Annotated in this window: 99 protein-coding genes (2 of these 99 cut by a window edge); 62 read left to right on the forward strand and 37 right to left on the reverse strand. The window is 45.2% G+C overall.

Features of this window, described 5'->3' with window-relative positions:
- From U1F02_RS13470 to U1F02_RS13550, 17 genes are all read left to right on the forward strand, one after another.
- Positions 1 to 1,440 carry the 3' portion of a peptidoglycan D,D-transpeptidase FtsI family protein gene (locus U1F02_RS13470; RefSeq protein ID WP_409990925.1) on the forward strand. 441 nt of this gene lie to the left of the window's left edge, so the window shows 1,440 of its 1,881 coding nt (coding positions 442-1,881); its start codon lies off the left edge, out of view; it ends in the stop codon at positions 1,438 to 1,440.
- On the forward strand, positions 1,437 to 3,044 hold the full coding sequence (locus tag U1F02_RS13475) for a UDP-N-acetylmuramoyl-L-alanyl-D-glutamate--2,6-diaminopimelate ligase (protein ID WP_409990926.1): 1,608 nt from the start codon (positions 1,437 to 1,439) through the stop codon (positions 3,042 to 3,044). Before U1F02_RS13470 ends, U1F02_RS13475 begins: the two co-directional genes overlap by 4 nt.
- The gene (murF, locus tag U1F02_RS13480) at positions 3,041 to 4,420 is read left to right on the forward strand and encodes a UDP-N-acetylmuramoyl-tripeptide--D-alanyl-D-alanine ligase (RefSeq protein WP_409990927.1); all 1,380 of its coding nucleotides are present in this window, start codon (positions 3,041 to 3,043) and stop codon (positions 4,418 to 4,420) included. Before U1F02_RS13475 ends, murF begins: the two co-directional genes overlap by 4 nt.
- Complete coding sequence (mraY, locus tag U1F02_RS13485; RefSeq protein WP_409990928.1) at positions 4,420 to 5,502, forward strand: phospho-N-acetylmuramoyl-pentapeptide-transferase; 1,083 nt, start codon at positions 4,420 to 4,422, stop codon at positions 5,500 to 5,502. The genes murF and mraY overlap by 1 nt, the downstream gene beginning before the upstream one ends.
- Before the next feature lie 28 nt (positions 5,503 to 5,530).
- Positions 5,531 to 6,886 (forward strand): UDP-N-acetylmuramoyl-L-alanine--D-glutamate ligase, encoded by a 1,356-nt coding sequence (gene murD, locus U1F02_RS13490; protein WP_409990929.1) that lies wholly within the window; start codon positions 5,531 to 5,533, stop codon positions 6,884 to 6,886.
- Positions 6,883 to 8,109, forward strand: a complete 1,227-nt coding sequence (gene ftsW, locus U1F02_RS13495) for a putative lipid II flippase FtsW (RefSeq protein WP_409990930.1) — start codon at positions 6,883 to 6,885, stop codon at positions 8,107 to 8,109. The genes murD and ftsW overlap by 4 nt, the downstream gene beginning before the upstream one ends.
- The gene (murG, locus tag U1F02_RS13500) at positions 8,109 to 9,206 is read left to right on the forward strand and encodes an undecaprenyldiphospho-muramoylpentapeptide beta-N-acetylglucosaminyltransferase (RefSeq protein ID WP_409991047.1); all 1,098 of its coding nucleotides are present in this window, start codon (positions 8,109 to 8,111) and stop codon (positions 9,204 to 9,206) included. The genes ftsW and murG overlap by 1 nt, the downstream gene beginning before the upstream one ends.
- A gap of 13 nt (positions 9,207 to 9,219) precedes the next feature.
- Entirely contained in the window at positions 9,220 to 10,635 is a 1,416-nt protein-coding gene (gene murC / locus U1F02_RS13505) for a UDP-N-acetylmuramate--L-alanine ligase (RefSeq protein ID WP_409991048.1), read from the forward strand.
- 13 nt (positions 10,636 to 10,648) lie between these two features.
- A complete protein-coding gene (locus tag U1F02_RS13510; RefSeq protein ID WP_409990931.1) occupies positions 10,649 to 11,590 on the forward strand; it encodes a D-alanine--D-alanine ligase in 942 nt (313 codons plus the stop codon).
- Positions 11,591 to 11,609: 19 nt separating this feature from the next.
- Positions 11,610 to 12,800: a cell division protein FtsQ/DivIB gene (locus U1F02_RS13515; protein WP_409990932.1), complete on the forward strand. Its 1,191-nt coding sequence runs from the start codon at positions 11,610 to 11,612 to the stop codon at positions 12,798 to 12,800.
- A gap of 87 nt (positions 12,801 to 12,887) precedes the next feature.
- Positions 12,888 to 14,129, forward strand: a complete 1,242-nt coding sequence (ftsA, locus tag U1F02_RS13520) for a cell division protein FtsA (RefSeq protein ID WP_409990933.1) — start codon at positions 12,888 to 12,890, stop codon at positions 14,127 to 14,129.
- A 61-nt stretch (positions 14,130 to 14,190) separates the two neighbouring features.
- Positions 14,191 to 15,375, forward strand: a complete 1,185-nt coding sequence (ftsZ, locus tag U1F02_RS13525) for a cell division protein FtsZ (RefSeq protein ID WP_409990934.1) — start codon at positions 14,191 to 14,193, stop codon at positions 15,373 to 15,375.
- Positions 15,376 to 15,572: 197 nt separating this feature from the next.
- On the forward strand, positions 15,573 to 16,484 hold the full coding sequence (gene lpxC / locus U1F02_RS13530; RefSeq protein WP_409990935.1) for a UDP-3-O-acyl-N-acetylglucosamine deacetylase: 912 nt from the start codon (positions 15,573 to 15,575) through the stop codon (positions 16,482 to 16,484).
- A 257-nt stretch (positions 16,485 to 16,741) separates the two neighbouring features.
- Positions 16,742 to 17,656 (forward strand): peptidoglycan DD-metalloendopeptidase family protein, encoded by a 915-nt coding sequence (locus U1F02_RS13535; protein WP_409990936.1) that lies wholly within the window; start codon positions 16,742 to 16,744, stop codon positions 17,654 to 17,656.
- A 96-nt stretch (positions 17,657 to 17,752) separates the two neighbouring features.
- The gene (gene secA, locus U1F02_RS13540) at positions 17,753 to 20,482 is read left to right on the forward strand and encodes a preprotein translocase subunit SecA (RefSeq protein ID WP_409990937.1); all 2,730 of its coding nucleotides are present in this window, start codon (positions 17,753 to 17,755) and stop codon (positions 20,480 to 20,482) included.
- Positions 20,483 to 20,586: 104 nt separating this feature from the next.
- Complete coding sequence (gene argJ, locus U1F02_RS13545) at positions 20,587 to 21,807, forward strand: bifunctional glutamate N-acetyltransferase/amino-acid acetyltransferase ArgJ (RefSeq protein WP_409990938.1); 1,221 nt, start codon at positions 20,587 to 20,589, stop codon at positions 21,805 to 21,807.
- A gap of 11 nt (positions 21,808 to 21,818) precedes the next feature.
- Positions 21,819 to 22,760: a Nudix family hydrolase gene (locus tag U1F02_RS13550; protein ID WP_409990939.1), complete on the forward strand. Its 942-nt coding sequence runs from the start codon at positions 21,819 to 21,821 to the stop codon at positions 22,758 to 22,760.
- Positions 22,761 to 22,771: 11 nt separating this feature from the next.
- On the opposite strand, the gene yacG is transcribed toward U1F02_RS13550, so the two are convergent.
- Genes yacG through U1F02_RS13580 form a run of 6 tightly spaced genes read right to left on the reverse strand, consistent with a single transcriptional unit; the run spans position 22,772 to position 27,712 of the window.
- Positions 22,772 to 22,975, reverse strand: a complete 204-nt coding sequence (gene yacG / locus U1F02_RS13555) for a DNA gyrase inhibitor YacG (protein ID WP_409990940.1) — start codon at positions 22,973 to 22,975, stop codon at positions 22,772 to 22,774.
- An 8-nt stretch (positions 22,976 to 22,983) separates the two neighbouring features.
- Positions 22,984 to 23,583, reverse strand: a complete 600-nt coding sequence (gene coaE / locus U1F02_RS13560) for a dephospho-CoA kinase (protein WP_409990941.1) — start codon at positions 23,581 to 23,583, stop codon at positions 22,984 to 22,986.
- Between the two features lie 15 nt (positions 23,584 to 23,598).
- Entirely contained in the window at positions 23,599 to 24,504 is a 906-nt protein-coding gene (locus U1F02_RS13565; protein WP_409991049.1) for a prepilin peptidase, read from the reverse strand.
- Positions 24,501 to 25,748, reverse strand: coding sequence for a type II secretion system F family protein (locus tag U1F02_RS13570; protein WP_409990942.1), 1,248 nt, complete (start codon positions 25,746 to 25,748; stop codon positions 24,501 to 24,503). Before U1F02_RS13570 ends, U1F02_RS13565 begins: the two co-directional genes overlap by 4 nt.
- Positions 25,749 to 25,751: 3 nt before the next feature.
- Positions 25,752 to 27,473 (reverse strand): type IV-A pilus assembly ATPase PilB, encoded by a 1,722-nt coding sequence (gene pilB / locus U1F02_RS13575; RefSeq protein ID WP_409990943.1) that lies wholly within the window; start codon positions 27,471 to 27,473, stop codon positions 25,752 to 25,754.
- Positions 27,474 to 27,496: 23 nt separating this feature from the next.
- A complete protein-coding gene (locus U1F02_RS13580) occupies positions 27,497 to 27,712 on the reverse strand; it encodes a hypothetical protein (RefSeq protein WP_409990944.1) in 216 nt (71 codons plus the stop codon).
- Between the two features lie 203 nt (positions 27,713 to 27,915).
- On the opposite strand from U1F02_RS13580, the gene U1F02_RS13585 reads away from it, so the two are divergent.
- From U1F02_RS13585 to U1F02_RS13600, 4 genes are all read left to right on the forward strand, one after another.
- On the forward strand, positions 27,916 to 28,338 hold the full coding sequence (locus U1F02_RS13585) for a pilin (RefSeq protein ID WP_409991050.1): 423 nt from the start codon (positions 27,916 to 27,918) through the stop codon (positions 28,336 to 28,338).
- A 61-nt stretch (positions 28,339 to 28,399) separates the two neighbouring features.
- Complete coding sequence (locus tag U1F02_RS13590) at positions 28,400 to 30,343, forward strand: tetratricopeptide repeat protein (RefSeq protein WP_409990945.1); 1,944 nt, start codon at positions 28,400 to 28,402, stop codon at positions 30,341 to 30,343.
- A gap of 12 nt (positions 30,344 to 30,355) precedes the next feature.
- Positions 30,356 to 31,231 (forward strand): glycosyltransferase family 2 protein, encoded by an 876-nt coding sequence (locus U1F02_RS13595; protein ID WP_409990946.1) that lies wholly within the window; start codon positions 30,356 to 30,358, stop codon positions 31,229 to 31,231.
- A gap of 50 nt (positions 31,232 to 31,281) precedes the next feature.
- Positions 31,282 to 32,496, forward strand: coding sequence for a glycosyltransferase (locus U1F02_RS13600; protein WP_409990947.1), 1,215 nt, complete (start codon positions 31,282 to 31,284; stop codon positions 32,494 to 32,496).
- A 56-nt stretch (positions 32,497 to 32,552) separates the two neighbouring features.
- Here U1F02_RS13600 and U1F02_RS13605 read toward each other — a convergent pair whose 3' ends face one another.
- The 13 genes from U1F02_RS13605 to nadC all read right to left on the reverse strand — a co-directional run bounded on the left by U1F02_RS13605 (position 32,553) and on the right by nadC (position 47,122).
- Positions 32,553 to 33,632, reverse strand: coding sequence for a glycosyltransferase family 4 protein (locus U1F02_RS13605; protein ID WP_409990948.1), 1,080 nt, complete (start codon positions 33,630 to 33,632; stop codon positions 32,553 to 32,555).
- Positions 33,633 to 33,666: 34 nt separating this feature from the next.
- Complete coding sequence (gene glf / locus U1F02_RS13610) at positions 33,667 to 34,770, reverse strand: UDP-galactopyranose mutase (protein ID WP_409990949.1); 1,104 nt, start codon at positions 34,768 to 34,770, stop codon at positions 33,667 to 33,669.
- 33 nt (positions 34,771 to 34,803) lie between these two features.
- Complete coding sequence (locus tag U1F02_RS13615) at positions 34,804 to 35,763, reverse strand: glycosyltransferase family 32 protein (RefSeq protein WP_409990950.1); 960 nt, start codon at positions 35,761 to 35,763, stop codon at positions 34,804 to 34,806.
- Positions 35,764 to 35,803: 40 nt separating this feature from the next.
- A complete protein-coding gene (locus tag U1F02_RS13620) occupies positions 35,804 to 37,780 on the reverse strand; it encodes a hypothetical protein (RefSeq protein ID WP_409990951.1) in 1,977 nt (658 codons plus the stop codon).
- Positions 37,773 to 38,678, reverse strand: coding sequence for a glycosyltransferase (locus U1F02_RS13625; protein ID WP_409990952.1), 906 nt, complete (start codon positions 38,676 to 38,678; stop codon positions 37,773 to 37,775). The genes U1F02_RS13620 and U1F02_RS13625 overlap by 8 nt, the downstream gene beginning before the upstream one ends.
- A 3-nt stretch (positions 38,679 to 38,681) precedes the next feature.
- Positions 38,682 to 39,641: a GDP-L-fucose synthase family protein gene (locus tag U1F02_RS13630; RefSeq protein WP_409990953.1), complete on the reverse strand. Its 960-nt coding sequence runs from the start codon at positions 39,639 to 39,641 to the stop codon at positions 38,682 to 38,684.
- Positions 39,642 to 39,655: 14 nt separating this feature from the next.
- Positions 39,656 to 40,774 carry a GDP-mannose 4,6-dehydratase gene (gmd, locus tag U1F02_RS13635; protein ID WP_409990954.1) on the reverse strand — a complete coding sequence of 373 codons (1,119 nt, stop codon included), beginning with the start codon at positions 40,772 to 40,774 and terminating at the stop codon, positions 39,656 to 39,658.
- The gene (locus U1F02_RS13640; RefSeq protein WP_409990955.1) at positions 40,774 to 42,033 is read right to left on the reverse strand and encodes a glycosyltransferase family 4 protein; all 1,260 of its coding nucleotides are present in this window, start codon (positions 42,031 to 42,033) and stop codon (positions 40,774 to 40,776) included. Before U1F02_RS13640 ends, gmd begins: the two co-directional genes overlap by 1 nt.
- The gene (locus U1F02_RS13645; RefSeq protein ID WP_409990956.1) at positions 42,030 to 42,956 is read right to left on the reverse strand and encodes a class I SAM-dependent methyltransferase; all 927 of its coding nucleotides are present in this window, start codon (positions 42,954 to 42,956) and stop codon (positions 42,030 to 42,032) included. The genes U1F02_RS13640 and U1F02_RS13645 overlap by 4 nt, the downstream gene beginning before the upstream one ends.
- 16 nt (positions 42,957 to 42,972) lie before the next feature.
- On the reverse strand, positions 42,973 to 43,935 hold the full coding sequence (locus U1F02_RS13650) for a glycosyltransferase family 2 protein (RefSeq protein WP_409990957.1): 963 nt from the start codon (positions 43,933 to 43,935) through the stop codon (positions 42,973 to 42,975).
- A 325-nt stretch (positions 43,936 to 44,260) separates the two neighbouring features.
- Entirely contained in the window at positions 44,261 to 44,854 is a 594-nt protein-coding gene (locus U1F02_RS13655; RefSeq protein ID WP_409990958.1) for a class I SAM-dependent methyltransferase, read from the reverse strand.
- On the reverse strand, positions 44,851 to 46,209 hold the full coding sequence (locus U1F02_RS13660; protein WP_409990959.1) for a flippase: 1,359 nt from the start codon (positions 46,207 to 46,209) through the stop codon (positions 44,851 to 44,853). Before U1F02_RS13660 ends, U1F02_RS13655 begins: the two co-directional genes overlap by 4 nt.
- A gap of 52 nt (positions 46,210 to 46,261) precedes the next feature.
- On the reverse strand, positions 46,262 to 47,122 hold the full coding sequence (gene nadC / locus U1F02_RS13665; RefSeq protein ID WP_409990960.1) for a carboxylating nicotinate-nucleotide diphosphorylase: 861 nt from the start codon (positions 47,120 to 47,122) through the stop codon (positions 46,262 to 46,264).
- 287 nt (positions 47,123 to 47,409) lie between these two features.
- Here nadC and U1F02_RS13670 point away from each other — a divergent pair, with 287 nt between their 5' ends.
- The 4 genes from U1F02_RS13670 to U1F02_RS13685 all read left to right on the forward strand — a co-directional run bounded on the left by U1F02_RS13670 (position 47,410) and on the right by U1F02_RS13685 (position 52,114).
- Positions 47,410 to 49,902: a DUF1631 domain-containing protein gene (locus U1F02_RS13670; protein WP_409990961.1), complete on the forward strand. Its 2,493-nt coding sequence runs from the start codon at positions 47,410 to 47,412 to the stop codon at positions 49,900 to 49,902.
- A gap of 81 nt (positions 49,903 to 49,983) precedes the next feature.
- Complete coding sequence (ampD, locus tag U1F02_RS13675) at positions 49,984 to 50,565, forward strand: 1,6-anhydro-N-acetylmuramyl-L-alanine amidase AmpD (RefSeq protein ID WP_409990962.1); 582 nt, start codon at positions 49,984 to 49,986, stop codon at positions 50,563 to 50,565.
- A gap of 15 nt (positions 50,566 to 50,580) precedes the next feature.
- Positions 50,581 to 51,597 (forward strand): regulatory signaling modulator protein AmpE, encoded by a 1,017-nt coding sequence (gene ampE / locus U1F02_RS13680; RefSeq protein ID WP_409990963.1) that lies wholly within the window; start codon positions 50,581 to 50,583, stop codon positions 51,595 to 51,597.
- 34 nt (positions 51,598 to 51,631) lie between these two features.
- Complete coding sequence (locus U1F02_RS13685) at positions 51,632 to 52,114, forward strand: YajQ family cyclic di-GMP-binding protein (RefSeq protein ID WP_409990964.1); 483 nt, start codon at positions 51,632 to 51,634, stop codon at positions 52,112 to 52,114.
- 138 nt (positions 52,115 to 52,252) lie between these two features.
- Here U1F02_RS13685 and U1F02_RS13690 read toward each other — a convergent pair whose 3' ends face one another.
- Complete coding sequence (locus tag U1F02_RS13690) at positions 52,253 to 53,539, reverse strand: AmpG family muropeptide MFS transporter (protein ID WP_409990965.1); 1,287 nt, start codon at positions 53,537 to 53,539, stop codon at positions 52,253 to 52,255.
- 18 nt (positions 53,540 to 53,557) lie between these two features.
- Positions 53,558 to 53,875, reverse strand: coding sequence for an MGMT family protein (locus U1F02_RS13695; protein ID WP_409990966.1), 318 nt, complete (start codon positions 53,873 to 53,875; stop codon positions 53,558 to 53,560).
- A gap of 160 nt (positions 53,876 to 54,035) precedes the next feature.
- Between U1F02_RS13695 and U1F02_RS13700 the strand changes: the two genes are divergently transcribed.
- The 18 genes from U1F02_RS13700 (at position 54,036) to U1F02_RS13785 (ending at position 74,529) form a co-directional block, all read left to right on the forward strand.
- Entirely contained in the window at positions 54,036 to 54,626 is a 591-nt protein-coding gene (locus U1F02_RS13700; protein ID WP_409990967.1) for an FxsA family protein, read from the forward strand.
- Positions 54,627 to 54,850: 224 nt separating this feature from the next.
- Entirely contained in the window at positions 54,851 to 55,141 is a 291-nt protein-coding gene (locus tag U1F02_RS13705) for a co-chaperone GroES (protein ID WP_409990968.1), read from the forward strand.
- Positions 55,142 to 55,228: 87 nt separating this feature from the next.
- Entirely contained in the window at positions 55,229 to 56,878 is a 1,650-nt protein-coding gene (gene groL / locus U1F02_RS13710) for a chaperonin GroEL (protein ID WP_409990969.1), read from the forward strand.
- A gap of 213 nt (positions 56,879 to 57,091) precedes the next feature.
- Positions 57,092 to 57,676: a superoxide dismutase [Fe] gene (sodB, locus tag U1F02_RS13715; protein WP_409990970.1), complete on the forward strand. Its 585-nt coding sequence runs from the start codon at positions 57,092 to 57,094 to the stop codon at positions 57,674 to 57,676.
- A 182-nt stretch (positions 57,677 to 57,858) separates the two neighbouring features.
- On the forward strand, positions 57,859 to 58,602 hold the full coding sequence (locus tag U1F02_RS13720; protein ID WP_409990971.1) for a hypothetical protein: 744 nt from the start codon (positions 57,859 to 57,861) through the stop codon (positions 58,600 to 58,602).
- A 101-nt stretch (positions 58,603 to 58,703) separates the two neighbouring features.
- Positions 58,704 to 60,224: a fumarate hydratase gene (locus U1F02_RS13725; protein WP_409990972.1), complete on the forward strand. Its 1,521-nt coding sequence runs from the start codon at positions 58,704 to 58,706 to the stop codon at positions 60,222 to 60,224.
- Between the two features lie 242 nt (positions 60,225 to 60,466).
- Positions 60,467 to 61,624 carry a methyl-accepting chemotaxis protein gene (locus tag U1F02_RS13730; RefSeq protein ID WP_409990973.1) on the forward strand — a complete coding sequence of 386 codons (1,158 nt, stop codon included), beginning with the start codon at positions 60,467 to 60,469 and terminating at the stop codon, positions 61,622 to 61,624.
- A 26-nt stretch (positions 61,625 to 61,650) separates the two neighbouring features.
- Positions 61,651 to 61,932, forward strand: coding sequence for an STAS domain-containing protein (locus U1F02_RS13735; protein ID WP_409990974.1), 282 nt, complete (start codon positions 61,651 to 61,653; stop codon positions 61,930 to 61,932).
- A 10-nt stretch (positions 61,933 to 61,942) separates the two neighbouring features.
- On the forward strand, positions 61,943 to 62,227 hold the full coding sequence (locus U1F02_RS13740) for an STAS domain-containing protein (protein ID WP_409990975.1): 285 nt from the start codon (positions 61,943 to 61,945) through the stop codon (positions 62,225 to 62,227).
- A 7-nt stretch (positions 62,228 to 62,234) separates the two neighbouring features.
- On the forward strand, positions 62,235 to 63,935 hold the full coding sequence (locus tag U1F02_RS13745) for a SpoIIE family protein phosphatase (protein WP_409990976.1): 1,701 nt from the start codon (positions 62,235 to 62,237) through the stop codon (positions 63,933 to 63,935).
- Positions 63,936 to 63,973: 38 nt separating this feature from the next.
- Positions 63,974 to 64,339: a response regulator gene (locus U1F02_RS13750; protein WP_409990977.1), complete on the forward strand. Its 366-nt coding sequence runs from the start codon at positions 63,974 to 63,976 to the stop codon at positions 64,337 to 64,339.
- A gap of 49 nt (positions 64,340 to 64,388) precedes the next feature.
- The gene (locus U1F02_RS13755) at positions 64,389 to 66,296 is read left to right on the forward strand and encodes a chemotaxis protein CheA (protein ID WP_409990978.1); all 1,908 of its coding nucleotides are present in this window, start codon (positions 64,389 to 64,391) and stop codon (positions 66,294 to 66,296) included.
- A gap of 31 nt (positions 66,297 to 66,327) precedes the next feature.
- Positions 66,328 to 66,819, forward strand: coding sequence for a chemotaxis protein CheW (locus U1F02_RS13760; protein ID WP_409990979.1), 492 nt, complete (start codon positions 66,328 to 66,330; stop codon positions 66,817 to 66,819).
- A gap of 4 nt (positions 66,820 to 66,823) precedes the next feature.
- Positions 66,824 to 69,526, forward strand: coding sequence for a methyl-accepting chemotaxis protein (locus U1F02_RS13765; RefSeq protein ID WP_409990980.1), 2,703 nt, complete (start codon positions 66,824 to 66,826; stop codon positions 69,524 to 69,526).
- 73 nt (positions 69,527 to 69,599) lie between these two features.
- A complete protein-coding gene (locus U1F02_RS13770) occupies positions 69,600 to 71,807 on the forward strand; it encodes a methyl-accepting chemotaxis protein (RefSeq protein ID WP_409990981.1) in 2,208 nt (735 codons plus the stop codon).
- Between the two features lie 146 nt (positions 71,808 to 71,953).
- On the forward strand, positions 71,954 to 72,811 hold the full coding sequence (locus U1F02_RS13775; RefSeq protein WP_409990982.1) for a CheR family methyltransferase: 858 nt from the start codon (positions 71,954 to 71,956) through the stop codon (positions 72,809 to 72,811).
- Positions 72,801 to 73,412: a chemoreceptor glutamine deamidase CheD gene (gene cheD / locus U1F02_RS13780; protein ID WP_409990983.1), complete on the forward strand. Its 612-nt coding sequence runs from the start codon at positions 72,801 to 72,803 to the stop codon at positions 73,410 to 73,412. Before U1F02_RS13775 ends, cheD begins: the two co-directional genes overlap by 11 nt.
- A 52-nt stretch (positions 73,413 to 73,464) precedes the next feature.
- Complete coding sequence (locus tag U1F02_RS13785) at positions 73,465 to 74,529, forward strand: chemotaxis response regulator protein-glutamate methylesterase (protein ID WP_409990984.1); 1,065 nt, start codon at positions 73,465 to 73,467, stop codon at positions 74,527 to 74,529.
- 6 nt (positions 74,530 to 74,535) lie between these two features.
- Here the strand turns inward: U1F02_RS13785 and U1F02_RS13790 are convergent, their stop codons facing one another.
- The 4 genes from U1F02_RS13790 to can all read right to left on the reverse strand — a co-directional run bounded on the left by U1F02_RS13790 (position 74,536) and on the right by can (position 81,657).
- The gene (locus U1F02_RS13790) at positions 74,536 to 76,242 is read right to left on the reverse strand and encodes a diguanylate cyclase (RefSeq protein WP_409990985.1); all 1,707 of its coding nucleotides are present in this window, start codon (positions 76,240 to 76,242) and stop codon (positions 74,536 to 74,538) included.
- A gap of 23 nt (positions 76,243 to 76,265) precedes the next feature.
- Positions 76,266 to 78,509 (reverse strand): ATP-binding protein, encoded by a 2,244-nt coding sequence (locus tag U1F02_RS13795; protein WP_409990986.1) that lies wholly within the window; start codon positions 78,507 to 78,509, stop codon positions 76,266 to 76,268.
- A 24-nt stretch (positions 78,510 to 78,533) separates the two neighbouring features.
- Positions 78,534 to 80,897 carry a PAS domain S-box protein gene (locus U1F02_RS13800; RefSeq protein WP_409990987.1) on the reverse strand — a complete coding sequence of 788 codons (2,364 nt, stop codon included), beginning with the start codon at positions 80,895 to 80,897 and terminating at the stop codon, positions 78,534 to 78,536.
- A gap of 130 nt (positions 80,898 to 81,027) precedes the next feature.
- Positions 81,028 to 81,657 (reverse strand): carbonate dehydratase, encoded by a 630-nt coding sequence (gene can, locus U1F02_RS13805; protein WP_409990988.1) that lies wholly within the window; start codon positions 81,655 to 81,657, stop codon positions 81,028 to 81,030.
- A gap of 120 nt (positions 81,658 to 81,777) precedes the next feature.
- On the opposite strand from can, the gene sbcB reads away from it, so the two are divergent.
- The 17 genes from sbcB (at position 81,778) to U1F02_RS13890 (ending at position 99,974) form a co-directional block, all read left to right on the forward strand.
- On the forward strand, positions 81,778 to 83,244 hold the full coding sequence (gene sbcB, locus U1F02_RS13810) for an exodeoxyribonuclease I (protein WP_409990989.1): 1,467 nt from the start codon (positions 81,778 to 81,780) through the stop codon (positions 83,242 to 83,244).
- A 264-nt stretch (positions 83,245 to 83,508) separates the two neighbouring features.
- Positions 83,509 to 84,729: an argininosuccinate synthase gene (locus U1F02_RS13815; protein ID WP_409990990.1), complete on the forward strand. Its 1,221-nt coding sequence runs from the start codon at positions 83,509 to 83,511 to the stop codon at positions 84,727 to 84,729.
- 247 nt (positions 84,730 to 84,976) lie between these two features.
- Entirely contained in the window at positions 84,977 to 86,428 is a 1,452-nt protein-coding gene (ccoN, locus tag U1F02_RS13820) for a cytochrome-c oxidase, cbb3-type subunit I (protein ID WP_409990991.1), read from the forward strand.
- An 11-nt stretch (positions 86,429 to 86,439) separates the two neighbouring features.
- Positions 86,440 to 87,051: a cytochrome-c oxidase, cbb3-type subunit II gene (gene ccoO, locus U1F02_RS13825; protein WP_409990992.1), complete on the forward strand. Its 612-nt coding sequence runs from the start codon at positions 86,440 to 86,442 to the stop codon at positions 87,049 to 87,051.
- Positions 87,051 to 87,245 carry a cbb3-type cytochrome oxidase subunit 3 gene (locus tag U1F02_RS13830; RefSeq protein ID WP_409990993.1) on the forward strand — a complete coding sequence of 65 codons (195 nt, stop codon included), beginning with the start codon at positions 87,051 to 87,053 and terminating at the stop codon, positions 87,243 to 87,245. Before ccoO ends, U1F02_RS13830 begins: the two co-directional genes overlap by 1 nt.
- A gap of 2 nt (positions 87,246 to 87,247) precedes the next feature.
- Complete coding sequence (gene ccoP, locus U1F02_RS13835) at positions 87,248 to 88,171, forward strand: cytochrome-c oxidase, cbb3-type subunit III (protein ID WP_409990994.1); 924 nt, start codon at positions 87,248 to 87,250, stop codon at positions 88,169 to 88,171.
- Between the two features lie 116 nt (positions 88,172 to 88,287).
- Complete coding sequence (ccoG, locus tag U1F02_RS13840) at positions 88,288 to 89,706, forward strand: cytochrome c oxidase accessory protein CcoG (RefSeq protein ID WP_409990995.1); 1,419 nt, start codon at positions 88,288 to 88,290, stop codon at positions 89,704 to 89,706.
- A 37-nt stretch (positions 89,707 to 89,743) separates the two neighbouring features.
- Positions 89,744 to 90,292, forward strand: a complete 549-nt coding sequence (locus tag U1F02_RS13845; protein WP_409990996.1) for a FixH family protein — start codon at positions 89,744 to 89,746, stop codon at positions 90,290 to 90,292.
- 27 nt (positions 90,293 to 90,319) lie between these two features.
- Positions 90,320 to 92,752 carry a heavy metal translocating P-type ATPase gene (locus tag U1F02_RS13850; RefSeq protein WP_409990997.1) on the forward strand — a complete coding sequence of 811 codons (2,433 nt, stop codon included), beginning with the start codon at positions 90,320 to 90,322 and terminating at the stop codon, positions 92,750 to 92,752.
- A 17-nt stretch (positions 92,753 to 92,769) separates the two neighbouring features.
- On the forward strand, positions 92,770 to 92,982 hold the full coding sequence (gene ccoS / locus U1F02_RS13855) for a cbb3-type cytochrome oxidase assembly protein CcoS (RefSeq protein WP_409990998.1): 213 nt from the start codon (positions 92,770 to 92,772) through the stop codon (positions 92,980 to 92,982).
- Positions 92,979 to 93,920: a sulfite exporter TauE/SafE family protein gene (locus U1F02_RS13860; protein ID WP_409990999.1), complete on the forward strand. Its 942-nt coding sequence runs from the start codon at positions 92,979 to 92,981 to the stop codon at positions 93,918 to 93,920. The genes ccoS and U1F02_RS13860 overlap by 4 nt, the downstream gene beginning before the upstream one ends.
- A gap of 161 nt (positions 93,921 to 94,081) precedes the next feature.
- Positions 94,082 to 95,728, forward strand: coding sequence for a BamA/TamA family outer membrane protein (locus U1F02_RS13865; RefSeq protein WP_409991000.1), 1,647 nt, complete (start codon positions 94,082 to 94,084; stop codon positions 95,726 to 95,728).
- Between the two features lie 18 nt (positions 95,729 to 95,746).
- Positions 95,747 to 96,130, forward strand: a complete 384-nt coding sequence (gene gloA, locus U1F02_RS13870; RefSeq protein ID WP_409991001.1) for a lactoylglutathione lyase — start codon at positions 95,747 to 95,749, stop codon at positions 96,128 to 96,130.
- Positions 96,131 to 96,140: 10 nt separating this feature from the next.
- Positions 96,141 to 96,785 carry a glutathione S-transferase family protein gene (locus U1F02_RS13875; protein WP_409991002.1) on the forward strand — a complete coding sequence of 215 codons (645 nt, stop codon included), beginning with the start codon at positions 96,141 to 96,143 and terminating at the stop codon, positions 96,783 to 96,785.
- Between the two features lie 47 nt (positions 96,786 to 96,832).
- The gene (locus U1F02_RS13880) at positions 96,833 to 98,449 is read left to right on the forward strand and encodes a protein adenylyltransferase SelO (RefSeq protein ID WP_409991003.1); all 1,617 of its coding nucleotides are present in this window, start codon (positions 96,833 to 96,835) and stop codon (positions 98,447 to 98,449) included.
- 56 nt (positions 98,450 to 98,505) lie between these two features.
- Entirely contained in the window at positions 98,506 to 99,276 is a 771-nt protein-coding gene (djlA, locus tag U1F02_RS13885) for a co-chaperone DjlA (protein WP_409991004.1), read from the forward strand.
- A gap of 5 nt (positions 99,277 to 99,281) precedes the next feature.
- Positions 99,282 to 99,974: a 16S rRNA pseudouridine(516) synthase gene (locus U1F02_RS13890; RefSeq protein ID WP_409991005.1), complete on the forward strand. Its 693-nt coding sequence runs from the start codon at positions 99,282 to 99,284 to the stop codon at positions 99,972 to 99,974.
- 102 nt (positions 99,975 to 100,076) lie between these two features.
- On the opposite strand, the gene U1F02_RS13895 is transcribed toward U1F02_RS13890, so the two are convergent.
- A complete protein-coding gene (locus U1F02_RS13895; RefSeq protein WP_409991006.1) occupies positions 100,077 to 100,868 on the reverse strand; it encodes a DUF1461 domain-containing protein in 792 nt (263 codons plus the stop codon).
- Positions 100,869 to 100,998: 130 nt separating this feature from the next.
- Here U1F02_RS13895 and galA point away from each other — a divergent pair, with 130 nt between their 5' ends.
- The gene (gene galA, locus U1F02_RS13900) at positions 100,999 to 103,842 is read left to right on the forward strand and encodes a beta-galactosidase GalA (RefSeq protein WP_409991007.1); all 2,844 of its coding nucleotides are present in this window, start codon (positions 100,999 to 101,001) and stop codon (positions 103,840 to 103,842) included.
- A 70-nt stretch (positions 103,843 to 103,912) separates the two neighbouring features.
- On the opposite strand, the gene U1F02_RS13905 is transcribed toward galA, so the two are convergent.
- Positions 103,913 to 105,559 carry a glucan biosynthesis protein gene (locus U1F02_RS13905; RefSeq protein ID WP_409991008.1) on the reverse strand — a complete coding sequence of 549 codons (1,647 nt, stop codon included), beginning with the start codon at positions 105,557 to 105,559 and terminating at the stop codon, positions 103,913 to 103,915.
- A 259-nt stretch (positions 105,560 to 105,818) separates the two neighbouring features.
- On the opposite strand from U1F02_RS13905, the gene U1F02_RS13910 reads away from it, so the two are divergent.
- Entirely contained in the window at positions 105,819 to 107,018 is a 1,200-nt protein-coding gene (locus tag U1F02_RS13910) for an MFS transporter (protein WP_409991009.1), read from the forward strand.
- Positions 107,019 to 107,089: 71 nt separating this feature from the next.
- Here the strand turns inward: U1F02_RS13910 and dapE are convergent, their stop codons facing one another.
- The 10 genes from dapE to dapC all read right to left on the reverse strand — a co-directional run.
- Positions 107,090 to 108,220, reverse strand: a complete 1,131-nt coding sequence (gene dapE, locus U1F02_RS13915; RefSeq protein ID WP_409991010.1) for a succinyl-diaminopimelate desuccinylase — start codon at positions 108,218 to 108,220, stop codon at positions 107,090 to 107,092.
- Positions 108,221 to 108,419: 199 nt separating this feature from the next.
- The gene (locus U1F02_RS13920; RefSeq protein ID WP_409991011.1) at positions 108,420 to 108,929 is read right to left on the reverse strand and encodes a ferritin-like domain-containing protein; all 510 of its coding nucleotides are present in this window, start codon (positions 108,927 to 108,929) and stop codon (positions 108,420 to 108,422) included.
- Between the two features lie 127 nt (positions 108,930 to 109,056).
- Positions 109,057 to 109,230: a general stress protein gene (locus U1F02_RS13925; protein ID WP_409991012.1), complete on the reverse strand. Its 174-nt coding sequence runs from the start codon at positions 109,228 to 109,230 to the stop codon at positions 109,057 to 109,059.
- A gap of 315 nt (positions 109,231 to 109,545) precedes the next feature.
- Complete coding sequence (locus U1F02_RS13930; protein ID WP_409991013.1) at positions 109,546 to 110,094, reverse strand: hypothetical protein; 549 nt, start codon at positions 110,092 to 110,094, stop codon at positions 109,546 to 109,548.
- Positions 110,078 to 111,226, reverse strand: coding sequence for a zinc-dependent alcohol dehydrogenase (locus tag U1F02_RS13935; RefSeq protein ID WP_409991014.1), 1,149 nt, complete (start codon positions 111,224 to 111,226; stop codon positions 110,078 to 110,080). Before U1F02_RS13935 ends, U1F02_RS13930 begins: the two co-directional genes overlap by 17 nt.
- 335 nt (positions 111,227 to 111,561) lie before the next feature.
- Positions 111,562 to 112,266: a YebC/PmpR family DNA-binding transcriptional regulator gene (locus U1F02_RS13940; RefSeq protein ID WP_409991015.1), complete on the reverse strand. Its 705-nt coding sequence runs from the start codon at positions 112,264 to 112,266 to the stop codon at positions 111,562 to 111,564.
- Positions 112,267 to 112,291: 25 nt separating this feature from the next.
- Positions 112,292 to 113,320, reverse strand: a complete 1,029-nt coding sequence (gene dapD / locus U1F02_RS13945) for a 2,3,4,5-tetrahydropyridine-2,6-dicarboxylate N-succinyltransferase (RefSeq protein WP_409991016.1) — start codon at positions 113,318 to 113,320, stop codon at positions 112,292 to 112,294.
- Between the two features lie 18 nt (positions 113,321 to 113,338).
- On the reverse strand, positions 113,339 to 113,683 hold the full coding sequence (locus U1F02_RS13950) for an ArsC family reductase (protein WP_409991017.1): 345 nt from the start codon (positions 113,681 to 113,683) through the stop codon (positions 113,339 to 113,341).
- A gap of 2 nt (positions 113,684 to 113,685) precedes the next feature.
- Positions 113,686 to 114,357 carry an endonuclease III gene (gene nth / locus U1F02_RS13955; protein ID WP_409991018.1) on the reverse strand — a complete coding sequence of 224 codons (672 nt, stop codon included), beginning with the start codon at positions 114,355 to 114,357 and terminating at the stop codon, positions 113,686 to 113,688.
- Positions 114,354 to 115,343 carry the 3' portion of a succinyldiaminopimelate transaminase gene (gene dapC / locus U1F02_RS13960; RefSeq protein ID WP_409991019.1) on the reverse strand. 210 nt of this gene lie beyond the right edge of the window, so the window shows 990 of its 1,200 coding nt (coding positions 211-1,200); its start codon lies beyond the right edge, outside the window; it ends in the stop codon at positions 114,354 to 114,356. Before dapC ends, nth begins: the two co-directional genes overlap by 4 nt.

Consider the following 115,343-nt stretch of genomic DNA (forward strand, 5'->3'; position numbering starts at 1 on the left):
CAAATGGCTCCAGATGCCGCACAAAAAGTGATGGATTTGGATATTCCCGGCGTAAACCTTCAAACCGAATATCACCGTTATTACCCAGCGGGCGAAGTGGTTTCGCATTTGGTCGGTATGACGGACGTGGATGATCGTGGGCAAGAAGGAATGGAAATGGCCTACGATGTTTGGTTGAGCGGTGAGAATGGTTCAAAACAAGTTCTTAAAGATTTGAAGGGCCGAACTGTAAAAGAGTTGCAACTGATTAAGGCTGCACGTGCAGGACAAAATCTAACGCTCAGTATTGATTTGCGTTTGCAGTATTTGGCATTCCGTGAATTAAAAAAAGCCGTTGAGGATAGCGGCGGTATCGCGGGCTCACTGGTTATTTTGGATGTGGAAACCGGTGAAATTTTAGCGATTACCAATTATCCCTCGTACAACCCTAATGATCGCGGTCAGGCTAAAGGTCAGGCATTACGCAATCGCGCAATCACCGACATTTACGAGCCGGGTTCCACTATGAAGCCGCTCGCAATTTTGGCGGCGCTAGAATCAGGAAAATTCAAATCAACGGATCTTATCGACACCAATCCTGGTCGATTCCAAGTGGGAACCAAAACTATTACGGATGACGGATTTAATTACGGCGTTTTGGATTTGCCAATGGCAATCGCAAAATCCAGCAACATTGCCATGTCAAAAATTGCATTGCAGTTAGATGCTAATTCGCTGACTAACATGTACAGTCGCTTGGGTATTGGTCATCCAACGGGAACTTATTTTCCTGGCGAATCTTCTGGCCGTGTTCCTTCACTAAAAATGGCGCAATTAATCGAGCGTTGTAACGTAGCCTTCGGTTATGCAATGAACCTTACCGTTCTACAAGTTGTGCAAGCTTACGCCGTGATTGCAAATGGCGGCGTTAAGCGGCCAATTTCACTCACAAAAATCGACACGATTCCGGCTGGCGAAAAAGTTGTCGATAAAAAATACACCGATGAAGTAAAAAATATGTTGCTCCGTGTGGTGAGTGCGGAAGGTACAGGTAAACGTGCACGTACTATTTCTTACACGGTTGCTGGAAAAACCGGAACCGCATTTAAATCTGTGGCGGGGCATTACACGCACAAACAAATTTCTTCATTTGTAGGGATGGCGCCGGTAGAAAATCCACGCATTGTTGCAATGGTCGTGATTGACGAACCGCAAGGTGCGGGCACAACTGCGAATGGCGGTATGGTTGCTGCACCCGCTTTCTCGAAAGTCGCAGAAGATGCGTTGCGTATGTTGCAAGTTCCGCCAGATGCAACAGCCGAACAAGTGGAAGAAGTAAAAGCTTTTGCGGCACGCGCGGCTAAACAAGCAGCAGATAAAGCCGCTGCAAAATTAAAAGCGCAGCAAGAAGCTGAGCAACTACCTGTGATTCAACAACAGGAGGCATTGCCCATCCAATGATAATGCCTTCTAAGACACCACTATTTAAACTGCTGCCTGATACACATTTGGATCAGGCTGCCAATGTAGAAGTATCTGGCATACAGCTGGATTCACGAAAAATTTCTGCGGGCGATCTTTTTATTGCGCTTGTTGGTGAGCAGGTAGATGGACGCCAGTTCATCGCAAACGCTATTGAGTTAGGTGCTCATGCAGTATGTGTTGAAGCGGATAAGCAATGGCAAGGTGTAGCTTGGATTGGTGCCGTGCCTGTTATTGCGGTAGAAAATTTGTCGCAACGCGTTAGTGAAATGGCGGGGAATTTTTACGACCACCCGAGTCGTCGTTGCCGTTTAATTGGTGTTACAGGTACTAATGGAAAAACGTCAATCACTTTATTGATTGCGCAACTCACAGCTTTGCTCGCAGAAAAAGAGCAAAAGAACCAAGCTGTTTCAGGTGTTGTGGGTACATTAGGTTTTGGTGCGCTTAATGCAAAATCTCTTGCGCCACTTGACCAACAAATTAGCGCAATTCAAGCGACAGGATTAACCACCCCAGATCCAGTAAATCTTCAAAAAATAATTGCTAATTTGGTTGCTGATCAAGCATCAACAGTTGCAATTGAAGTTTCTTCGCATAGCTTGGTGTTAGGCCGGGTTTCAGCACTTGAATTCAATACCGCAGTATTTACAAATCTCACGCAAGATCATTTGGATTTCCACGGTGATATGGCGAGTTATGGCAATGCAAAAGCAAAACTGCTCACTTATCCAAATTTAAAATATGCCGTCTTAAATGCAGATGACGCATGGGCAAAAAATTTACTCAAGCAAAAGCCCGCTAGCGTTTCTGCAATTACCTTTTCGGTAAATGATGAAACTGCTAATGTTTATTTAAGAAATCTTGAACTTACTACAAAAGGCGCAACTGCTGAAATCCATACGCCTTGGGGCGTAGCGAATTTAGTTTCTCCTTTTATTGGAAAATTTAACTTAAGTAATTTGCTCGCCGTTATTGCTGCGGTGTGTGTTGACGGCGCAGATTTAAAGTCAGTCGTGGAGCTGGTTCCACAACTACAGGCTGCGCCGGGGCGTATGCAATTGATTGAACTCGGTGATTCTCAGCAAGATGTGCAGGTGATCGTTGATTACGCACACACGCCTGATGCGCTTGAAAACAGTTTACGCGCAATTCGTGAACATACGCAGTCGCGTGTTTGGACTGTATTTGGTTGTGGTGGTGACCGCGATAAAACCAAACGTCCGCTCATGGGGCGCATTGCAGAAAAATATAGCGACTACCTTATTATCACGAACGACAATCCACGCTCTGAAGAGCCATCTGCCATAGCGGCAGATATTATTCGCGGCCTACATAATCCCAACGCATGTTTGGTTATTGCTGATCGTGCTCAGGCGATTGACTTTGCAGTTCAGCAAGCAAAATCAGATGATTTAATTTTGATAGCAGGGAAAGGTCACGAGGATTATCAATTGTTCGCCGACCAAAAAATTTCATTTAGCGATCTTAAGCAAGCGCGCATCGCATTGCAGCGCCGAATTGCAAAACGCGATACCGAAACAGCGGGCGATATAAATCTGCAACAAGGAGGTGCGTCGTGATTGCGCCTTTATCATTAGCACAGGTTGCTGAGTTCTGCCGTGAATCTTTGGGCGCAGAGCTGTACAATGGCGACGTTAATTTTTCAAAAGTGAACACGGATACGCGTACATTAACTGCTGGTGAGCTTTTTGTAGCTTTACGCGGCGAAAATTTTGACGCGCACGATTTTCTACATCAGGCAGTGGCCAAAGGTGTATGCGGTTTAGTGGTTGAAAAGTTTTCGGTAGATATAGCCCTACCTCAGTTAGTTGTTAAAGATACTTTGTTGGCGCTTGGTCAGATTGCGGCCTTGAATCGTAATGCGTTTAAGAAGCCTGTTTTGGCGATTACAGGAAGTAGCGGTAAGACAACGGTGAAAACCATGCTCGCAGATATTCTAAGTGAGTGCGGAAAAGTTCACGCGACCAAAGGTAACTTGAATAACCATATAGGTGTGCCATTAACACTACTACAGCTCGAAGCAGATCATGATTATGCGGTAATCGAAATGGGCGCAAGCGCAATTGGTGAAATTGCCTATTTATGTTCGCTCGCTAAACCGCAAGTTACCATGATTAATAATGTGATGCCTGCTCACATTGAGGGCTTTGGCTCTATCGAAGGTGTCGCCCAGGCAAAAGGCGAAATATATAAAAATCTTACAGCAGAAAATACTGCTGTTATTAATGTGGATGATCGCTTCGCACCGCAATGGTTAGCAGATTTGAAAGCCGAAGCAGTTCGTGTTTCTTTGAATAATAAATCCGTTGATTGTTATGCAGAAAGCATCGAATTTAGTTCTTCCTCAGCCTCATTTGATATCTGCATTGGCGGAAAAAAAATTTCTGTAAAGCTAAATGCACTTGGTGAGCACAGCGTGCGTAATGCACTTATGGCAGCGGCTATGGCTCATTCTGTTGGTGCAAGTCTTACCGATATTCAAAATGGTTTAGCCAAATTTTCACCCGTAGGTGGGCGCATGAGTCGCCATACAGGTGTGAATAAATCCCTCGTTATAGATGACAGTTACAACGCAAACCCCGGATCTGTTCGAGCAGCTATTGATGTTTTGGCATCTGGCGGCGGGACTCGCATTCTTGTTTTAGGTGATCTTGCTGAGCTTGGCGAAGATGAAATAGTTCAGCATGAAAGATTAGGTTCTTATGCCGCTCAAAAAAATATCGATCATTTTTATACCTTAGGCAAATTAACTGCGCACGCGAGCAAGGCTTTCGGTGAACAGCCTGGGTCGCACCATTTTGTTGACCGCGAATCGCTCATTTCCGCGTTGCAGACAATTGCAACACCTGACACCACATTTTTAATCAAAGGCTCACGCAGCGCCAAAATGGATTTGGTTGTTAAAGCACTTTGTTCAACCGGAGAAAATCCTTAATGCTTTACTGGCTTGCAGAACAATTAAAAGAACACATTCATGGTTTCGCTGTATTCCAATATTTAACCCTGCGAGCAATTCTCGGTGTGTTAACTGCTTTAGGTATTTCTTTGATTCTTGGCCCATGGTTTATTCGCCGGCTCAGTGAATTGAAAATCGGCCAAGCTGTTCGTAATGATGGTCCCCAAACGCACCTGACCAAATCCGGCACGCCAACAATGGGTGGCGCATTAATTTTAGTTGCGATATTTGCGAGTACCTTGTTGTGGTCTGATTTGAGCAGCCGTTACGTTTGGGTTGTTATGATTGTTACGGCCATTTTTGGTGCTGTGGGCTGGGTTGACGATTATCGCAAAGTTGCGAAGCGTGATTCTCGCGGTCTTCCTGCTCGTTGGAAATATTTTTGGCAATCTATCGCGGGTTTTGGCGCGGCGATTTTTTTATACGTTTCTTCTGCTTCACCTGCTGAGACGCAATTATTTATTCCATTCTTTAAAAGTGTCGCCCTCGACATGGGGCTCTTTTACATCGTCTTTTCTTATTTTGTAATTGTGGGAACCAGTAATGCCGTTAACTTGACAGATGGTCTAGACGGCTTAGCCATTATGCCTTGCGTTATGGTTTCGGGTGCGTTGGCGCTTATTGCTTACCTCGCGGGTAATTTGAAATTTTCAGAGTATTTACACATTGCCTATATTCCGGGCGCTGGCGAACTTGTTGTTTTTTGTTGCGCAATGGTTGGTGCTGGTTTGGGCTTTTTATGGTTCAACACCTATCCCGCAACAGTATTTATGGGGGACGTTGGTGCTCTAGCCTTGGGTGCAGCTTTGGGTGTGATTGCCGTTATTGTTCGTCACGAAATTGTGCTCTTCATCATGGGCGGGATTTTTGTGTTGGAAACCGTATCGGTCATTTTGCAAGTCGCTTCTTTTAAATTAACTGGAAAACGCATTTTCCGTATGGCTCCCATTCATCACCACTTTGAGTTAAAAGGCTGGCCAGAACCACGCGTTATTGTTCGTTTCTGGATTATTACGCTCATGTTGGTGTTGATTGGTCTTGCAACATTAAAAATTCGTTAATTATTTTGAGATATTCATCGTGACACAAATGATCGCTACCAATCGCATTAAAGCCATTATCGGCACCGGCATTACCGGCTTGTCGGTTGCGCGCTTTCTTGCGCAGCAAAAATTGGCGTTCGTGTTACTGGATACGCGCTTGTCACCGCCTAACTTGGAGAAAATAAAATCCGAGTTTCCCAACGTTCAACTTGAGTTAGGTGAACTGCGTTCAGATACCTTATTCAATTGCGATGAAATTATTCTAAGCCCCGGTGTTGCCGCGGAGACACCAGCGATTGCAGCGGCAAAAGCGCAAGGCATCCCAGTGATTGGCGATATTGAATTATTTGTTCGTTATGCGAAGGCACCAATAGTGGCCATTACGGGATCCAATGCAAAAAGTACGGTGACTACTTTAGTCGGCGAAATGGCAAAAACAGCCGGTATAAAAGTCGCCGTAGGTGGCAACTTGGGAACGCCTGCGCTCGAGTTGTTGGCCGATGACATTGAGCTTTATGTCATGGAGCTTTCCAGCTTTCAATTGGAAACCGTATCCAAGTTAAACGCCAAGGTTGCGACCATTTTAAATATCAGTGCTGATCATCTGGATCGTTACACAGATATGCGTGCTTACATTCTCGCTAAGCTTCGCGTGTACTTCGGTGCAGAACATATAGTCGTTAATCGCAATGACGTTCTCACTCATCCACCGCTAGCTGCGAATGCAAAGCCTATTTATTTCGGAGGCAAAGCAGATTTTGGCAGTTTTGGTTTGATCGAAGACGAGGGTAAAACCTATCTAGCGAAAAATCTAAAACCACTGCTTGATGCCAAAGAGTTAAAAATCAGCGGCAAGCATAATGTTGATAATGCATTAGCTGCACTGGCGCTTGGTGATGCAGCAGGTATTCCAGTAGATGCGATGATTGAAACCCTGAAAGAGTTTCGCGGTCTGCATCACCGTTGTGAATATGTTGCTACCAAAAGCGGCGTTGATTTTTATAACGATTCCAAAGGTACAAATATAGGCGCAACAGTCGCGGCGATTGCGGGATTATCTCGTCCACCAGCGCAGTTGATTGTTATTGCCGGTGGTGAAGGCAAAGGACAAGATTTTAAAGAGTTAAATCCCACTTTAGAAAAAAATCCGTGTCATTTAGTGCTTATCGGGCGAGATGCTCAGTTGATTGCTGATGCTGTAAAAGGACATGCGCAATGTAGTTTTGCTAATTCAATGCAAGATGCAGTTCAAACTGCTTATGAGCTTGCCAAATCTGGCGATGCTGTTTTGCTATCTCCCGCCTGCGCATCCTTCGACATGTTTAAGAACTATGAAGATCGCGGTGAGCAATTTTGCGCCCAAGTGCTCGCCTTGCAAGATAAAACGGGAAGAGGTTTATGATGACAGCATCAAGCCCCGTTAGCACATTTCAACATTCCAATCTGACATTGGGCCAGCGTATCGACTGGCCGTTATTGTGTTTGTGGTTTGTATTGTTATCTGTGGGTTTGATCATGGTGACCTCTGCATCCATATCTTTCTCAGCAGCCTCCAAATTTACACACAACGACGCTTGGTATTTTGCAAAACGGCACACGGCCTATTTAATCATGGGCCTGGCCCTTGCCACTTTTGTTGTAGCTATTCCAATCAGTATTTGGGAAAAGTACGCCGCGCATTTTTTAATATTTACGCTATTTCTTTTGTTGATTGTATTGATTCCTGGAATCGGGCATCGCGTTAACGGTAGTCGTCGCTGGTTGAATTTAGGTTTCATCATGGTACAGGCTTCTGAAATAGCGAAGGTCTGCGCAATCATCTTTTTCGCCAGTTTTTTCTCGCGTCGATATCATGAATTGCATTTTGGTTGGCAAGGTTTTTTAAAGCCTTTGATGTTGCTAGGCGTTTTTGTGTTTCTTCTTTTATTAGAGCCTGACTTTGGTAGCTCAGTTGTTTTAACCGTAACGGTTATTTCAATGATGTTCATTGCAGGCGTCCGCATTTGGCATTTCTTGTTGCTTATCATTATTGCGGCGGCTGGCATGGCGTCTGTTGCTATTTTTTCTCCTTATCGTATGCAGCGTTTGGTGACTTATCTTGATCCTTGGGCTGATCCATTAAACGGCGGCTATCAATTAACGCAATCATTGATTGGATTCGGTCGCGGTGAATGGACCGGATTAGGGTTGGGCAACAGCCTTCAAAAATTATTCTTTTTACCAGAGGCTCACACAGATTTTATTTTCGCAATTATCGCGGAGGAATTTGGTTTGCTGGGCGCAGTTGTCATGGTTGGCTTATTTGCAGCGCTGGTTGTCCGCATCATTATGGTTGCCAAAAACAACTTGGCTCGCGGAAAGGTATTTGCAGCACTCGCGACCTTTGGTGTTGCGATCCTGTTTAGCTTTCAAGTTTTTGTAAATATCGGTGTGTCTTCGGGTCTACTACCAACGAAGGGTTTGACCTTACCGTTTATTAGTTATGGTGGAAGTAGCTTATTGATTTGCTGCATGTTGATGGCGTTTGTTCTACGTGCTCAGTGGGAAGTCGCGGGATTAAATGGCGCAGAAGCTTTGGCTCCGCAGCAATCAAACACAACGAAACGTAAAGCGGTGGTTTTATGATGAATTCCTCCGCAGATTTAACGGTAATGATTATGGCGGGTGGAACTGGCGGCCACGTTTTTCCTGCGCTCGCCGTTGCCGATGTTCTCAGAAACAAAGGTGCGCATGTGGAATGGCTGGGCACGCCACGCGGAATCGAAAATTCCTTGGTGCCTGCTGCCAATATCCCACTCAATCACATTCGTGTTGAAGGTGTGCGTGGCCGTGGGATTTTGGGTTTGATTAAAGCGCCTTTCTTAATTTTATTGGCGGTAGCTCAAGCTGTTTCAATTTTAAAGCGGGTGAAGCCAAATGTTGTTATTGGTTTCGGTGGTTTTGCTTCGGGCCCTGGTGGAGTGGCCGCAAAAATATTGGACGTGCCTTTGGTCATCCATGAGCAAAATGCTATCGCAGGTACTACCAATCGTTTGCTTTCTAAAATTGCGGCTCGCGTGCTTGCTGCTTTTGAAGATGCATTTTTAAACAAAAATATAATCGCAAAAGTTGTGGGTAATCCTGTCCGTCATCTTATCGCCAATTTAGCTATTCCTACCGAACGTTATGAAGCACGCGGTGAGGGGCATTTACATCTTTTAGTGCTGGGCGGAAGTTTGGGAGCCAAGGCAATTAATGAATTGGTGCCGCAAGCCTTAGCAAAATTGCCTGCTGGTTCGCGCCCATTGGTGAGACATCAATCTGGAAAAAATCATTTGGAATCGACAATTGCGTCCTACATGCAGTATCAAGTGAACGCAAAAGTAGATGCCTTTGTTGAAGATATGGCCGCAGCATACGCTTGGGCTGATCTCGTTATTTGCAGAGCGGGTGCATTAACCGTTAGCGAATTGGCCGCAGCGGGAGTGGCGGCTGTTTTGATTCCTTTGCCTACAGCGATTGATGACCACCAAACTCATAACGCTAACATTTTAGTGAAAGCTGGCGCCGGTATTTCCTTGGTTCAAAAAGATTTAACCGCAGAAAAACTTGCTTCTTTGTTAACAGATCAATTGCATGAGCGCGCCAAATTAAAAGAAATGGCAACAAACGCGCGTTCGCTTGCCTTACCGCAAGCAGCAGAAACCGTTGCTTCTATTTGTGTGGAGGTGGCCCGTGGATAAGGCCCCAAAAAATATGAAAGACTTTTACGAAGTGCCCGAAATGCGCAGAATTCGCCGTATACATTTTATTGGTATAGGCGGCGCGGGTATGAGCGGTATTGCCGAGGTTCTGCTCAACCAAGGTTACGAAATTTCCGGTTCAGATATAAAAGCATCTAACGTAACTGAGTCTTTGGTTAAAAAAGGTGCGACAGTATTTATTGGGCACGAAGCCAAAAATGTATTCGGTGCCGATGTAGTCGTAAATTCCAGTGCGGTGAATAACACCAACCCCGAGATTATTCACGCACGTAAATTGCGTATTCCAATCGTTCGCCGTGCAGAAATGTTGGGTGAGCTGATGCGTTATCGCCACGGTATTGCTGTTGCGGGTACTCATGGAAAAACAACAACCACAAGTTTGCTTGCTTCCATTTTGGCAGCGGCGAAACAAGACCCTACGTTTATTATTGGCGGTTTGGTTAATAGCACGGGTACAAATGCTCAGTTGGGCGCTAGCCGTTATTTGGTTGCTGAGGCTGATGAAAGCGATGCGTCCTTTTTGCACCTTCAACCTATGGTGGCCATTGTTACCAATATCGATGCCGACCACATGGAAACCTACGGTGGTGATTTTTCAAAGCTGAAAAAAACCTTTATCGATTTTCTCCACAACTTACCTTTTTACGGTCTTGCTGTTCTTTGTGGTGAAGACCCGGTTATTCGCGACATTATCCCTGAAGTAGCGCGCCCCATTTTGACCTACGGTTTCAGTAACAAGTGTGATTTTCATGCGATCAATATCAAACAATCACAAATGCATTCTGAGTTCGATGTTGTTCGCCCCGGTTTCGAAAAGCCGCTTCACATTCGTTTAAATGCAGTTGGGATTCACAACGTACTGAATGCGACAGCGGTTATTGCCGTTGCTACCGATGAAGGTATTAGCGATGAAGCCATTCAACAAGGTCTCGCGAATTTCCAAGGTGTAGGTCGCCGTTTTCAAGTCTACGGAAATTTTCCGATCGGAAATGGTGAAGCCATGTTGGTGGATGATTACGGTCATCACCCACGCGAAGTAGCCGCAGTTATTAAAGCAGTTCGTGATGGTTGGCCTGATCGCCGCTTGGTCATGGTTTATCAACCGCACCGTTACACACGTACCCGCGATTTATACGAAGATTTTGTTGAAGTCTTATCAACGGTGGATTCGCTGGTGATGTTGGAAGTTTACAGCGCTGGCGAAGACCCTATTCCCGGAGCAGACAGTCGCCATCTCTGCCGCAGCATTCGGGCGCGCGGGGTGATTGAACCTATTTTTGTCGAAAATGTAGAAGGTGTGCCGGACATTATTAAAGATTTGGTGCGCGCCGGGGACATAGTTATTACCCAAGGCGCAGGCAATGTGGGTGTGCTATCACCCGAGTTGGCAAAACGAAATTTGCAGTGAGGTTTTGAGTTAAATGCAACCAGTAAAGTTACCCGTTAGTGATGATTTGAAACAGCAACTCGGCCGCGTTGGTGTTCTTTTGGGTGGAACATCGTCTGAGCGAGAAATTTCCTTGCAAAGTGGAGCTGCTGTTGTTGCGGCTTTGGTGGAGGCAGGGATAGACCATGTCGCTATTGATGTAGGTGACAATGCAATTGCAGATATACAAGCGGCAAAAATAGATCGCGCGTTTTTGGCGCTTCATGGTGCTGGCGGTGAAGACGGTCGCATCCAAGCCGTGCTGGAATATTTAAAGATTCCGTTTACGGGTAGTGGCGTACAGTCGTCAGCTTTGGCAATGGATAAATTGCGCACAAAACAATTATGGCGCGGCGTTAATTTGTCGACTCCGGAATTCGCAGTCTTAACGGCAAATAGCAATTGGGAAAAAGTGCTGTCTGATTTAGGTGGCGAAGTCATGGTCAAGCCAGCCCATGAAGGCTCAAGTATTGGCATGGCGCGCGTGAAAACTGCTCAAGAATTAGCAGATGCTTTTGCAAACGCGGAAAAGTATGACGGTAGTGTGATTGCTGAGCGACTGATCGTGGGAAGTGAGTTTACTGTTGCAATACTGGACGATGAAGCCTTACCACCTATCAAACTAGAAACGGATCATACCTTTTATGACTTCAACGCAAAATATATTGCGAATGACACTCGATATATCTGCCCCTGCGGATTGAGTGCAGAGAAAGAATCCGAATTGAAATCACTTGCCTTAGCAGCATTTCATGCGGTTGGTTGTGAAGGATGGGGGCGTGTGGATGTTATGGCCGATAAATCCCTGAATTTTTACTTGTTGGAAGTTAACACTGCACCGGGAATGACCAGCCACAGTCTAGTGCCTATGGCTGCCAAGGTTCGCGGTTTAAGTTTTAGCGAGTTGGTGCTCACCATTTTGCGTTGCAGTCTGTGAAGGTGTGCACTCAAACCGCATGAAAAGTAAAACGCCAAAAACGGATCGCCCCGCAGTTTCCGACAGGTTAGTCGGTGCAAATCGCTTGTTCGAGCGAGATGTGCTCATGCAGGAGTCGCCGAGGCGAGAGTCGAAAGTAAAAACGTCCATCGTTGGCGATAAAAAATTAACCGCTCGTGATGCAGTAGGTGCAAAAAAGGCAGAAAGCAAAACGAGCGTATTTGGAAAGACACGACTTTTGGGTAAAGGGGCTGAATCCACAGAGAGCGGCGCATCCAAAAAAAATGCGGCACCTTTGGAGCGCAGTCGTGTTGTTTTCGATGATCCGATTATGGCGCGCAGCGAATCGAGCTTGCGACGCGAAAAAGGCTATAGCAAGGTTTCGCCTCAAGGGGGCAAGTCAACCTCTTCATCCGCATCCAAAATGACGGCAGTTGAAGAGGTCAGGGCAAACGTTTCGCGCAAACTTATTTATCGCGGTGTGGGCTTGGGTTTGTTGGTGACTCTATTTGCGGGAATCGCCTATTTTGTTTCTGATCCTTTAGCGCAATTACTCGAGCGGCCGTTAAAAAGCGTTGCGGTAGAGGGGCAGTTTCAGTATCTGTCGAAAGATCGGGCGATGGAATTAATTGAGCGCGAAATTGACGGTGATTTCCTACAACTGAATTTGGCTCATTTGAAAACTGAGCTTCAAGAAGACCCTTGGGTTGATCATGTTTATCTAAGTCGTCGTTGGCCGGATACCTTGGTTGTAAAAATTGCAGAGCAAACGCCCATCGCTCGTTGGGATGCAAATGGTTTTCTCAATCAGCGCGGTGAAATCATTCGCGTAAAGGAAACTGACAAGCTAATTGGTCTTCCTTGGTTGCAGGGAAATGAAATAAATGCGCGCGAAATTATGCAGCAGTATCAAGATTTATCGACCCTTTTACGGTCGCGCGGCCTCGAAATTGTGGCGTTGAAGTGCGATAACAAAAAATCTTGGCGATTAACACTAAAAAATGAGAAAGAAATTGCAATTGGACGCGAAGAAGTGATGGAAAAATTGCGTAGATTTGTTACTGTATACGATAAATTTTTGAGCAGTGTTTGGAGTGATGTAAAAGCGATTGATGTGAGGTATTCCAACGGTGTTTCGGTGCAATGGATTCCAGATTCCGAGACAGCAAAAAAATACCTGAAACCTGAAATCGTCGCTCCAACCAAGTAAGCGAATTGCAAGCAACTTGAACCGCTGCGGAATAAAAATAATGAGCGGTCTTCCACCAACGAAGATCGGAATAATGAGGTCCACCTGATGGCAAATGTTAGTGACAACAAAATGATCGTAGGCCTGGATATAGGGACATCCAAGGTCGTCGCTATTGTTGGCGCTATAACTCCAGAAGGTATTCTTGAAATTGTCGGTATAGGTTCGCACCGTTCAACCGGTTTGAAGAAGGGCGTTGTCGTTAATATCGAATCTACCGTGTTATCTATTCAGCGCGCCATTGAAGAAGCCGAGTTGATGGCCGGCTGCCAAATTCATTCGGTTTACGCAGGTATCGCGGGCAGCCACATTCGCAGTTTGAACTCACACGGTATTGTTGCCATTCGCGATCGCGAAGTTTTTCCGCAGGATTTGGAACGTGTTATAGACGCGGCCCAAGCGGTGGCGATTCCTGCTGATCAAAAAATACTCCACATCCTGCCGCAAGAATTTTTGATTGATGACCAAGATGGCGTCAAAGAGCCATTGGGAATGTCTGGCGTTCGTCTGGAAGCCAAAGTTCATTTGGTTACCTGTGCAGTAAACGCTGCACAAAACATTGAAAAATGTATTCGCCGCTGCGGCTTGGAAGTTGAAGACATTATTTTGGAGCAACTTGCATCCAGCTACGCGGTATTGACCGACGATGAAAAAGAGTTGGGTGTATGCGTAGTGGATATTGGTGGCGGTACAACCGATATCGCGATTTTTAAAGATGGCGCTATTCGCCATACGGGCGTAATTCCAATCGCAGGTGATCAAGTCACTAATGATATCGCCATGGCGTTACGTACGCCAACGCCCAATGCAGAAGATATAAAAATCAAATATGCCTGTGCGTTGGCGAAGTTGACCAGCCCAGACGAAACCATAAAAGTGCCAAGTGTAGGTGATCGCCAGCCGCGAGATTTATCTCGTCAAGCGTTGGCTGAAGTTGTTGAACCGCGTTACGACGAATTATTTACTTTGGTGCAATCTGAATTGCGCCGCAGTGGTTACGAAGATTTAATTGCCGCCGGCATCGTATTGACGGGTGGCACCTCAAAAATGGAAGGTGTTGTGGAGTTGGCTGAGGAAATTTTCCATATGCCAGTTCGTTTAGGTTCTCCACAAAATGTTCGCGGCTTGTCAGATATTGTGAATAACCCAATTTACTCGACCGCCGTGGGTTTGTTGATTTATGCCATGAAGCAGCAGCATCAAGATAGTGGCCGTTCGGCCCATCACACCAAAGATGCGCAGGGTTCAATTTTCGGAAAGCTAAAAAGACTTTTCCAAAGTAATTTTTAACTTTTTGTTTACATAATTTGTTTTAACTTTTGCAGACTTGTTAAGGGAAAGGGGAGTGGCCATGTTTGAATTAATAGATAGCATTCATCAAAGCGCTGTGATCAAAGTTATCGGTGTGGGCGGTGGCGGCGGCAACGCGGTCAAGCACATGATTGCGAATAAAGTAGAAGGCGTAGAATTTATTTGCGCCAATACTGACGCGCAAGCACTGAAAGATATTGATGCGCGCACTGTTTTACAACTCGGTAACTCAATGACCAAAGGTTTGGGTGCCGGTGCGAATCCAGAAATCGGTCGTCAGGCCGCCATGGAAGATCGCGAACGTATCGCTGAAGTATTACGCGGTGCCGATATGGTGTTCATCGCTGCTGGCATGGGCGGTGGTACAGGTACTGGTGGCGCTCCTGTGATTGCAGAAGTTGCGCGCGAGCTCGGCATCTTAACGGTTGCTGTAGTTACCAAACCATTCCCGTTCGAAGGTCGCAAACGTATGGCAATCGCCGAAGCGGGCATAAAGGAATTGGGTGATCGCGTTGATTCGTTGATCACTATTCCTAACGAAAAATTGTTGTCCGTGTTGGGCAAGCAAACGTCACTGTTGGATGCGTTCAAAGCTGCCAATAATGTGTTGCTCGGTGCTGTTCAAGGTATCGCTGATTTGATTATTCGTCCGGGGATGATCAACGTGGACTTCGCAGACGTTCGCACTGTGATGTCTGAAATGGGGCTGGCAATGATGGGAACTGGACGTGCAAGCGGCGATAACCGTGCACGCGAAGCTGCTGAAGCGGCCATCCGTAGTCCACTGTTAGAAGATGTAAATCTGCAGGGCGCACGCGGTATTTTGGTTAACGTAACTGCTGGCATTGATATGACAATGGGCGAGTTCACCGAAGTGGGCGAAATTATCAATGAATTTGCATCGGCAGATGCAACTGTAGTGGTGGGTACTGTAATTGATCCTGAGTTGACTAACGAGTTGCGTGTTACCGTGGTTGCAACTGGCTTGGGTGTTCTGGGTCAAGCCGCCGCTCCGGCTCCAAAAGAAGTCGTAAAACCTGCGGCGACTAAAGTGGTTGTTGATAACACTCGCCGTAGTTCTGGCCAAATTGATTACAGCGCTCTGGATCGTCCAGCTCACTTGCGCGCGAATGCTTCTTCGCACGCTGTGGCAGCGGCTCCGTTGGCTGATAAAGACTTGGAATATCTTGATATTCCAGCGTTTTTGCGTCGTCAAGCTGACTAATTAAGTCTTGGCTATAAGGGCAATTGGTTCACCTAATTGGTCACTTGCCCTTGATATTGCTAGTATGGCCCCATTAAAGATGTAAGCGATCCGGCTAGATTGTTTGCGTCCGTTCAAAATACTCAACAGCACTCCCTAACAAGTCGCTCCCGCTGCTGAGTATTTTGAGCTTCTCTGATTGATAAGGGCTGCTCCTCATGATTAAACAAAGAACACTCAAAAATGCCGTTCGTGCCACGGGTGTTGGTTTGCATACCGGTCAAAAAATTTACTTGACCCTGCTTCCCGGTGAGATTGATTCGGGAATCATTTTCCGTCGAACTGATTTAAATCCCCCAGTCGAAATAAAAGCTACGGCGCACAATGTGGGTGAAACCACCTTGTCTACCTGTTTGATCAGTGGGGACGTTCGTGTATCTACCGTCGAGCATATTCTGTCTGCCATGGCCGGTTTGGGAATAGACAATGCTGTCGTGGAACTCGACGCTCCCGAAGTGCCTATCATGGACGGAAGCGCGGGGCCTTTTATCTTCCTTCTCCAATCGGCGGGTGTCCAAGAGCAAGATGCACCTAAGAAATTCGTTCGCGTTCTGAAAGAAGTTACGCTCAAAGACGGCGATAAGGTCGCTACTTTCCTGCCGTTCGACGGTTTTAAGGTTAACTTTTCCATTGCATTCGATTTGCCAGTATTCCAAGGCCGCAACTTGGAAACAACGGTGGACTTTTCTAGCAAAACCTTCGTGCAAGAGATCAGTCGCGCTCGTACCTTCGGCTTTATGCATGAAATCGAATACTTGCGCTCCAAGGGCTTAGCTCAGGGTGGAAGTATGGATAACGCCATCGTTGTGGATGAATACCGCATTCTCAACGAGGACGGCTTGCGCTATGAAGATGAGTTCGTAAAGCACAAAGTCCTTGATGCTATTGGGGATTTGTACCTTTTAGGCAACAGTTTGTTGTGCGAATATCGCGCTCACAAATCAGGCCATTCTTTAAATAACCGCGCGCTGCGTTTGCTTATGGAGCAGAAAGACGCTTGGGAATATGTCACATTCCAAGATGAACAAAGCGCACCCATCACCTTCTCAAGAGCGGCTTCAGTGGCTTAAGCCTCACTAATTGAGTTGCCAAGCTTGTGAAAGGCAACTCAATTTTTGTTGGAAATTCCTTCCCTACTATGAGATATTTCGCCCCCCCGCATCTAATAATAGTTCGCGGGTTTCGGCTTTTTAGTCTTTAAAAATTAAGGCAAAAACATAAGTTGCTGATTTTTAAGGGATAATAAAATTCAAATTTCTAAGTGCGTTTAAAAAAGCGTAAGAATTTAATTACCAACAAAACCGATTTTCGAAGTACGAATCGCTTAATGAAAATTATTATCGTCAACTCAGATCATGGACAAACCCGTAGTCTAACCCTTGGTGGTTGGACGCGTGCGCTGCTGTCTGTCTGTTTGTTGGGGATACCGACAGCTCTGGGCGCGTGGGGTTATAGTTGGCTCGTCAATTTCGATAAGAAAGATGCTTTTAACGCAGAAGCACCCGATTGGGGGCTCAGTGAGCAGAAAAAGCTCGAAAAATCCAAACAAAGTGAGGGCCAAGTTGAGGCTCTAACCGCAAAAGTCGCTGAGCTACAAGCTCGTTTAGTGCGTTTGGATGCCTTAGGCGAGCGGTTGGTGAAAGTCGCGAAATTAGACAAAGGTGAGTTTGATTTTCGTCAGCTTCCGGGGGTCGGCGGTCCTTTAGGAAAAGAAACCAGTGCGCAAGCGCCGGCAGATTTTCTGCTTTCCATGGATCAGTTAGGTCAAACTGTTCAGAATCGTGAGCAGCAATTCAAGGCCTTAGACTCTATTCTCATGACCCGTAGCTTCGATATGGAAGCTTTGTTTGATAGTTTGCCTGTTGAAAACGGCTATTTGTCTTCCACTTTCGGTTACCGAACGGATCCTTTTAACGGTAAAAAGGAATTTCATTCCGGTATCGATTTTACCGCTCCGCAAGGCACTGCCATAACAGCAGTTGCGCCGGGAGTTGTGACCACCTCGACCCTGACGAGTGATTACGGCAACTTGCTGGAGATTAATCACGGCGGTAGTTTTGAAACTCGCTACGCGCACAACAAGGTCAATCTGGTAAAAGCGGGTGATGTTGTTAAAAAGGGCCAGGTCATTGCACTGGTCGGCTCGACGGGGCGATCTACGGCACCCCATGTTCATTTCGAAGTCTATAAAAATGGTCGCGTGGTAGATCCTGCGACCTATCTCCACACCGCAAGTCGATAATTCCTTCTCCTGGCTAATGCCAACCTGTTTCTCTAAGCGTGCACAAGTCTCGCTTGGTTTCACCCTATTTCGTTTTTGTTATTGATGGTAAAAGACATGTTAAACAAGTTATTGAAATCCATATTCGGCTCGAAAAACGATCGTGAGCTGAAGCGTATGGGCAAAGTAGTTGCTCGTATCAATGCCTTAGAGCCAGCCATGCAAGCGCTCTCTGATGAGCAATTGAAAGCTAAAACACAAGAATTCCGTGATCGTTATCAGAAAGGTGAAACTCTCGATAATTTGTTGCCCGAAGCTTTCGCTGTGGTGCGTGAGGCCAGCCGTCGCGTGATGAATATGCGCCATTTCGACGTGCAATTAATAGGTGGTATGACTCTGCACGAAGGTCGCATTGCAGAAATGCGTACCGGTGAAGGTAAAACTCTGGTGTCGACCTTACCAAGTTATTTACATGCTCTTTCTGGCAAAGGTGTTCATGTTGTGACGGTGAACGATTATCTCGCCAGCCGCGATGCCAACTGGATGCGTCCTGTCTATGAATTTTTGGGGATGAGCGTTGGCGTTATCTTGTCGATGCAATCTTCAGAAACCAAACGTGAAGCGTACGCTGCAGATGTCACTTACGGCACCAACAACGAATACGGCTTTGATTATCTGCGCGATAACATGGCGTTGAACAAAGCCGATAAAGTGCAGCGCCCACTGAATTTTGCGGTGGTCGACGAAGTAGACTCAATCCTTATCGACGAGGCGCGTACACCGTTAATCATTTCTGGTCACGCTGAGAATAGTTCAGAACTCTACAAGCGTATGCATTTGCTTGTGAGCAAATTAAAGAAACAAATCGATAACGGTGAAGATGGCGATCGCAGAGTAATCACTGAACCGGGTGATTTCACCGTGGACGAAAAAAGTCGTCAGGTCGAGTTGACTGAACAAGGTCATCAACACGTTGAAGACTTGCTGGTTAAAGCGGGTTTGTTAAAAGAAGACGAAAACCTTTACGCTGCAAATAATTTAACGCTTCTGCATCACGTAGGTTCTGCATTAAAAGCGCGCGCACTTTTCCATCGCGACGTTGAATATATTGTGCAAGATAATCAGGTTGTTCTTATCGATGAACACACTGGTCGTACCATGCAAGGCCGCCGTCTGAGCGAAGGTTTACATCAGGCGATTGAAGCAAAAGAAGGCGTTGCTATTCAAAGCGAAAGCCAGACACTTGCGTCTACCACTTTCCAAAACTATTTCCGTCTTTACCCTGTGCTCTCTGGTATGACGGGTACCGCAGATACAGAAGCCTACGAATTCCGCGAAATTTATGGTTTGGACGTTGTGGTTATTCCTACCAACAAACCTAAACAACGTATCGATTTAAACGACTTGGTTTTTTTAACCGTTGAAGAAAAATACGAAGCGATTGTTAGAGATATTAAAGCGTACCAAGAAAAAAATGCACCCATTTTGGTAGGTACTGCGTCGATTGAGACGTCTGAAGAAATGTCCCGCAGATTGAACGCTGCAGGCATTCAGCACCGCGTGCTCAACGCAAAATTCCACGCGCAGGAAGCGGAAATTATTGCTCAAGCCGGTCGCCCTGGAACTGTAACCATCGCAACTAACATGGCTGGTCGTGGTACGGATATCGTATTGGGTGGGCGCTGGGAATCCGAGGTGGATGCGCTTGAGAATCCTACCGAGGAAAAAATCGCAGCAATTAAAAGCGAATGGAAAAAACGCCACGAAATGGTTATCAATGCTGGCGGCCTGCATATTATCGGTACCGAGCGCCACGAGTCGCGCCGTATCGACAATCAATTGCGTGGTCGTGCGGGTCGCCAAGGTGACCCAGGTTTAACGCGTTTTTATTTGTCGCTGGAAGATAACTTGATGCGTATTTTTGCATCTGACCGCGTACGTGGTTTTATGCAAGCATTGGGTATGGAGAAGGGCGAAGCAATTGAACACCGCATGGTGAACAATGCAATCGAAAAAGCGCAACGTAAAGTAGAAGGACGCAACTTCGATATTCGTAAGCAGCTGCTTGAGTTTGACGATGTAGCCAACGATCAGCGTCAAATTATTTATCATCAACGAAACGAGCTTTTAGAAGCAGAAAACATTCGCGACACTATCACTGCTATTCGTGCGGATGTTGTGAATGAACTCTTGTTGAATCATATTCCACCACAATCCATTGAAGATCAGTGGGATATTCCAGGTTTGGAAAAACAAATTGAAATGGATTTTGGTTTGCATCTGCCAATCGCCAAGTGGTTGGAAGAGGACACCCAGCTGCATGAAGAAAGTTTACGTCAAAAAGTTATCGATGAAATTCAAGCCGCTTACGATGCCAAGTGCGAACGTGTTGGCGATATCCTGTTAGAAATTGAAAAACAAGTGATGCTACAAGTGCTTGATAACTGCTGGAAAGAGCAGCTGGCAAGCATGGATCATTTACGTCAGGGAATTAACTTGCGTTCCTACGCGCAACGTAATCCTAAGCAAGAATACAAGCGCGAATCTTTTGAGCTTTTCCAAAGTATGTTAAACAACGTGAAGCGTGAAACCGTGCATTTAATGGCGCGTGTTGAGCCGATTACACGTGAGCAAATGGAAGCTATGGAGCAACAGCGTCGCGAAGAATTAGCTCGCCAAAAAATGCAGCTGCAACATGAGCAAGCAGCATCTTTAACCGAAGCTATGCCGCAACCCAAATTGACTCAAGCACCGATAATTCGCGAAGGTCGTAAAGTTGGTCGTAATGATCCATGTCCATGTGGTTCGGGTAAGAAATTCAAAAGTTGTCACGGTGCTTTGGAATAACTTCCAAAGTATTCGTAACAATAAAAAAGAGATGTTGAGCATCTCTTTTTTATTGAGGCAGAGTTAAAAATTCATTTTAAATTATCAAGTAGGCGAGAAAAATCATGGCTGTAGGTGAATATCCTTTTCCCGTAATGCACCCTGTTAAAGGTGTAAAGTTAACCGCAGTTTGCGCTGGGATTAAAAAAGTTAATCGTCGCGACGTGGTTTTGTTTGAACTTGCCGAAGGCAGTAATGTTGCCGGAGTCTTTACCAAAAATGCATTTTGCGCTGCACCCGTTACCGTTTGTCGCGAGCATTTAAGCAAAGCACCTATCCGCTTTTTGGTCATTAATTCAGGTAATGCTAATGCCTGTACTGGTGAGCAAGGTTTGCTGGATGCCAAAGCAACTTGTGCAGCTATCGCTGAGGCAAAAGGCGTTAAAACGGAACAGGTTTTGCCTTTTTCCACCGGCGTAATCGGTGAGCCCCTACCGGTTGCGAAAATAATTGCAGCGATTCCAGAGGCTTTGGCGAAAGCAAACGAAAATGGTTGGGATGACGCAGGTGCAGGCATCATGACAACGGATACTCGCCCGAAGGGATTTAGCGAACAGTTTGAGTTTGAAGGAAAAACCATTACGGTAAACGGTATCGCCAAAGGTGCAGGAATGATCAAACCTAACATGGCCACCATGTTGGGCTATATCGCCACCGATGCAAAAATTTCCCAGCCTTTGCTGCAACAGCTTGCTCGCGAGGCCGCCGATAAATCGTTCAACCGAATTACGATTGACGGGGACACATCCACTAATGATTCCTGCATTTTAATTGCGTCGGGCCAAGTAGACTTGCCAGAAATTACTGAAGCTAGCGGCGCGCTTTACGAAAAATTGCGTGCAACTATTTTGGCTGCTCATGTGCATCTTGCAAAAAGTATTGTGAGTGACGGGGAGGGGGCAACAAAATTCGTTACAGTTGCCGTAAGCGGTGGAGCAAGTCGCGATGAGTGTTTGGACGTCGGCTATGCGGTTGCACATTCACCCCTTATTAAAACCGCACTCTTCGCATCAGATCCAAACTGGGGCCGCATTGTTGCTGCGATTGGATACGCTGGTCTAACCAATCTCGATGCTACCAAAGTTGTCGTACATCTAAATGATGTGTTGATCGTCGAGAAAGGCGGTCGCGCGGCTAGCTATACAGAAGAGCAGGGGCAAAAAGTGATGAGCGGTTCCGATATTGCTATCAATATCAATTTGAATCGCGGTGATTTTGCGGAAACTATCTGGACTACTGATCTCTCCTATGAATATGTTCGCATCAACGCGGATTACAGATCATAGGAAGCTGTAGCGTGCCTCGAGTTGTTCATGTTGCAGTGGGTGTCATTCTTGGGAAGGATGGCACTATTTTAATTGCAAAGCGGCCTGAGGATGCTCATCAGGGCGGACTATGGGAATTCCCCGGTGGTAAAGTCGAATCGGGCGAGACAGTGTTTGATGCGTTGAAAAGAGAGTTAAGCGAAGAACTTGCAATTCAAACACTCTCTACAGAGCCTTTAATAAAAATTCGCCATGATTATGGCGATAAAACAGTTTTGTTGGATGTTCACAAAGTCACCGCCTTTACCGGTGAGCCTAAAGGAAATGAAGGGCAACCTATTTTGTGGGTTGCTCCTGAAAACTTAAGTCAGTACGAGTTCCCTGCGGCAAATCGCCCAATCATTAAGGCCATAAATTTACCGAATCGTTTGTTGATAACGGGAAATTTTGAAAGCGATTCTGAATTTGACTCACGTTTAGATAATGCACTTAAGCATGGTGTCCGGCTGGTGCAATTGCGTGTTCAGGATAATTCTAAGCTCACTCACTTGGCTCCGCGTGCGCTAGATATTTGTCGAAATTATTCAGCAAACCTATTAATAAATACAAATCCAGACACCTTTAAAAACCGTTCTTTCAGCGAACATATAGGTTTGCATTTAAACTCAAAGAATCTTTTGAGTTGCGAAACCAGACCTGTTTCTACAAATATTCTTTTGGGCGCGTCTTGCCACAACGAGCTTGAAATTCAACATGCGCAAAACATTGGCGTGGATTTTATTTGTTTATCGCCGGTACTCGCCACGCGATCGCACCCTGATGCGCTAGGAATGGGCTGGGAGCAATTCGAGGAACTGGTGGTGAAAGCAAAGATGCCGGTCTTTGCTTTGGGGGGAATGAAAGAGTCTGATTTACCCGTCGCTGTGCAAAAAGGTGCGCAAGGTATAGCGGCTATCAGTGAATGGTGGAAGTAAGTTTCAATCGTTTAGAAATCATCACCTTCATCTTCAGGCGGTTGGTCTAAAGATTTTCCAGCAATTTTGTGATTCTCACTTGCCCATTCACCTAAATCGATTAAGCGACAGCGGTCAGAGCAAAAAGGTCTGTGTGGGAATTCATCGTTCCACAACACCAGTTTTTTGCAGGTGGGGCAGTTGAGTTTAATGATGTCTGGTTCTGTTGAATGCATTTTGATATTCAGTGTGTTTGTTGGGCTAAATGAAGGTAGCGTGCGTGCAAAAATTCAACCTGATCTTGCAATTCGTGAAGGTCACCGTGATTGAGAATAATATCATCGGCCTTTGCGCAACGCGCAGAACGGCTTAGCTGTGATTGCATTATTTTTTGGATATTTTCTGGCGAGATTGAGTCTCGCGAGCTGGCGCGAGAAACTTGGAGGGTTTCATCTGCATCCACTACCAAAACGCGATCTACCAATTCGTGTTGATTAGTTTCAAGTAATAATGGGGATGAAAGAATTGTGTAGGGGCTTTGGCTGCTATTTAGCTGAGCGATAGTCTCTGCGCGGATGATCGGGTGAAGTAAACTTTCCAGCCAAATTTTCTCAGAAGGTTGTTCGAAAATAATGCTGCGAAGTTGTTTTCTATCCAGCGCTCCGTCTTTTGTAATTATTGCTTTACCGAAATGTTCTGCAATTTTTTCAAGTACAAGACCACCGGGTTCAACAACTTGCCTTGCAATCATATCTGCATCGACAACGATAATTCCCAAACGCTCAAATCTGGCGGAGACTTCTGATTTTCCGCTGCCTATACCACCTGTTAAACCGACGATCATTTTTTTAAATGACCACTATCTGTGGCCAAACGCATAGCTCAAGTAGAGCTGATTAATATCGTGCCCCCACATGAGCGCGATCCAACCAGCAATCGCTAAATAGGGGCCGAAAGGGATGGGGATATTTCTGTCTCGCCCTCGAATAACAATCATACTGATTCCAATAATGGCGCCCGCAAATGCGCTCAACATAATAATTTGCAAAAGCATTTGCCAACCAAGCCAAGCACCAAGAGCCCCAAGCAGTTTGAAATCACCAAAGCCCATTCCTTCTTTGCCGGTTAATAATTTGAATAACCAATAGACCGAAAATAATGACAGGTAGCCGCCAATGGCTCCCCAAAGAGCGCTATCAAGACTAGTAAAGAGTCCAAAATAGTTTGCGATTAAACCAAGCCACAAAAGAGGCAGGGTGATGCTATCGGGCAATAGCTGGGTATCAAAGTCAATCATGGTAAGTGCAATTAAGCACCAAGTGAAAAGTAAGCCGGCTAATCCAGTGGTATTAGGCCCGAAAGTGTAGATGGCAATAGCCGACAGGATTCCAGTGATAGCTTCAATGATGGGGTAGCGCAGCGATATTGATGTTTTGCAAGCAGAGCATTTGCCGCGAAGAAAAACATAACTAATAACCGGAATATTTTCCCATGGCTTTATTTTATGTCCGCAAGAGGGGCATGTGGAGTTAGGTGTAACTAAATTAAACTTTTCAGCGGATGGTTTCGTTAAAGAATCATCCTTGATTTTATCTGCACCTAAAAACTCTACACACTGAGCGCGCCATTCGCGTTCCATCATTTTAGGGAGGCGATATATGACTACATTTAAAAAGCTGCCGACTAATAAACCTAAAATTCCCGCGCTAATTATTCCGAGTAGAGGGTATAACTCTAAAGCTTTGACAATATCTGACACGCTTATACCACTTGGCCGAGTTGGAATATTGGCATATACATAGCCACCATCAACCCACCCACTAATATGCCAAGTACAGACATAATCATGGGTTCAAGCAACGACGTCAGGCTGTCGACGGTATTGTCTACGGCTTCCTCATAGTAGGTTGCTACTTTATCCAGCATGGCATCAAGCGCACCTGACTCTTCGCCAATAGCAGCCATTTGTATCAATAAGGTCGGGAATACACCGCGTGTTTTTAATGCGGTGTTCAATTGAATACCGGTGGAAACATCTTCACGAACTTTAAGTATTGCGTCCGAATAAATTTGGTTTCCCGCCGCTCCGGCAACGGATGTCAATGCTTCGATTAGCGGAACACCAGCGGCAAAGGTTGTTGACAAGGTTCGCGCGAAGCGAGCCATTACCGAGAGATATATAATTTGGCCTACTACAGGTATTTTTAAAATGTAACGGTCAATCAAATAGGCAAATTTTTTGGAGCGACGCGCCGCCTCTCTAAACAAAAATACCCCGCCCGCCATGCCAAACAAAAAAAACAACCAGTATTGTTGCGCAAGCTCTGAAAGATGTAATACAAAGAGCGTAAACGCAGGTAGGTTTGCGCCAAAGCTACTGAAAGTTTCTGCAAATTGGGGTACAACTTTTACCAAAAGAATACCGGTTACGACGATTGCAACAACGATAACGGCAATTGGATAGCTAAGTGCTTTTTTAATTTTGGCCTTTAACTTTTCGGTTTTTTCTTTATAGGTGGCAATGCGATCCAACATGGTTTCCAGCGCGCCCGCTTGTTCACCGGCATCCACGAGGTTACAAAAAAGGTCATCAAAATATTTTGGGTGTTCTCTTAACGAAGGGGCGAAGCCGCCGCCTGCAGCAACGCTGTCGCGAATTGTTAGCACCAGTTTTTTAAGATTAGGGTTTTCCAATCCATCCGCCACAATGTCGAAGGCTTGAACCAATGGAACGCCGGCTTTCATCATGGTTGCCATTTGGCGCGCAAATACGGCTATATCGACCGGTTTGATGGCCTTTCCACTGCTCCCAAAAAGCGGCTTGGATTTTTTGCTAACAGACTTTGCGGTGATGCCTTGCTTCAATAACTGTGCTTTTGCGAGAGCAGGGCTGGAACTGTTGATTTCTCCCTGTACTTGGGTGCCCTTTCTGTCCACACCTTTATAGGTGTAAGTGTTGGTTACCACACTGGGTTTAGTGATTGTTTTAGCGGTTGTGGTAGTAGCCATAGGTTAATCCTTGGTGACTCGGTTAGCCTCTTCAAGGCTGGTTAGCCCCATTGCAACTTTGCGCAATGCGGATATTCTCAAATTATTAAAGCCTGCTTCTTTAGCGACACGCGCAATTTGCAAAGAGTTGCCGCCTTCCATTATAAGATTGGCAATCGCGGGGGTAATGCGAACCACTTCATAAACACCCACCCGACCTTTGTAACCGCCATTGCAATGTGCGCAGCCAACGGGGTGAAAAAGTTGGAACTCGGATCTTGGTATTCCTATATCGTCGAAGCCTTCTTCGGTAAGAATAGCTGGAGGTATATCGGTCGCCGGTTTTTTACAGCTGGAGCACAAACGACGAGCCAGCCGTTGCGCAATAATCAAACTCACGCTTGTGGCAATGTTAAATGCCGGAACGCCCATATTCATCAAGCGTGTAAGTGTTTCAGGTGCACTATTAGTGTGTAGTGTGGATAAAACCAAGTGACCTGTTTGCGCAGCTTTAATTGCAATTTCGGCGGTTTCTAAATCGCGAATCTCACCCACCATCACTATATCAGGGTCTTGACGAAGGAAAGACCTAAGAGCTTCCGCGAAGGTTAGCCCCACCTTGGTATTCATTTGAACCTGATTAATACCTTCAAGGTTAATTTCAACAGGGTCTTCCGCAGTAGAAATATTTAATTCTGGCGTGTTGAGAATATTAAGGCCGGTGTAAAGAGAAACAGTTTTACCACTACCCGTGGGGCCGGTAACAAGAATCATCCCTTGTGATTGCGCCAGAGCATCAAGATAGAGTTTTTTCTGGAAATCTTCATAGCCCAATGCATCGATCCCAAGTTTGGCAGAGCTAGGGTCAAGAATACGCAACACAATCTTCTCGCCAAACAAGGTCGGCAGGGTGTTTACCCGGAAGTCAATCGCACGAGTTTTAGAAACTTTAAGTTTTATACGGCCATCCTGAGGTACGCGGCGCTCAGATATGTCCATTTGCGACATTACTTTTAAGCGGGCAGCCATACGGCTCGCAAGGTTTACCGGTGGTCTGGCAACTTCATGGAGTACGCCGTCGGTACGAAAACGGACACGGTATGATTTTTCATAAGGCTCGAAGTGAATATCCGACGATCCGCCTTTAATAGCATCTAAAAGAACCTTGTTAATGTATTTAACAATGGGGGCTTCATCTGCTTCTGAGGTTTTGTCCTCGTTGTCTCCGTTATCGTCAACAGCCTGAATATCGAGATTATCGAGATCAGCGTCGTCCAAGCCTCCCAGCGCATCGTTTAGGTTATCTTGGGCGGTTAAAAATTTATCAATAGCGGTAGCTAGTTTGTCTGCTTCAACAAGCACAGCATCTGTATTTAATCCGGTATTAAATTTGATCTCGTCGAGCGCGTGTAGATCAGTTGGGTCGGCGACCGCAAGAAATAAGCGAGTACCACGCTTGATGATAGGGAGAGCGTGGTGCTTGCGGATAAGCTTTTCATCTACGAGCTTATCGGGCATTGCGTCTTTACTCAGTGCGTCCAAATCGAATAAAGGTGCGCCAAACTCTTCTGAAGCGGCGCGGGCAATCGTACGAGAGTCGAGAATACCGCTAGTGACCAAGTGCTGAACGAATGGAATTTTTTCTTTGCCCGACTGAGCCAAAGCCTTTCTCGCGGTTTCAGCGTCCAGCAAGTTGTCTGCAACTAATCGACGTGCAAGGCCGTTCAAATGAGTGGGCGTGTTCATGGGCGCTCCTGCCATTTAGTAAACTAATTTTTAGACTTATAAAGTAAGGCAGATTTAACTAATAGGCTTAACTGTAAACGATAAGCCACTGTAAATTCTATACTTACTGCACGAACTTTAAGTATAGATGAGGAAAAAGAGCTTGATCTTATTAAACTCAAGCTTGCTTTGTGTCCGCCTTCACTGACAAAAAACGTCACATAATGCGCAAAATGGCTTGCATTGCCTTGTTTCGTCATAAAAAGTTTCTGTCATTTTGTTTTATTGGCGTGGATTTTTATGCAGGATTAGGTTTTTTTGGTTGCGGTTTGTGCTATTTTGATGATTACGTCGGCTTAACGAGACATTTGATAGATTGGTATTGTGCTTGCATCAGGGAAATCGAGTTCGACGTTTTTAACAAATAACTTACTAACATTTCTGGAGATTCATTATGAAAGCGATGCAAAAGGGTTTTACGCTTATTGAATTGATGATCGTAGTTGCGATTATCGGTATTTTGGCCGCGGTAGCACTGCCTGCTTATCAAGATTACACAGCTCGCTCGCAAGTATCAGAAGCGCTGAGTCTAGGTGGTGGCTTAGAGTCAGCTGTAGTTGAATATTGGTCTAACAAGGGTACCTATCCTGTATCTAATGGTCAGGCTGGTGTAGCATCCGATGTGTCAGGTAAGTACGTTTCCAGTACGAAAATTTCTAATGGTTTGATTGTTGCTACCATGAAAACTAACGGAACTGCTAAGGGTATTGGTGGTGCTACTCTCGCGTTGAGTCCGTTAACAACTGCGGGTTCTGTTAAATGGACTTGTAAGGCTGGTGCAACCAATCCGCTCACGTCTAAGTATTTGCCATCGTCCTGTCGCTAATTTCGTTTGACTTAATTATGAAAACTGCCCGCATGCGGGCAGTTTTTTTTTGAGTAACCACATGAAAAGCATCGAAAAACTTTCGTCTCTTTTGCCTGTCTTGTTTCTTTTGACAATGCTAATTGTCGTATATTTTATTTACGCTCCTGGAAGTCACGGAGGATTTTTATTCGACGATTATTCGAATCTGGATCAGCTGGGAATTTATGGTGGAGTGAGAGATTTCGATACATTTAAAAGTTTCGTCTTCCAAGGAGTCGCGAGTCCTCTAGGGCGCCCCATAGCTTTGGCTACGTTTCTGCTGGATGACTTTACTTGGCCAAGTAACGCAGAAAATTTCAAGAACACCAATATAAAAATTCATATCCTTAACGGATTGTTCTTGTGCTGGGCAACCCTAAACTTGATGAGGCTGCTGGGCAGAAAAGAAATAGAAGCGATATGGATAGCCCTACTAAGCTCAGCTATTTGGTTGGTTCATCCCTATATGGTCTCAACTACCCTCTACGTTGTGCAGCGCATGGCGCAGTTAGCTGCGCTATTTGTATTCGCAGGGATGGCGGCTTATTTTTACGGAAGGTTGTTGCTTATCAAAGGTGAGCAGGTTAGGGCATATATATGGATGAGTGGAAGTATAGCGATTGCAACTCCGCTTGCTTTATTGAGTAAAGAGAACGGTGTTTTGCTCCCGCTTTTCATACTGTCTATAGAATCTTGCTTACCGGGTTCCCTGCCAGCTCCTAGGTGGCATTGGCGAATGGTTTTTCTATGGTTGCCCGCGATTATCTTATGCTTCAAGCTTGTACAAGAAATAAATCTTTCGCCTAATGCATGGCCCAATCGTCCGTTTAACCAATCTGAGCGGTTAATGACGGAAGCAAGAATTGTATGTGAATATCTCTATAACTTATATGTTCCGCAAATTGAAGGGCGTGGCTTGTTTCAGGATGGGTTTAATTTTTCAAGAGGACTTCTGACACCAATATCAACGTTAGTTTCTATTCTTTTTTTAACTGCTTTGTTCTGTTTCTCCTTCCTCTATAGAAGAAAATACCCAATATTTGGAATAGCAATATTGTTTTATTTTGTAGGTCATCTTTTAGAGTCTACCCACTTGGGGCTGGAACTGTATTTTGAACATCGTAATTATCTACCTTCCGCCCAGTTGTTTCTCCCTATCGCGGTGTTGGTGGTTGATGCATCAAAAAGAAATAAATTGGTTGCTGTGGTTGCTACGATATTGCTTTTTGGCACGCTGATTACGTTAACATGGCTGCGTACCAACCTGTGGTCTAATACTCAAAAACTCGAACTCTACTGGGCTGCATCTACGCCTGAATCTCCGCGCGCATTAAACAAAATTGGGGCATCTCTTATGTCGCATGGCAGGGTAGATGAAGCTATTGCCCATATGGACAGCGCGGCTGATCGTTTTCCTGATAACGGTCTGTTATCTATTCACGCCTTAATCCTTAAAGTTTATGTAGATCGCGCAACAGAGGCTGACTTTCAAAAAGCCTCCGACAAGCTTCACTCGCAGCCATTTGATGCTCAGGCGGTCGTTTCTTTAAGTGATCTTGTGGAAAAAGTTACGTCCTCGCCCGTAAACGTGAATTACTGTCGTTATACATTGGCTTTTATAGGGCAACTAGAAAACGGAGAAAAGCAGATAACAAAATATACAAAACTGTTCAATTATCTGAGTGCAAAAATATATATGGCGTTGGGTGAAAATGATCTAGCGTATGAGAAGTTTAGCCTCGCGATGCAGCAATACCAAGATACAGACGCTGCATTAAGTATTGTGGCGATCGTTGCTGGGAGCGGCAGACCAGTTGAAGCGCTTATGCTTTTCAAGCAAGCAGAGCTAATATTTAAAGGTCAGCCGGATAAAACTCTGAAGAGATCTAGGGCTGTTTATAATAACGAATTTGCTCGAGTTAAAGGTATTTTGGATGGCGATTTGGAGAAAATTGGAATTGGAACGGTTGTTGAACAGCATTAATAGGGTGAATGTATGTTAAGCATTATAATTCCAGCCAAAAACGAGTGTGCAGGGCTTTCACTTCTTGTCCCGAAAATCAGGGCGTTTTACCCGTTATCTGAAATCGTTATTGTTGATGACGCCTCAGAGGACGATACAAAAGCTTTGGTTGAAAGTTTCGGTGTGCGGGTTATCTCTCACCCCTACAGTAAGGGCAATGGTGCGGCGATTAAGAGTGGTCTCAGGTCGGCAAGCGGAGATGTTGTGGTATGCATGGATGCGGATGGCCAACATCGTGCAGAAGATATTGCAATCCTTTTGAGCAAATTGGAAGAAGGCTACGACATGGTGGTTGGTTCAAGAAGTAAAACTGGTCAAGCAAGTATTCAACGAGGTCTCGCAAATTCTCTCTACAATCGGTTTGCTTCCTGGATGGTTGGTCACCGAGTGGATGACCTAACCTCTGGTTTTCGTGCGGTAAGAACAAAAAAGTTTCGGGAGTTTATGTCGCTGCTACCCAATAAATTTTCTTATCCAACTACTATAACCATGAGCTTCTTTCGTGCTGGTTATTCGGTCGCCTACGTGCCCGTAGATGTGCAGCGTCGCTTAGCGGGTACGCAGAGCCATATCAGAATTTGGCAAGATGGTATTCGTTTTCTATTAATTATTTTCAAAATAGGCACGTTATTCTCGCCCCTTAAACTGTTTTTGCCGATTAGCTTTGTGTTTTTTTCAACCGGCCTTAGTTATTACCTGTATTCGTTCTTAACGGTTGGGCGTTTCACCAATATGTCAATGTTGTTGTTTATGACATCGGTCTTGGTCTTTCTCATGGGGCTTATATCCGAACAAATAACGTCTCTCATTTATAAAGATACGCAGTTAACAAAAGATGATGGCTCATAAAAGAAAATGTAATTAACTTGTCTTTGGTAAGGTAAGTGCCGCGAGATTTAATGACAAAAGATAAGCCCCTTCTGTTGGTATTTGCGTCGACCTATCCTCGTTGGATAGGCGATCCAGAGCCTGCTTTCGTTCATGAGCTTAGCCGCAGACTGGCTGCTGAATATGCGGTGCATGTACTGTGCCCGCATGCTCCAGAGAGCAAAACATTTGAGGTCATCGATGGTGTAAGCATTCACAGATTTCGTTATGCGCCGAAGCAATTTGAAACCCTAGTTCAAAATGGTGGAATATTAAATAACCTTAAGAAAGATAAATGGAAGTATTTGTTATTGCCGTTTTTCTTTATAGGGATGTTTATAAAAGCCGGATCATTGATCTCCAAACTCAAGCCCAAGCTAATTCATGTTCACTGGATTATTCCACAAGGTTTGGTCTTGGCGTTTTTAAGTGTTTTTATGTCGTTACCTCCAATGCTCATTACTTCTCACGGAGGGGATTTATTTGCGCTGAAAGGTCGCATTTTTCTAAAAATAAAAGCTTGGGTGTTATCAAAATTTTCTAGCGTCACAGTTGTTAGCGAGTTAATGAAAATAGAGGTTAAAAAATTAGGTGTTACCCCTGAACGGATTCGGGTAATCCCAATGGGAGTGGATTTTAATGGTAAGTTCTGCCCGGCACCTTCAACACAACGCAATTCTAACGAAATACTCTTTGTGGGTAGATTGGTGGAAAAAAAAGGTGTGGAGTTTTTAATAAAAGCGCTTCCACTTGTTGCTGAAAGCTTGCCATTGATTTCCTTAACTGTTGCGGGGTACGGACCAGAACTTGAAAAATTGAAGCGCTTGGCAATTGATTTACATATCGAAAAGAGAGTTAACTTTTTAGGAGCGGTGAAACAGACCGAACTGCCAGCTCTCTACAACCGCTGCGGATTGTTTGTTGCCCCTTTTGTGGAAGCGGTATCTGGAGATCAAGAAGGCTTTCCGGTATCTGTTGTAGAGGCGATCGCGTGCGAAACCCCGATTATTACAAGTAGGCTTGCTGTATTGGTTGATGCTTTTGGTCGCTATGCTGAAGAGTTAACTTGTGATGTAAAAAACATTGATGAGTTTGCTGAGAAGATAGTGAGAGCTTTGAGTAATTTAGAGAATAGCAAGCTGTCTGTTAAATCCCTCCGACAGGACTTTATAAATACCTTAGACTGGCGTCAAGTTTCATACTTTTATAATCTATCTTTAAATTCCATCTTCAAAAATGAGGACTAATCTTTCTTTTATAATTTTGTGTAATATTAGCGTTGATTGTCGAGCCATAGTTATTGTTATCCATCTGATAAGATTTTTTCATAAACATTTTCAAGGATATGGGCTTGGTCTTTCCAATCCATAATAGCAAGTTTGGAATAGGATGGAGCGGTTAGCTGATTTTCGATAGCGCAGGCTAAATGTGCAGCGTTGTCTGGGTTATATAAAATATCTGCGGAGTTTTCGAATAACTTGCTCATCGAACCAACATTGGCAACCACAACTGGAACTTGGCAAGCGCAAATTTCATAAATCTTTTGCGGAAAGCTATATATACCATAAGGCGTGTTGCGCAAATAAACTATTGCCACATCAAGTGCACCAAAAAGCGTTGCCACTTCCCTATGCGGTAGCGCCCCCAGATAATGTACATGTGGATTGTTTGGTGGCGGACAGTTTTGGTCTATAGCTCCAGCAATCACTAAATGTAGATTTGGATTCCGCTCTTTTAACTCAAGGAATGCCGCGTATACGGGCTCGATTCCCTTGTCTCGGGATAGGCCGCCAGCGGTGCCGATTAATTGCGCATTTCGCGGTAAGCCCAATTTTTTTCTGCATTCCTGCTTGTCTCGTCCAAAAAAAATACTCTTGTCTATCGTGCTGTGAAGCGCAAAAACATCACCTCTGGCGAGATAGGTTTTCTTCACTAGTTTAGCTAAAGGCTCTGAAACGCAACTAACGGCTTGGGCATTAATAAGAGCTCGCCGATAAAAATATTTCAGCGAAGGAATTTGCGCCAAACCAAAAGATTCGAAGTTGTCGTAAAGGTCCGCAGCAAATTTAATTTTTAACGTTCTTGCTATTTGATACCCCAAAGCAACGTGCAAGCAATCAGAGGCTCCTACAATAATATCCGGCTTGAATTCCCTTGCGATGTTAAGAAGCGAAAAGGGATAGGTAACTAAGTTAAGTCGCAGCTTTCCCGCGGAAAGACCAATCCACCTCATACTTCCTTTGGTGGTAGAGTGCAACTCATCTTTAGTTGTACAGTTGCGATAACTTAAGCAAACACCGAGAACGTCGTGGCCCAACTCGGCAAGCTGGAATGGCTGTTCATACAAACGAGCATAACGATCTTCGATAACGTCGTGCCCCATGTACTGCCTTTTGCATAAATAAAGTATGCGCATTTTATTCTTTTAATTTCTCTATTAAACTTTCTGCCGCGGTTAGCGCAGCGCCTACGACCTGATCCATGTTGTAGTAACGATATTGCGCCAACCTGCCAACAAATGTCACGCCTGTTTCTGTTTTGGCAAGGGTTTCGTATTGCTTGTATAGAGCTTCATTTTTATCGTTTGGAATCGGGTAGTATGGATCACCCTCCGATTGTGGGTACTCTTTTACAGTAGATGTACCGGAATGTGTCTGCCCCGTTAAATGTTTAAACTCCGTTATGCGTGTGTAATCAAAATCGTTCGGGTAATTAATGGTACCTACAGATTGTAGCTGTGTTGTATTTGGGTGATGCTCATGGTGAAAGCGCAGAGATCTGTAGGGTAATTGCCCAAAACAGTAATTAAAATATTCATCTATCGGTCCGGTGTAAACGACGTGGTCCGCTTTGATTTCATTTTTAATTTGGCTGAAATCAACTCCAGTTTTAACTTCAATGTTGGAGTGATTCAACATGTTTTCGAACATCTTTGTATAGCCGTGTAATGGCATGGCTTGGTACTTGTCCGTAAAGTATCTGTCGTCAGTATTGGTCCTTACGGGAATTCTTGCGGCAACACCTGCTTTCAGTTCCGATGGATCAAGCCCCCACTGCTTCCTTGTATAATTCAAAAAAAACTTTTCGTATAAATCTCGTCCAACGCTATTAAGCACCACGTCTTCACTGGTTTTTATTGTTGAACGAGGTTCGCGCGCATTTTCAAAAAATTTATGAATTTGCTCTTCATTTAATTGGAGATTGTACAATTGATTAATAGTGTCTTGATTTATAGGAAATGGATATTGTTGACCGTTGACAACACATCTAACACGATGCTCGTAGCTACGCCATTCGGTAAAGCGCGAAAGATAATTAAAAATTCGCTCGCTATTTGTGTGGAAAATATGCGGGCCGTAGTTGTGAATCAACACCCCGCTTTTGTCGTAGGAATCGAAGGCGTTGCCGGCGATATGGTTGCGTTTATCAATAACAATCACAGAGAAGTGAGCTTCGGCTAGGTGGCGGGCGATAGTTGCACCAGCAAATCCGGTGCCTACGATTAAGGTATGTTTATTCATATTTAACCACATTAATGACCCACGAGTGATATCTCATTTTATTGGAGTTAGGTATTTTCCTAAAATCGATGTGTAGCTGTGTAGCTTAAATTTTATGCAGAAATCGGCGACTCCTCTATGCATTTTTCGTAGTTTAATAAGCTTTGGTACAGTAAGTGGTTCATCTTTCATTAAAATCCAGTCAATCAACGTTGTTCTTTTTATCAGAGAGGAAACCTTGAACTCATAAAAATAAAATTCATCTTCCACGTTGATTAAAAGTAGTCTGTAGTTGTCGTTGCTCATCATAGCTTCTTGAGCAGCTATGTAACACGAAAAATAGCTGGCTCTTTTCAAGCTGCTTTTTGTAAAGTTTGATGTTAGCTCCAGAAAATTATCTTTTTCTCTGTAATAGGTCTCCCAGTTTTCGCTGAAAATGCAATTCTGGAAATCAGATAACCAATCAATTATGAACCGGCTTCCCTTTGCTGCTGCAATAAAACCATTTTCAATTACAGGTCTATCGTGGTTGCTTTTATATGAGCTTGGGTGTTCGTTGTAAAAACAAACCGCTTCTGCCTTGCTTTTGATTGCAGCGTCAATGACCCAGTCTAACGGATGAGTAATTATTATGGAGTGATCCACCCAGATTCCACCAAATTTTTCTAGAAGCGACAATCTAATTAAATCACTGACCAACTGGACAGGTAAGTCTGCGGGTGTATCTGGGAATTCGGGAAGATAATTATGGAGATTTTCATCGTTGAGGACATTTACGATGAAATTTGGGTTGGTACGAATTAGTGAGGCTAGGCAAGCTTCGGCGGAGCTTGATGGCTGGCCGCTCCAATAGGTCCAGATGATTCGTGGAATAATAATTTCTGCTTCATCTGCCTTCCCCCAAAGTAAAAATCTGTAGGTCGCAGGTGCCGGCGGTTGAGTGTGGCTTGAGAATGTCTTTATTTTAAGAGCGAAAAATAAAAATATTTTATATAAAAAATAGATTAACTTCATATTAATAATTGTTTGTTGGCTGCGAGGTAATTTATCTTCACTATTGCTTTCGGAAAAAGGAGTTCGTAATTAGATATCGGGCTCTGTTCATTATAATGAGTGCTCTAAACAAAAAGCCAATAAGCGGGCTTGATAAGTGTATTGATGCCTCAAGCCATAATTGTTCCCGTTTTATCTTTGAGCTAAAAAAGCCCACAACCTGGCGTTGTAAATCCGAAATTTCTAATTTTCTGCAAAGAGGGGTGGAGTTTTTATTTGAATGCTTAACGTCCTCGTTGATCTTGAGAGCTGAGAGGTGCTGAGCAATGGAAGCGTCCGGTTTAGATATAAAGCGAGCCAGGTTTTCTATAAAAACTTTTTTATGCTCGATAAATAAAGATGGCGGTAGCTCACAGGACTCTAGTGCTTTTGCATATTCACATAAATAGGAATAAACATTATTGCTATAGCTCTTTTCAAAGTTGGAGTGAGACAATTTGGAAAACTCTGGTGTCACATTGCGGTTGCCTCTGATATAGCCTACGGTTGATTGAAGCGAGGAAAACAAAAAGCAATTCTCCACAACGTAACCTCGTTGCGAAAAAATTGAAAGCTTATTGGTGTAGGATATCGCTGGTCCGGTTAATTTTTCGGGAAGATGGCTAGGAACCATACCAAAGTAAAGTCCCTTTACCTCACTTAGGGGGGAGATACTTTTTATTATTCTATTAAGATGAGCTTGGCAATTTAGTTCCCAACCGGAGTCCACAATTGCCCAACGGTCGTCACTCAACAAGCCTTCCTGACGAAAGTAATCAACCGTAAATTCTCGTGCGCTATTTATTTTAGCAAAAAAAATTTCATACACAGCGGGATTCGCTATTAGCTTTATTAAGTTGTCCAAGATTATTTTGGATTTTGCTATCTCATCGATAGCAAATCCAATCGATTTCGCGGTTGAATCTATGTCAGCTATTTCCTCTTCCTCAAATGACAATCTTTCCAGCACTTCTCTTAAGGAACATGTTGACTTATTAGGCATCGCATACTTCCAGTCGTCGCTTTGAGCGGACATGGACGGTAACAGCCAGGCTTTGCGTGATCCATACAAAAATTTAATTTCAATTTTTGGAAAATAACGCTCAAATAACTTGGCAGCTTTATAAGGTAGTTCGCCATTTCGTGAAACGAAGTAGACTCTATTCAGTTGCATTTCAGCCGCTTTTTGAAGGGTCCATAGTGTAAAAGAAATTATGGTGGGCAGTATTGTCGCAAATAGTTTCAATTCTGCATCGTTATATTTATCTGGATTTAACAGCCGAATATACTTTGGTATAGAGTTAATTCGTTTTTCAATTGGTGTAAATTTTTCGCCGGTAAGCGCGATTTCATGAGGTTGAATGTGTGTTTTGTGTATATGGGTCGTTTGAATGCCGAGCTTTTTAGCTGGTTTGATATCGCACATGATGTTATCGCCAGTATGGAAAAGCTCCTCTGCTTGGATTTTTTCCTTTTTTATAGCCAATTTGAACAACATCCCTGTGCGCTTTATAAAGGAGGATTCACTTGATACATAAAGTTTGTCTCCCTCTTCAAAAAAACCGTGTTTAATAAGTTGCTGTTTTATAAAAGATGCGGCGAGATACATGTCGGAAATGAAGATAATTCGTTTTCCTTCAGATCGAAGTTGTTGAACGATATCTCTTGTGGTTTCAATGCAATACGTAGATTTTTCTTCTAGCTGAAGCTCTAGCTTCATGATTGTAGACTTCGAATAAAGGCATGCATTGGGTAAAGATAATAGGTTATATATTTCCTTCAGCGTGCAGCTACGTTTACGTCCATGGGCGCGACAAGCCACTTTTTCAGCCATTATCCGCATCTCGGTAAATTGAATTGCAAATTCATGGCGTGAGCTAGTTGTTATTGGGCAGATTAGCAGACCAAGTTGATAGAACAGGTCGGAGGGCTTTTCATAGATTCGAGAAATGCAGGTGTCATAAACATCGAATGAATAGACTTTGTATGTGTTATCCATGATGTTTCTCGTGAACTGTCTTCCATAATTGTGCGCATACATCCCACACAATAAGTCCGCATTGATGCGATCTGCAAAGCTTTTCGTGGAAGATTCTAATGATCTCGTATTTAAGCATGCTGGGGAAAAATATAGGTAAATTAAGTAAAAAGCTAACCAGTATTTCTTTAAGGTTTGGCTTTTTATAATTCATTTCAGAGGCATATTTATCAAGGTCATTTGTAAGCTGATTCCCGTGTACTCTAAAGCTGCTTAGTGCGGAATTTACAAAGTACAACCCGGAATGTTTGGCAAATTCTTGCCACAGTAAAAAATCCCCAGCATATTTGCTAGACCTGAATTTGTCGAAGAAATCATCTCCGAGCTTGTTCCATAGGCTTCTTCTCCAAAAAACAGCGTCTTGCTGAATGGTTGAGCACAAGCGCCTTGAATTTTTAAAGTTATAAATACCGCGTTGGATTCCCTTTTGTGTCTTAAGTGGAAAGTCAAAAGGAATACCTGTTATAGCATCGAATTCATTGATATGGACAGGAATACCTACTATCCAATCTATGTCTTCATACTTCTCAAATATGGCTTCAACTGTTTGGAGTGCGCTGGGCAGATATATGTCATCAGAGTTAATCCATGCCATTATGTCGCCTTGACCTTTGGCAAACCCTTTATATATCGCATCGTACATTCCCTCGTCCCTATCTACAGTAAGTGTAAGTTCAATATTTTGCTTATTTGATTCCGAGATATATCGGTTAACGATATTGACTGTATTATCGGTAGATCCCCCATCCATAATGTAATGATGGATTTTTGATTTGGTTTTTTGCTCTATAACACTTTTTAGTGTTTTTTCTAAGAATGCATCTCGATTAAATGTAGGTGTAATAATGTCAATAATCATGGGCTAAGATAACTCATTTGCATTTAACAGATCGCCATATGTGTCATTCAGCCCACTGACAAGATCTATCAGGGGACGCCAACCTAATGATTTGGCTCTACTTGAGTCCAATAATTTTCTTGGTGTGCCATCAGGCTTTTTAGAGTCGAAATAAATTTTTCCTTCAAAAGAAACTGTTTTGGCAATAAGCGTAGCTAGCTCTGCGATGGAAATGTCAGTTCCATATCCTACATTGACGAAGCACTGGTTCGGAGATGTATTTGCCAACCAATTGCCGCGGGGTAAATCCATAATATGCAACGCTGCTGCAGCCAAATCATCAACGTGCAAAAACTCTCTCTTGGGAGAGCCTGTCCCCCAAACCACAACTTCTTGCAAATCATTTATCTTCGCTTCGTGAAAACGACGAATTAAACTTGGAATGACGTGACTATTTTGCGGGTGATAGTTATCCCCAGGGCCATAGAGATTGGTTGGCATAATGCAACGGTAATCGCGGTCAAACTGCCGATTAATCGATTCGCAAAGTTTTATTCCTGCGATTTTCGCAATCGCGTAGGGTTCGTTGGTGGGTTCAAGAGGTCCGGTGAGCAGAGAATCCTCTTTAATGGGCTGTGATGAAAATTTAGGATAAATGCAAGATGAGCCTAAAAACAGCAGTTTGCTAACGCCGAATTTGTGCGCCGAGCCAATTACGTTATTTTGGATTTGTAAGTTTTGTAAAATGAAATCTGCAGGGTAGGCATTGTTTGCGAATATGCCTCCGACCTTGGCTGCGGCTAAATATACTTGGTCAATGGAGTTTTCTGAAAAGAAGTTATCTACAGCTGCTTGATCGCACAGATCGAGTTCACTTCTGGCTTTGGCAATAATGTTGCAACTATCCTTCTTCTGTAGGGCTCTTATGATAGCGGAACCCACCATACCTTTATGTCCAGCTACAAATACTAATGGGCGTTTCATGTTATTACTCTTATTTATTTCTCATGGGATATATTTGTGGTGTAGCCATGAAAATTAAGAAGTGCATTTCTGCGGGCTTCTATAAGATCAACTCGCATCATTTCATCAATTAATTCTTTAAATGAAACTCTAGGGGTCCAGCCCAATTTATTTTTTGCGTTGGTTGGATCCCCTAAAAGGGTCTCAACCTCAGCGGGGCGGAAATAACTACTATCTATAGCGATTATAACATCGCCTATCTTAAGTGCTGGTGCATCTTCGCTAGTGATTGCTATGACAATTCCTTTTTCATTTTCGCCTGTGCCTTCGAACTTAAGTTCTATACCCAAATTTCTCGCCGCAGTAATGACAAATTCCCTTACACTGTATTGCTGGCCTGTAGCTATTACAAAATCCTCTGGCTGCTTTTGTTGGAGCATTAGCCATTGCATTTCTACATAATCTTTTGCGTGCCCCCAATCTCTCTTCGCGTCTAAATTGCCGAGATATAAACATTTCTCAAGACCCTGTGAAATGTTTGCGAGTCCGCGAGTAATTTTTCGAGTTACAAAAGTTTCGCCTCTTCTTGGTGATTCATGATTGTAAAGTATGCCGTTACATGCATACATACCATAGGCTTCTCTATAATTAACGGTAATCCAGTAAGCATAAAGCTTCGCAACGCCATAAGGGCTTCGTGGGTGAAAAGGGGTTGATTCAGTTTGTGGTGTCTCTTTGACTAAGCCGTAGAGTTCGGATGTTGATGCTTGATAAAAACGAGTCTTCTTCTCCAGACCCAGGAATCGTATTGCCTCCAGAAGCCGCAGTGTTCCTATTGCATCGACATCAGCGGTGTATTCGGGTGATTCAAAGCTTACCGCTACATGGCTTTGTGCGCCTAAATTGTAAATCTCATCAGGCTGTACTTCTTGTATGATTCGAGTAAGGTTGGATGAGTCTGTCAGGTCTCCATAATGAAGTTTTAATCTTGCGTTTTCTATATGTGGATCTTGATAAAGGTGATCAATGCGCTGAGTATTAAATGAAGAAGCTCGACGTTTAATGCCGTGAACTTCGTAACCTTTTTCCAAGAGAAGTTCGGCAAGATAGGAACCATCTTGTCCTGTTATGCCGGTAATAAGTGCTCTTTTCATTATGAAACCTTATTGCTATCGATTGCCTGCTGGAAGACCTTTAAATATTGGGGGGTTACTATCGATGGCGACCAAGAGTTTACGGCTCGCTCGCGCGCAGCCTGACTCAAACTAACTCTCTGTACCTCGTTCTCGAGCAACCATGTTATTCCTGCAGCCATATCAGCAGTATCAAAAGCTTTTGCTAGATAGCCGGTGCTTTTATGCTGAACAGCGTCCGGTAAGCCGGTGCAATTAAAGGCAACCACGGGGCATCCACAAGATTGAGCTTCTGTAGCCGTTTGAGGTAAGTTTTCTTGTCTCGATGGAACTATCATTATAGTGGCTGAATTGTAGAGTAGGGCTAAGGTGTAGTCATCGTGTATATGTCCCATCCATCGTGTTTCAAAAGGTATGTTTGGTGAGTCGAGGGGCGTGCGTTGACCAAATACGACACATAACGGGGGTGCGCTAAGGTGCGGGCCAGCTAGCTGTAGTGCTTCTATGAGTAGATCAAAGCCTTTGCGAGAATCTTTGCCTCCGTTCATTGCTCCAAAAAGAATAATTTTTCTATCTTGCGGTAATCCGAGAATCTTTCGGCATGTCTCTCGCGGCAATGGTTGGAATGTGTTGGTATCAAGTACATTTGGTATTGTTGAAATATTGCAGTTGCGAAACAACGCACTGTTGCGTGCACAGTCTGCAAGCCAATTGCTTGGTGCAATAATGTGCATTTTTATTTTCCATGCATTGCATTTGCGCGCCCATACCAAGCGATCTAAATCAAGTCCTTTGTCTGTCGGCGATCTGTTTGTGCGATTGTATCCGTGACGCCAACGAGAGTTGGCATCGTCAGAGGTGTAATGTTCTGCGCCGCAAAATGGCCACATGTCGTGAAGTGTCCATATTAACGGCTTTGAGATGCGGCCGATGTCTTCAATAGATAATGTTTCACCTCCAACCCAGTGTAAGTTTATTACATCTGCATTTGAAGCATTAATTTTTTTGGACCAGTTTGAAGGGAGCCAGTTACCGGTTCGGAGATTGGTGTTCGATGATTTCTGCAAAAGAAATGTTGCCGCACCTAACTTCTCTCTTAATTGGGTTAATGTTTTGTGAATAAACTTGTTGTTACCTTGATTGCTAAATGTGTCCTCATCACTTTTCCGAACAACCATCTCGGATTCGATATTGTTAGCCAGTAAAGCTTTGTGTAGTCGATAAGTGGCGCGTGCTGCCCCACCCGATATGTCACTTTGCGAGATTAATTTTATTTTCATTTATCTGGCTTCCTATAGCAGGCTAATATTGTATGTCCAGCTATCTGCTCTATAGGAGGGGGTAAAAAACGAGCTAAATATTTAGATGTGGAACGAAAAATTCTTCCTTTAATTGAGTTATCAAGTAATAGTTTTGTAACTCCAAATAATGAAAATAACCTATTCAAAATAATGGATTTTTCTGCCCAGACTTTATGAATCTCCGCAACGGGTTCTTTATGTATTGCTACTGTTTCGAGCCCATATATCGTTGATAGATGTAAAAGAGTGGACTCACTCCAAAGCGTATTGTGGTGTGGAGGCATATCGAGAATGCTGTTTTGCGCGAGCCCACAAATTCCTTCGTTATTTGGAACGGCAAAAATAATAATCCCGCTTGGCTTTGTGGCTAGTATGCATCCTTCAATGAAAGAGCGGATGTCCCCGATATGTTCAAGTACTTGGAATGCAACAACTGCACTAAATTTTTCTTTATTCTTTGTTGCAAAGGATTCAATGGGCTCTTTGATCAGATTTATATTGTTGAGCGTTGCTTTAGCAATTGCGGCATCGTTAAATTCTAGTCCCGTGTATCTTTTTTTTCCGCAAATATCAGCAAATGCGGCTCTTCCTGCACCTACTTCCAGTACATTTCCGGTTTCCGGGATATGCTGGTTTGCGATAAGAAATTCATTTTTGTTCTCTAGGTAATACCAGTCAAAACGTTGTAAGGATTTGTACAGTTCTTCGTCTCCAGTGGAATACGGCGAATAAAATTTCAATTTGCATGATTGGCATTGGTGCAGGTTGATTATTTGACATTGTATATTTACGTATATGTTAAATTGCCTCATGTATTCGTAACTTATGTCTTCCGCACCAATAGACTCAATTAAATCAACATGTTTATTTTGGCAAAGCGGGCAATCTTGGCGAGTTATCATATTTTTGGGCTGCAGTTTATTTGGTTTTAAGGGTAACAATATTTCTTATTCTGCGTGTAATATTCAGTAATATGGGGGCCTTGCTTAAAATTATCTTTATGAATAAAAACGTGGAGATACCAAAAACCTTTTTACTAATCAGCTTGTCTGCAAAATTATTGATTTCAATTTTTTTCGGATGAACTAATGGAAAATCTATAATCTTTGGCTTTGAATTCATAACAAAATTAGGTGCTTCCCCGGTAGTGTGAGTTGCATCCGTGCCAAACCCAATATTGATAATTTGATTTGATTTCGGAAGGATAGAAAGCATATTTTTCTCCCAGCAGATAAAAGTCCATTGGTAATCCCACCATGTAACACTTGGATCGTTATGCGTTTTTTCGAAAATATTGCTCCAATAAGCCTCAAACAATTTACTTGCGTTAGAGTACTTTTTAATACCTTTCCCTTTTTTCCATGCTGGCCAGTTAATCATGGAAATATCATAATGTTGCCATGCTCGTCGCCAGCTCGCCCAACCCCATATGTGGTTATATATAGAAAAAAAATAACTTTCGCTTATAGAAATACTCTGTGCTACAAAGTTGCATCCGCTAATTATTCCTATGCGATGATCATACCGATATTTTTCTAGTAGTTCGTCGCAATACAAAAAGAAGCTTGGCAAGGGAACGATATCATCTTCGAGTATTATTCCTTCAGGCTCGTTCTTAAAAAACCAGTCTATGGCAGAAGATACGCCAAGTTTACATCCAAGATTGTTGCTTCTAAAAAGGGTTTTAAGTTCGCAAGGCCAATCTATTTGCGTGGTTAATCTGCGTACTTCTGCACACTTTTCTGCTTCATCTGGTCGCTCAGGGCGTGGGCCATCTGCCGCAACATATAATCGTGGAGGGCGTGCGGCTCGTATTGCCTCAAAAACCTGGCGTGTTGTATCTGGGCGATTGAAGACCACAAGAAGTATTGGGCTTTGCATAACGTTATTTGCTCAGGATATTGTTGAAATACTTGATACCTTTTTAACGCACAGCTTTGTGCGGCTTTCGATTGCCAGTGCAGAGCTGTCAACGCATGTTTGGTTTATTCTGGCGTAGGGTAGGTGATTTCGCTAGGTCTGGGCGAAGCGCAATCTTAGGTATAGTAAATTCGCTTTAGTTATCATGTAGAATGAGCTTATAAGGTACAACCTATGGAGTTGGATTGAACGAATAATTCCAAATGCATTTTTGGGTATGTGGATTTTTTCGAAGGCTGTAAGAGGGACCTGATTTTTCATATTTTGTGCCTGTGCTGTTGTGTGGTTAATTTTTATAACAAACGGCATAGAAGCTTTCATAGTCTCTTTCTGGAGGATCCAATTCATGGTTAAAAGGTCGCTTTTCAAAATTGTTGAAACCTGCCATCTTTGTGAATAAAGATAAATTTTCCGCATCTAACATAATGTGATGATGCCCATCCATATAAAAAATATAGTTCAGAATGTCTATTCTGCATTCCGAAATAATTGCGGGTTTATAACGAAGCAAGTTGATGTTTGAGTTATTTAAATAAGAAGAAATATATAAATTTATATCCGGTACGCTAATAAGCATTTTTCCTCCTGGCTTTAACACTCGATGTAATTCGCATAGTAATGCTATCAGTTGCGGATATTTAAAATGTTCAAGAACGTGAGAAGAATATATTTCGTTGAAACAATTGTCAGGAAATGGCAGCTTTTTATTTAAATCCCAAAAAACATCTGCTCCTTCACAATAATCTAGGGTTAGCCATCCGTCGCGCTTTTTGGGGCCTGATCCAATTTCTAATTTTTCAAACTTTTCCCAGTGCGATTTATTTTTAAATTTCGTCTTATAAAGTTTTAAGATGTTTGTAATTTTTTTAATGTATTTCATTCTATGTTCCCATTACTTTTATTAAAGCGGATAGCGTTAATAAAAAAAAGGCCGGATATTTGTTGTTTTGCTATTCTGGGTGAAAATATAAAGTTACTTGCAATCGCAGATACTAGATTTGCCAATACGGTAGATATGGCTGCCCCTAAAATTCCTATTAGCGGGATGAGAAGCGCGCTGCAGAGGACGCATGTTGCTAGTCCGCAAGTGGTTTGATATATGCTTAATTTTGCTTTTCCCTCATTTATCAGCCAAATGCTCTGTGCAATTCCCATGCAGATGAAAATATTGGTAAATGCATGAGCGGCAAGTGCGCTCGTGCCTGAGATGTATTCTTTGCCGAATAAAATGGACACTATATAAGGTGACGCTAAAAATATTGTGCTACTAGAAATCCATCCTATAATCGCAAAAACAATAAACATATCGCAAATTGTTTCATTGTATTTCTCTGGGGATTTATTTTTCATTTGTGCGATGTATGGAGATAAACTCACGGAGAGGAGCATAGGAATGAAGGTGCAAGTGCTGGAAACTGCAATTACTGTTGAGTAGATCCCTAATTCCTTTGTGCCCAATATCTCCTTGATCATTATTTGATCTATGCGAATATAGAGCATAATGCAGACACTACTAAGCAATAGTGGCCATGATTCTCCTAGCAATCTCTTGGCTGTTGCTTTGGTGCTTTTCCATCGTTCACTACATGGAAATTTTTGGTAAGCTAGAGCAAGTCCGATTGCCGCCAGCAATGATTCCAATCCTATGAAGAGGGCAAATGTTAATAAGTTCGCTTTGTTAATTATTAGTGCTATTTTTATAGTGTTTGAAATTAAATAGGCGGCTAGTTTTGCTGTTACCGTATAACGGCTTTTACTTTGGCTTTGAAACCAGAGATCAATAGTATCTGCTGCTTGAAATATCAAGCCGCCTCCGGCAAGGGTAATAATCCATACACTTCGATCAGTCCATCCATTTAAACAACCCATTATTAAAATTGCGCTTATCCATAAGACAATACCGAATGTTATTCTGAGTGAAAAGCATGTTCCAAGAAGTTGCGCAGAGTGAGCTTTATTTTTTGAGATGTCTCGGACTATTATTGCGTCCATTCCAAGTGTGGCTGCGGCTTGGAAAATGGCTATGTATGCTAGCGCATATGCCAAGTCTCCAATCTGATCGGGGCCTAAATAACGAGCAATCCAAGCACCAACAAAGAGTCCTAAAAAAACCCGAAGTACTTTATCAATTATTAGCCAACCATAGTTGGCCAAAATAGCTTGTAAATGTGTTTTATCTTTTAATCTCTCTCTAATGGGTTCAGGAAGCCAATAAACCCAGCGGCGATTTATCATGAAAATAATCTACTGAATTGGTTTATTTTTAGGCTTGGGTGTTTGAGCGAGCTCATAGTGGTTTAACTCGCATCGACAAATCCACCGCCCGACAATGCTTCGTCAGCGCCCCAATCGAAATAAAATCTACCCCCGTTTCTGCGATCAACGGGAGCGTACTTTCAGTTACGTTACCTGAAGCTTCAAGCTTAGCTTTTCCTGCGTTAATAGCTACCGCTTTGCGCATATCTTCCAGATTAAAGTTGTCTAGCATGATGATGTCGGCATTTGCGGTGAGTGCTTGGTTGAGTTCTTCGAAGGTTTCTACTTCTACTTCCACTGGTTTGCTTGGTGCAATACTTCTTGCGGTAGCGACGGCTTGTGTAATCCCACCGCACGCGGCTATGTGGTTTTCTTTGATTAGGAAAGCGTCGTACAAACCGATTCTGTGATTGTGGCAGCCGCCGCAGGCTACGGCGTATTTTTGGGCATCCCGTAGTCCAGGAATGGTTTTGCGTGTGTCGAGTAGTTTCACATTGGTGTGTGCTACAAGATTAGCGTAGTAACGACTGGTTGTAGCTGTGCCTGACAGCGTTTGGACAAAGTTCAGGGCTGCGCGCTCCCCCGTTAAAAGGCTGCGGGCGTTACCCTGTAAGTTAAACAAAGTGCTGTTTGCACTTACAAAGTCACCATCATCAACGTGCCATTCGATTACCACGCTAGGGTCAAGTTGAGTGAATACTTCGTTAACCCAGTCTTTTCCGCAAAAAACGCAATCTTCGCGAGTGATAACGCTTGCCTCGGCTATTTGATTTTCTTGAATTAATCGGGCTGTTATGTCGCCTGACCCTATGTCTTCGGCCAGGGCGCTCTTTACGTTTTCAGCGATACTTGTTGCTAAGTTTGGGATGTGCGCGGCGTATTTTGGGTTCATTGTCTTATCTATCTAATCACGAATTATCGCCAATATACCCTAATAAGTGGAGCGTCAGATAAATTCGCTTGTGCTGTGGTTTTATGTGACTGTTGGTCATGTGAACTGCGTTTATTTTTTATAGCAGTTTGTTTCACCTTGGGGTCCAATTTACGCGAAATTATATAAGAAAATAATCAACTTATCGCTATTTGTGATATGGCTCTCGCCTTGAGCAACTGCCCCTAGAGGCTGCAATTTAGTTGGATATACTTCAATCAACTAGGTCTATTTGATGGTTGTGCATCATGTCTGAACAAATCCGTCCCGAGCAGAACAATGTTGTGAAGCTTAACCCTGAGCGAGCAACTGGTCAGCCTCCGCAGATCATTTTGGCGCGTTTGCCGGCGGCTATGCATTCGTTGCGTGATAAGGCTCGGCAGCAGTTGCAAGCTTTGTTGCGAGATTTGTTCGACAAAGTTGATGACGCAATGTTCGAGTTGGCGGACAAGGCCACCAGCAACCTGGACCAGCACTTGTATTTTGATTCAATGCGCGAGGTGCGGTTACGTCGCCGTGCGGTTGAAGCTGCATTCTTTAGAAGTATCGACATTCGTTTCGCGCAGTTGTTGGATCACAATGCCTATCGGGATGAAGTTAAGCCTGAGTCTAAGGAGTTTTCTCTCGACGACCTTTCTTTGGTCAATAACGAGGATTTAGAAGAATTAGTGGCCTTCGAGGGAATGGTTAATAAGGCTAACGAAAAATTTGCCGAGCTTATTCAGCATTTGACCATGCGCATAGATCACTTGGTGCCTATCAAGGTTTATCAAAAAAATAATCCGTTGGGTGCTGACGTAATATGCAACGCATTTAATGATGCTACCAAAGGTCTGGACATTGACGTTAAGGCCAAACTCGTTATCTATAAGCTGTTTGACAACATGGTCATGACGAAGCTTGGTGACGTCTTCCAGGTTTTGAATCAATTGTTGATGGATGCCAATATTCTGCCTTCGTTGAAGTCATCGCGCGGTAAGCGTCCTGCTGGTGAGCAATCACCGCAGCCTTCTGGGGCCGCAAAAGCATCGCCAATTGCACCGGTAAATAGTGGGGTAACCTATGATGAGCAAACCAATCAGGTATTAAATTCTTTACGGCATTTGTTGGATGCTCGTAACGGCGGCGGTCGTAGGCTGGCGAGTACTGGGGAGGAATTGGCAAGCCAGGATCTGGTTAGGATCCTGTCGTTGGTTCAGCACCAGAATTTCGCTAATCAGGTACCAACAAATGGCGTAGCAGCCCCGATTAACATTCGCGATTTGTTGCAAAATTTATTGGCTAGTGAATTTCAAAAGCCGCAAGCGATCAACGCTGTTGACGATGACGTGATTAACCTCGTCAGTATGATGTTTGACTTTATTCTCGATGATCGCAACTTGGCAGCTCCCATGAAGGCGCTGATTGGGCGGTTGCAAATACCTATGGTGAAGGTAGCGATTGCCGACAAGACCTTCTTCAGTAAAGGTGGTCATCCCGCTCGCCGTTTGTTGAATGAAATGGCAATGGCGGCTTTGGGTTGGCAGGAAGCCAGCGAAGAGAACCAACGTAAAGATAGTTTGTACAACAAAATGGAAACCACTGTACAAACCATATTGTCGGATTTCGAAACCGACATGGGGATTTTCAATAACCTCCTGGCGGACTTTCGCTCATTCCTCGAAAAGGATAAGCGTCGCGCACAGATACTGGAACAGCGCACCATCGATGCGGAAGATGGTAAGGCCAAATCGGAAAGGGCGCGTTTGCAGGTTGATGCAGTTTTAAATCGTTTGACGTCTGGCCATGATTTGCCTGCTCCCGCGCACAAACTGCTGCGCGACGCATGGGGTAATGTACTGTTCATTACCTGCTTGAAGCAGGGCGTAGAGAGCACTGAATGGCAAGCGGGTATACGTACGGCGCAGCAGTTAGTGTGGAGCTTAACGGCGCCTATGTCGAAGGAAAACCGTCAAGGCTTGTTGAAGCTTGTTCCGCAACTCCTGCAAAAGTTGCGTCAAGGTTTGGAAGATATTTCCTACAGCCCGTTCGAAACAACCCAATTATTTAAGCAACTCGAAGCATTACATTTAGCTCGGTTAAGATCAGTGCCCAAGGTAGAGCCCGCTCCTGCTGCTCAGCCTTTGAAGGCCCCGCAGCCCGCCCCGGTGCAACCAGCAATAAAAGTTAAGTTGGGTGATGTTCCCGCAACCGCCGTTGAGGTTACTTCTATCAAGCTTGCTGATGTGTCGTCTGCACCGGCTGCTGCACCTGCAACAGCTGAAAAAGTAGAGACTACCGTTTCGCCTGAGATTAATGCTTCCGCCGCTTCGGATGTTGAAGTTCCGGTGTTAAAAGAAGTTGTACCGGCTCCCGCCGTTGAGCCGCTGGTTCCCGTTGGTGCCACATTGGAGTCCTTGGAAACCTTCATCGTTGTTAGCGACGAGCCAATTGTCGATACTGCGGCAGAAAGCTTGCCAGAAGGCGATCAACATTTATCTCTAGTTGCTAATCTCACCCAAGGCAGCTGGTTCGAAATGCAAAGCGAGGATGGCCAAAAATTCCGCAGCCGTTTGGCAGCAATTATCCGCGCTACGGGTAAATATATTTTCGTCAACCGTTCCGGCGTCAAAGTGGCAGAGGAGACTCGTATGAGTTTGGCGTTAGCGCTTAAATCGGGCCGCTTGCAAGTACTTGACGACGGTATGTTGTTTGATCGCGCGCTTGAGGCGGTGATCGGTAATCTCCGCAGTAGCCGTTAAGGTTCAAAAGACCATGCCTTAGGTTTATGATGTCCACTCCGTAAACGAGTGGGTTCTAAACTCAAGGGGCATGGTCTGTTGATGTCAAATGTGTCTAAAGTTGCTGTTCGGGACGGCTATTTAACCTCTGCCATCCACTGCCCCTCGCCAAACACTAATCAACGCCCGCCCAATCAATCAATTAGTCTCTTGGTTATTCATAACATTAGTTTGCCACCCGGCAAATTCGGGACTGGCTGTGTTCAGAAGTTTTTCACTAACCAACTCGACCCATCGCAAGATCCTTATTTTGAAACCATCGCGGATTTAAAAGTATCTGCCCATCTTTTTATTGAGCGCAATGGCACTGTCACGCAATTTGCTTCATTTGACGCACGAGCTTGGCACGCGGGTGTATCCTCATTTAACGGTGTTGCAAACTGCAACGACTACAGTATTGGTATTGAGTTGGAAGGTTGCGACAATATTGCTTACACTGACGCCCAATACGAAGCTTTGGTGGCAGTGAGCGACCAGATTATGCGCGCATATCCGCACATCACACTCGATCGTATTGTTGGGCACAATCACATTGCGCCTGATCGTAAAACCGACCCCGGCGAAGCCTTTGATTGGTCGCGTTATCGCGCGAGTTTGCAAGCTGCAACGTCCCGCAGCCTTTAATAACGAGAGATCGCTATGATTTTTTTAAGTTTGATTGCCGTTCTGGGCATTATCTATTGGTCGCCGCAGAGCGCGAGTGTTTTGCAGCGCGATGGCTGGTTTGTCTGGTTGCTCAATCGCGCACGTGCTTTGCCTGCTGCCTCATCATTTCCGCTTCTGCCCATGATCGTCGCATTTGTTTTCCCCATGCTGCTGATGATCATCTGCATTTGGGCAATTGTTTATTTTCTCTCCTCCAATTTCCTGTTTTTTTTGTACGTGCCTGTGCTTTTGTATGCCTTGGGACGAGGGGATTTTTTAGCAGAGGTGAATACCTATATTGCCACCGCTAACCGTGGTGATTCGGTTGCGGCGAGCAAATGGATCGACGATATGTGCGGCCATGCTTCAGATGAGATTGCTACTTCTCCTATTAGCGACTGGAAAAGCTTGCATGCGCAGGCGCTAAAAGTGATTAGCTATCGCGGATTTGAGCGCAGTTTTGCCGTTCTTTTTTGGTTTGTCATTGCTGGCGCAGTTGGCGCACTTTTGTATCGTTTGAGCGCGATCTACCGCGAGCAAACTATTCCTCATTCTAACGAGGCGGTATTAGCGGAAAAATGGTTGTGGTTAATTGAGTTTCCGGCGGTGCGTCTTATGGGGTTGACTTGGGCATTTGTCGGTAATTTTGATAGCAGCCCGCTGCGCGATAGTTTAATGGATACCGAAAATTCATCCATGACCATTCTAAACAACAGCTTGCGCGGTGCCTTGGGCGCTCCCACCGATTTGTATGTTAAGCCAACGGTTGTAGTGGTGGATGCTGACGCTAGCCCCGAGGAGGTTGCAGAAGCAGCTGAAGAATTGGCCGAAGCAGAACAAGAGGCCGAAGAAAACGCGCAAGAGATTATTGAGGACTTGGTAGGTATCACCCTAAGCCCACAGGCAGAGCCCGCTTATTCATTTGCCTTGGTTAAATCAAGTGTGCCTTTGTATTCGCGCTCCTTGTTGTTCTGGGTTGGCGCTATCGCTTTTGCGACTTTATTTATTTAATTAGATTTGTTTCGATTTTGTAGAGGTAAGAAAAATGCCATCTTTCGATGTGGTTTCTGAAGTGGATAAACATGCGCTAACAAACGCGGTAGATCAAGCGAGTAAGGTCATTACTAGCCGTTACGATTTTAAAGGTGTGGATGCGAAATTTGAGCGTAAAGAGTATGACATTACCATCACTGCTGATACTGAATATCAGCTTGATGCTATGTTAGATTCGCTGCGTACGGCCTTGCCCAAAAACGGAATCGGCGTGTCCTGTCTTGACATTAAAAAAGTGCAAACTGCCGGCAAACAAGTGAAACGAGATATCACTGTGCGCACTGGCGTAGAAACGGAATTAGCGAAAAAAATCGTTAAAATGACGAAAGACCAAAAACTTAAAGTGCAAGCATCTATCCAAGGCGATCAAGTGAGAATTACGGGTAAAAAGCGCGATGATTTGCAGGAGTGTATTGCAATGTTGCGTGCTGCAGAATTGGAGATGCCGTTGCAGTATATTAATTTCAGAGATTGATTTAATTTAATAATTTGAAAGACTCAATGTTTATCGTCGTCATCTTCGCGTAGCGGAGATCTAGCTTTTGATCTTAGATTTTTTATGGCTGGATCCCCGCTGCGCGAGGATGACGACTCCCTTACGACAATAAGTTCCTTACTCCTGCCCCGTTCTTTTCCACAACCAAGCCAGCAACAACAAAGTTGGAATCACCGACAAGGTGCTGAAAATAAAAAAGGTTTGGTAATCCGTTGCCTCCACAATGTAACCCGAAACCCCGCCAATAAATTTGCCCGGTAAATTTGCCAGTGATGCGAGTAATGCATATTGGGTTGCTGTGAAATTTCTATCGGTCAGGCTCGACATAAACGCAACTAGCACCACGCCCGCAAAACCTTGTGACACATTGTCTGCCGTAATCGTCGCGAAAAATGACCATTGTTCCGCCGGGTGAAAGGCCATTAATAAGTAAGCAAGATTTGAAACGGAAACTGCAATTGCTGCAACCACCAACATGTAACGAATATTAAATGCGGCAACGCAAATTCCACCTAAAAATGCTCCCGCAATACCAATCCACACACCATAAAGTTTGGATACAGTGGCAATATCGGCTTTGGTAAATCCTGAATCTAAATAAAACGGCCCCGCTAAGACACCAATCATCTGATCGGGCAATTTAAATAAACCCACGAACGCCAAAAGCGCTAGGCCAAGTGCTATACCGTTGCGCGAAAAAAATTGCTGAAAGGGTTTGATAAAAGCGTCTTGAATGCGAATTTCACGCACGTGCAGTGCGTTCGTCGGGTTAGGTTCCTTCGACAAAAAAACGCACACCAGTGGTAACAAAATGCATCCCGCCATGGCGAAATAGGCAATCTTCCAACTCGTGAGTTCCGCTAAATAAAGACACATGGCGCCGGATAAAATTAAACCCACGCGATAGCCCAAAATGTAAGTCGCTGCTAGCGCTGCTTGTGATTCAACCGGCGCAATTTCAATGCGATACGCATCTACCACTGTATCCTGTGTTGCGCCCGCAAAAGCAGTTAGCCCCACTAAAAAAGTAAAGGTTATTAATGAGGAGTTTGGCCCCGCAATCGCCATGCTTGCCAGCGCGAAAACCAGCAATACCTGCGATGCCACTAACCAACCTCTGCGGCGGCCTAAAAAGGGTAAGGGATAACGGTCGATCAGCGGCGCCCATAAAAATTTCAGCACGTAAAAGAAACTGGCGTAACTGACCAGACCGATGGTACTCAGGGCGATGCCTTCATCGCGCAACCACGTCGACAAGGTGTAACCGGATAACAAAAAAGGAATGCCAGAACCCATCCCCAAAAACAACATGGTTAAAGCAGAGGGGGTTGCGAATGCACGTTGAATTCCTTTCAAGCCTTTGTAGTTATTTTTGTCGTCCTGCGTTGAAATATCTGTGCTCATAGAATGGCGCTGCGTTGATTAAAAGGAATAGGCGTAAAGCGATAATTTGATTTTGCCGTTGTGAATCTCTACGCCTTCTTGTTGCAGGCGCTTGAGTTGTTCGCAGTAGCCATCGGAACCTTCGGGGAGCGATAGTTTGCCCTGTGAATTGATGACTCTGTGCCACGGCAAACGTGAATTAGCAGGTAAGCCGCACATCAGTCTCCCTGCCAAGCGCGCGCCATTCGGCATGCCTGCCAGCTTGGCCAAGTTGCCGTAGGTAATCACTTTGCCTTTGGGAACTTGGGCAAGTGCGAGGAACATGGCTTCACGTCGTTGTTCTTGGGTTTCGAGCATGGGAATTTGCGGGGCTGGCTGTTATATCGATGGCTCACCTTAAATAAGATCGCCGTGTTTGTCGATGCTGAATTCAGCAAGCAAGTTACCGCGTGCAAATCCAGCCTGACCAACCCCAATCTCCAATGCTAAGATGGCCGCCCGAAAATGAGGAATGATTATGCGTTTAGGTTTGTTGTGGTTATTGGGGCTCTTGTTTGTTGAGATTTGGTCGATCATCAAAATGAGTGAATACGTGGGCGGCTGGGCCACGTTTATTTTGTTGTTTGTTGGGTTCTTTTTTGGTTTGCAGCTCATGCGCGCCCAAGGTATCAACGCCATGATGAAAGCCGCTCAGGCCGCGCAAACCGCTCAGTCACCGCTTGCGCCTATCGCGGAAGGTATCGTTAAGGCTTTCGCGGGCATACTGCTGATTATTCCCGGGTTCTTCAGTGATCTTATCGCCATCCTTATCCTCATCCCCTTTGTTCGCAAAGGCTTCGCGCGTTACCTTGCCGAGAAAGGCCAGTTTCAGGGTTTTGCAACAGGCGGGTTTGGGCAAGGCGGTTTTGGTGTTTTTGGACAGGGCGGATTCGGCAAGCCCGGCGCGAATGATAGTTTTGCGGGCGGCAACGTTTATGAGCATGACGGTAGTGCCAAGGTGAACACTGCTAGCGACCGCAGTCTGCAATCAAAATCCAAAGATGAGGATGTGATAGAAGGCGAGATTATTGAGCCAACGTCTGGCAAAAGCCCTAAAGATCCCACTTAATTCACTATCACTGCGGAATTTTTTTCGTTCCGCAGTTGAAATCCCAAAACCAAGCCCCATCTGCTGTTCACCCCATAGCGAGTTGTCATTCAACTCGTTCTCTTGGCGGTCTTGAAGAGTTCAAAATCGTCATTATTAACCCATCGCTGAGGCTAGCCTCAGGTATTCAATTTCTGAGGCCAGCCTCAGATTTGTTAATAACGCTAGTTAGGAGACTTGTGTCCATGAAAATTCGTCCGTTACATGATCGCGTTGTGGTTCGCCGCAAAGAAGAAGAAACCAAAACTGCTGGTGGCATCATCCTTTCAGGTGCAGCTAAAGAAAAGCCAAACCAAGGCGAAGTGCTCGCTGTTGGTAATGGCCGTGTATTGGCTAGCGGTGAATTGCGCCCTCTGGACGTGAAAGTGGGTGATGTTGTGGTATTCGGCAAATATGCTGGCAGCGACACCATTGTTGTCGACGGTGAAGAATTAGTGATTTTGAACGAAAGCGATATCAAAGCAGTTTTGGTGTAATTGCTGAGAGCATTCTCGTTCAATCCAAATAAAAAAACCGAAATCGAAAGATTTCCTCGTGTTAACGAATTTTGAAGGTAGAAGAATATGTCTGCAAAAGAAGTGAAATTTGGCGATAACGCCCGTCAACGTATGCTGGTTGGTGTAAATATTTTGGCTGATGCCGTTAAAGCAACTCTTGGCCCAAAAGGTCGTAACGTTGTATTGGAAAAATCGTTTGGCGCACCAACCGTTACTAAAGACGGTGTTTCTGTTGCGAAAGAAATCAGCTTGAAAGACAAGTTTGAAAATATGGGCGCACAAATGTTGAAAGAAGTTGCTTCACGCGCTTCTGACGACGCTGGTGACGGTACTACCACCGCTACCGTATTGGCTCAGGCTATCGTGAACGAAGGTTTGAAATCGGTTGCGGCGGGTATGAATCCAATGGATTTGAAGCGCGGTATCGATAAAGCAATCACTGCTGCTGTAGCTCACATCAAATCAATTTCTCAACCATGCGCTGACAGCAAGTCTATTGCTCAAGTGGGCACCATTTCAGCAAACAGCGACACCGTAATCGGTGCTTTGATTGCTGAAGCTATGGAAAAAGTGGGTAAAGAAGGCGTAATTACCGTTGAGGAAGGCACCAGCCTTACTGACGAGCTGGATGTTGTAGAAGGTATGCAATTTGACCGCGGTTACTTGTCTCCTTACTTCATCAACAACCAAGACAGCATGAGCGTTGAGCACGACCATCCGTTCATTTTGTTGGTTGATAAAAAAATCTCTAACATCCGTGAATTGTTGCCGGTGTTAGAAGGTGTCGCTAAGTCTGGCAAGCCATTGGTTATCGTTGCTGAAGATGTTGAAGGCGAAGCTTTGGCGACTTTGGTTGTTAACAACATCCGTGGCATCGTTAAAGTTGCTGCTTGTAAAGCTCCAGGCTTCGGTGATCGCCGTAAAGCTATGTTGCAAGACATCGCCGTATTGACTGGCGCTACTGTAATTTCTGAAGAAGTTGGTTTGGATCTGGAATCTGCCACCGTTGAGCATTTGGGTACAGCTAAGCGTGTAACCATGAACAAAGAAAACACCGTGATTGTTGACGGTGCGGGTAAAGCAGACGAAATCCAAACTCGCGTACAGCAAATCCGTGTTCAAATCGAAGAAACCACCTCTGATTACGACCGTGAAAAACTGCAAGAGCGCGTTGCTAAATTGGCTGGCGGTGTTGCGGTAATCAAAGTAGGTGCTGCCACCGAAATGGAGATGAAAGAGAAGAAAGCACGCGTTGAAGATGCTCTGCACGCCACCCGCGCTGCGGTAGAAGAGGGCGTGGTTCCTGGCGGCGGTACTGCATTGTTGCGTGCTGTTGCTGCAATCGCAGACTTAAAAGGCGACAACGAAGACCAAAACGCCGGTATCGCAATTGCTCGCCGCGCTATGGAAGCTCCGTTGCGTCAAATCGTTGCGAACGCAGGTGATGAGCCATCAGTAGTTGCTGACTCTGTGAAGAAAGGTACTGGCAATTTTGGTTACAACGCTGCAACGTCTGTTTACGGCGACATGATTGAAATGGGTATTCTTGACCCAGCCAAAGTAACTCGCTCTGCATTGCAAGCTGCAGGTTCTATTGCTGGCCTGATGATCACCACTGAAGCTATGGTTGCTGACTTGCCGGAAGACAAACCAGCTGCCGGCGGTGGCCACGATATGGGTGGCATGGGCGGTATGGGTGGCATGGGCGGTTTCTAAGCCTCACCTTAAAAAGCGGCTCTTGTGGCCGCTTTTTGTTTTATGCGCTACTCTCGCCGTTCGGTAAATTTGGAATTTAAAAGGGAGTCGTCATCCGCGTAGCGGGGATCCATGTTTTTAAGAGCTGGATCCCCGCTACGCGAGGATGACGACTCCCCGTCAAAAATTAGACCTGTTCTGTAATACACACTCTATATTTCTAGGAGAATCCTCATGGCTTTCGAATTACCCGCATTACCTTACGCAAAAGACGCTTTGGCTCCGCACATTTCTGCTGAGACCTTGGAATTCCACCATGGCAAACACCACAAAACTTACGTTGATAAGTTGAATGGTTTGATTCCTGGTACTGAGTTTGAAGGCAAAAGCCTGGAAGACATCATTAAGACTTCTTCTGGTGGTGTATTCAACAACGCTGCGCAAATTTGGAACCATACTTTCTACTGGCACTGCTTGAGTCCAAATGGCGGCGGCGCAGCAACGGGTGCAGTTGCAGACGCAATCAACAAAGCCTTCGGTTCTTTCGACAAATTCAAAGAAGAATTCACCAACTCAGCGATCAATAACTTTGGTTCTTCATGGACTTGGTTGGTGAAAAAAGCTGACGGTTCTGTGGCTATCGTTAACACCAGCAACGCGGCTACCCCTTTGACAGATGCTTCTGTTACCCCAATTTTGACCGTGGATTTGTGGGAACACGCTTACTACATCGATTACCGTAACGCTCGCCCAACTTACATGAACGCTTTCTGGGCGTTGGTAAACTGGGAATTCGTAAACGCCAATTACGCAAAGTAATACAGGCGCTTAATGCGCGGTTGAGCTAGCCAAAAGCGGAGCTCGACTCAAACGTGGCGGGTTCCTATGGGATAACCCGCTCAGGACGAGCCTACAAGGCTCGTTTTTTTTGTTCTTTGTTTGTTGCATGGGCTGCTATAAAATGCGCCCCAATTTCATTATTCCTTTAGGTAGATTGCATTATGGAACGCAGAGAACCCACCCTGTCCGGCAACTCCCCATCTCGCGGTGCAGATGTTGAACGCGATGAAGCTCCCGTTCGCCGTTCGGCTCCGGTTTATGATGAGCCGCGCGTGAGTCGTTCTTCCGGTGATTCATCCAGCTCCTTACCATTGATTGCATTGTTGGTTGCTATCGTTGGCGTCCTCGGTGCCGGTTTTTTAGGTTTCGAGTTGATGGAAGCCAACGGCAAAATTGCGAAAGATGCTGCGCGTATTCAGCAGCTTGAAAACCAGCTCAATGTAACCTCGAGCGAATCGACGCAATCGGTTACCGCTTTAGGTATCAATCTACAAAAAGTCGATAGCGATGTGAAAAAACTGCAAGAGACCTTACGTAAGCTCAATGCAGATCACGAAGCTAAATTGGCTTCCCTCGGTAAATCTTTGGATGGTGCCAAATCTGAAATCACGAGCCTGAAGGGCGATGCAACTTCTCTTAAACAAGACTCTCTCGCTCACAAAGCGACGCTTGATGAAATTGCACCGCACTTTGATTCGGTAGAAAAAAATATCGCTGCGCAAAGCAAAAAAATTGCCGATGTATCGGCCAGCGTAAACGCTATGCTTAATCAGGTTAAAAGCGCTGAAGGTTTAGCGTCACGCATTACCAAAACCGAAGAAGCGATTGATGCAATTGACGATAACCGTCGCACCATCAACCGCGATTTGCTGCAGATTAAGCAGCAGCTTGGTATTAAGAATTAAGTTGTTTTATCGAATTAAGAAGGGAATCGTCATCCTCGCGTAGCGGGGGATGACGATTCCCCTTCCGAGTAACCCCCGCAGTTATCCAAAAGAGAACTCCCATGCCCACCATCATCCGTCAGCAGGACCTCATCGACAGCATTGCCGATGCTTTGCAATTCATCTCCTACTACCATCCCGTCGATTTCATTCAGGCGGTTCATCAAGCCTACGAGCGCGAAGAAAATAAAGCCGCTAAAGATGCGATGGCGCAAATTCTGATTAACTCGCGCATGTGTGCTATGGGGCACCGCCCGATTTGTCAGGATACCGGCATTGTGACTGTGTTTGTGACCGTGGGTATGGATGTGCAATGGGATGCGCAAATGAGCCTGACGGACATGGTTAACGAAGGTGTGCGTCGTGCTTATCAAAATCCCGATAACGTCTTGCGCGCGTCTATTTTGGCTGACCCGGATGGTGCCCGTAAAAACACCGGTGACAACACCCCAGCAATCATCCACTACAACATAGTGCCCGGTAACACGGTCGATGTTCATGTAGCGGCAAAAGGCGGCGGTTCGGAGGCAAAAACCAAATTCGCTATGCTCAACCCATCCGATTCAGTGGTGGATTGGGTATTAAAAGTGGTTCCAGAAATGGGCGCTGGCTGGTGTCCACCCGGTATGCTCGGAATCGGCATCGGCGGTACTGCTGAAAAGGCAATGCAACTTGCTAAAGAAGCTTTGCTTGAGCCAGTTGATATTCAAGACCTGCAAGCACGCGGCGCAAGCAACCGCGCCGAAGAATTGCGTTTGGAGTTGTATGACAAAGTAAACCGCTTGGGCATCGGTGCCCAAGGTCTTGGCGGCTTAACGACCGTGTTGGACGTAAAAGTAAAAGACTACCCAACTCACGCGGCTAACAAGCCGGTCGCTATCATCCCCAACTGCGCAGCAACTCGCCACGCGCATTTTGTGTTGGATGGCTCAGGCCCAAGCTTCCAAACGCCACCCTCTATTGAAGATTGGCCAGAAATTACCTGGGAAACTGGTGCAGACGTTCGCCGCGTAAATCTCGATACAGTCACTCCAGAAGAAGTACAAACCTGGAAAACGGGCGAAACCATTTTGCTCAGCGGCAAGATGCTGACCGGCCGCGATGCCGCCCATAAGAAAATGACCGATCTTCTCGCCAAAGGTGAAAAGCTCCCAGTGGATATGAAAGGGCGTTTCATCTATTACGTAGGCCCCGTTGACCCGGTGCGTGACGAAGTCGTTGGCCCAGCAGGCCCAACTACCGCAACACGTATGGACAAGTTCACTCGTACCATGCTTGAACAAACTGGCTTGCTGGGCATGATCGGTAAATCCGAGCGCGGCCAAATTGCCATAGACGCGATTCGCGACAACAAGTCTGTATACCTTATGGCCGTTGGGGGTGCCGCTTATCTAGTGGCGCAAGCGATCAAATCAGCGAAGGTGTTGGGTTTCCCCGAATTGGGAATGGAGGCGATTTACGAGTTCGACGTGAAAGATATGCCCGTTACTGTGGCGGTCGATTCCCGCGGTGAATCTGTCCACATCACAGGCCCCAAAATCTGGAAAGCCAAGATTGAAGAGCAGGCCTTAAATTTGAAATAAACGGGTCGATTCGAGTTTTCAATTTAAACGGAGCCAATGAGCTCCGTTTTTTTTTGCGCATTGAGTACCGCATATTCCTCAAAAAGATGATTTATGCGACAAGTCGGCAAAACTCGTCTTAGGATTTTCTGCACGTCAAAAATTTCCTGCTAGGCTTTAGGTAATTAACGGGGCTTCCGATCGCTAGCTCGGAAAATACCAATACCCAGTTCGCACCTATTCGTGTCTTGTCGGATTCTGAAATGCAGTCCAGATATATTCTTGTTGCAGTTACAACAGCTATCAGTTGGGCCTTGAGCGCTTATTTGCATCCATTAATGGGCGCTGTTGCTGTTGCTGTGGGTATGGTAGCTGTTGTCATGATGATGGAAAAATCAGTGGCGAATGCTCAAGTTGGTGAATCGAGCGAGTTAAAAAGGTTGGATAGAGATGTTAGGGAATGTATGTCACAGGTCGCTACCGCATTTAAGGGGACTATGGACAACACCTCGCGTGAAATGGATTCGCTCTTAAGCATACAGTCAGATGCAATCAAAACACTCACAACTGCTTTTTTAGGGTTGCGCCAGCTACTAGATCAGCAGCAAGACCAAATTAAGTGTTTGCTGGTTGATATAGGCGAGCAACATTCCTCCAGCGCCAGCATTGGCTCCAAGATGAGCACCTTTGCCGAAAATACATCTAACACCTTGGCCCGATTCGTCGATACCACTGTACAGATGAGCGCGGCCTCCATGGATTTGGTAGAAAAAGTCACTTACATCGCAAACCAAATGCCTCTGGTGATGAAAGCGCTGAAGGATATTGACCAAATCGCTGCTCAAACAAACTTGCTGGCACTAAACGCTGCTATCGAAGCTGCGCGAGCTGGGGAGAGCGGTCGCGGATTTGCCGTAGTAGCTGATGAAGTTCGCGCACTTTCAAGTCGTTCCGCGGGCTTTAGCAATGAAATTCAGGCGCAGCTTAATAACGTTAATAATGCGATTAGCAGTCTCACCGAGGAAGTCGGCATGGTTGCATCCCAAGACATGTCTTATGTTTTGGATGCGAAGCGTGAAGTAGAAATCGCAATCAGTGAATTAGTGGAAAAAGCCAAAAGTGATCAGATTGTTGCAAGTAACTTGAATCAAATTTCCACCAGCCTGTCGCAGGCGCTTCATGAAGCAATGCGCGGTTTACAGTTTGAAGATATTGCCTCTCAAAATATCCGCCACTCGCGTGATCACATGCATTCGGTAGAACCCATCGTTGAAACAATGCGCTTGGGCGCGCCGAGTTTACCTGCATTAGAGGCAAGCCTCGTTGCGGAGCTAAAAAAATTCCGTAATTCCGTTGATCGTCGTAATCATAGCCCAGTCACCGCATCATCCATGCAAAGCGGCGAAGTCGAATTATTTTAGGTTTGAAAATCCAAGGAAAATTTTCTATGTCAAACGTTATAAAAATGCCAAAGCGATTTGATTACAGTGCAAGCTCTGAGTTCAATAATTTATTGGCTGATATTTTCTCAAAATGTGGCGACGGCGGGGTGGTGACCTTGGATTGCGTCAATATGGATTATATCGACAGTGCTGGAATCGGTTTATTGGTAATGGCCCATAAAAAAGCGCTGAGCGCGCGAGCAACTATCACCATGGCTTTCGTGAAGCAAAGTATTAAAGAAATACTCATGTTGGCGAATTTACAAAAACTGATTGAAATTAAATAAGGTTCTTTGTATGTCAGAGACAGAATCTTTACGTCTACCCGCATCCTTCGACTATTCATACCATCGTCAATTTAGTGAGCAATATACCCGGCTCCTTGAAAATGGAACCTGCAAAGAAATTCTGTTGGATTTCAGTCAAGTCGAATATCTGGATTCATCTGCGCTTGGGATGATGGTGCTGCTTCAAAAAAGAGCGGCTGCGCAACAAATAAAAGTTCGAGTGAAAGGTGCTCGCGGCGCAACCGACGAAATTTTGAAAATGGCTAACATGCAAAAAATGTTTGAATTCCTGTAGGTATTTCATGCCTGACGAATACCGCAAAGCCTCTCGTATTCTCGTCGTCGACGATGACGAAATGCTCAATTATTTATTTTGCAGTTTTTTAAACTCCAAAGGATTGGAAACCATTCCCGCACACAGTTTATATGACGCCACACAAATTCTAAGCTCTGATCCTAATCTTGATCTCATTCTGCTTGATTATCAGTTAGGCGATGGTGTTGGTATGGATCTGCTCACATCATCAGGCTTAAGTAATTACAAACGTAGGCCGCCAGTAATTATGATTAGCGCCAACGAAGAGCCGCAATTTCTTGAACAGTGTTTTTTGGGCGGTGTTGACGACTATATTATTAAACCGGTGAATTTATCGCTCTTGGCTTTAAAAGTTTCTGCACTAATTAAATCGGTAGCCATGCAGAAATTAATCAAAGCGCAAAATGATGAGCTCGAAGCTTTTAAGGCGGAAGCAGAGCGCGAAGAGCAAATTGCAAAATTCACCTACGAATATTTATTGCGCCAGAACTCGCACAAATACGATGGAGTTGAGATTTGGCTAAAATCATTCGCTGCATTTAGTGGCGATATGATGCTGGTAAAAAAATCCCCCGGTGGGAATCTCTATTTTATTTTGGCCGATGCAACAGGACACGGGCTTTCCGCAGCTATTACGATCATGCCTGTGGTAACTATCTTTAATAGCATGGTTGCCAAAGGTTTTCATGTGCAAAAAATCGTAACTGAACTTAATCGAAAGTTGGTGGCCGATACGCCGGACGATAGATTTGTTGCGGCAATTGTCATTGAAATTAATCCGTTCAGGGGTGAGTTCAATATTTGGAATGGCGGAATGCCGCCAGCCTTGTGGGTAGAAAATGGTAAGGTTGTACACCGCTTTCAATCGACGCACATGGCTTTGGGAATTCTGGATGAGCAAGATTTTGATGCGAGTGTTACGACCATTGATTTACCTCCAGATGGTTTTTTATTCGCCTATAGCGACGGACTTATTGAACAAGAAAATAAAGCACAAGAAGCTTACTCACTTGAGCGCTTGGTACAACTTATAGAGTCGAAGCCAGAAAATTTGTTGGAGTCATTGTCTGTAAGTTTATTCGAGCATGCGGGGCATAGCGCCTATAGTGACGACGTATCCACTTGTCTCATCCGACCGTCTATGTTGTTTAAGGATATGAATGATCAGCTTGCATCAGTGAGCAGCAACCCTCTCCCAGCCGATTCCGATGACCAATTTGAGTGGAGTGTCCAACTTTCTGGATGCCAACTTGAAGGCTGCGAAATACCACCTCTATGCAATCATTTTTTACAACAAGTGGGCGTTGACCAACAAGTCTGCCAAAAAATATTTGCCGTTCTTGCAGAAATGGTAAGCAATGCGCTTGATCATGGCGTGCTTGGATTATCTTCAAGCCTCAAAGAAAGTGCAGATGGTTTTGCTGAATACTTTCATCAACGTGAAGAGCGGCTTAAGTCGCTTACCGACAAGGATTTTGTAAAGCTTTCTATTCGCTGGCAACGCGATCAGTCCGGCGGGAGATTCTTGCTTGAAGTAGAAGATAGCGGCCCCGGTTATGATCCAAAAGAGGGCGAAGAATCTGCGAGCCATAAATACTCCGGACGTGGAAACCAGCTCATTCGCAAGCTTTCAGAGTCCGTTGAAATTTTTCCTCCGGGTAACAAAATCCGAGCTACTATTAAATAATCTTTAGATATTACACGGAACTAACGCAGGGCATTGTTATGACTAAGCGCATATTAATTGTTGATGATTCGGCATCCGTTCGCCAAATGGTTGAAGCAACTCTTAAGTCAGCAAACTACATGGTTACAGCTGCAAAAGATGGCTTGGAAGCATTTAATCTTTGCAAGACAGCAAGTTTTGATTTTGTACTTACCGACCAAAATATGCCGAATATGGATGGATTGAGTTTAATTAAATCTTTGAGGGGCTTAGCGTCTTACGCACAAACACCAATCATAGTTTTAACGACAGAAGCCAGTGACAGCATGAAGGCTCAAGGGCGCGCAGCGGGTGCCACAGGATGGATGGTTAAACCATTTGATCCGTCCAAATTATTAGAGGTTGCGCGCAAAGTATTGGGCTAAGCAGTTGAAGTCATAAGTTATAAAATCAACATTGCACTGGAAGGCCGTTATGTCTATCGACATGAAACAGTTTCACTCGGTGTTCTTCGATGAAAGTCAGGAACATCTTGATGAAATGGAGCATCTCCTTCTGGATTTAGATACGGAAAATCCAGACTCTGAACAACTTAACAGTATTTTTAGGGCGGCACACTCTATAAAGGGTGGTAGCGGTATTTTCGGGTTCGATGCACTTGGCTCTGTAACCCATATTATGGAAAGCTTGTTAGACAATGTGCGTCAAGGCAAGCTCGCTATAAACCCGTCCATGGTCGATTTGTTTCTTGGCTCCGTTGATGTGCTCAAGGGGATTTTAAATAGTTACAAATCCGGCACACAGATTGATTGGGCGGGAGCCAACCAAATTTGTGAGCGGCTCGAAGCTGTAACCAAATCTCCTGGCCCAACTGCCTCCAATGAGGACGAAGGCTTCGGATTTTTCACCGAGCCAAGTATGAGTGTTGAAGATGGCTTTGGCTTTTTCGGTGACCCTGTGATCCCGAATTTAGAAGATGCCTACGGCTTTTTTGATGATGAACTTGCGCCAAAACAAAAAAAATCAACCAAAAAAGTTACCGAGAAAAAAGCATCTGCGGCGCCTGAACAATTAGAACAGGCCCCCGAACAAACTCATCAAACCTCTCCCACTGCTAATACCTCCGTTAAGTTAACCCAGGCCGATGCAAACGCAGCTCCTGCCGCTTCAACCGCGAAAGCAAAAACAACGGAAACTTCTTCCAGCGAAAATAGTTCTATTCGTGTAGATGTAACGAAAGTCGATCAGCTTATTAATTTGGTCGGCGAAATTGTTATCACCCAATCTATGCTCAATTTGATTGGTAAAAGTATTGATGGCGCTTTAGGTGAAAAATTTCAAAGCGTTGCCGCTGAATTGGAGCGTAACACGCGCGAAATCCAAGAAGCCGTCATGTCTATTCGCATGCTGCCAGTTTCATTTGTGTTTAATCGCTTTCCTCGCGTTGTGCGCGATCTTTCGGTAAAACTTGGGAAATCTATTGATCTTGTGATTGAGGGTGGAGACACCGAATTAGACAAGGGGCTTACCGAAAAATTAGTCGATCCATTAACACATCTCGTTCGCAACTCTATCGATCACGGAATCGAATCCGCAGAGGTTCGCGCTGAACGCAATAAAAATCCAACCGGCACGGTCGTGCTAAAAGCCTCGCAACAAGGCGGCAATATTGTCATCAGTATTAGCGATGACGGCGGCGGATTAAATCGCGAAAAAATCTTGGCAAAAGCGCGCGAAAAAAATATTTCAATCAGCGAAAGCCCGAGCGATGCCGAAGTGTGGCAACTTATTTTTGCACCGGGATTCTCAACGGCATCGCAAGTAACTGATGTATCAGGGCGTGGGGTAGGGCTTGATGTTGTTAAGCGTAATGTGCAGTTGCTCGGCGGGCGCATTGATATCGAATCCGAAGAGGGGGTGGGCGCAACATTTACCATACGCCTGCCATTAACACTGGCGATAGTGGATGGCATGTGCGTTTCAGTAGGAGATCAAACCTTCATTATTCCATTGGTGAATATTGTGGAGTCCATGCAGCCCGCCGAAAAAGATATTAAAACCCTAGTAGGAGATGACCAACTCTTACTGGTGCGCGATCAATATTGGCCTATTCTCCCCTTATACAAAGCAATGCAATTGGAACCGCAATTTACCGATGCGCACAAGGGTATTGCTGTATTGATTGAGGCAAACAAAAACCGTTTCGCGTTATTTGTAGATGCCTTGGTTGGTCAACAGCAGGTTGTTATTAAAAGCTTGGAGCAGCATTACAAACGGGTACAGGGAGTTGCCGGAGCAACCATTATGGGTGATGGAAGTGTGGCGCTAATTTTAGACGTTGAGTCTCTTTCCGTTTCTGTTGCCCCTCAAAGCGTGAAATAGACAAATTAAATGATTAATGCAGAGGTTAAGTATGACTGAAGGCACGCTAACACAGACAACGAATCAGGAATTCCTGACGTTCACCTTGGGTGATGAAAATTACGCTCTGGATATACTCACCGTAAAAGAAATTCGCGGTTACGAATCGGTCACCAAAATTGCCAATGCACCCGCTTTTATAAAAGGCGTTATTAATTTACGCGGCGACATAGTTCCTATAGTGGACTTGCGTATTAAGTTTAATGTGGGGCAGGCCAAATACGACGAATTCACTATCGTAATCGTATTGCATATTCATAACAGAATTGTGGGAATTGTGGTGGATGGCGTATCGGATGTGGTGAATCTCAGCAAAGATCAAATGCGTCCGCCGCCAGAATTTGGTGTTGCATTTGATAGCCGCTATTTGCTTGGGCTTGCAACCATCAATGAGCAAATGATTATTCTTGTTGATATAAACGAACTCATATCCAGTGAAGAGATGGGTTTATTTGAGCGCAATACAGTAGAAGAGAAGGAATAAGGCAATGAACATTAGTTTAAAGGCAAAATTAAATGTAATGGCTGCAACGGCAATTCTCGCTGTATTGCTATTAAGCTTCACCGGATACTTGATAGGAAAGAATGCTTCGATTGGTAGCACAGCATTCAAAAAAATCGTAGCCAGTAATATGTTTCTAGCGGACATTGAACCTCCGCCTATGTTTATGCTGGAAGCTACCATGCATGCGAATCAGATTGTGGTCAATAAAGCTGAGCGAGCAGCGCTGATTAAAGAAGTTAAAAAGCATTTGGATGATTTTACAAAAGCGGGTGAGAAGTGGAAAAGCGATACATTGCTTCCTGCGGAGCTGCAAGAAATTGTTGTTAAAAAACTTGTCCCACAGGGCAGCAAATATGTCCAGCTCGTTGAAGAAGGGGTTTTGGAACCCGCCAAGCGTGGCGATGAACAAGCGCTTGTTCTTGGTCTGAGCCAAGCCAAAGCAGAATACGATCTGCACGAGGCAATAGTTGCCGAGCTAACAGAAAAAGCCTCAAAAATTGCCGATAAAGCCAAAGATGAAGGTATAGCTACAGTGGGTAGCTATACCACCATGCTGATTATAGTGGCGCTCATATCCGGTGGCGCAGTTGTATTTTTCTCAATCTATTTCTCCAAACTTATTATTAACGGCTTGGGTGCAGACCCGGAAGAGCTAAAACGAATTACCAGCGCGGTAGCCCGCGGTGATCTAAATGTGAACATTCAGAATAAACGCGATGGCAGCGTAATGAGTTCAGTTTCTGAAATGGTTACGGCAATAAAGTCTGGGATGGAAGCATCTGCAGACAATTTTAAAATCAAGCAAGCGCTCGACTCAACGTCATCTAATGTGATGATGGCGGATAACAGCAGAACCATTTTGTACATGAACAAATCTGTTGAAGCCATGTTGCGTCGCGTGGAAAACGATTTGCGGAAAGCCTTGCCGCATTTCTCGGTGGATAAAGTTATTGGCAGCAACATGGATATCTTTCACAAGAATCCCGGTCATCAAAGCCAATTGTTAAGTCAGCTTACAAGCACCTATACCGGCAATATAGTTGTTGCAGGCTTAAGTTTCCGTTTGATTGCGAACCCTATATTCGATGAAAGCGGTAACCGTATGGGCTCTGTAGTTGAATGGATTGATCGCACCAAAGAAGTTGCCCTCGAACATGAAATGGCTCGTCTGTTAGGCGCGTTGGAAACCGCAACAACCAACATAATGATCGCTGATACTGAACGTAAAATCATTTATATGAACAAGTCTGTGGAGGCGATGTTGCGTGTAGCAGAGGCCGACATTCGATCTGTTCTGCCTCACTTTGCGGTCGATAAAATTATCGGCAGCAATATGGATATATTCCACAAAAATCCTGCGCATCAAATGAAACTATTGGAAACGCTGAGCTCAACCTACACCAGCAACATAGTCGTGGGTAAACGCCATTTCCGCTTAGTAGCTAACCCCATTTTCGCAAAAGATGGCTCGCGCTTAGGTTCTGTAGTGGAGTGGCTTGATCGCACGCAAGAAGTCGCCGTTGAAAGCGAAGTGAGCGAATTGGTGGAAGCTGCTGCGCGCGGTAATTTTACATCGCGTATTGCCACGCAAAATAAGCAAGGCTTCTTCCTTAAATTGGCGGAAGGTTTGAACCAATTAACACAAACAGCGGATGTTGGTTTGTCTGATGTTAACCGCGTACTTGGCGCTATTGCCAAAGGCGATCTTACCGAAAAAATTACTGCGGAGTATTTCGGAACCTTTGGCGATTTGAAGGATTACTGTAACCAAACCACGGATAGCTTGAGTGAAATGCTCGGCGAAATTCGCGTAGCTGCCGATACGATTTACACCGCCTCCAGTGAAATTGCATCGGGCAATGCTGATCTCTCCTCGCGTACTGAACAACAAGCGGCGAATTTGGAAGAAACCGCGTCCAGCATGGAAGAGCTTACATCTACCGTTAAATTAAATGCGGATAACGCCAAGCAAGCTAACGTCTTGGCTGAGCAGGCAGCAACTGTAGCAACCGATGGTGGCGCGTTGATTGGCCAAGTAGTCACCACCATGAACGCTATTAATGAATCATCTCAAAAAATCTCCGACATTATTGGTGTAATTGATGGCATTGCCTTCCAAACCAATATTCTCGCGTTGAACGCAGCCGTTGAAGCTGCACGCGCTGGCGACCAAGGCCGTGGGTTTGCAGTGGTTGCATCCGAAGTTCGCACACTTGCGCAGCGGTCTGCCAATGCGGCGAAAGACATTAAAGCGCTTATTTCAGATTCGGTGAAAAAAATCGAAAGTGGAAATACGCTGGTTGGAAAATCTGGCGACACCATGAAAGAAATTGTGAGCGCCATTAAACGCGTGAACGACATCATGGCGGAAATAGCTGCGGCCTCAGTTGAGCAATCAAGTGGCATTCAAGAGGTATCCACTGCGGTATCGCACATGGATGAAATGACACAGCAAAACGCCGCCTTGGTTGAAGAAGCTGCAGCAGCAGCTGAAAGCTTGCAGTCGCAAGCAGACCAGCTTACACAACGCGTTGCTATGTTCCGCCTTGCTAATGACACTGGGCGCACAGTAGCGGCGGCACCCGCTAAACGTTTAGCTGCAGCGCCTAAAAAATCAGCGCCTGCTGCGCCTACCAAAAAATTAACACCACCTCAAAACCAGGATGATGAGTGGGAATCGTTTTAGCCATGAATAGTTAGGATGTGGTATATCACAATTTCGAATGGTCGGTTCCAGACCGAAAATGGAAGAGGACAGTATGAACTTTTTAGATCGTATATTTGAACGCGGTGATTCCGAAAAAATTTCCGTGGATAAAAAGGAATTAGCAAATTTACGCGGCCAAGTAGCTGCGGTTAATAAATCGCAAGCTGTGATTGAGTTTTCGTTAGATGGTGTAGTGTTAACGGCAAACGATAACTTTTTGCAAACATTAGGCTACAGTCTCGACGAAATTGTTGGAAAACATCACAGCATGTTTGTCGAGGGAAGCTATCGTCAAAGCCCGGATTATAAATCGTTCTGGAACAAACTTGGGCGCGGTGAATTCGACGCAGGCCAATATAAGCGTATTGCAAAGGGCGGGAAAGAAGTATGGATTCAAGCGAGTTACAACCCGATTTTCGACGAAAATAATCGCCCCTATAAAGTCGTTAAATACGCTACGGACATAACGGCAGAGGTTACCAAAAATGCGGATTTCGTAGGGCAGCTCGCCGCTATTAGCAAAGTGCAGGCGGTAATAGAATTTGGCTTGGATGGAACTATCTTAAATGCCAACCCAAATTTCTTAAGCGTGATGGGTTACCAGCTGGATGAAATTAAAGGCAAGCATCACAGTATTTTTGTGGATGCGAGCGCGAGAAACACAAATGAATATCGCCAGTTTTGGGAGCGTTTGGGGCGCGGTGAACCCGATGCGGGCCGATACAAACGCATTGGCAAAGGCGGAAAAGAGGTCTGGATTCAAGCGAGCTACAACCCGATACTGGATGCCAACAATCGCCCGTTTAAGGTAGTTAAGTATGCAACAGATATTACGGAAGAAACCTTAAAAAATGCAGATTACTCAGGCCAGTTAGCGGCCATCAACAAATCGCAAGCGGTTATCGAATTTAATTTGGATGGAACCGTTATAGCCGCTAACGATCTGTTTCTTGCTGCACTTGGCTATCAGTTGTCAGATATAAAAGGCCGTCACCATCGCATGTTTGTGGAAGAAGCCTATCAAAAATCACACGAGTATCAGCAGTTTTGGGAGAAGCTCAGTCGCGGGGAATATGAAGCGGGGCAGTACAAACGTATTGGGCGCGGTGGAAAAGAAGTTTGGATTCAGGCCAGTTACAACCCTATTTTTGATGCAAACAATAAACCCTTCAAAGTCGTTAAGTACGCGACCGATGTAACGGAACAAGTTAATGCATCTATTCAGCTTCAAAAAACAGTAGAAGATGTACAGACGGCCATCAGCGCCGCGACTCAAAATGATTTGACCACTCGTGTTTCCCTGCAGGGAAAAACCGGCGCACTTGAAGCGCTCAGCGCGGGTGTCAATTCTTTGCTGGATACCATGGTGGATATAGTGCAGCAAATCAAAGCTGCATCCGAAGAAATTTCCAGTGGCGCTAATGAAATAGCAACAGGTAATAGTGATCTTTCGTCTCGAACCGAGCAGCAAGCCGCTAACTTGGAAGAAACTGCGTCTAGCATGGAAGAGCTAACCTCTACGGTTAAACTCAATGCGGATAACGCGAAACAAGCTAATGTCTTGGCGGAAAAAGCGGCAGCCGTAGCCACAGACGGTGGTGCTTTGATAGGCCAAGTCGTTACTACCATGAATGCTATTAATGATTCATCGCAAAAAATATCAGACATTATTGGTGTTATAGATGGCATCGCGTTCCAAACCAACATTCTCGCACTAAATGCAGCCGTTGAAGCTGCGCGGGCAGGTGACCAGGGTCGTGGATTTGCAGTGGTTGCATCGGAAGTGCGGACACTTGCGCAGCGATCTGCCAATGCGGCAAAAGATATTAAAGCGCTCATTTCAGATTCGGTGAAAAAAATTGAAAGTGGAAATACGCTGGTTGGAAAATCTGGCGACACAATGAAAGAGATTGTGACTGCAATTAAGCGTGTCAACGATATCATGGCAGAAATTGCGGCAGCCTCGGCGGAACAATCAAGCGGCATTGAAGAAATTTCTACCGCAGTATCGCAGATGGATGAAATGACCCAGCAAAATGCTGCCTTGGTAGAGGAAGCGGCGGCCGCTGCCGAAAGCTTGCAATCTCAGGCCGAACGTTTAACACAGCGTGTGGCTGCATTTCGTTTGGCAGAGGAAAGTGGTTTTAAAGAGCACCGGCCTGCGTTGAGTGCGCGGGTACCATCAAAGAAATCTTTACCGCAACCAGCAAAGAAATTGCCCAAAGCTGTCAATGAGAGCGATGAGTGGGAGTCATTTTAGATTGCGCCATTGAACCCGTTTTGGATATTGCTCGTTAATCGGTTTTAGAAATAGCAAAACCGGTTGATGATTGAGACGGTAATTTCATGAACAGTCTAACCTGCATTGGTTGCTCAACGGGTTAACGTTTAGTTTTAGGAGTCGGAATGGCAAATAGCCTGGCCGAAAGAGAGTTTTCGTATAGTGCAACGGATTTTGAAAATGTTCGTCGCATCTTATACAAAAAGGCGGGAATTAATTTAACTGAAAGCAAGAAGCAGCTGGTGTATAGCCGGCTTGCGCGACGCTTGCGTGCCTTAAAGTTAGATAGTTTTTCAAGTTATTTGTCCTACCTCGATCAAAATAACCACGAGGAAGAGGAATTTATAAATGCTTTAACCACGAATTTGACTGCCTTTTTTCGTGAACCACACCACTTTGAAATTCTCTTCGACTTTGCAAAAAAAATGAAGCAGCAGCGTAAACCGATGCGCGTATGGTGTGCTGCTGCAAGCACAGGTGAAGAGCCTTACTCTATTGCAATGACCTTGGTCGAAGCCTACGGAACATACGAACCGCCTGTTGAGATTGTTGCCTCGGATATAGACAGCAATGTTTTGCGTGAAGGTGCAGCGGGAATATATTCGCTGCAGCGTTTGGAATCGGTGAGTCTGGAGCGTAAAAAGCAATTTTTTCAAAAAGGAACTGGCGAGCGAGCCGGAAAGGCCCGGGTAATTCCCGAGCTAACCAAGCTGATTGATTTTCGTCAGGTCAACTTACTCAATGCTACCTGGGATTTGAAGCCTGGTTTCGACGTTATTTTTTGTCGTAACGTAATGATTTATTTTGACAAAGATACGCAGTTAAAAGTGCTTGAACGAATGGTAAAATTAATGAACCCAAACGGTTTGTATATTGCAGGCCACTCGGAAAGTTTTAGTTCTGCGAGCCACATTGTGAAGTTGGTTGGTAAAACTACTTATGTGCTAGCCGATGAAGCGCAAAGGTCACGCGATGAATTTTGAGGACAACGAACATCTTGCACCCAACATGTATTACGACCGCCACTTTGAAAAAGAGGCGGTTAAAATCATGCCCGGTGAATATTATGTTACTACCGGTGATAAATTAATCGTCACTGTGTTGGGATCTTGCGTTGCTGTTTGCTTGCGTGACAAAGTGACTCATTGCGGTGGCATGAATCATTTTTTATTGCCTAACGATGGCAGCAACGAGTCCGGCTTGCTTACGGAATCCGCACGCTATGGCGTTTACGCTATGGAATTGCTAATTAACCATTTACTTAAGCTTGGTGCTAGTAAAAGTCGGCTAGAGGCAAAGGTTTTTGGTGGTGGGAATGTTTTACGTGGTTTAACTTTAAACAACGTGGGTCAGCGTAACGCAGAATTTGTACTGGACTACCTGCATAACGAATCCATTCCTATAGTAGCGCAAGATTTGCTTGATGACTTTCCGCGTAAAGTCTATTTTTTCCCAGACACTGGCAAAGTGATGGTTCGTAAAATTAAATCTGTTCACAACACCACGATTTTTGATCGCGAAACCGAATACCGCATGCGAGTTAAATACACACCAAAAAGTGGCGATGTGGATCTTTTTACCTAAGGTGTATTTTTTGCTTTTTGGTAGTGTGGTTCATTAAGAGTGAGTAATTTCCTTGGCGATAAAAGTTTTAATCATTGATGATTCAGCGCTGGTGCGTAGCCTCCTGTCTGAAATTGTTCGTAGCGTTCCGGGGTTTACCTTGGTTGGTGCTGCGCCAGACGCATACGTTGCGCGAGATATGGTTAAATCCTTTGCGCCGGATGTTATTACCTTAGATATAGAAATGCCGCGTATGGATGGTCTTAGCTTTTTGGAAAAGTTAATGGCCGCGCGCCCAACTCCCGTTGTAATGATATCCACACTCACTGAAGCTGGTGCAGAGGCAACATTGCGGGCACTTGAATTGGGTGCAGTGGATTTTATTCCAAAGCCTAAATTAGGTATTGCGGAGGGTTTGAAAGAATACGCCGATTTAATTATCGAAAAGCTCGCTGCCGCAGCACAGGTTAAAGTAAAGCCCATCAAGCCGGCTGCGCCTGTTGCAGATCACACAGGTCAAAAGATTTCTCGCGCACTTTTACAAAGTACGGAAAAAATTATTGCTATAGGTGCGTCAACGGGCGGCACTGAGGCAATAAAAAGTGTGCTTATGCAAATGCCGGCGGATGCTCCCGGTATCGTTATGACCCAGCACATGCCGCCGGGATTCACCCGTACGTTTGCCGAGCGGTTGAACAAGCTAACAAAGTTACACGTTGCTGAAGCAAAAGGCGGTGAGCGTATTTTGCCGGGGCACGCCTATCTCGCGCCCGGTGGTTTTCATTTGCTGGTCACCCGCTCGGGTGCGGATTATGTTTTGAAGTTATCTGAAACAGAGCCTGTGCATCGGCATCGTCCAGCAGTGGATGTAATGATGGAATCCGTTGCGCGTGTGGGCGGAAAAAATGTGATAGGCGTGTTGTTAACCGGCATGGGAAAGGATGGCGCAAAAGGTATGTTGGATATACGTAATAGCGGCGGCTATACCTTTGCGCAGGATGAACAAAGTTGTGTGGTTTACGGTATGCCAAAAGAGGCGGTAAACCTTGGTGGTGTCAATGAAACATTAGATTTGGAAGAAATAGGCCCAGCCGTTCTTAAAAAGCTGAAAGAAATGGGCGCAGGCAACAGGCTCTAATTACCCTTAATCCTCCGAGTCACCGGCGAGGCTTGCACACACCACGTTGCGTCCTCGCTCTTTCGCCCTGTATAGAGCTTCATCTGCAAATCTTATCTGCTCAATAAAATTTTCCATACCGGTATTTTCCGCAATTCCCGCACTAAAACTTACGTTAAATGAATTGTCACCGTCTTTAAATTTAATCAGGCTGAACGATTTGCGTAAGCTGTTGATCAAGTTGCCTGCATCATGAATATTCATGTCGGGCATGATCATCAAAAATTCTTCTCCGCCGAAGCGACCAATATAATCTGTAACGCGCAAACGTTGCTGAAACAGCTGCGCGAGCGCTTTTATGACTCGGTCGCCGCTGAGGTGTCCATGGGTATCGTTAACGGATTTGAAATTATCGATATCGATCATCGCAATAGTGAATGTCATTTTATTGCGCTTGTATTGTAGAAATACACGTTCAGCCGCCAGCTGTATTTGGGCATGGTTGAGCAGGCCCGTAAGGCTATCTTGATACATCATTGCGGTTAATATTTTGGAACGCTCCACGCGGCTGCGAATGTTGCGCACCAGCTCTTCCGGAGGCATATCTTTTGCGAGTAAATCTTCGGTTCCAATTTCGAGCAAATCGGTCTTTTTAAAGGGGTGTGCGTTAGCCGATAAAAATAAAATGGGTATGCTTTGAAAAATTTCTTGCTGCCGAATCACTGCTGCCAGCTCGTCGCCGTTGACTTCGGGCATATGCAGGTCCAATAAAATCAGGTCAGGCATTATATTTTGCAGAATGGGCAACACATTCAGTGGGTTTGTTTCTATTGTGACTTTCATTCCCACTTTTTCGAGAATGGCGCCATAAAATTCAGCAACAGAAATTTGATCGTCAACGATAAGTATGTGGGTTGGTTTGTTAACGTTGAGGTTCAAATGGTTTCTAATAAGCCCAACCAACGAGGGGATGTCGGCAGGTTTTGTTACATAGGAATGTATGCCTGCTCGAACTGAAAGCAGTCGGCTGTTAAAATCGTCTTTACCGGAAAATATAAATACCTTAATGCTTTTTGAAACAAGCTGCTTTGCAGTATCAAAAAAAGAATCCAGTTCTACATTCGGTATTGTTAAATCCATAATGACCAAGCGAGGTTGCTTTTGCGCAACAGCCGCAAGAAGTGACTCTACCGATCGAAAATGTTTTGATTTAAAACCGTAGCTGAGCAAATTTTGAAGCAAAAGTTCGGGCGATTCGATTTCTTTATCGAGATAATAAATTAGCGTATCTTGATCCACCAATCCGGAATTGCGCGCGAGACTTAATTGCTTATCGAGCGTTGCATAGGTCGCCGGCTCATCAGTAGGTTCAATTGCTTTCGCCGGATTTGTTTCCGAGCTGACGAGTGCACATAAAGAATCCATTGCTTTGAGGATGGTGTTCTTTAAATCCTCCGCAGGTCTATATGCGGGATCTTTTTCCTCCAATAGTGGCTTTAACGCGGTTTCCAGTGTTCTTGCGGATTTGCTGATATCGGTAAAGCCAAAGGTACCACTAGTACCGATTAAGCTGTGTACATTTCTATGGAGTACCACCATTGTGTCGGCTTGCCACTGCTCGCAAAGAATCTGCCACGCAGAGGTAATAGCCTCCAGTTTGGACGGAAGCTGTGCCTTGTATTCGGTTTTTAGCTTCTCAAGATGCAACTCAAAGGTGCTTTTTTCATTAGCCATATATATAAACTATTGGTTGTTTGTTATTGATTAGCCACGGGTAGCTCTATATAGAATGAGCTTCCTGCTCCCACACTGCTCGTAAAACCGATGCGGCCCCCCATTTTTTCCACCAGTTCTTTACTAATGGTAAGGCCTAAACCGCTTCCTTCGGCTTGCCTTGTGGTCGAGCTATCGGCTTGTGTGAAAATTTTGAAAATATTGGCTTTGAATTCCGGCGCTATTCCCGCGCCTCGATCAGTAACGACAATTTTTACAAAGCCGTCTGTTTTTGCAATAGACAGGTCAACGTTAGAATGTGGTGGCGAAAATTTTGCAGCGTTGGAGAGCAAATGACTTAGCACATGCAGCGTTCTTTCTTCGTCGGCATAGACGTAACAATTTTCTTCTGCACTGATGATCTGAAATTTTACGTGATATTTGTCGGCGATATATTGATTGTGTGTGATGGCATTTTGGACGGTGTTTACAGTATCGAAATTTTTATAGTCTAAATCGATTTTGTTGGAAAGCAGCTTATCCATATCCAACAGGTCGTTAATGACGTTTTGCAGCCGAAGACTATTTTGTTTGGCTATTTTGAAAAGATTGCTCATTGTGTCTGGCAGCTTGCCTAAGCTACCGCTTTCAATAATGGCCAGTGAAGCCGAAATAGAGGTAAGTGGGGTGCGCAGCTCGTGGCTCACCGTTGCAATGAATTCATTTTTTAATTTGTCAGTGTGCTTGCGGTCACTGATGTCGCGAATTACACCAACGTAGGCGATATCTACTTCGTTGGGTATTGCAGATAAGGCGAGCTCCATTTCAAATTCTTTGCCATTTTTCCGAAGGCCAATTAACTCTTGGTTGGTGTCCAATATTTCCACAATTTCTTTTACCGCATTTTCGTTATTCTTACGCGCCTTCGCTGGCAGCAGTTTAAAAAAGCTACTGCCTATAATTTGGTTGGCGTGGTAACCAAAAATAACTTCTGCGGCATGATTAAAGCTGGTAATGGTGCCCTGATCGTTGAGTGTTATTATCCCATCAAATGCGCCATCCAAAATAGCTTGTGTGTGTTTGGCGTGGCGTTTTATATTTTCCTCGTCACGCATATGTTGACGTCTGTGCATTATTGCGCCCATAAATTGCGAAATAACATCTGTGATGGGTTTTAGGTCACCAATATCGGATTCAGCGTAACCATTTTCTTTGTTTGCTAAACCTAACATGGCAATTTGACGTCCGTTGTTAAAGATAGGAATAGCCAAAAACGCCGTGAGCGGTGGGTGGCCTTTAGGGGTGCCACCGGCACGCATATCCGTAGCGGGATTGTTGCTAATGAGGGGCTTTCCTGTTGTGAGTGCAGCACCGAATAGTGAATTTACGTTTGTGAATTTAATACCTTGTGTTCGGTTATTGGCGTGCGCAGTCCGAGTGGCTTTGTCCCAAGCGATGTTCGTAATAGCAATCATCTCCAGATATGGGTTCAGTTCTTCGGAATAGCCGACTTCGCCAATAAATCCGAAATTACTCTGTGAAATGTGGATAATGTTTTCCAGTAGCTTTTCAAATGTTTCGTGGTAGTGCTCGTCGGCAATAAAAGCTTTTTGCGAATCACTAATTATTTTGCTGATATTTTGCTGTTGAATTCGCTCCTTGCCCCACTCAATCAAACGCGCATTTTGCGCAAAACTATTTTCCAGTTGTTTGCGCGCCCTCGCGGATGCGGAAAGAACAAATACAATAAACAAACCAACCATGACGCTCATGGAGAGCGCGATCTCGCCCTGTTCAGCATGCAATCTAATCGTGAGTGGAACTATAGCGAGAGTGACAAAACCAACGGCTGATATTTTGTCGATCGCTAAGGCCGTTAGTGAACCGCTGGCAACGCCTGCCATGGTGAAAGCGAGTAGTGCCTGATAGGTTGTATTAAAGCTGGCAAACATAAAATAGGCAGCGCTACCCCATATTGCGCCTGCTAATAAAGTCCCGCACCGAAAAATAAATAACCAGAAGTTCGCGTTAAAGTTTGCCTCGGTGTTGCGCCAAAAAAACCAGCTAAAAATACGCAGCGCCATGGCGCATAACATGAGAATGTTCCAAAGAATAAGGTCGCCTTTACCAATGATGTTCCAGTGTGAAAATGTGAGTAATAGATCCAGAACTAAAGAGACACTTATGGATAAGGGTATGCTTTGATAAAGACCATGTACGCATTCCTCCGTCAGCGATCTTTGCTGGTGCGGTAGCCTATTGGCTGTTTCGATGCTGAATGGCTCCATGGCTAGTTTTGCTCTGGCTAATCGTTAGTGACTTAATGGAAGTTCGATAAAAAAGCAGCTGCCTTTACCTGGGGTGGAGAATACGCCAATAGTCCCGCGCATCAATTGCACAAGCTCTTTCGAAATTGCCAATCCCAAACCTGCACCGCCAGTTTGACGTGAGTTGGATCTATCAATTTGGTAAAACTCCTGAAAGAGTTTTGCTTGTTCTTCGCTGGGAATTCCTGCGCCTTGATCAATTATCTCTACGCGCAGCTTGTCGCCCACAGAAAAAAGGTTCACTTTTACGCATGAATTGGCGGGTGAAAATTTTACCGCGTTTGATAAAAGATTCGTCAGTATATGGCGAAGCTTTATGCTATCAACATTAGCAGTCCAGCCTTGGTCGCGTACAGGAAAATCAAATTTAATGTTCTGCTGGCTGGCTATGCTCGATAGGTTTTCGATTGCTTGAACAACTATTGGGTAAACAGCCTGGACTTTTGAGTCGACGTACATTTTTCGTGAGAGCAATTTATCCATATCTAGCAGATCGCGGATAAGGGCTTCAAGCTTCAGGCTGTTTTGGTTGGCAATACGAATTATTTTTTCTGTTTGTTCGTCAAATTTCCCTAGTGCACCGCTCTGCATTAGGCGCAGTGAGCCTAATATGGACGTAAGAGGTGTGCGCAATTCATGGCTAATATTGGAAATGAACTCCTGTTTAATATGTTCCAATCGTTTTCGTTCGCTGACATCGCGTACAACGGCAATAAACAACTTTTCATTTTTGCGTTGAATGAAAGACAATTGAATTTCTAGAGGAAAATATTCACCATTTGATTTAATTCCTAAAACCTCGTGATTGATGTCCTCATTCAAGTCTGAATTGTCGGTGTGGTATCTAATGTGACGCATAATGCTGCCACTTTCAGGGTCTTGAACAAATTGGTTAATGTGCTGTTGCCCAAACTGATCAATCGCGTAACCAAAAATTTTACTCGTGGCCGGGTTTACTGAACGTATATTGCCATTGGTGTCGATAATCATGATGCCATCTATCACGGCGTTCAAAATGCTCTGGTTGTAAGTAGCTTCTTCTTGCAACAAGTGTTCGAACGCAATACGGTGGCTTATATCGATGATTTGGATAATCCAATCGCTTTCGTAAGTTGTCGGTTGTGTAGGTGCCAAGCTGATAATTACGTTAATCGTATGACCCGCCTGGTGGATGAGCGTGCTTTCATACTGGTGGTTCGCCCCCGGCTTTGGATAAATACCTTCCACTATGTAAGCCAAACGCTCGCGTTGGTCGGGTGCAGCTAAAGCGAAAAAATTTTGGTTGCGTAGCTCTGCTGATGTGTAGCCGAGAGTTGAACAAAGGCTGTTATTAAAATCAATTAAATCTCCCCTGCGATCGATTAGCGCCATACCCTGCGGCGCATTATCAAAAGCCTGAGTAAATCGGAATTTACTTTCGTAAAGTTGATAACGTGTTTTGTGTTGTTGCGCGAGCGAGCGTAATAATGAGTTAAATAGTAAGCTCACGATAGCCGCTAATAACCAGCCACCAATACGAATCGAGCTAAAGCCAGCGTGTGGATGTTGGGTGGCAGATCCCGAAACCAGCTGCCAATTACGACCTGAGACATTTACATTGATTTCACTATTTGCAATAACGTCTTTATCGCCAAATAAAATTTGGTCGCCATTATCGTTGTCTTTAATTGCTATTTTGATTCCAAGATATTGGGCTCTTGAATGCAGTAGTTGATAAAGCTCATCAAAATTGAGCACGGTACTCACCAGGCCCCAGTAATCTCTATTGCCATTCAAAAATACGGGGATCCGGTAGATCAAACCAAGCCCCCCTTGTTGCAAATGCACGGGGCCGGCCAGCATGGGGCGTTTGCTGTAAATCACTTTTTGAATGTCGGGCCACTGTTCGCTGTTGCCTGGGTAGTAGAGTCCCATTGCAGCCTCATTGCCCTTCAAGGGATACATGTAGGTAATTGTGTTGTTGGGGGCGATTGCGATGGTGCGCATAAAATGCGCTCGCTCTTGTAAATTGCTGAGCCAGGGTTCCACTTCCTGTGTGACAATTTTGCCTTCCTTCGACTGAATGTAAGAGACTAATGAGGTTGCGAGATGAAGGGTTGAGTTGAGCTCGTACTCAAGTAGCGTGCGAATTTGGTTGGTTTTATCGGTGAGGCTTTCCTGTAGCAGGGTTTCTTCGTGTAAATGTTCTTGGTTATCAATGAGCTCGGTTGCAAACACCAAGGTTATAAATAAAACCATAGGCGCCATAATACTGATAAGTAAGTATTGTTTGGGCTGCCAGTAATGAACTTGCGGCGGAGTTTGGTTATCCCTGATCAAAGGCATTGATAAAGAGCTCTGTTGAGTCATTAGGCTTACATATGCATGAGTCTTATTTTTATAAATCATGCATTCGGGCCGAGCTAGGCCGGCGTATGGAAAGTATAGATCAGGATTTCCCGGGTGCTATGGTAAGCATCCGTGCTTGGGATGAGTTAGGCTAATAAAGACGATACTGCTCCGGGATTTTATCGATACAGTCAATTGGCTCGCGTAATTTATGCAAAATCCCGTCGTGAATGTCGTAAGCCCAGCCGTGAATGCTCAGTTCTTGGCCGCGTGCCCACGCGTTTTGAACAATGTTGCAGCGCGCTACATTATCCACTTGCTGCAGCACGTTGAGTTCGCACAAGCGACGCAAGCGTAAGGTTTCATCTGCAATAGCTTCCAGCTCAGCTTGGTTGGCGTAATAGACATCGCGAATATTGCGCAGCCAGTAGTCGATTAATCCTAACTTGTTGTTTTCCATGGCTGCCTTAACACCGCCGCAACCATAGTGGCCGGTCACCATCACGTGTTTAACCTTCAAAAACTCAACCGCGTAGTTAAGAACTGTCAAACAGTTAAGGTCGGTATGGATAACCACGTTGGCAACGTTACGGTGAACAAACAGCTCGCCGGGCGCTAAATCAACAATTTGGTTTGCCGGAACACGGCTATCGGAACAGCCAATCCAAAGGTATTCAGGTGCTTGCTGTTTGGCGAGGGTAGAAAAGAACTCTGGATCCTTTTCTTTAATTTCATTTGCCCATTTTTGGTTTTTGGCAAACAGGCTTTCAAGATCGCTCATAGACTATTCCGAAAAATAAAAGGTGAAAGATGGAGTGCAGTATAGGGGAAACTGCTTTTCAGGTGTTACATTGCATTCCTTCAGTACCCATCAAAGCGGCTTTAATAATAAGGACAAATAATGAGCGACGATCCAGTCGTACAAGCGCAAAATACGCTTTACTGGCACGATTATGAAACCTGGGGCGAAGTTCCTTCGCAAGATCGTCCCTCGCAGTTTGCCGGTGTTCGCACAGATGAAGACCTCAACATCATCGGCGACCCCCTGATGATTTACTGCCGCCCGACGCCTGATTGCCTCCCCAAACCAGACGCCTGCCTGATTACCGGCCTAAGCCCGCAAGTTGCCTTGGAAAAAGGCTTGCCTGAATACCAATTTGCGGCTCAAATCCACGCGGAATTGAGTCGCCCCGGTACTTGCGGTGTGGGTTACAACACAATTCGTTTTGATGATGAAGTCACTCGCTACATGCTCTACCGCAATTTTTACGATCCTTACGAGCGCGAGTGGCGCAACGGCAATTCGCGTTGGGATATTATTGACGTCGTCCGCATGACACGCGCTTTGCGTCCCGAGGGGATTGAGTGGCCGAACTATGACGATGGTCGCCCCTGTTTCAAATTGGAAATGCTAACCGCCGCCAACAAGCTCGCACACGAAGCGGCGCACGATGCTTTGTCCGATGTCTACGCCACCATCGCCATGGCCAAGCTCATCAAAACCCGCCAGCCTAAGCTCTTCGATTACGCTTACAAGCTGCGGGACAAACGCTTCGTCAATAACATGATTGATATCGCCGGGCATAAACCCCTCTTGCATATATCGTCGCGTTTTCCGGCAGAAAACGGAAACGCAGCTTTGGTTTTACCTTTGGCGATTCATCCCACCAATAAGAATTCGGTGATTGCTTACAACTTGGCATTCCACCCCCGTGATTTGTTGAACGCACCTGCAACTGAACTCCGGGAGCGGCTTTTTACGCGGACAGAAGATTTACCGGAGGGGGTAGAGCGAATCGCGTTGAAAGAAATTCATCTCAACAAATCACCGATGGTATTGCCCCCCAGCATGCTGGACGAATCCACGGCTCTCCGCTTGGGGATAGATCGTGGGAAATTGGAAGAACATTGGCAAATATTCTGCAATTTAACGATGAGCGAGCAGGCGGCGCTGCAAGAAAAGCTATACGAGCTTTATGTTGATATCGGTTATCTGGAACGAACCGACCCAGATCAAATGCTCTACGACGGCTTTTTCGAGGACTCAGATCGTAAGCTCATGTTTCAGATTCGCCGCAGCTCACCCGAGGAGCTCGCAACCCGACAATTTGCGTTTAAAGATGCGCGATTGTCTGCTCTGTTATTCCGCTACAGGGCTCGCAACTTCCCTCATACATTGAGCGCGATCGAACAAGAAGAATGGAAGAGCTTCTGCCATGCTCGCATGACAGACCCAAGCATGGGCGGGGGCATACTCATCGATGACTTAAATCGCCGTATTCATGAGCTTGTGGAGCTGGATACAACAACTGGGGCTCAAAAAGCAGTTTTACTTGATCTGCTAAGTTACGCGGGCGAGCTGCAATAGATCTTTATCGCGAGTTATTCTCATTAAGTTGTGGTTGTCTATGGCCGTAGCTTCTGTTGTTGGCGCATTCTTTTTTATTTAAAAATAAAAGTTCAGGTGAGCTCGTAAAAAGCCTTTTTGATCCGAATAAATACATCTAATCCTTTGTCTGGGTGTGGGAATTTTCCGCTCCAGCGAGTACAATCGCGCGCCCAACTGGCTCGCACGTTTAAATGCGCCAATCGCGAAGGCCAGTGACCCAGATTTCTACCAGCGGAGCATCCTATGTCTAGCATCAAAAAAGTAGTCCTTGCCTATTCTGGCGGCCTGGATACTTCAGTTATCGTTAAATGGCTGCAAGAAAACTATAACTGTGAAGTTATTACTTTTACGGCAGATATCGGCCAGGGCGAAGAAGTAGAGCCCGCTCGCGCCAAAGCCCAAGCTCTGGGCGTAAAGCAAATTTATATTGACGACCTCCGCGAAGAATTTGTTCGCGATTTCGTGTTCCCCATGTTCCGCGCTAACACCATTTATGAAGGCGAGTATTTGCTCGGTACTTCTATTGCGCGTCCCTTGATCGCCAAGCGCTTGATTGAAATTGCTAACGAAGTGGGCGCGGATGCCATTTCCCACGGTGCTACCGGTAAGGGTAACGATCAAGTGCGTTTTGAGTTGGGCGCCTACGCATTGAAGCCAGGTATCAAGGTAATCGCTCCATGGCGTGAGTGGGATTTGACGTCCCGCGAAACTTTGATGGCCTACTGTGAACAACACAATATCCCTGTAGATTTCACCAAGAAGAAAAAATCTCCTTACTCTATGGATGCCAACCTGCTGCACATTTCTTATGAAGGCAAGGTTCTGGAAAATCCATGGACTGAAGCTGAAGAAGATATGTGGCGCTGGACCGTGGCTCCTGAAGCAGCACCAGACAAAGCAACTTACCTTGAATTGACCTACGAAAAAGGTGATGTGGTAGCTATTGATGGCAAGCGCATGTCTCCTGCTGAAGTTCTGACCTACTTGAACAAAGTGGGCGGCGAGAACGGGGTTGGCCGTTTGGATATCGTCGAAAACCGTTATGTCGGTATGAAGTCTCGCGGCTGCTACGAAACTCCCGGTGGCACCATTATGTTGCGTGCTCACCGCGCGATTGAATCCATTACCCTCGACCGCGAAGTGGCTCACTTGAAAGACAGTTTGATGCCCAAATACGCTGAGATGATTTACAACGGCTACTGGTGGAGTCCAGAGCGTCAAATGATGCAAACCATGATCGATGCATCGCAAGTTCACGTAAATGGTGATGTTCGCGTCAAGCTCTATAAAGGAGCTGTTCACGTTGTGGGTCGTCGCTCAAACGATAGTCTGTTCGATGAAAAAGTGGCCACATTTGAAGATGATGCTGGCGCATATAATCAAAAGGACGCCGAAGGCTTTATCAAGTTAAATGCTTTGCGTATGCGCATCGCTGCTAATAAGGGTCGGGTTCCAAAAATCTAGGATTAATTAGCCTGAGGCTGCATGCAAACTCCTTGAATGCAGCCTACACTTTGGCCTAGCAATTTCGTGTCGGTTGAAGTTTTTGTTTTTTGCTCAAGCATACGAATAGTTGATGAATATCAAGTTAGATCTGGGGATACTGGGACAAAATGCCTTGGCATGCGGCAAAATGTCACACCCTCTGGGTTAGCAAAATAATCATAAGCTGTCTGAAACCAAAATTTTTTTCATGTGATAGGTAGTTCCTATGGGTAGTCATGCGACTGTAGCTGGTGATCCACCAGCGTACGACTTGGATATAGTGCGTAAATTCGCCATTATGACCGTAGTTTGGGGCATAGTAGGCATGGGTATGGGCGTGTTCATCGCTTCGGAGCTGGTTTGGCCAGGTCTGAACGATTTATTGCAGCCTTACACGCACTTTGGACGCTTGCGTCCACTGCACACTAACGCAGTAATCTTCGCCTTTGGCGGTTGCGCACTTTTTGCTACGTCCTACTATGTTGTTCAGCGTACCTGTCAGGCCAAGCTATTCGGTGGTTGGCTGGTTCCCTTCACGTTTTGGGGTTGGCAAGCAGTTATTGTTTTAGCGGCAATTACCCTTCCTTTGGGTATGACCCAAGCTAAAGAATACGCTGAGCTTGAGTGGCCAATCGATATACTGCTGGCGGTAGTTTGGATTGCTTATGCGGTGGTTTTCTTCGGTACTATCGTTAAGCGTCGCACCTCGCATATCTACGTAGCCAACTGGTTCTACGGTGGTTTTATCGTTACAGTGGCGGTTTTACACATCGTTAACTCTGCAGCTGTTCCCGTATCTTTATTTAAGTCTTACTCTGCTTACGCTGGTGCTGCCGATGCCATGGTGCAATGGTGGTACGGCCACAACGCAGTAGGATTCTTCTTGACCGCGGGCTTCCTCGGCATGATGTACTACTTCGTTCCCAAGCAAGCTGGTCGCCCGGTTTACTCATATCAATTGTCTATCGTTCACTTCTGGGCACTGATCTCTCTCTACATTTGGGCGGGCTCTCACCATTTGCACTACTCAGCATTGCCTGACTGGACTCAATCTTTAGGTATGGTGATGTCTTTGATTCTGTTGGCTCCAAGCTGGGGTGGCATGATCAACGGTATTATGACCTTGTCTGGCGCTTGGCATAAATTGCGCACAGACCCAATCTTGCGCTTCCTTGTAGTGGCTTTGTCCTTCTACGGTATGTCTACCTTCGAAGGCCCAATGATGGCTATCAAAACCGTAAACGCCTTGTCTCATGACACTGACTGGACTGTTGGTCACGTGCACTCAGGTGCATTGGGTTGGGTTGCCATGATCTCTATCGGTTCTGTTTATCACATGTTGCCGTTGCTATACGGTCGCAAAGAAATGTACAGCGTTAAGTGGATCAACATTCACTTCTGGTTGGCGACTATCGGTACTGTACTTTACGTATGTGCGATGTGGGTTAACGGCATCATGCAAGGTTTGATGTGGCGTGCATTCAACAAAGACGGCACCTTGACCTACACCTTTATTGAGTCTGTAACGGCTAGCCATGCAGGTTACTTGGTGCGTGTGATTGGTGGTGCGTTCTTTCTCTCAGGCATGTTGCTCATGGCATACAACACCTACCGCACCGCGAAAGCTGCCAATCAATCTGCAGTAGCAGATGTTAACGCTCAGCCGCAATCGATTTAAGGGGAGCCTAGATGAAAGGTCATGATATTGTTGAACAAAACATTGGTTTGATGACGATTCTCGCCGTCATCGCCATTAGTTTTGGTGGTTTGGTTGAAATTGTTCCTCAGTTCTTTATTAAAGAAACGACTACCCCGGTTGAGGGCTTGAAACCGCTTCCAGCCGTTGTATTGGAAGGTCGTGATATTTACATCCGCGAAGGTTGTCATGTTTGTCACACCCAAATGGTTCGTCCATTGCGCGCTGAAATCGAGCGTTACGGTCACTATTCAGTAGCGGGTGAGTCTGTTTACGAGCACCCCTTCTTGTGGGGTTCTAAACGTACTGGTCCTGATTTGGCTCGCGTAGGCAAGCGTTATTCGGACGATTGGCAACGTGCCCACTTGTACAACCCACGTAGTGTTGTGCCTGAGTCCATCATGCCTGCCTTTCCTTGGTTGAATGACAACGTGCTTGATGGCAAAGACACGGCCGCAAAAATGCGCGCACTGCGTTCTGTTGGCGTTCCTTATACAGATGATGATATCGCCGGTGCTCAAAAAGCGGTTAAAGGCGTAACTGAAATGGATGCCTTGGTTGCTTACTTGCAACAACTTGGCACCCTGTTAAAAGAGAAACGTTAATGGACGTTGGCACCCTAGGCGCGATTTCAACGGTATTGGTAACCATCGCTTTTTTCGGCGTATGTTTTTGGGCCTTTTCACCTAAACTCAAAAAGCGCTTTGAGGACGATGCCAACTTACCTTTTGCCGATGAAAAAGAAATTAAGCATACAGATGATCATCAAGCTGCTGATGATGTAGAAGGGCGGAAATAATTATGAGTACATTTTGGAGTTGTTGGGTAATTGTCCTGACTCTTACCAACTTAGTGTTGTTGTTTTGGTTGTTAATGGCAAACCGTCGCCGTGCCGTTGTTTCTGGTCAGGAAAATGGTGAAGCCAGAACCACCGGTCACGTGTACGACGGAATCGAGGAGTACGATAACCCATTGCCAAAGTGGTGGTTCGGCTTGTTCTTGGGAACTTTCATTTTTACAGCCGGTTACCTGATTGTGTTCCCTGGCTTGGGTTTGTGGAAAGGTGTGTTCGGTTGGACTTCACACAACCAATTGGAAGCAGAACAAAGTAAAGCGCAAGCAACTTACGATGCGACCTTTGGTGAATTTGCCAAGATGCCGATTGAGCAGCTTGCCAAAAATCCAGAAGCCATGAAAATGGGTTCGCGTCTATTCTTGAATAACTGTGCTGTTTGCCATGGTTCAGATGCGGGCGGAAACTTCGGCTTCCCCAACTTGACTGACAAAGACTGGCTCTACGGCGGTTCACCCGAGCGTATCAAAGAAACAATCACCCTAGGTCGTCAGGCTATGATGCCTGCTTGGGGTCCAATTCTCGGTGAAACTAACGTTAACAACGTGGTTGAATTTGTGTTGAAGCGTGCGGGTAAAGAGCACGATGAAGCCAAAGCTGCGTTAGGTGAACAAGTGTTCGCTACCAACTGCGCTGCATGTCACGGTGCCGATGGTAAAGGGAACCAAATGGTTGGTGCTCCTAACTTGACCGACGATGTGTGGTTGTATGGTGCTGCAACGCCTGAAGAGCTACCCGGTGTTTTACGTCAAACGGTTCGTAATGGCCGTGGTGGCGTAATGCCTGCGCACGCTGAAACTTTAAAACCTGAGCGCATCCATTTGTTGGCCGCTTACGTTTACAGCTTGTCACAAGACGACGCTGCTAAATAAAGTCGCGCTAAAAGCCCTCTCAAACAAACGCAGGCTTGAACTGCGTTTGTTGCCCCCAATCTCTCGATTGCCTGCTGTATCGTCGACAATTCAATTGTGTATGTCTGAGGTATTCTGTGAACGAAAAGTCCAAGCAACCTGAGGCGACCAAGGAAGTACCTGCACCCGAAATTCGTTACGTTAATTTGTACGAAAGCGAAGAAAAAGTTTACACCCGCCGCATTACCGGCTACTTCCAACGTTTGCGTCGCTACGTGAGCGCACCCCTTATGCTGGGCTTTTTATTAATGCCCTGGCTTGTTATTGATGGCCGCCCGGCCATGTTGTTTGATTTGCCTGCTCGTCAATTCAATATTTTATGGATGACATTTTCGCCACAAGACGGTGTTTATCTTGCGTGGCTACTCATCATTTCCGCATTCCTACTATTCACAGTCACTGTAATGGTAGGGCGTGTGTGGTGTGGATTTACGTGTCCGCAAACTATTTGGACACAAATGTTCATGTGGGCGGAATTCTTGTGCGAGGGCGATCGCAACAAGCGAATCAAGCTCGATTCGCAAAAACTCAGCCTCGAAAAAGTATTGCGTAAAAGCGCCAAGCATTTCATTTGGGTTGCTATAGCTCTCGTAACTGCAATGACATTCGTTGGCTATTTCACACCCATACGTGAACTAGCAACGGGTTTTTTCACCTTCGACTTGGACCTAACTGCGCTTTTCTGGGTGCTGTTTTTTACCGGCGCGACTTATGGCAATGCCGGGTTTATGCGCGAGCAAGTTTGTAAATACATGTGTCCATATGCTCGTTTCCAATCTGTGATGTACGATCAGGAAACGCTCGCGGTTTGGTACAACAAAGAGCGCGGAGAAAAACGCGGCCCACGCAAACCCAATGAAGACTATAAGGCTCAGGGCTTGGGTGATTGCATTGATTGTTCTTGGTGTGTGCAAGTCTGCCCCGTCAATATTGATATTCGCGAAGGTTTACAAGCAGAGTGTATTGACTGCGGCTTGTGTATTGATGCTTGCGATAGCGTAATGGATAAAATGAATTATCCGCGCGGGCTTATCAGTTTCACGACCGAAGAAGCGGCTGCCAAGAAAAAAGTCAAAATCATTCGCCCGCGTGTGTTGGGTTACGGTTTCGTACTCTTGGCGATGGTGTCGGTGTTTGTTTACTCGCTCGCGACTCGTATGCCGCTCGTGGTTGAAGTTATTCGCGACCGTGGAACACAGATGTACAAAATTGTCGATGGCAATGTATCCAACGTATACACCATTAAAATTGAAAACCTGGATCGAAAAACACACGTATATGATGTGACAGTGAACGGTGATTTTACGTTTGATGTTCAGGGCTACAAAGCACCGCCAGTGCTCGAAGGCGAAATTCTGAATCTCCCAATTCGCGTTGTCACCAAACGCAGCGAATTGAAAGGCGAGAAGAATACAATAACCTTCAAAGTAGTCGCGCGTGAAAACCCGGACGTGTTAGTGTTACGCAGTACCACGTTTATTGGCCCATCGAAGTAAACGTGTTTGATTCAACTGAAGATAAGTGGTGCTGAAAATGACAGCAGAAGCAACGGAACAAGTATTACCCTGGTACCGTCAATTTTGGTTTTGGTTCGTTTTTGGCCCACTGATTTTTATTATTATTTTGTGTGGATTCACGGTTTCTATCGCTTTCAATTATGCGGATGATGTCGTCACCGATAACTATTACAAATCCGGGTTGCTGATTAACCAAACTCTCAAGCAAGACGAGAGGGCGGCTGCCTTGAATTTAATTGCCAATGTGAAATTTGACTCTGCAACAGGCGAAGTTTTGGTTAGCTTAACCGGGAATCACAGTTTCCCTAAAAACCTTCTTTTGTTTTTGGATAATCCCGTTAAATCCAAAAAAGATCAAAGTGTACTTTTAACAGAAGTTTCCACTGGTCAATACCGCGGTGAGCTAAATTCACCTGTCGAATATTCTTGGTATATTGCCCTCGTACCCGAATCAGATGTGAGTAAGCGCAAGCAAGCTGAATGGCTGCTCACTGGCGAAATCAATTTCGCAAAAGCACACGAAGCACGTTTGCAATCTCGCGCCAATACAAGCGCGGCTGAATAGCCAGTGCGTTTGGTGGATTAAAGCTTCATGTCTTCATCCTCCGCTATATACCGCAGTGACTCCACAAAAGCGGGATGCTTCCACTGTGGTTTACCTATTCCTTCAGGCGACCCATATCTCGTTACCATTAATGGGAAAACTGAGTCAATGTGCTGTCCCGGCTGTCAGGCCGTTGCCATGGCAATCGTGGATGGTGGTTTGGAAAATTTTTACACCTATCGCACAGAATCCAATGGCCGTAGCGAGTTACAAGCACTTAACAGCGATTGGAAAATCTACGACTTACCGGAAGTTCAAAGCGAGTTTGTTACAGATTTTGATGCGGAACATCGCCAAGCTAACTTGTTACTGGAAGGCATTTCTTGCGCCGCTTGTAGTTGGTTAATCGAAACACATCTTCAGAAAAACCCTGCGATTAAAACTATCAGCGTTAATGTGAGCACGCATCGTTGCACGATTGTGTGGTCACCAGCGCAATCATCCCTGAGCGATATCTTCAAATCGCTCGCGCAAATTGGGTACAAGCCTCGCCCCGCGACTGACGATCAACAACAAGAGTTTTTTAAAAAAGAAAATCGCATAGCGCTGTTTCGCTTGGGTGTTGCGGGCTTCGGCATGATGCAAGCCATGATGGTTGCGGTTGGTATTTATTTTGGTGCTACCGATACTTGGTTAGATTTTTTGCGTTGGCTCAGCATGTTGGTTGCAACGCCAGTTGTGTTTTTTTCGGCATCACCTTTTTTCAAAGCAGCGTGGCGAAGCCTTAAAAGCAAACAGCTCACTATGGATGTTCCCGTTTCTTTAGCGATTGGTTTGGCTTATTTAGCGAGCGCTTGGGCAACAGTAACTTCAAGCGGTGAAGTGTATTTTGAATCGGTTTCCATGTTTGCATTCTTTTTATTGCTGGGCCGTTACATAGAGCAACGCGCTCGCCATCGCAATCGTTTGGCTTTTGGTAATCTCGCACAACTTATGCCCTTAACGGCTTGCTGTATTTCGTCTTCGGGTACGGAAGAAATTGCCGAAAATATTCCGCTAAAAATGCTATCGGTAAATGATTTAGTGCTTGTTAAAGCCGGCGATACTTTTCCGTGTGATGGTGTAATTGAAAGTGGCGAAAGCGAGGTAGTCGAAGCCTTAATTACAGGCGAATCCATTCCCGTTATAAAAACGGTTGGTGATAAAGTGATTGCCGGTACCTTAAATGGGCGAAGTCAGCTTCGTGTAAGAGTAACCGCCACGGGTAGCGCAACACAAATCTCGGCGATTGAGCGTTTAGCTGTTCAAGCAGCCGATGAAAAACCAAAACAAGTTGTTATGGCAGACAAGATCGCTCGCTTCTTTGTGGGCCGCTTGTTGGTTGTGTGTGCTGGCGTATTTTTATTTTGGTGGTTTAAAGATCCATCGCGCGCATTTTGGATTACCTTGTCCGTTTTGGTGGTGACTTGCCCTTGTGCGTTGGCCTTGGCAATGCCTGCGGCTTTGTCTGCAGCAACAGCGAATTTGCGCCAGCGCGGATTTCTGATTGCGCGTGGTCACGTGATTGAAACGCTAACCAAAATTACACGCGTTATTTTCGACAAAACAGGAACGCTCACCCAAGGTCATCTCAGCGTTAAAGATGTCATTGTCCTCACCGAAACAACTCGCGATCAGGCATTGAATATTGCCGCTGCGCTGGAGGCAAATTCGCACCATCCTATCGCTCAAGCATTTGTTCAGTGGCAAAGCGAGCTGACCGCCGCCGATCTCAAACAGTCAATTGCTTCGGGCGTTGAAGGTGTTGTGAATAGAGAGGTTTATCGCATAGGTACGCCCGAATTCGCTGCGGAGATTATTGATGCCGGAACGCCAGATTTGAATTTGCCCGATCAAACCAAACTGTGGGTTTTGCTAAGCAGTCCGCGAGGCGCAATCGCTTGGTTTGGTTTAGAAGACGAAGTTCGTCCGCAAGCATCACAGGCGATAGATGCTTTGCGAAAAATGGGAATCAAAATTGAATTACTCAGTGGTGATCAATCGGGTGCAGTGGCGCAACTCGCCAATCATTTAGGTATTCAGGATTTTACCGCGGGTGCTAAGCCAGACGATAAATTATCACAGCTGAATATGGCGCAACTGGCGGGCGATAAAGTCTTGATGATTGGTGATGGCATCAATGATGTTCCGGTTTTAGCCGGAGCGGACGTTTCGGTTGCCATGGCATCTGCCTCAGATCTTGCTCAAACTCGTGCCGATGCGGTGCTCTTACACAATCAGCTGATCCTGCTTCCCCAAGCTATTGAAATCGCCCAGCGCACCCACAAAATTATTAAACAGAATTTATTGTTTTCCCTGGCGTATAATCTCGTTGCCTTACCGCTCGCCGCTACCGGTCACGTTGCGCCTTGGGCGGCAGCAATAGGTATGACCATGAGTTCACTAATCGTGGTCCTTAACGCGCTTCGCCTCAGCAAATAAGATTCGAGAATAGCTAAATGGAAAGTCTCTACTTTCTGGTTCCCTGTGCCCTGATTTTTATCGCCATTGCGGTAAAAGTACTCTTCTGGGCGATCAATAACGGCCAGTACGATAATCTGGATACAGAAGCGCACCGTATCCTGTTTGATGACGAGAAAAATAAGGCTGCTGCAAAAACTACCTCTCCGTCGCAAGAGCCTGCGAGCAAGATACCCGAGCAAGATAAATGACCGAACCCACTATTTTATTTTCGCTATTCACCTTGGGCCTTGTGAGTAGTGCACATTGTATTGGTATGTGCGGCGGCATTATGGGTGCGCTTACCATGGCGATACCGGCGGAACAAAAAACCAAGCGTTGGGTGATTTTGTTTAGCTACAACTTAGGCCGAATCTTAAGTTATGGCTTAATGGGGTTGCTGGTCGGATTGCTGGCAGGCCAAATTGCCGCTTTTGGGGGCGGGGTGGCGCTTCGGGTTATTGCAGGTTTGTTGTTGATTGCTATGGGTTTGTATTTGGCGGATTGGTGGCGTGGGCTGACACGGCTGGAATCTGTGGGGCGCTATCTTTGGGTTTATCTCCAACCTTTGAGCAAAAGCCTTATGCCTGTGGACTCAATTCCTAAAGCATTGCTGTTAGGCGGACTTTGGGGTTGGCTCCCCTGCGGGTTAGTGTATGCCGCATTAGGCACGGCAATCACCCAACCGGCACCTGAGCTTGCCGCCAGCGCTATGTTGGCATTTGGGCTGGGAACCTTGCCAGCAGTCCTTGCGGCCGGCGCGCTGGCAAATCAGTTGCAAAGCGTGTTGAAAAAGCCTGGTCTGCGTATGGTACTTGCTGTGGTCATTATTATTTTTGGCCTATGGACGATTTGGGGAAGCCTTAGTCATTCCGGCGCCCATCAACACGGAAACCACGATTCTCCTAATCATACAGAAATGGATCATTCACAAATGAACCACTCGTCAACCGATCACTCTAAGATGGAGCATTCTGGTACAGATCATTCGCACATGCATCACGACGCTGTGGTCGATGAGCCGGTAGCCTCGCAGACTGAGCACACATCGATGACAGAGCGCCAGCGTACGGATAGCGAAACGAAAGTGGGAGACGATGAGGCATCAACAACCTCATCGGTGGGAGCGAGTCACGAAAACCATCACTAAGGTTTAATGCCTTAACTGAAGGGCAAACTATACATTGAGTGTTTTACGCTTTTAAGGAATTTATGCTTTCAAATTTTCGCCAGCTCCGCTTAAGCAAGTTGCAGATACTGGGCTGCGCTAGTTTACTTTTTCTTTTGATTGGTCATTCCCGAGCTGACGAAATGTCTAGTCAGCAAAATCCGAATCCAGCAATTTCCGATCAAAATGAAGGCTGCCAAACATTTGCTATAGATCCACTGGATATCGCCCACAATAAAAAATCCCGTGTGGAAGCTAGTGTATTCGAGCCTTTACAGGGAAAAACGATTCGCAACATTCGCTTTCATCAAATAAATGTGTTTGACGAAAGCAATCCCGATGAAAATAACCAAATTTTTCGTTTTCTTAATAACTTCCATATAAAAACACGCCCCAAAGTTATTGCCGCACAATTGCTTTTTAAACAGGGCGATAAAATTAATCACAAGGCTATGGAGGAAACCGAGCGTAACTTGCGTACTCGCAAATACCTCACAAACGCGTTCGTCTTACCCGAAAAGGTGTGTGGCGACTCTGTAGATGTGTTAGTTATTACGCAAGACGCCTGGGCTTTGGAACCGCAGGTGAGTTACAGCCACAAGTCCAGCGACAACCAAACAGGATTCGCGATTGCGGATGGAAATGTGTTGGGTACCGGGAACTCTTTCAAAATTGGTTATCAAGAAAATCAGTTACGCAATACGATTAGCTATGATTTTAATAACCCCTATTTTTTGAATCGGCAAATTTCCGTTCGCGCCCTTTATCAAGATACATCTGACGGGCGGAGCACTCTCGTGTCAGTGGAGCGACCATTTTATGCGTTAGACACACCATGGGCTGTCGGCACTCAAATTTCAGATTTGTCTCAGATTGAAGAAATTCGTTCGAGAGGAGAAGTAGTCAATACATTTCGCCATCAGGCAATTGATAATGAAATATATGCTGGTAAGGCAATTGATATTAACCCAAATTTTACCCAGCGTTGGCTAATCGGATTTACCCAAGAAGAAGACAGTTTTTTTGTGGATGAAGATACGCTACAACCTATCCCGTATAGGGACAAAGCAAACTACCCCTGGGTTGAATATCAGTATTTAGAAAACAAATACGGTGTTTTCAAAAATTTAAATCAAATCCAGCGCCCCGAAGACGTGTCTGTAGGTCAAACGTTGAAGTTTCGCGTGGGCTACGCCGGAACCGCCTTTGGTAACCCGGACGACGTGCTGCGTTACAAAGCGCAATACACAAATATTGTGGATTTTTCTGATACTCATTTACTGGAATTTGAGTTGATGTTGGATGGGCGTCAGCATCTTAAATACGATCATTTGGATCCCAATTTATTAACCTCATCGCTCGCTTATCATTACCTGATTGATGAAAAAAACCGTTGGTACGCGCGGGTAGAGTTGGGAATGGGAGAAAATCTTCCCCAGTATAAAGAATTAACCGTAGGAGATATTACGGGGCTGAGAGGTTACCCAACGGATTTTGTTCGTGGCGACCGCCGTTATGTATTTACCTTGGAGCGCAGATATTTTTCGGATATTCACATATTGAACCTTATGCGTTTAGGTACCGTAGTATTTCTAGACGTGGGAAAGGCTTGGGGGTTACCCAACGAACCGGAATCTCCTGTTTTGTCTGACGTAGGTATAGGTTTACGATTCAGTTCGACCAAGGTTCGTATTGGCAACGTCATTCATATTGATGTGGCAATGCCCACCAGCGCCAGAGAAGGTATAGACAAGTACCAGCTAACGATTGGCGCCTATCAAAAATTTTAGAGATTGGGGAAAGTATTCATGCGTTTGTTGCACACTATGTTGCGTGTAGGGAATTTAGAAAAATCCATTGAGTTTTACACGCAAATTTTGGGAATGAAATTGTTGCGGAAGCACGATTATCCTGATGGAAAATTTACGCTTGCCTTTGTCGGTTACGGTGATGAATCAACAAACTCCGTTATCGAGTTGACGTATAACTATGGCGTAGAGTCTTACGATCTCGGAAAAGGCTATGGTCATATAGCCTTGGGTTGCGAAGACGTTTACGCAACCTGTGAAAAAATTCGCGCTGCCGGTGGAAAGATTGTCCGCGAACCGGGGCCCATGATGCACGGCACTACAATTCTTGCGTTTGTCGAAGACCCGGATGGATACAAAATTGAATTGCTCGGTGTCAGTTAATAAGGAGTAAATGATGAAGCTCATTGGAATGCTGGATTCACCCTATGTGCGTAGAACAGCAATCTCATTGCAAGCAATGGGTATTTCCTTTGAGCATCAACCGCTGTCAGTCTTTAATGATTTTGCTGCGTTTCAATCGATAAATGCTGTTGTGAAAGCACCGACATTCGTTTTTGAAAGTGGCGAGTTGTTAATGGATTCCAGTATTATTCTTCAATATGCGGAATCGGCAGTGCCAGCGTCACGTCGCTTAATGCCGGCAACCGGCGAAGAGTTTAGGCTAGCGCTACAAATTATTGGCTTTGCGTTGGCGGCTTGTGAAAAAGCGGTACAAATCGTTTACGAAAAAAATTTGCGCCCTGCAGAAAAGCAGCATCAGCCCTGGATTGACCGTGTCAGCTTGCAGCTCAAGGCTGCCTGCGAAAACCTAGAGCAAAAATTGGTTGCTAGCGAGTTTGAATTGCATCCAAGTGTTTTAAATCAACCCTTCATTACATCCGCTGTTGTGTGGCAATTTATACAACATATGTTGCCTGATGTTATTTCAGTAGTTGATTTTCCACGTTTAGCTACCATGTCCACTTATGCTGAAACCTTGCCGGAATTTCTGGCTTTTCCTCCGCTCGGGCCCGGCGTAGTCGCACCTAATTCCTAACGATTTGGTTTCGCCTAAACCAAATCCCCTTATCTTCAGGTTATTCCATGAGTTATGTTTCTCTTGCTGAGCTGTCTTTTGATAATCGCTTTGTGCGGGAACTTCCGGCAGACCCCATCGTGGAGAATTATCGCAGACAGGTTGCTGGCGCCGGCTATTCGTTTGTGAAACCCACGCGCGTTAGTTCACCTAAATTAATTTGTGCATCGCCAGAAGTCGCCGATTTAATTGACCTGAATCATTCTGAATTAAACACTGAATTATTTACGCAGATTTTTTCTGGCAATCAACTCTTGCCAGATATGCAGCCACACGCCTGTTGTTACGGTGGACACCAATTCGGTAATTGGGCTGGGCAGTTGGGTGATGGGCGTGCAATTAATTTAGGTGAAGTGAAAAATGCGAAAGGAGAACATTGGACATTGCAGCTAAAAGGAGCGGGGCCAACTCCTTATTCGCGCACTGCGGATGGTCTTGCAGTATTGCGCTCGTCTATACGCGAATTTTTGTGCAGCGAAGCCATGCACCATTTAGGTGTGCCCACAACGCGAGCACTGAGTTTGGTGTTAACAGGCGAACAAGTTCGTCGCGATATGTTTTATGACGGCAATCCTCAATGGGAGCCGGGTGCCGTTGTGTGCCGTGTGGCGCAAAGTTTTACTCGTTTCGGTAACTTCGAAATTTTTTCGGCGCGCAATGATGTTGAGCTATTAAAGAAGCTCGCTGACTTTACGATTCAAAATGATTTCCCACATCTGTTATCCGCTGAAAAAGAAATCAATCGCGATGTTTATATAAAGTGGTTTGAAGAAGTTTGTATTCGCACAGCAAAAATGATCGCGCATTGGATGCGTGTTGGTTTTGTTCATGGCGTGATGAATACCGACAACATGTCCATACTCGGGTTAACCATCGACTATGGCCCTTACGGTTGGCTTGAGGGGTATGATCCTGATTGGACTCCTAACACCACCGATGCCCAAGGTAAGCGCTACAGATATATCAATCAGCCCCAGGTCGCACTCTGGAATCTTGCGCAATTGGGTAATGCCATTTATCCGCTAGTTGATGCAGTAGAACCTTTGCAAGCGGCACTAAACTCATATCGCCATAGCTATTCAGAACAATGGCAGACCGACATGGTCAATAAGCTGGGTTTGCAATCCTTTAAAGAAGACGACCTTGCGTTAATTGATGAGTTGCACCGGGTGCTGGAATTAACTGAAACGGATATGACCATCTTCTACCGCTTGCTTGCGAATGTGGATATTTCTTTGTTAACAAATTCTGACGATAAGGCTCTTATAGATGTCGTCAAACTAGCCTATTATGCTGAGCCTTCCACGGAAGCTACTAGCGCTATGGCAAAGTGGTTGCGCCAATATTTGGAGCGTGTTCAGCAGGACTATATTGTTCATGGTGAGTCGCAGGAACAGCGCAAGTTGCGAATGAATCGTACCAATCCAAAATACGTGTTGCGCAACTATATGGCGCAACAGGCAATTGATAAGGCAACTGAGGGTGACTACAGCGAGGTGCAATTGTTGCTGGACTTGTTGCGTAACCCCTACGATGAGCAACCCGACTTCGAGCCATATTTTGCCAAGCGACCTGAGTGGGCCAGAACCAAGGCGGGTTGTTCAATGTTGTCGTGCAGTTCCTAAGTTAGTAGCAAAAAATTTCAATGTTTTAATATTAATACGCGTTAGTAGGTATATGAATGATCGCAACAGTTATTGGTTTTGTGGTGGGTTTTTTCTTAACGCATAAGCTTTTTGGCGCGCTATTTGGTGCTGTACTGGGTTATTTTTTGTTTGATAAAAATCGTCGCCCCGGTGTCTCTGGCGAACAGTTGCAGCAAGCTCAGCAGTTGTTCTTTAAAACGGTTTTTAATTTGCTTGGGCACATTGCTAAAGCCGATGGGCACATCAGCGAAATGGAAATTAAACTCACCGAAGCCTATATGGATAAAATGGGTTTAACACCTGAGCACAAGCGCGAAGCTATTCGTTTATTTAAAGAAGGTGCAGCAGCTGATTTTAATTTGCAGGACGCTCTGAATATTTACCGACAAGTCGGTTCCCGCAGCCCCAATCTCAGTCAAATGTTGTTGGTGTATTTAATTAACCTGGCAATGATTGATGGCGATCTGGATGGTAAAGAGCGTGATTTGTTGCAACAAATTGCCGAAGGCGTAGGTTTCTCTCGTGTTGCGTTTGAACAGCTGTTGCGAATGGTTGGTGCGCAAAATTCGTTTGCCCAAAATCACCCTCATCGTGCTGATGACTTAGCTCTTGCTTACGAAGCGCTTGGAGTAACAGCAGATGCAAGTGATGCCGATATTAAAAAGGCCTACCGAAAACTGATGAGCCAATACCACCCCGACAAACTTATGGGGCAGGGTTTGCCAGAAGATATGATTAAAGCTGCAACAGAGCGGTCGCAAGAAATTCAAGCTGCGTACGATTTAATTAAAAAGTCGCGCGGCTAGCGACAATGCGGCTTGATCGTTTTATTGAAAGTAAACTTGCTGTCTCGGCACAAAGCGTTCGCGAATTATTTTTACAGCGCCAAGTGCTGCTTAATGGCATAGCCGTATCAGAAGGACGTGGACGCATCAGCGAATTTTGCCGCGTGGAAGTGGCTGGGCGTATTCTGCAATCGCGCGAAGCTGTGTACATCATGCTGCACAAACCACAAGGTTGCGTGAGTGCCACTAAAGACGCTAAAAATAAAACGGTTATAGACCTTTTAGATTTTCCGCAAAAGGAAAACCTGCATCTGGCGGGTCGCCTTGATTTTAATACCACAGGCTTGTTGTTGCTGACCAACGATGGCAAGTGGTCGCGTAAAATTACGCAGCCTACACATAAAATTCCCAAAACCTATTTGGTACAAACAAAAGAAGTCATTACAGAGGACTACGTACGCGTATTTGCTGAAGGGATATATTTTGGCTTCGAAGATTTAACAACCCTGCCAGCGGAGTTGACTATTCTGTCCCCATACTCCGCAAGGCTTACTATTTATGAAGGGCGCTACCATCAAGTCAAGCGTATGTTTGGCTTTTTTAACAACGAGGTTGTCGGTCTTCACCGTTTGTCGATGGGTAAAATTATTCTCGATACTAATTTGGCGGCCGGTGAATATCGGTTGCTTACGGCAGAAGAAATAGATTCGATTAAGTAGGGAGTCGTCATCCTCGCGTAGCGGGGATCAGCGGTTGATGTTGGTTTTTATTCTGGATCCCGCTACGCGAGGATGACGACTCCCAGTTGAAAATAGAAAGTACTAGTTTCTTTTTTTCTTAATATTCCGTTTGCTTTCCTTTAAATGATTTGCTTTAACAAGCATGTGATTTCTCAGTATTCTCACCATTCCATATGTCGATAATCCCCAAACAACTGTCAACACCAGCAACAATAACGTCGCAATAAACGCAAAAATATCAGGTGCTTTCATCAGCGTGGTCATAAGTGAGTCTTCGTAATAAAAAAACCACTGGTGGCCTTCTGGAAATACTTTGGTGTGTAGCCAATAAAAAACACGCGTAGCACCAAGGCTCAAAATAAGTGTTGTCAGTAAAAAAATTCCCGCTAAAAATCCCAGCAGAATTTTACGGGGCGATGGAAATGCGAGTTTCTGGCGATAAGCAACCCACAAAAAAAATGCCCATACAACTGCTCCCGCAATTCCGGCAATATAAAATTTGTTAATCAAATGACTAACGTCTTGCAGATGAATAATTTCTGCCTCGTGCATCAGCGGTAAGCGAGTGTCGTTGGGCAGATTGAAATAAATATCCGCCAAGCCTTCACCGTTGTTTTGTACGCTGTGGGTAATTTGCCCAAACAATTCCCAGTGGTCTTTGGGTTGCGTGAATTGGAATCCGTGAATGTAACGGTTGAGTGGTGCGTACTCGGCAATGTGTTTTTGCAATCCCAGTAATTGGTATCCCAGAGGGTAAGCAAAATTAATTTGCGCGAGTAAATGCCAAGCCAGCAAGCTGGTCGCTAATAACTGGCCAATAAAAACCAACGGCCAAATAACGTAGGGTGAAAGTCGGTAAGAGTTGATGTGCATAGTCTCAAGGGCGTGTGGTCAGGTGGCAGCAGCCTAGCGAGCTTGTAAGCAGAGCACAAGGTAAAAGCCGTGCATTATCTAATTATATGATTTATCATTCCACTCGATAAACATAACGAGGTCAACAACCATGAAACCCCTATCTTTCTGGCTTAAAGCCGCTTCCGCAGCCGCGCTTATTTTCTCGACCAGTTTCGTAAATGCCGATGCTAACCGCGAACGCCTATCGCTGGATCGCGGTTGGCTCTTTCATTTGGGCGATATTCCCATGCCCGAAATCAAAGGCCATGGCGCTTCCTACGGTAATGCCAAGGCGGGCAATGCGCCGGGTGCGGCGGGTCGTGAATATGATGACTCCGACTGGCGCAAGCTGGATTTACCGCACGATTGGGCGGTAGAAGGGCCGTTTGATCCCAACGCGAATATCTCGCAGGGTTACCGCCCACGCGGCGCGTCTTGGTATCGCCGTTATTTGCGTGTGGATGAAAGCGAGCGCGGTCGCCACTTTGAATTGCAGTTTGATGCCATAGCCACCCATTCAACCGTCTGGGTAAATGGCAATGTGGTTAGCCGCAATTGGTCTGGCTACAACTCAAATTACATCGACATCACTCCCTACTTGCGTTACGGCGATGCCATGAACACTATCGCGATCAAAGCGGACGCCAACCCCATGGAAGGTTGGTGGTACGAAGGTGCAGGTATTTATCGCCACGCTTGGCTGGTTAAATCCAACCCAGTTCATGTGGTGACCGATGGCGTGCACGCTACACCACGTAAAGCAGCGGGCGATAATAATTGGGAAATTCCCGTTGAAGTAACTCTGGATAACAGCGGCAAAGCAGCGGCCGATGTTTCTGTGGAAGTGAGTGTTTTTGATCCCGCTGGCAAGCAGGTCGCCAAACAAACACAGGCCGTAAACGTGCCACTGTTTACGCCGACAACCGCCAAACTCCCGATTGCAATTTCTAATCCCGCCATCTGGTCGTTGGAAAAAACCAATCTCTACCGCGTACAAACCCAAGTGTTTTCGCAAGGTAAAAAAATTGATGAAACTTCGCTAAATACCGGCTTCCGCACTATTCGTTTTGATGCGCAACAAGGCTTCTTTTTAAACGATAAACACGTGAAGTTGCAGGGCGTTTGTATTCACCAAGATCACGCGGGTGTTGGTGTTGCCGTACCCGATTCGATTTGGGAATACCGCTTGCGCCGCTTGAAGGAATTGGGTGTTAACGCGATCCGTTTCTCGCACAACGCACCCGCATCCGAAGTATTGGATTTGGTTGATCGTATGGGCTTTGTGGTGATGGATGAAAACCGCAACTTCAATCCATCGCCGGATTACATGAAGCAATTGGAATGGATGGTTCGCCGCGATCGTCATCACCCCGGCATTATTTTATGGTCTGTATTTAATGAAGAACCCGTGCAAGGCACAGAGGTTGGTTACGAAATGGTTCGCCGCATGAGTTCAGCGGTGAAAGCGCTGGATGATACTCGTCCGGTAACAGCGGCCATGAACAGTGGTTTCTTCACACCGCTCAACGTATCCCATGCGGTGGATGTGGTGGGCGCAAACTATCAAGTACCCGATTACGACCGCTTCCATAACGCGCACCCAGAAAAACCTTTCACCAGCTCGGAAGATACATCTGCATTTATGACACGCGGCGAATACACCACGGATAAAAGTAAAAACCTGATTGCCAGTTACGACGATGATTATGCACTCTGGGGCAATAGTCACCGCGACGCATGGCAGGCCATTGATACCCGCGCATATGTTGCCGGTGGTTTTGTGTGGACAGGTTTTGATTATCGCGGTGAGCCAACACCCAACGAGTGGCCATCAGTCAGCTCTGTGTTCGGCATTATGGATCTCAACGGCTTTGCAAAAGATGCCTACTACATTCATCAGGTTCAATGGATAAAAGATCGTCCACTGGTTTACCTTGCACCCCATTGGAATTGGGCAGGAAAGGAAGGGCAGGAAATTCGCGTGATGGTTATGGCCAACGTTGAGCGTGTAAAACTTCTGTTGAATGGTCGCGAATTAGGTGAACAAAAAGTCGATAACTACCGCATGAATTTCTTTAAGGTGGCTTACGAGGCCGGCAAGCTTGAAGCCATTGGCTACAAAGGCGAGAAAGAAGTTGCGCGTGCGTCGGTTGAAACAACGGGTAAAGCGGTTGCGTTAGAAATGATTCCAGATCGCAAAAGTTTGTTAGGCGATGGTCGTGATGCAATGCCGATAACCATACGTGCGTTGGATGCAAAAGGCCGCGCTGTACCCATTGATAATTCCGAAGTGACTTTTGAAATTTCTGGCGCAGGGAAATCCATTGGTCACGGCAATGGCGACCCTAATTCACACGAAGATGAAAAAGGTAAAACCCGCAAACTGTTTAATGGTCTTGCTCAATTAATTGTGCAATCCAATTATGAAAGTTCAGGCGACATTAAAGTTTCTGCTAGCGCCCCCGGGTTAAAATCCGCACGCGTGAGCATTCCGGTAAAAGCGGTAGCACCTGTGCCTTACGTTGCTGAATCTGCTGCGCCACTCACCTATTTAACGGATTGGCGTGTTTCACCTGCAAGCGCAGCGCCTTGGAATCCAACACAAGTGCTAGCGGATAATGACATGAACACTTGGGGTTGGGGCCAGCCACCTATGATGAACACGCCGGGTGATATTAAAGATGGAAAATACCGTTTGTATCGTACGCACTTTGCCCCGCGTAAAAATCTTGCAAACGGCAGCGGGAAAATCCATTTCTACAGCATTACCGGCAAAGCAGAAATTTGGTTAAACGGTGTGATGATTGCCAAGAAAGATAAATTCGCTCCCGGCGAATTAAATCTGGATTTGCCCGCAGGAGAAGGGCGCCGTCAACTAAATGTACTTGTAGAAGGTGATGGCGATAACAAAGCCGGTGTTGACGGGAATGTGGTGATAGAGCCTAAGAGGTAATTGCTTCTTGTGCGCTCTAATAAAAAAGGCGAACCAATTGGTTCGCCTTTTTTATTTTGATCAAACTTAATTAATTCGGCGTATTATCTGGATACCAAGGATAACTCCACACTTCGCTCAAGCGTTTGTCTTTGGTTTTCAGGAATAAGCGCATATCCACAACGTTATTGCCTTCGGGCTCAATTTTGAAGGATACGCGATAAGATTTTCCGTTAGGTAATCTGCTTACTTGTAAATCACTCAGCTTGCCGGCGTTTTTCATAAGATCCGCTTGAACAATAGTGCCTGCAGGCAATTTATCTAATTCGCCGCCTTGGAAGTCAATCGCAAATTGGCGTTTACTTTTTGGTGGTGGGTTTGATTGCGCAGCCACTGCACCCCAGCCCGTTTTTGTGCGCAAAACTTTTGCTAAAGGTTGATCGGGAATTTCTGCGTCGTAAGTAAAAAGCGTGTATTTATATTCACGCTCTTCGCCAGCTTTCATACTTTGTTCTGGCACCCAATAGGCAACCATATTGTCGTTGGCTTCGCTGTCTGATGGAATTTCTACCAACTCAACACGACCCTTGCCGAACGGAATATCGGGTTTCACCCAAATGCTGGGGCGTTTTTCGTATTTTGCTTCTGTATCTAAATAATTTTCAAAATTGCGGTCGCGTTGCAACATACCGAAACCTTGCGGATTGTTATCGCTCAGTGAAGATACATGCAGTGCGCGATGATTGGTTAGCGGACGCCAAATCCATTCGCTTGATGAGGTTTGCATCAATAGACCATCGGAGTTATGCACCTCATTGCGGAAGTCATCAAACTTATATTTGTTTACGCTGTTTTCACCAAACAAAAACATACTTGTTAAAGGTGCAACGCCGAGCTTCTTAATGTCTTTGCGAGCGTATAAACGCGCGGTCACTTTCACTTGGTTTTTTGCACCGGGGTACATATCAAAACGATAAGCGCCTGCAATTGACGGACTATCAAGCAGTGCATAAATCACAACGTGATTTTCTGTCGGTGTTGGTTTCAATAACCAAAATTCGCGGAAACTGGGGAACTCTTCGCCAGAGGATTCTGCGGTGTCAATCGCAAGGCCACGACCGGAAATACCATAAGCTTGGTTGGGGCCAATCATACGAAAGTAACTTGCACCACTGAACGCAAAAAATTCATCTTTATAATTCACATTGTTGAGCGGGTAGTGCAACCGAAATGCGGCAAAGCCGATGTCCTTTGGTGCTATGCCGGCAAGGCTTGCGGCAGGGCCTTCGTAATTAAAATATTCCTGTTTAAACTGCAAAATGGAATCGCCGTTGTTGGTGGCCATGTGCAAAATTTTTGGTTCTCTTGAAATGTAACCGGCATGGAAAAGTTGCACTTCAAATAAAGCTTCATTGCGCCATAAGGATGCCTCAGGGCGAAAGCGAATGGATCTGTATTGATCGTAATCCATTTTGGCGAGCGCTTCGGGAATGTTGGCGACCACCGGTTTGTAATTTTCTTTCGCTAATAATTTTGCGCGAGAGCTAATAGCATCGAATAAACCGGGTTGTGAAATTTCGGCACCCGTAGTTGGCTGGTTCGGTGTTGCTGCAATGCTAAAGGGGGTTGCAACACTTAAGGCGAGAAGTGTCGATAAGAGACTCGATACACGTAAAATACTTTTTGTGAATGGCTTGGAATTTTTAGATCCAGGCAGGGCGTGTGGCAAACGAATCATCCGCGGTCTCCGAACCAATTTTATAGTCGTTAAATAGTGAGTTTGGGTGCAGTGAGCTTTTGCTCCGCAAGGCTTCGTGATTGCACCAAAAGGTGATCATTATAATGGATTCTTCCCCCTTGTGGCCGTGCGTTCAACATGGTTGCGACCATTTTCCGCGAGTTATTTGTTGAAGGGGCTATGTGCAACAGGTTACAAGCGTCAATGCAACATCGTCTAGGTTTTCGCTAAACTGTTATTTTTAGGTTGAGGCAAGCATATGTATACACCGCTGACTCCGGCGCGCGAGCGCATTATGTTGTTTACGCTCATGGCGTTGCAGTTCACCATGATTGTCGATTTTATGATTATGATGCCGCTTTCCTCACAACTTATGGCGGTATTCTCAATTCAGCCGGGCGACTTTGGATTGTTGGTTTCTTCTTATTCCATTGCTGCTGGCGTTTCTTCGCTCCTTGCGTCTTCATTGGGGGATCGCTTTGATCGCCGCAATGCCTTGTTGGTTGCTTATATCGGTCTTCTCGTCGCAACTCTTGCCTGTGCTTACTCCAATTCCTACTCCGTTTTGTTAGTGGCCCGAATCATTGCTGGGTTTTTCGGTGGTGTTTTAAGCTCGATTGTATTGGCAATTGTTGGCGATATATTCCCTCCGCAAAAACGCGGCAAGGCAATGGGAATTGTGATGCTCGCATTTTCATTGGCGGCAATTGCAGGTGTACCTTTGGGGCTATTTATTTCTAACCACTTTTCGTGGCAAACACCATTTAGTTTTATTAGCTACGCCGGGATTCTGATATTAGCCATCGCCTATAAAATAGTGCCGAATGTTCGCGGTCATTTGGATCAGCCCCATGTAAATTTTTTTAGAAGCTACGTTGAGTTGTTTCGTATTTCCAACCACTGGTGGGCGTTCGCAACTTCTGGTCTGGTCATGTTTGCAGGGTTTATGGTGATTCCCTACATTGCGCCAACTATGGTTGCCAACACCGGCATGAGCGATCACGAATTACCTTATGTGTATTTGTGCGGCGGTTTAGCTACGTTGTTTACTCGCCCCTTTATCGGACGCATGACCGATAAACACAAGCATTGGAAAGTCTTGGCTGTGACGAGCTTGCTAAGTTTTATCCCTATTATTCTAGTGACTCAAACCTTGCATGTAGGATTTGTTTGGCAGTTGCTAATTGCAACTTTATTTTTTGTTTTTGTGAGTGGTCGTTTTATACCAACCTCAGCGTTAGTTACTGCGTCATGCGAGTCGCGGTTTCGCGGTCGCGTAATGGCATTTAGTTCTGCCGTGCAGAATTTGGGTTCTGGTTTTGCTGCCTTAATAGCGGGAGCCATTATGATTAAAGCACCGAGCGGAGAAATACTGCATTACGAGTTGGTTGGCTATATTGCGTGTGCGGTGAGTTTGCTAGCGATTTATACCGCGACCAAGGTAAAAGCGGTGAGTTGATTGGAGTGGTTTAGGTTTTTTAAAAAGCAAAAGCCCCTTAATTGGGGCTTTTGTTTAATTGGCGTTGTTGATTATGCCAAAAGTATTTCCAGTGTCTTTTCGTAAATGCCCGTTAACTTATTTAAATCATCCGCGCTAATGCATTCATTCACTTTATGAATAGTGGCGTTAATCGGGCCGAGCTCTACCACTTGCGCTCCGGTTGGTGCAATAAAGCGGCCGTCAGAGGTGCCGCCCGATGTTGAGAGTTCTGCATCTAAACCTGTCTCAGATTTAATTGCATCCACTACTGCATTGACCAAGTCGCCGCGCGGTGTGAGAAATGGTTGCCCGCTTAAAATCCATTGCAGTTCATATTGCAGTTTGTGTTTATTTAAAATCGCTTCGGTACGCTCGCGTAAAACTTTTTCAGTCAGTTCGGTTGAAAAGCGGAAATTAAAAACTACTTCTACTTCGCCGGGAATGACATTGGTCGCGCCGGTTCCGCCATTGATATTAGAAACTTGAAAACTTGTTGCAGGAAAAAATTCGTTGCCGTTGTCCCAATGTTCTGCTGTGAGTTCTGCTAAAGCGGGCGCCAATTTATGGATGGGGTTGTCTGCAAGGTGAGGATAGGCAACATGGCCTTGAATGCCTTTCACTTTTAAAATACCGCCGAGTGAACCGCGGCGACCGTTTTTAATTACATCACCAACCTGTTTGGTGCTGGATGGCTCACCCACAATGCACCACGCCATTTTGGTGTTGCGCGCTTCCAGCCACTCAACCACTTTAACCGTGCCGTTTACTGAGGGGCCTTCTTCGTCGCTGGTAATTAAAAATGCAATTCGGCCTTTATGGCTTGGATGCTTTGCCACAAAATTTTCGCAAGCGATTACCATACTTGCGAGCGAACCTTTCATATCTGCAGCGCCACGACCATGCAGCATTCCGTCGATGATTTTGGGTTCAAAGGGTGGATTATTCCAATTGGCTTCGGGGCCAGTGGGGACAACATCGGTGTGGCCGGCAAACGCAAGGATTGGCCCTTGGTCGCCGCGAATCGCCCAAAAATTATCAACATCGCCAAAGCGCAAGCGATCTACCTTAAAGCCTATAGCTTCAAGCCGTTTAATCATTAATTCTTGGCACCCGTTATCCTCCGGCGTTACCGAGCGGCAGCGAATAAGGTCCATGGCGAGTTGTATTGTGGGAGTTGTCATGCGGAAATCCAGTCAATTGAGCATGCTGCAATTCTACTAGGTTGTCTTGATGGGCTCCACCTTAATTGGCGTGCTAAAGCGCGGTAATTGGGTTTCCGTAACGAGTGTGAATTTAAAAAAGCAATGCGAAATATCTACGCAGGAAAACACAATGTTCAATTTATTAGGTGATGGAATTCGCCCGCGAGGCGGGCACTTTTCAGCGACTCGCTGCGTCACTATTGGTTTGTGTGCGCTTAAGAAAAGCTTGTGTGAGAGGCGATAATTCACGTTCAAGCCAAGTGCTCATGCCGATTTCATCATCACGCGCGTTTTCACAAATATCCTGAATGTCCGGGTCGCCATAAAATTTGGCGGCGGTGATAAGTACGCTGTAGGAGCTGATGGCGACGTGGGTAAACACGTAAAGCGTCATTGCACCTTTCACCACTTCATCGCTCATAGCGGTGCCCACCAAATTTTGCCCGGTGGCCATCAATTTTGCGCCTAGATCTTTGATGGTTGATGTGTCGCCGCCGAGGCGTTCGATACAGCTACGCAAACTTACTTGATGATTACGTGTGGTTTCAATGTGAGATTGAATAGCGGCTTTTAATTCAGCGTAATGTTCAATGCGATCAAACTGGCCTTTTAATAAAGTCTCCATTTGATTTTCCATGGCATGTGCGTCGCGCAACCAATCAACTAAATGTTCTTTTGGGTCGTTCATAATTACCTCCAGCATTTTCGCCGGGTTGAGGAGTAAAGCAGGGGGGGCGTAGGTAGGAGATTTTATTGTTCGTAAAATCTACTTATAGTTGGTGTGGCATGCGGAAGTCCTTTTCCGCCAGATGGCATTAAGACTTACGTCCGCCACCGTGGCTGTTTTCGCCACCCTTCTTACCTGCTTCAGAGGCACGCTCTGGGTCGTTTTTAAAATTGCCGCCGCTCATGCTGCCGCCTTTTTTGCCAGCTTCAGATGCGCGTTCCGGGTCGTTTGCAAAACCTTTACCACCTTTACTTGTAGCCATTTTGTAACCCTCATATTAATGGAAAAACAACTGTGCTTTTGACACACTTCTATCGAACACTTTCGGGTGAAAGTGTTATTTACTTTTTAAAATAATTCGTTTGAAATATTTTAAAAAAATAAATTTTTTAATATTTTCTCTTGTTAACTTTTGCGTTATGGATGCCTTGTCTTTATTGAGACTTTAATGTTGGTCTTGTGTTAAAACCGTTCGCTGCCCAACACAAATCACAGCAAGTTTTTAAGCTCCATTTTTTTGTAGTATTGAATTTATCTTTCGTCTAGTTTTCGATGCTTTTTGGGAAAAGTCGTTTGATTACACGCCTTGTCTTTTTCGGGATTTGTACAGCAAAACCAAGCAGGTCAACACTGTGGCACCCATAACAACTTTTGTAATAACAGCTTCTGGTTTGTGTTTCCATTGCGCGCCGGTTCCGTATTCTTTGAGTAAATTAGGTTTGTTGCCGTTTGTAATGTCTGTCACAAGCGCCTCAACAACATTTACGCGGTCGGCCAAGAGTAACGCGAGCCAATGGATAAGCTTGCCTTCGCTGTATTTGAATGCAAAGCGTCTGATTTTTCCGCTCACTCCTGACGGTGGCGCAGCAGTACCAAAAGTTGCCGTAAGATTTGGACGTTCAATCGATTGCAAAATTTCTGTGGTTGCGGGCTGTAGCGGTGGCCTATCCCAGTAGTAATTTTTGGTCGTTTCATTGGTGCGTTGGCGCATAGGGAATGTCGGGTCATTGTTGCGGTTGGCGTCTATGCCCCAACCTTTAATGTGTGAATTTTCGTGCGCGTAAATGCTGTGTTTGCTTTGCGTTTTAGTTTCAGACGCAATAGGTCTATCAGTGAATTTTTCCATGATGTGTATCTCTCAGTTGGGTTGTTGAGTGATTACTTGATGATGTGATTAACACAGGTTTTATACATTCATCGAGCTTGTCAGAAAAAATTCGATAAGCATCGGCAACATCTTCGAGAGGAATTCGGTGAGTAATAAGTTTTTTGGGATCTAAAATCCCATTTTGAACGTGCTGAATTAATGTAGGTAGCAAGCGTTTTACCGACGCCTGATTGGCGCGAATTGTGATGCCTTTGTTAATTACGTTGCCTATAGGAATAAAATTCCCCGTTGGCCCGTAAACGCCAACGATTGAAACCACGCCGCCTTTTTTAACGGAATTTATTGCCCAACATAGTGCAGTGGGAGAGCCGGCTTGCAGTAATAATTTTCTGCCTGTGAGGGATTGCATAAGGCTGCCAGTTGCCTCCGCACCTACTGCATCTATGCAAACATCTGCGCCTAAAAAATCGGTAATTTTTTTAATAAACAGAACGGGGTCTTTCATGGAGCGAAAATTATAGGCTTCGCATTGCGCGTAATTTTTCGCAAACTCGAGGCGATAATCTAATTCGTCAATAACAATGACGCGCCCCGCGCCAAATAGCCATGCGCATTTCGCAGCCATAATGCCAATTGGACCAGCACCAAAGACAACAACTGTATCGCCAATTTGTATGCCGCCCATTTCGGCGGCTTGGTAACCCGTGGGAACAACATCTGTTAACAGCACCGCATCGTCTAAATCCATGCCAGGCGGAATAATTGTTGGGCCAACATCGGCGTAGGGCACGCGTACATATTCCGCTTGCCCTCCATGATAACCACCGGCCATGTGTGAGTATCCAAAAATTCCGCCCACAGCCGTAGCTTGCGGATTTGATTCGTGACAATTTCCAAACAGACCTTGCTTACAAAAAACGCATTTTCCGCATGCAATATTAAACGGCACCAATACGTGATCGCCTACTTTCAGTTTTTGAATGTCCCCACCTAGTTCGGTGACAACGCCGGTGAATTCGTGTCCAAAAGTTGTTCCAACTCGCGTATCGGGAACATTGCCGTTGTATAGATGTAAATCTGATCCGCATATGCAAGATCGTGTAACCCGAATGATTGCATCTTGTGGATGGAGTATTTCCGGTACGGGCATTTGACTTGCTCGTATCCGACCGGGTCCTCTGTAATTCATCGCTAACATAAATGCCCTCCGTTACGCTTATGGCAGGTTGCGCAGAATTTAAAAAGCAAAGGCTACGCCCAATCTGTGCTTCTGTAGGTACGGCAGATGACGAAAGTGTTTGTTAAAATTTAGCGCTCGGGTTTTACAAACGAGGCGAAAGCGGAACAAGGCGGAGAGCAGAGCGAGGCGGTGAATAGCACAACGCAGAAGTTAAAAAAATAAAAAAGATCGCGGTTCGTAACGCAGGTTTTTAAAAAGAAAAAGCCAGGTTATTGGCCTGGCTTTTGAAGAGTTCACTTTAGGTTTTATTCGCCAGACAAGCCGACGTAAACTTCGTGTACATCATCATCGTCGTCAATTGCCGCTAAAAAGGCTTCCACTTCTTCCAATGCTTCGCCTGATAAGCTCACAGGATTTTTGGGGCGATAACCAATTTTTGCTGAGTCAACGGTAAAACCTTGTGCAGGTAATGCTTTTTGTACCACATCTAAATCGGTGATGTCGGTGATAAACAAAGCCGAGCCGTCGTCATTGATTTCAAAATCTTGTGCGCCTGCTTCAATCGCGGCCATTTCCGGATCTGCCTCTTTATTCGCAGGTGTAGCTTCAATCATACCTACGTGATCGAAATCCCAGGATACAGAACCTGAGGCACCTAATTGGCCTTTGCGAAATAATCCGCGGATATTTGAAATGGTGCGGTTAACGTTATCGGTTAAACATTCAACGATGACTGGCACCTGATGAGGAGCAAAACCTTCATACACAACTTTCTCGTAGCTGATGCCACCGTCCAATTGGCCTGAACCTTTTTTAATGGCGCGCTCAAGAGTCTCACGTGTCATTGATGCTTTCTTTGCTGCATGAATGGCAAGGCGTAAACGCGGGTTCATATCCGGATCTGCACCGTTGCGTGCGGCGATCATGATTTCTTTCGTAAGTTTGGTAAACAATTTACCTTTTGCACTAGCGGCCGCTTCGCGACCTTTCGCTTTCCATTGAGCGCCCATAATATTTCTCGCTATATGTTAAAGATTAATTTTTGTGTAAGGCTGTGTTTAACTGTAACGCGCTTTTATTCGTCACTACTTCAACGCGACCGCTGATTGAATTGCGACGGAAAACCAAATCAGACACATTCGCTAATTCGCGTGCTTTTACTGTTTTTACTTCTGCGCCGGTATCATCAAGCATAACAACTTTGGTGCCTGCGGTTATGTATAAACCAGATTCAATTTTGCAGCGATCGCCTAATGGAATACCTGTACCCGCGTTAGCACCGATCAAAGATTCTTTTCCAATAGAGATAACTATGTTACCACCGCCAGAAAGAGTTCCCATAGTGGAGCTGCCACCACCTAAATCTGAACCAGCGCCTACAAAAACGCCGGCAGAAATGCGGCCTTCAATCATCGCGGGGCCTTCGGTACCGGCATTAAAGTTCACAAAGCCTTCATGCATGATGGTGGTGCCTTCGCCGAGATAAGCGCCCAAACGCACGCGTGCCGTGTGTGCAACACGTACGCCTTTTGGCACCACGTAGTTGGTCATTTTGGGGAATTTATCTACGCAGGAAACTTCCAGTTCCTCACCGTTCAAGCGTGCTTGTAATTGCGCTGCAGGCAATTCATTAATATCAATTGCACCTTTGTTGGTCCAGGCAACATTGGGTAGCACGCCAAAAATGCCAGCCAGCACTGTATTGTGTGGTTTAACCAAGCGATGCGACAACAAATGTAACTTCAAATAACCTTCGGGTACGGAAGCAGGATTGGTGTCAGTCGCAAGAAGTGTCGCAACCAGCGGACGTTTGCTATTTACAAGTGATTTAGCAAGCGCTGCTTGTTCTGCATCCACAGATTCCAAGACTTTTGCAATTTCACCGGCTTGCGCCTTGGTAATTGCGATTGCTTGGTTGCCTTCGCTGTAACCTACGGCTTTAGCAAGGGCGCCAGCAACTGCTGCTGATGGATTTAAAAGTGGTGCAGCGTAAAAAACTTCTAGCCATTCGCCTTTTGAATTTTGTGTGCCTATGCCTAAGCCGAGTGCGTATAGAGTTGTCATGGTTTTTCCTGATAATAACTAATTAAAAATTTTTGCGTATTCTGCGTCTTTAAAACCCAGCTGCTTTTTCGTGCCGGTTTCTAATAATGGTCGCTTTATTAAAGTCGGGTTTTTCAAAATTATGGCGACAGCACTTTTTTCCGTAAAGTTTGCTTTAGTGCTTTCGTCTAATTCTTTCCAGGTTGTACTGCGTTTGTTAACTAAACTCTCCAAACCGATTTCAGCAATCCAGCTTTTAACTTGATCCTTGTCCAAGCCGTCCGCGCGGAAATCGTGGAAGCGATACTCGATATTATTTTTCGCGAGCCAATCACGCGCTTTTTTAACTGTGTCGCAATTTTTAATGCCGTATAGAGTGGTCATGCTTAAGGCTTCAATACAATTTTTGGTTTCTTTCGGTTTGGGTAAGTTGTTGTGCATATCTCACACACAGTGCCATCGCAACCGCGAGCCGAGCAGTGTTCTCGGCCATAATAAATAATTTGCAAATGCAAGGCGTTCCAACTTTCTTTTGGAAAGAGTCGCTTTAAATCTTTTTCTGTTTGTACAACATTTTTACCGCTGGTTAATCCCCAGCGTTGTGCTAGTCGGTGAATGTGCGTATCCACCGGAAAAGCGGGATGACCAAAGGCCTGGCTCATCACAACACTTGCTGTTTTGTGGCCAACGCCGGGTAAGCGTTCCAGTGCATCCCAATCGTCCGGGACACGGCCACCATGTTCATTCACCAACATTTTCGATAGCACAGAAATGGCTTTGGATTTTTGCGGTGACAAACCACAGGGTCGAATAATTTCCTGAATTTTTTCTACTGGCACTTTTGCCATATCGTGCGGATTATCGGCCAATGCGAATAAAGCTGGCGTAACCGTGTTAACCCTTGCATCGGTACATTGCGCTGAAAGCAAAACAGCAATCAATAAAGTGTAAGCGTCCTTGTGATCCAGCGGGATGGGCGGGTTCGGGTAAAGCTGCTGAAGCTTTTCACGAATGTAATCCGCACGTTCCTGTTTGGATAATTTTTTTAACTCGGTCATAGCGATTGTACAAAAGCCTTAATGCGTTCCGCAGCCTGGATACATTCAGCGAGCGGTGCAACAAGCGCCATACGCACGTAATCCTCACCGGGATTCACACCCTGAGCTTCGCGTGCTAAATAGCTACCCGGTAAGACAGTCACTTTCTGGGCTTCAAATAATTTTTGTGCAAACACTTCGCCCTTGATGGGGGTTTTCGGCCACAAATAAAAACTGGCGTCGGGCTTTTGCACATCTAACACACCGTCAAGTATTTGCAGAACGGCATCAAATTTCTTGCGGTAGGCGCTTCTATTTTCCACAACATGAGTTTCATCTTGCCATGCGGCTACGCTGGCTAATTGTGTTGGAACCGGCATGGCGCATCCGTGATAGGTGCGGTACAGCAAAAATTTTTCCAGAATTTTTGCATCGCCGCCAACAAAACCGGAGCGCAAGCCCGGCAGGTTAGAGCGTTTAGACAAACTGTGGAAAACCACACAGCGTGCAAAATCATCGCGCCCCAATTCTGCACAAGCTTGTAACAGCCCTGCGGGAGGGTTCTGCTCATCAAAATAAAGTTCTGAATAGCATTCGTCGGATGCAATCACAAAGTCGTATTTGTCTGCGAGCGCGATCAACTCTTTTAATTGAGTTGTGCTCATTACCGCACCGGTCGGATTTCCGGGTGAACAAATAAACAGTAATTGTGTTTGCTCCCAAATTTCCGCGGGTACTGCAGCGAAGTCAGGAATAAAATTATTCTCCGGCGTGCAGTTTAAAAAATGGGGTTCCGCGCCGGATAAAATCGCAGCTCCTTCGTAAATTTGATAGAAGGGATTGGGTGAAACAATAATTGGATTTGGTTTGGTGCGGTCGACAATTGCTTGTGCAAACGCAAAAAGTGCTTCGCGTGTACCATTTACGGGTAATACATGTTTGTCGGCCGTAAATGTTCCTGAATTCAATTTGAACCGTTTACTCGCCCAGCTTGCGATAGCCTCGCG

The sequence above is a fragment of the Cellvibrio sp. genome (assembly GCF_046347455.1).
Classification (GTDB): Bacteria; Pseudomonadota; Gammaproteobacteria; order Pseudomonadales; family Cellvibrionaceae; genus Cellvibrio.

Bases quoted from the DNA above. Each gene is read 5' to 3' on its own strand.
- U1F02_RS13475 (WP_409990926.1), top strand. From the start codon at position 1,437: ATGATAATGCCTTCTAAGACACCACTATTTAAACTGCTGCCTGATACA.
- mraY (WP_409990928.1), top strand. From the start codon at position 4,420: ATGCTTTACTGGCTTGCAGAACAATTAAAAGAACACATTCATGGTTTC.
- murD (WP_409990929.1), top strand. From the start codon at position 5,531: ATGATCGCTACCAATCGCATTAAAGCCATTATCGGCACCGGCATTACC.
- ftsW (WP_409990930.1), top strand. From the start codon at position 6,883: ATGATGACAGCATCAAGCCCCGTTAGCACATTTCAACATTCCAATCTG.
- murG (WP_409991047.1), top strand. From the start codon at position 8,109: ATGAATTCCTCCGCAGATTTAACGGTAATGATTATGGCGGGTGGAACT.
- murC (WP_409991048.1), top strand. From the start codon at position 9,220: ATGAAAGACTTTTACGAAGTGCCCGAAATGCGCAGAATTCGCCGTATA.
- U1F02_RS13510 (WP_409990931.1), top strand. From the start codon at position 10,649: ATGCAACCAGTAAAGTTACCCGTTAGTGATGATTTGAAACAGCAACTC.
- U1F02_RS13515 (WP_409990932.1), top strand. From the start codon at position 11,610: ATGAAAAGTAAAACGCCAAAAACGGATCGCCCCGCAGTTTCCGACAGG.
- ftsA (WP_409990933.1), top strand. From the start codon at position 12,888: ATGGCAAATGTTAGTGACAACAAAATGATCGTAGGCCTGGATATAGGG.
- ftsZ (WP_409990934.1), top strand. From the start codon at position 14,191: ATGTTTGAATTAATAGATAGCATTCATCAAAGCGCTGTGATCAAAGTT.
- lpxC (WP_409990935.1), top strand. From the start codon at position 15,573: ATGATTAAACAAAGAACACTCAAAAATGCCGTTCGTGCCACGGGTGTT.
- U1F02_RS13535 (WP_409990936.1), top strand. From the start codon at position 16,742: ATGAAAATTATTATCGTCAACTCAGATCATGGACAAACCCGTAGTCTA.
- secA (WP_409990937.1), top strand. From the start codon at position 17,753: ATGTTAAACAAGTTATTGAAATCCATATTCGGCTCGAAAAACGATCGT.
- argJ (WP_409990938.1), top strand. From the start codon at position 20,587: ATGGCTGTAGGTGAATATCCTTTTCCCGTAATGCACCCTGTTAAAGGT.
- yacG (WP_409990940.1), bottom strand. From the start codon at position 22,975: ATGCATTCAACAGAACCAGACATCATTAAACTCAACTGCCCCACCTGC.
- coaE (WP_409990941.1), bottom strand. From the start codon at position 23,583: ATGATCGTCGGTTTAACAGGTGGTATAGGCAGCGGAAAATCAGAAGTC.
- U1F02_RS13570 (WP_409990942.1), bottom strand. From the start codon at position 25,748: ATGGCTACTACCACAACCGCTAAAACAATCACTAAACCCAGTGTGGTA.
- pilB (WP_409990943.1), bottom strand. From the start codon at position 27,473: ATGAACACGCCCACTCATTTGAACGGCCTTGCACGTCGATTAGTTGCA.
- U1F02_RS13580 (WP_409990944.1), bottom strand. From the start codon at position 27,712: ATGACGAAACAAGGCAATGCAAGCCATTTTGCGCATTATGTGACGTTT.
- U1F02_RS13585 (WP_409991050.1), top strand. From the start codon at position 27,916: ATGCAAAAGGGTTTTACGCTTATTGAATTGATGATCGTAGTTGCGATT.
- U1F02_RS13590 (WP_409990945.1), top strand. From the start codon at position 28,400: ATGAAAAGCATCGAAAAACTTTCGTCTCTTTTGCCTGTCTTGTTTCTT.
- U1F02_RS13595 (WP_409990946.1), top strand. From the start codon at position 30,356: ATGTTAAGCATTATAATTCCAGCCAAAAACGAGTGTGCAGGGCTTTCA.
- U1F02_RS13600 (WP_409990947.1), top strand. From the start codon at position 31,282: ATGACAAAAGATAAGCCCCTTCTGTTGGTATTTGCGTCGACCTATCCT.
- U1F02_RS13605 (WP_409990948.1), bottom strand. From the start codon at position 33,632: ATGGGGCACGACGTTATCGAAGATCGTTATGCTCGTTTGTATGAACAG.
- glf (WP_409990949.1), bottom strand. From the start codon at position 34,770: ATGAATAAACATACCTTAATCGTAGGCACCGGATTTGCTGGTGCAACT.
- U1F02_RS13615 (WP_409990950.1), bottom strand. From the start codon at position 35,763: ATGAAGTTAATCTATTTTTTATATAAAATATTTTTATTTTTCGCTCTT.
- U1F02_RS13620 (WP_409990951.1), bottom strand. From the start codon at position 37,780: ATGGATAACACATACAAAGTCTATTCATTCGATGTTTATGACACCTGC.
- U1F02_RS13625 (WP_409990952.1), bottom strand. From the start codon at position 38,678: ATGATTATTGACATTATTACACCTACATTTAATCGAGATGCATTCTTA.
- U1F02_RS13630 (WP_409990953.1), bottom strand. From the start codon at position 39,641: ATGAAACGCCCATTAGTATTTGTAGCTGGACATAAAGGTATGGTGGGT.
- gmd (WP_409990954.1), bottom strand. From the start codon at position 40,774: ATGAAAAGAGCACTTATTACCGGCATAACAGGACAAGATGGTTCCTAT.
- U1F02_RS13640 (WP_409990955.1), bottom strand. From the start codon at position 42,033: ATGAAAATAAAATTAATCTCGCAAAGTGACATATCGGGTGGGGCAGCA.
- U1F02_RS13645 (WP_409990956.1), bottom strand. From the start codon at position 42,956: ATGATAACTCGCCAAGATTGCCCGCTTTGCCAAAATAAACATGTTGAT.
- U1F02_RS13650 (WP_409990957.1), bottom strand. From the start codon at position 43,935: ATGCAAAGCCCAATACTTCTTGTGGTCTTCAATCGCCCAGATACAACA.
- U1F02_RS13655 (WP_409990958.1), bottom strand. From the start codon at position 44,854: ATGAAATACATTAAAAAAATTACAAACATCTTAAAACTTTATAAGACG.
- U1F02_RS13660 (WP_409990959.1), bottom strand. From the start codon at position 46,209: ATGATAAATCGCCGCTGGGTTTATTGGCTTCCTGAACCCATTAGAGAG.
- nadC (WP_409990960.1), bottom strand. From the start codon at position 47,122: ATGAACCCAAAATACGCCGCGCACATCCCAAACTTAGCAACAAGTATC.
- U1F02_RS13670 (WP_409990961.1), top strand. From the start codon at position 47,410: ATGTCTGAACAAATCCGTCCCGAGCAGAACAATGTTGTGAAGCTTAAC.
- ampD (WP_409990962.1), top strand. From the start codon at position 49,984: ATGTCAAATGTGTCTAAAGTTGCTGTTCGGGACGGCTATTTAACCTCT.
- ampE (WP_409990963.1), top strand. From the start codon at position 50,581: ATGATTTTTTTAAGTTTGATTGCCGTTCTGGGCATTATCTATTGGTCG.
- U1F02_RS13685 (WP_409990964.1), top strand. From the start codon at position 51,632: ATGCCATCTTTCGATGTGGTTTCTGAAGTGGATAAACATGCGCTAACA.
- U1F02_RS13690 (WP_409990965.1), bottom strand. From the start codon at position 53,539: ATGAGCACAGATATTTCAACGCAGGACGACAAAAATAACTACAAAGGC.
- U1F02_RS13695 (WP_409990966.1), bottom strand. From the start codon at position 53,875: ATGCTCGAAACCCAAGAACAACGACGTGAAGCCATGTTCCTCGCACTT.
- U1F02_RS13700 (WP_409990967.1), top strand. From the start codon at position 54,036: ATGCGTTTAGGTTTGTTGTGGTTATTGGGGCTCTTGTTTGTTGAGATT.
- U1F02_RS13705 (WP_409990968.1), top strand. From the start codon at position 54,851: ATGAAAATTCGTCCGTTACATGATCGCGTTGTGGTTCGCCGCAAAGAA.
- groL (WP_409990969.1), top strand. From the start codon at position 55,229: ATGTCTGCAAAAGAAGTGAAATTTGGCGATAACGCCCGTCAACGTATG.
- sodB (WP_409990970.1), top strand. From the start codon at position 57,092: ATGGCTTTCGAATTACCCGCATTACCTTACGCAAAAGACGCTTTGGCT.
- U1F02_RS13720 (WP_409990971.1), top strand. From the start codon at position 57,859: ATGGAACGCAGAGAACCCACCCTGTCCGGCAACTCCCCATCTCGCGGT.
- U1F02_RS13725 (WP_409990972.1), top strand. From the start codon at position 58,704: ATGCCCACCATCATCCGTCAGCAGGACCTCATCGACAGCATTGCCGAT.
- U1F02_RS13730 (WP_409990973.1), top strand. From the start codon at position 60,467: ATGCAGTCCAGATATATTCTTGTTGCAGTTACAACAGCTATCAGTTGG.
- U1F02_RS13735 (WP_409990974.1), top strand. From the start codon at position 61,651: ATGTCAAACGTTATAAAAATGCCAAAGCGATTTGATTACAGTGCAAGC.
- U1F02_RS13740 (WP_409990975.1), top strand. From the start codon at position 61,943: ATGTCAGAGACAGAATCTTTACGTCTACCCGCATCCTTCGACTATTCA.
- U1F02_RS13745 (WP_409990976.1), top strand. From the start codon at position 62,235: ATGCCTGACGAATACCGCAAAGCCTCTCGTATTCTCGTCGTCGACGAT.
- U1F02_RS13750 (WP_409990977.1), top strand. From the start codon at position 63,974: ATGACTAAGCGCATATTAATTGTTGATGATTCGGCATCCGTTCGCCAA.
- U1F02_RS13755 (WP_409990978.1), top strand. From the start codon at position 64,389: ATGTCTATCGACATGAAACAGTTTCACTCGGTGTTCTTCGATGAAAGT.
- U1F02_RS13760 (WP_409990979.1), top strand. From the start codon at position 66,328: ATGACTGAAGGCACGCTAACACAGACAACGAATCAGGAATTCCTGACG.
- U1F02_RS13765 (WP_409990980.1), top strand. From the start codon at position 66,824: ATGAACATTAGTTTAAAGGCAAAATTAAATGTAATGGCTGCAACGGCA.
- U1F02_RS13770 (WP_409990981.1), top strand. From the start codon at position 69,600: ATGAACTTTTTAGATCGTATATTTGAACGCGGTGATTCCGAAAAAATT.
- U1F02_RS13775 (WP_409990982.1), top strand. From the start codon at position 71,954: ATGGCAAATAGCCTGGCCGAAAGAGAGTTTTCGTATAGTGCAACGGAT.
- cheD (WP_409990983.1), top strand. From the start codon at position 72,801: ATGAATTTTGAGGACAACGAACATCTTGCACCCAACATGTATTACGAC.
- U1F02_RS13790 (WP_409990985.1), bottom strand. From the start codon at position 76,242: ATGGCTAATGAAAAAAGCACCTTTGAGTTGCATCTTGAGAAGCTAAAA.
- U1F02_RS13795 (WP_409990986.1), bottom strand. From the start codon at position 78,509: ATGGAGCCATTCAGCATCGAAACAGCCAATAGGCTACCGCACCAGCAA.
- U1F02_RS13800 (WP_409990987.1), bottom strand. From the start codon at position 80,897: ATGACTCAACAGAGCTCTTTATCAATGCCTTTGATCAGGGATAACCAA.
- can (WP_409990988.1), bottom strand. From the start codon at position 81,657: ATGAGCGATCTTGAAAGCCTGTTTGCCAAAAACCAAAAATGGGCAAAT.
- sbcB (WP_409990989.1), top strand. From the start codon at position 81,778: ATGAGCGACGATCCAGTCGTACAAGCGCAAAATACGCTTTACTGGCAC.
- U1F02_RS13815 (WP_409990990.1), top strand. From the start codon at position 83,509: ATGTCTAGCATCAAAAAAGTAGTCCTTGCCTATTCTGGCGGCCTGGAT.
- ccoN (WP_409990991.1), top strand. From the start codon at position 84,977: ATGGGTAGTCATGCGACTGTAGCTGGTGATCCACCAGCGTACGACTTG.
- ccoO (WP_409990992.1), top strand. From the start codon at position 86,440: ATGAAAGGTCATGATATTGTTGAACAAAACATTGGTTTGATGACGATT.
- U1F02_RS13830 (WP_409990993.1), top strand. From the start codon at position 87,051: ATGGACGTTGGCACCCTAGGCGCGATTTCAACGGTATTGGTAACCATC.
- ccoP (WP_409990994.1), top strand. From the start codon at position 87,248: ATGAGTACATTTTGGAGTTGTTGGGTAATTGTCCTGACTCTTACCAAC.
- U1F02_RS13845 (WP_409990996.1), top strand. From the start codon at position 89,744: ATGACAGCAGAAGCAACGGAACAAGTATTACCCTGGTACCGTCAATTT.
- U1F02_RS13850 (WP_409990997.1), top strand. From the start codon at position 90,320: ATGTCTTCATCCTCCGCTATATACCGCAGTGACTCCACAAAAGCGGGA.
- ccoS (WP_409990998.1), top strand. From the start codon at position 92,770: ATGGAAAGTCTCTACTTTCTGGTTCCCTGTGCCCTGATTTTTATCGCC.
- U1F02_RS13860 (WP_409990999.1), top strand. From the start codon at position 92,979: ATGACCGAACCCACTATTTTATTTTCGCTATTCACCTTGGGCCTTGTG.
- U1F02_RS13865 (WP_409991000.1), top strand. From the start codon at position 94,082: ATGTCTAGTCAGCAAAATCCGAATCCAGCAATTTCCGATCAAAATGAA.
- gloA (WP_409991001.1), top strand. From the start codon at position 95,747: ATGCGTTTGTTGCACACTATGTTGCGTGTAGGGAATTTAGAAAAATCC.
- U1F02_RS13875 (WP_409991002.1), top strand. From the start codon at position 96,141: ATGATGAAGCTCATTGGAATGCTGGATTCACCCTATGTGCGTAGAACA.
- U1F02_RS13880 (WP_409991003.1), top strand. From the start codon at position 96,833: ATGAGTTATGTTTCTCTTGCTGAGCTGTCTTTTGATAATCGCTTTGTG.
- djlA (WP_409991004.1), top strand. From the start codon at position 98,506: ATGATCGCAACAGTTATTGGTTTTGTGGTGGGTTTTTTCTTAACGCAT.
- U1F02_RS13890 (WP_409991005.1), top strand. From the start codon at position 99,282: ATGCGGCTTGATCGTTTTATTGAAAGTAAACTTGCTGTCTCGGCACAA.
- U1F02_RS13895 (WP_409991006.1), bottom strand. From the start codon at position 100,868: ATGCACATCAACTCTTACCGACTTTCACCCTACGTTATTTGGCCGTTG.
- galA (WP_409991007.1), top strand. From the start codon at position 100,999: ATGAAACCCCTATCTTTCTGGCTTAAAGCCGCTTCCGCAGCCGCGCTT.
- U1F02_RS13905 (WP_409991008.1), bottom strand. From the start codon at position 105,559: ATGATTCGTTTGCCACACGCCCTGCCTGGATCTAAAAATTCCAAGCCA.
- U1F02_RS13910 (WP_409991009.1), top strand. From the start codon at position 105,819: ATGTATACACCGCTGACTCCGGCGCGCGAGCGCATTATGTTGTTTACG.
- dapE (WP_409991010.1), bottom strand. From the start codon at position 108,220: ATGACAACTCCCACAATACAACTCGCCATGGACCTTATTCGCTGCCGC.
- U1F02_RS13920 (WP_409991011.1), bottom strand. From the start codon at position 108,929: ATGAACGACCCAAAAGAACATTTAGTTGATTGGTTGCGCGACGCACAT.
- U1F02_RS13925 (WP_409991012.1), bottom strand. From the start codon at position 109,230: ATGGCTACAAGTAAAGGTGGTAAAGGTTTTGCAAACGACCCGGAACGC.
- U1F02_RS13930 (WP_409991013.1), bottom strand. From the start codon at position 110,094: ATGGAAAAATTCACTGATAGACCTATTGCGTCTGAAACTAAAACGCAA.
- U1F02_RS13935 (WP_409991014.1), bottom strand. From the start codon at position 111,226: ATGCCCGTACCGGAAATACTCCATCCACAAGATGCAATCATTCGGGTT.
- U1F02_RS13940 (WP_409991015.1), bottom strand. From the start codon at position 112,266: ATGGGCGCTCAATGGAAAGCGAAAGGTCGCGAAGCGGCCGCTAGTGCA.
- dapD (WP_409991016.1), bottom strand. From the start codon at position 113,320: ATGACAACTCTATACGCACTCGGCTTAGGCATAGGCACACAAAATTCA.
- U1F02_RS13950 (WP_409991017.1), bottom strand. From the start codon at position 113,683: ATGACCACTCTATACGGCATTAAAAATTGCGACACAGTTAAAAAAGCG.
- nth (WP_409991018.1), bottom strand. From the start codon at position 114,357: ATGACCGAGTTAAAAAAATTATCCAAACAGGAACGTGCGGATTACATT.